The following is a 113,886-nucleotide window of genomic DNA, read 5'->3' as shown; positions in this document are numbered from 1 at the left end:
ACCAGCCTGCGGTCCTGGCCCGGCCCCGACGGCGAGATCGCCGAGAACGCCGCCCGTGCCCGCCGCACCGCCGAGGCCTGCGCCCGGAACGGCGGAGCCGTGCTGCGCAGCCTCACCACCGCCAACCAGGTCCGCGACATCGACCGTTCCCGGGAGGCGCTCGGTGAGCGCACGCTGTCCGCCTGGGGAGTCTCGTACGGGAGCTACGTGGCGCGGAGGACCGCTTCCGCGACTTCGCGGCCTGGGCCGCCCACCCCGACCGGGACCGGGACGGACTGAGGCTGGCGCCGACCGCACAGGAGGTCGGGCCGCTGGTGCTCGCGCTCGCCGCCCCGCTGGACCGGGCCCCGCGCGAGTCCACGACCGCGGGGACCCGGCGCGGACCCCAGCGCTCCCGCCGGAGCTCGCGGGGCCGCTGCGCGACGAGGACGCCGCGGTCGTGGTCGGAGTGATCTGCAACGACGTGGCCTGGCCGCCCTCGGCCATGGCCTCGTACCGGCGCGCGGTCCAGGCGGACCGCGCCCGTCACCCGCGCACCGCGGGCATGCCGGTGAACGTGCTGCCCTGCTCCTTCTGGAAGAGCCGCCCCGCGGAGGCGCCGACCCGGATCACCGGCGCGGGGCCGTCCAACATCCTCATGGTCCAGAGCCGCCGCGATCCGTCGACCCCGTACTCCGGCGGCCTGAAGATGCGGGAGGCCCTGGGCGGGCGGGCCCGGCTGGTCACCGTCGAGCAGGGCGGCCACGGCGTCTACCTCGGCAACGGCAACGCCTGCGGCGACCGTACGGTCACCGCGTTCCTCACCACCGGTCAGCGGCCCGCCGCCGACACGTCCTGCGCCGGCCGACCGGCCCCCGGCCGAACCCCTTCGCGGGGCCGGACCTCCAGCCGCAGGTCCGCGACGACGGGACGGTGGTCCGAGGCCAGGGTGCCGCCCACCCCCGCGGCCCGCACCCGTACGCCCGCCGACACGGCCACGTAGTCGAGTCGCTTCACCGGGTCCCGCGCGGGATACGTGGCACCGCCCGGGTCCGCGTCGCTCAGCTCGCGCCACAGCGGGGCCAGCTCGGGCGCCGAGGGCGGCGCGTTCAGATCCCCGAGCAGGATCTTCGGCCCCGGCGCGCCGCGCATGATCTCCAGGGTCTCGGCCACCTGCACGGCCCGTACGGAGGGCTCGGGCCGGAAGTCGAGGTGGGTGACGTACACGCGCAGCGGTACCCCGCCCACCGCCAAGGCGGCCTCCCCGAAGCCGGGGGCGGGAGCCGGCGCCCGCCCCGGGGCCTGGGTGGAGAGCCGTGTGATGCGGTGGTTCGTGAAGGACAGGACGCGGAACCGGGACAGTACGGCCACCCCGAACGCCCGGCCGCCGATGCGGTACACCGGGGCGAACGAGGCGCGCAGGCCCAGCCTCCGGCCGAGTTCGCCCGCCAGGTCGAGCCACCGGCTGCGGGCGCCCCAGCGGACGTCGACCTCCTGCAGCCCGATCACGTCGGCGCGCAGCGCGCGCAGGGCCGCCGCCTGCCGGTCCAGGTCGAAGACGCCGTCGGCGCCGGCGCCCGCGTGGATGTTGTACGAGACGACGCGCACCGGGACCGGGAACGACGCCGGGGCCGGGGGAGCGGGCGCCCGCGCCGTCGGGGGCAGGGCGGCGGCCAGCAGAGCCAGGGCTGCACGGCGGGTCGGCGTCACCGGGCGACCGTAACCGTGCGGGCCGCGCCCCGGCCGCTTCCCGCCGCCTGCGGCGGCGTGGCGGACCCGCCGGGGGCGGCGCGCGGTGGCTACCTTCCGGGACCATGAGCCCTTCGCACCGTACGCCCTCCCGCCGGGCCTTCCTGTCCGCGGCCCTGACGGGCACCGCGCTGGCGATGACCGACGGGGCGGCCGCGGCCGGGACCGCGGCGGCCGTGACCGGCTCCGCACCCGACGAGCGCCACCTGCGCCGTCTGCTCGACGGCATGGACCTGGCCCGGAAGGTCGGCCAGCTCTTCGTCGTGCGCGTCTACGGGCACCGTGCGGACGCTCCCGACCCGGTGGACGAGCGGGCCAACCGGAGGCTGCACGGGGTCGCGGACGCCGCCGGGCTGATCGCCCGCCACCACGTCGGCGGAATCGTCTACTTCGCCCACACCCGCAACATCCGCGACCCGGCCCAGGTCGCCGCGCTCTCCGCCGGGATCCAGCGGGCGGCGCTGGCCCTGCCGGTTCCGGTCCCGGTGCTGATCTCCATCGACCAGGAGCACGGCACGGTCGCCCGCATCGGCCGCCCCGCCACCCTGCTGCCCTCGGCGATGGCCCTCGGAGCCGGCGGTTCGCCCGCCGACGCCCGGCGGGCGGCCCGCATCGCGGGCACGGAGCTGGCGGCCCTGGGCATCCGGCAGAACCACGCACCCGTCGCCGACGTCAACACCAACCCGGCCAACCCCGTCATCGGCGTGCGCTCCTTCGGCTCCGACCCGCGGGCCGTCGCCGCCCTGGTCGCCGCCCAGGTCCGCGGCTACCGGGCCGCGTCCGTCGCGGCCACCGCCAAGCACTTTCCCGGGCACGGCGACACCGCCACCGACAGCCACACCGGCCTGCCCGTCCTGGACCGCACGCGCGCCCAGTGGGAAGCCCTCGACGAACCCCCGTTCGCCGCCGCGGTCGGGGCCGGCGCCGACGTGGTGATGACCGCCCACGTCGTCGTGCCCGCCCTCGACCCCTCCGGCGACCCGGCCACCCTGTCCCACCGCATCGTCACCGGCCTGCTCCGTGAACGCCTCGGCCACCGCGGGGTCGTGGTCACCGACTCCCTCGGCATGGACGGAGTGCGCGAGAAGTACGACGACGACGAGATCCCGGTGCGGGCCCTGCTCGCCGGCTGCGACCAGCTGCTCAACCCGCCCCGGCTGCCCCGCGCCCACCAGGCGGTCATGCGGGCCGTGGAGAGCGGCCGGCTCACCGAAGCGCGCGTCGACGAGTCCGTGCTGCGGATCCTGCGCCTCAAGCACCGGCTCGGGCTGTTCGGGCCGACGCGCACGGACCCCTCGGCCGTCGGGACCGCCGCCCACCTGGCAGCGGCCGACCGGATCGCCGAACGCACCACCACCGTCCTGACCGGACATCCGGGCCTGCTGCCGCTGTCCGCGGCCACCCACCCGCGGATCCTGGTCACCGGCGCGGCCCCGGCCTCGACCACGGGCACCACCGGGCCGCCCGTCGCCGTCCTCGCCGGGGCCCTCGCCGCTCTGGGCTTCACCGCCTCCACCGCGGGGGCCGAACGCGCCGAGGCCGCCGCCGCGGGCCACGACGCGCTGCTGGTGTGCACGTACGACGTCACGGAGGCGGACGACCAGCGCGCACTGGTCGCCCGCCTCGTCGCGACCGGCATCCCCGTCATCACGCTGGCCCTGCGCAACCCGTACGACATCGCCCACCTCGACGGAGTGGCGGCGAGCCTGGCGGCCTACTCCTGGTCCGACACCGAACTGCGCGCCGCCGCCCGCGTCCTCACCGGCGCGGCCGCGGCCCGGGGCCGGCTGCCCGTCCCCGTACCGCCGCTGTTCCCCCTGGGCCACGGCCTGACGTACCCGGCGCGCTGACCCGGGCCGACCCGCCGCCTACGGTGCCGCGGCCGCGGCACCCGCCTTGCCCTCGGTCTCCCGAGCGGCACGGCGGCGCAGCGCGTCCTCGTCGGTGTCCGCGTCGTACGAGATCAGCTTCGGCAGCAGCGCCGCGAGCACGGCCACCGAGGCCACGCAGGCGAGACCGCCGCTCCAGAAGGCGGTCCGGGTACCGGTCCAGCCGGCCATGGTGCCCGCCCGTACCTGGCCGAGCTGCGGGCCGACGCTGTACGAGAGCACCTCGATGCCGGCGAGCCGCCCCCGCAGCCCCTCGGGGATCGTCTGGTTCCAGATCGTGGCGCGCCCCAGCCCGCTGAGCATGTCGCCGGCGCCCGCCACCGCGAGGCACACGAGCACCAGCCAGATGTTCGCGAACCAGCCCGCGGCCGCGATGGCCAGCCCCCACACGGCCGCCCCGCAGACCACCAGCAGCCCGTGCCGGCGTACCCGCGAGGTCCAGCCGCTGGTCAGCCCCAGCACCAGGGAGCCCACCGCGCCCGCCGCGTACATCAGGCCCAGGGACCACTCCGCGTCGAGCTCGTCCGCGAGGAACGGGAAGATCGCGTTCGGGAACGCGAAGAACATCGCCGCGAGGTCGACGGCGTACGTGCCGAGCAGGACCGGACGGCTCCACGCGTAGCGCGCGCCCTCGGCGATCCCGCGCAGCGAGGGGCGCTCGGCGTCCCCCACCGGCGGAGCCGGCGCGAGCCGCAGGCACAGCAGGACGGAGACCAGGAATCCGGCGACGGTGACCGAGTAGGCCGCGGCGTACCCGGCGAACGCGACCACCAGGCCGGCCAGCGCCGGACCCGCGATCGCGCCGAACTGGTAGCGCAGCCCGTTGAGCGCGGCGGCGGCTGTCAGCTGGTCGTGCGGCACGATCCGGGCCATCAGCGAGTCCAGAGCGGGCCGCTGGAGCCCGGTCAGCGCCGAGACCCCGGCCGCCACCACGTACAGCGGCCACAGCAGCGGGTCCGGGAGCAGGGCGTTCACCAGCAGGACCAGTGCGAGCACCCCGAGACCGGCCTCGGTCAGCAGGATCAGCCGGCGCCGGTCGACGGCGTCGGCGAGCGCGCCCCCGTAGAGGCCGCAGACCACCAGCGGTATGAGCTCCACCGCTCCCATCGCGCCGACGGCCAGCGGCGAGTCGGTCAGGTGTTTGATCTGGAGCGGCAGCGCGATCATGGCCATGAACGAGCCGAAGAACGTGACCGTGCCCTGGTAGAAGAGCAGGCGGAAGTCGCGGCCGGAGCGCCAGGGGGTGAAGTCGGGCAGCACGGCGGCCCAGCGGGAAGTACTCACGAGAGGCCATCGTCCGTGTCCGGATCCGTTCGGGCAACGGATTTATTCACGATATGTCCACCCCGGACGGGCGAATCCGGGGCCGCGCGCGTGCCATCGGGGCTCCGCGGTGGCACCCATGGCTCATGCCGCCGGTGTCAGCGTTCCTCCGTACGGCCGCCTCGTACGCCTGGCGTCTGCTGGTCGTCGGCGCCGCCGTGTACGCCGTCTTCGCCGTCCTGGGCCGCTTCCACGAGATCGGCGTGGCGCTCTTCCTCGGCCTCGTCGTGACGGCGCTGCTCTCCGGACCCACCCGCGGGCTGGGCCGCGTCCTGCCCCGGTCCCTGGCGGTCGCCGTATGCCTGCTCGGCAGCGCGGCGCTGCTGCTGGGCGCGCTGGCGCTGGTGGGCGAGGCGGTGGCGGGGGAGAGCACCACCCTGGTCAGGGAGTTCCGCGAAGGTCTGGGCCGCATCGAGCGGTGGCTGGAGCAGCCGCCCTTCCGGCTCAACCCCGGGGCGCTGTCGGACGTGCAGTCCCGCGTCGGGCAGTACCTGTCGAGCCACCGCTCGACCCTGCTCAGCACCGCGCTCAGCGGAGCCGGCCACTTGGTGCAGGTGCTCACCGTCCTCGCCCTCGCCGTGTTCTCCTCCGTGCTCTTCCTGCACGGCGGCGACCGGCAGTGGGCCTGGTTCTGCGCGCAGCTGCCCGGGTCGGCCCGGGAGCGGGTGGCGGTCGCCGGGCAGGCCGCCTGGCGCACGTTCACCGGCTACACCCACGGGATCGTGCTGGTCGCGGCGACGAACGCGGTCCTCGTCGGCGTCGCCCTGTACTTCCTCGGGGTCCCGCTGGCCGTTCCCCTGGCGCTGCTGGAGTTCCTCGCGGCCTTCGTCCCGCTGATCGGCTCACCGGTCGCGCTCGCCGTCGCCGCGGTGGTGGCCCTGGCCGCGCAGGGGCCGCTGGTCGCGGGCGTGGTGGTCGCGCTGATCGTGGTCATCGGCCAGATCGAGGGGCACCTGCTGCACCCGCTGGTGATGAGCTGGGCGGTGCGGCTGCACCCGCTGGTCGTGGCGATCTCGGTGGTCGCGGGCGCCATCGCCGCGGGAGTGGTGGGCGCGGTCGTCGCGGTCCCGCTGGTCTCGGTGACCTGGTCGGTGCGCACCGCCCTGCGCGATGCCCGCCTCCGGAACTCGCCCTGACGGGTGCCGCACGTCGTGCACAATCGGCGGATGAGCGATGAAGACCCGTACCTCTGGCTGGAAGAGATCACCGGCGAGGCCGCCCTCGGGTGGGTCCGCGAGCGCAACGGCGAGACGGTGGCCGCGCTGACCGGGACCCCCGCCTTCAAGGTGCTGGAGAGCGCGATCCGCGAGGTCCTCGACGACGACGGCAGGATCCCCTACGTCGTCCGCCGCGGCGGCCACCTCTACAACTTCTGGCAGGACGCCGGGCACGTGCGCGGGCTCTGGCGGCGCACCACGCTGGAGGAGTACGTCAAGGACCGGCCCGTCTGGGAGCCGGTCCTCGACCTCGACGCATTGGCCGAGGCCGAGGGCGAGAAGTGGGCCTGGGCGGGCAGCAGGGTCCTGGGTCCGGACCACCGCCACGCCCTGGTGCTGCTGTCGCGGGACGGGGCGGACGCCTGCGTGGTGCGCGAGTTCGACCTGCGGACCCTCAAGTTCGCCGACGGCGGGTTCGAGGTCCCCGAGGGCAGGACCACCATCGGGTGGATCGACCGGGACGAGGTCTGGATCGGGGCGGACTTCGGCCCCGGCTCGATGTCGGGCTCGGGATACCCGCTCCAGGTGCGCCGCTGGCGGCGCGGCACACCCCTGGACGAGGCCGAACTCGTCTACGAGGGCCGGGCCTCCGACATCTCGGCCACCGGCTGGTACGACGACACCCCGGGCTTCGAACGGCACTTCCTGCACCGGCAGATCGACTTCTGGCACCAGGAGCTGTTCCTGCTCCCGGAGGGCGGACCGGCGGCGCGACCGGCGGCGCGGCCCGAGAAGATCGGCGTACCGGACGACGCCGGCGCCTCCGTCCACCGGGAGTGGCTGATCGTCGCCCCGAAGTCGCCGTGGCTCGGCCACGCCGCGGGCACGCTGCTGGCCTTCGACTTCGAGGCCTTCCGGGCGGGGGAGCGGGAGGCGACGGTGCTGTTCACCCCGGACGCGCACACCGCGCTCGCCGGATGGAGCTGGACCCGCAACCACCTGATCCTCACCACCCGCGCCGACGTCTCCTCCCGGATGGAGCTCCTGACCCCGGGACCGGGCCCGGGCGGCTGGCGCCGCGCGCCGCTGGCCGGGGTGCCGCCGCTGTCCACGGCGTCCGTCACCTGCACGGACCCGGACGTCGGCGACGAGTACTTCCTCAACGTCTCCGGCTACCTCCAGCCGTCCACCCTCTACCGGGGCACGGCGGGCGAGGGCGCCGGCGAGAGCGTGAAGCGGGGGCCGGCGCTGTTCGACACCGAGGGCCTCGACGTGCGCCGGCACTTCGCGGTTTCCGCGGACGGCACGAGGGTCCCGTACTTCGTCGTCGGCCCCGAGGACCGGCCCGGCCCCGGGCCCACGCTGCTGTACGGGTACGGCGGCTTCGAGATCTCCATGGTCCCGCAGTACAGCGCGGTCACCGGCCGGGCCTGGCTCGCACGCGGCGGGACGTACGTGGTCGCGGGCATCCGCGGCGGGCACGAGTACGGGCCGGACTGGCACAAGGCGGCCCTCGGGGCGAACCGGGTCAGGGCGTTCGAGGACTTCGCCGCCGTGGCCCGGGACCTCACCGCCCGCGGTATCACCACCCCGGCCCAGCTGGGGATCGAGGGAGGCAGCAACGGCGGCCTCCTCATGGGCGCGATGCTCACCCGCTACCCGGAGCTCTTCGGCGCCGTCGTCTCGCTCGTGCCGCTGACGGACATGCTCCGCTTCCACCGGCTGCTCGCGGGCGCCAGCTGGACCGCCGAGTACGGGGACCCGGACAACGCGGCCGACCGGCCCCACCTGGCGGACATCTCCCCCTACCACCGGATCCGGACCGGGGGCTCCGCGTACCCGCCCCTGCTGCTCCTCACCTCGACCCGCGACGACCGCGTGCACCCCGGGCACGCCCGCAAGATGGCCGCCCGGCTGCGCGAGCACGGCCACCCCGTCCTGTTCCACGAGCACCTGGGCGGCGGCCACTCCGGGGCCACCGACCACGAGCAGACGGCGTTCAACGAGGCGCTCGTGCACACCTTCCTGTGGGAGCGGCTGACCCCCGGCGCCTGACTCACCCTCGCAGCGACGCCGCCACCGGCAGGTGGTCGCTGGCGGTGGCCGGAAGGGTCCAGGCGGAGACCGGGGTCAGGCCCCGGACCAGGATGTGGTCGATGCGGGCCACGGGGAACCGGGCGGGCCAGCTGAAGCCGAAGCCCGCGCCCGCCGCTTCCTGGGCCGAGCGGAACCGTTCCGTCACGTGCGCCAGTGCCCGGTCGTCGGTGGTGCCGTTGAAGTCGCCGAGCAGGAGCGTGCGCCCGGCCGGGGCGGAGGCCAGTTCAGCGGCCAGCCGCCCGGCGGCCTCGTTGCGGCGGCCGGTGGTGAAACCCGAGCTCAGGCCGGCCCGTACGGACGGCAGATGGGCCACGTAGACGGTGAGCGGGCCCCCGGGGGTCTCGGCGGTGGTCCGCAGGGCGCTGCGCCACGGCACGAGCGGCACCCCGGCCGAAGCACTCAGGGGGTAGGTGCTCCACAGTCCGACCGTGCCCACCACCGCGTGGTACGGGTGGGTCGCGGCGAGCGTCCGCTCGTACTGGTCCAGCGCGGGCGGGGTCAGTTCCTCCAGCGCGATCAGCTGCGCGCCGGAGGCGGCGAGGGCGCGGGCGGTGCCCTCCGGGTCGGGGTTCGCGTCGTCCACGTTGTGGGTGACGACGGTGAGTTCCGCCGGGCCTCCGGTGCCCCGGTCGAGGAACGTGCCGCCGTGGAGGGCGGCCCAGGTGACCGCGGGCAGCAGGACGGCGGCCAGCGCCACCCGGGAGCGGCGCAGCAGCGCGGCCGCGAGCAGCGCCAGGACCGCCGCGGCGGTCCAGGGCAGGAACGTTTCGACGAGGCTGCCGAGGTGGGGGCCCCGGTCCGGGACCCAGCCGTGGAGCGGCATCAGCAGCGTCACGAGGACGGCGAGGGCGGCGATCAGCCGGCCCCGGCCGACGCGCGGGACGCGGCCGGTGCGGGGGAGGAACCGGCGGCGGCGCGGGTCCGTCGGCGTGTCTGCTTGCACGTTCATGACCTCGAGGACGTCCGCGAGGGGGGCCGAGGTTCTGGCCGTGCGCCGCCGCCTCGCGTCGGCTTTCTGCCCGTGCGCGCCGCCCTTCGGCCCGGGGCCGCGGCCGCCGCCGTCCCGGCCGCGGCCGCGGGGACCGCTACCCGGAGGTCCGCTCGGAGCCCTGGCCCGCGGCGCGCATCCGCCGCACCCGGCGGCGGCGCAGCAGGAGGCCGCCGGCCGCACCGGCCAGCGCGGCCGCGGCGACGCCCGCCGTGGTCCACCAGACGGTGTGGTCCAGGCTGCCGGCGGGCGCGGTGGCGGGATCCGAGGAGGTCGCGCCGGGGGCGGCGGCGGACGCGGACGCGGACGCGGGAGCCGATGCGGCCGCGGACGCCGGGGCGGTCGGCGCCGGTGCCGGTACCGAGGCCCCGGTGGTGGGCGCCGGGTCCACCACGGGTACGGAGACCGCGAGGTCGCCGTGTCCGAGGGCCGGGAACCCCACGTCGACGCTGACCTTCCAGGCGCCGGGCGGCAGCGTCTCGGCGGTGGTCCAGCCCGCGGGTCCGGCCGCGATGTCGCGGATCAGGCGCCAGGGTCCCGCCGTACGGGAGCCGTCGGTGCTGACGGCGTTCACGGTGGCGGCGACGGCCTCGTCGACGGCGTCGCCGTCGTTCTCCCAGGTGATGTCCGCGGTGACGTGGCCGTCCCGCTGCCCGGTCACCGTCACCTTCACGGTGTCACCGTGGGCGTGGGCGACGACGGGGGTCAGGAACATGAGGCCGACTGCGGCCAGCAGGGCCGGAAAAGCGATTCGTATGCGCATCGTGGCGGTGCTCCGGGTGGCTGGGGTGAGGGGACCGGCGGACGGCCGCGTCGTGCGGCCGTCCGCCGGGGGTGGGCCGGTGCCCGGGTGGTCACGGACCACCCGTCAGCCGGTCAACGGGCCGGTCGACCGGTGGGTCAGCCGGCCTTCTGGACGGTCCACGCCTGCGTGGCGCGGCCGTCCGTACGCTGGAGGTCGAGCAGCCAGTTCCCGTAGTAGGGGCGGTTGCTCACGGTCAGCGCGAAGCCGCCGCTCGGGTCCGTGACGGTCACCGCGCCACCGCGGGACGCCAGCTTCCAGGCCTGCGCGCCGTTGGCGCCGCAGGGCTGCTGCGCGACCCACATGCCCGCGGCGGGGCTGCCGCCCGGCTGCAGGCACTTGCCGGAGACCGCGGACCGGATGCGGACCTGCCCGCCGCCCGCGTCGTCGAAGTACCACTGCTGCTGGGCGTATCCGTTGGCCCGCGCACCGACGAGCACGGTGCCGTCCGCGCCGCGGCCGCCCCACACCTCGGCGTTCATGCCGGTGCTGCCGTTGCCGAGCAGGTACTTGGCGCCCGGGGTGGTCGCGCCGCCGCCCGCGCCCGTCGTACGGAACGAGGCGGCCTTGCCCGGTCCGCTGTCACGGCCGGAGGCGTCGCGGACCGAGACGGTCACCGAGTACGCGGTGTCGGGCCGGAGGTTGTAGATGCGCAGCGCCTGGGACTGCACCCAGGCCAGGTGCTTGCCGCCGAGCACGACCTGGTACCAGGCGGCGCCCTCGACCTTGGGCCAGCTCACCACGACGGAGTCCGCCTGGATCTGGCCGGCCGTCACGGCCGGTCCGCCGGTGGGCTTCTTGGTCGGCGTCGGCGTGGGCTTCTTGGTGGGGGTGGGGTTCGGGTTCGGACCCGGGTCGGTGCCGCCCCCGCCCTTGTTCTTCATCAGGAACTGGTTGTCGGCGATGTTCCAGTGCGTGGCGAGGTAGCTGCCCGCCTTGGGACTGGTGTGGAAGTAGTCGTCGTGGTTGCAGTCCAGGATGTTCTCGGAGGCCTGGTTGGTGCAGATGTTGCGCATCTGCGGGTAGTACGGCGTGTCCGAGTAGCACATGACGTCGAACTCGTCGGTGCAGTGCGCGCCGCGGCTGGTGTTCGGGGCGCTGTTGTTGACCGCGCCCAGGTTGTGGCCGAGTTCGTGCGCGGCGGTGTGCCCGCCCCAGCAGCCGGAGTCGGTGCGCCCGTACGAGGGGCCGAAGTTGCTCAGGTTGGCCTGGCCGGGGCGCTCGTCGCCGTTGAAGGTGCCGATGCCGCAGTAGACCTGGCTGTCGGCGAAGATCATGTACTTGCGGTCGCGGCGGTCGAGTCCCTTGCCGGCGAGCGCGGCGTTGGTCGCGCTGAACTCCGCCAGCGCCGAGGCCGGGAGCTCGATGTTGAGCACGGTGGGGGTGCAGTCGGCGGCCGTCACGTAGCGGATGTGCCGGACCCCGCCGGTCTCCTTGGCGCTCGCCGAGTAGATGAGGTCGGCGTCGGCCGCCCACTTGCGGAACGAGGCGACGTACTCGGAGTAGCGGTCGCGGCCGGGAGCGTGGACGTAGACGACCTGTACGCGGTTGCCGGTGCTGCCGTCGCCGTCGCACTGGACGGTCTGGCCGGCGGGCCCGGCGGCGACGGCCTGCCCGCCGGAGGCCGAGGCCGCGGGGGCGGGTGCCTTCGCGGACGCGGCGGTGGCGTCGGCGGCGGGCGCGTCCTGAGGACGCCCGCCGCCTTCCGTGGTCGCGGGGTCGTCGGCCGCGGGCTTGGCCGGGTCGGCCGCCGGGGCGGAGGCCTGGACGGCGGGTGCGATGTCCTTGGTGATGTCGACGCCCTTGGGCGGGGCGTCGGGGCCGTGCGTGCAGTGGCCGGCGCCGGTGCGGTAGACGCCGACGCACTTGTCGCCCTTCGGCGCGGCTTCGAGGCCGTCGTAGACCATGCCGCGCGCGCTCTCGTTGGCGGGCGCGCCGGCGATGGGCTCCGGATCCTGGTCGCGGGCGGGTGCGGCGGCCGGCGCGGCGGCTTCCGCTGCGGCGGCCTCCGCGGGGGCCGCGGCCTGGGCCCCGTCACCGCTTCCTGAGTACGCGATGCCGCCGGCTATCACCGCCGCCGCGGCCATGGCGGCGGTGAGGAGTATCAACCGCCGCGGTTTGCGGCGGTGTTCGCGCCGTCTACGTCGTCCTGGCATGGGCACCTCAAGTCGAGATCGGAACACTGGGTGCGCGGAAGCCTGCCAGACGAATGCGCCGGAGAATTCGGACAAAGAGGGGTGCGCTTTGAGAAATCGTTCCGTTACCTGTCGGTTGAATTTGACGAACCATCAACTGTCAATGAATAAAGGCAAGTTACGCGCGTCGCATGCGATTGGCCTAGTCCTTTAAGGGGGAGTCGTTATTAAACCGTGATACGATCCGGAGTCTCGTTGACGGGAATTCAGTTGGGTATTCACCCAATAATTACCAGTCGAATTGCCTCCGTTACGACCCGTGAGGAACCGCCCGCATCCGCCCACATCCCCCTGCTGGGCACCGACAACGGGACAATCGCGCGCGAGGTCGAGGGGATCCAGGGTGCCTTCGTCCCCGTGGTGCGCAGGCAGAAGACGTACACGTCCGCGAGGCGCCGCCGGGCCGGGTCCACCGCCCCCGTCGTGGCGTCCCAGCCCTCGGCCGCGGCGATGGAGAACGTGATGGCGGACGGCTTGGGCTGGCCCCACTCCTGGAGGTAGGCCGCCGACTTGACCTCCACCTGCGGGCCGCCGGGCAACCGGATGTCGACGCTGTCGAAGTCCAGCGGGTATCGGCCCCGGCGCCGGTCCCGGGACCGGCGCCGGGACCGGTCCGGGAAGCGGTTCCGGCAGGGGGCTCGGCATGTCACTCACGGGCCACATCCTCCGGTGCGGGCCGCGGCCGGGGCCGCCCGCCCCCACCGGGCGTGCGCCGGGTGGTTCAGGCGTCGGCGGCGGTCAGGTCGAGGCGGGCGAGGCGCTCGGGGTCCGTGAGGATGTCGAGGGCGGTGATCCTGCCGTCCCGCACGGTGAAGGCCATGACCGACAGCGGCCGGCCCTGCGACCGCGACACCACGCCCGGAAGGCCGTTGACCAGCACCGGGTACGCGGCTTCGGCGAACCGGGCGAAGGCGATCGCCTGGGAGGCGACCTCGGCCGCGCCGCGGCGGAGCATGCCCGGCAGCAGCGTTCCGCCGTCGGAACGCGCCACGACCTCCGGGTCCAGGACGGCGAGGAGCGCCTCGAAGTCCCCGCCGCGCGCCGCCGCCAGGAAGGCGTCGACGACCGTGCGCAGACGGCCCCGGTCGGTGTCGGGAGCGGGCTCCGCCCCCTGGACGCGGCGGCGGGCCCGGCTGGCGAGCTGCCGGGTGGTGGCGGCGCTGCGCCCGAGCACCGGGGCGATCTCGTCGAAGGGCACGGCGAACATGTCGTGCAGGACGAACGCGAGCCGCTCGGCGGGGGAGAGGGTGTCCAGGACCACCATCAGCGCGAGGCCGACCGAGTCCGCGAGCAGCGTCTGCTGCTCGGGGTCGAGGCCGTCCGCCCTGCCGACGATCGGGTCCGGGATGCGGATCCGGCCTTCCCCGTCGTGCAACGGGTCCTCGCGCCGCGTGTTCCGTGAGCGCAGCACGTCCAGACACACCCGGCCGGTCACCGTGGTCAGCCAGCCGCCCAGGTTCTCCACCGCCTCGGCGTCCGAACGGCTCAGCTTGAGCCAGGTCTCCTGGACGGCGTCCTCCGCCTCGCCGACCGAGCCCAGCATGCGGTAGGCGACGGCCCGCAGGTGGCTGCGGTGCTCCTCGAACCGCCGCGCCAGGAGCTCCTGGTCGTTCATCCGTCACATCCCCGTGTTCCGTCGCGTCCGCCGCGGCAACGGACGATAACCGACGGCCCGTTGCCGCGGCGGGACCGTGATCGTTTGAGTGACCGAGGGGTGACCGGGCGACCGGGCGGTCACCGACCGGTACGTGAGGCGGGTGGTCGGCATGCGCATGGCGCGCAGGACGGTTCTGCGGGCGGCTTCGGCCGGCGCCCTGGCGGCGCTGGCGGGCCGCCCCCCGACGGCCGCCGCGGCACCGGACGCCCCCGCCCCCGGGGCCGGGGCCGGCGACCCGGTCCGGCTGCGCTTCACCCGCGCCACCAACGGAGCGGCGACCGCCACCGCCACCGGGGACCGCGTCATCGCCGAGGTCCAGAACATCCTCTGGTCCCTCCCCGCCGACGGATCGCCCGCGACCCCCCTCACCCCGCCCGACCTGGAACCCGGCCGCCCCGTCTTCTCCCCGGACGGCCGTCAGGTGGCGATGAGCGCCTACCGCGGCGGCGCCTTCCACATCTGGGTGATGCGCCCCGACGGTTCGGGCCTGCGCCCGCTCACCGACGGGCCGTTCGACCACCGTGCGCCCGCCTGGTCCCCCGACGGCCGCACCCTCGCCTTCTGCTCCGAACGCGGCGGCGACCCGGTGGCGGGCAGTCCGTACCGGATCTGGACGGTCTCGGTCGCCGACGGCCGCCTGCGCCGCCTGACGGGCCTTCCGGGGCAGTCCGGCCCCGGGCAGGGCGGCGTACCCGGTCAAGGCGGCCGGGAAGGCGGGGAGGACGAGGCGGGCGAGTGGGAGGACTTCGACCCCGTCTGGTCGCCGGACGGCTCCCGCGTGCTGTTCGTCCGCGGCACGCTGACCGGTGAGACCCTGACCGCCCGGACCCTCGCCTCCGTCCCCGCCGACGGGCACGGCCCCGTACGGACCGAACACACCGTCGCGGACGGCAGCCTGCGCACCCCGGCGCTCTCCCCGGCCGGGCGCACCGCCTGGCTGTCCGCGGCTCCGGGCCCCCGGAAGGCCGAGACCCTGAGCCTGTACGTGGACGGCGGCCGGGTCGGCCTGGACGGGGACCTCGCCCCCGCACCGCCGCGCTGGATCGGCGACGACCGCCTGCTGATCACCCTCGACGGCCGCTTCCTGGTGATCGAACCCGGCCGGGACACCACCGGCCGTGTGATCCCCCTCGACGCCACCCTCGAAGTGCCCCGCCCCCGGCGCCGGTTCAAGGAGTACGTCCTGGAGGCCGAGCGGAGCCGCCCGGTACGCGGCATCCACCTGCCGTGCCTGTCGCCCGACGGCCGGAGCATCGCCTTCGCCGCACTCAACGCCCTGTGGGTCGCGCCCGTCGCGGGCGGCGCGCCGCGCAAGATCGTCCAGGCCCCGGCCACCGCGTACGTCCAGGGGCCGGTGTGGACCCCGGACGGCAGCGCCCTGGTCTACACGGACGACCGCGAGGGGCTGAACGCGGTACGCCGCAGGGAACTCGACAGCGGCCGCGAGAGCGTCCTCGCAGCCGGCGGCCGCGTCTACGGCTCCCTCTCGCCCGACGGCGGGCGGCTCGCGTGCCTGGACCTCGCCGGACGGCTCCTCGTGCGCGACCTCGCGACCGGCGCCGAGAACCCCCTGGCCGCCGCCCTCGGCGGTGGCGGCCTGCCCGGCCCGCCCAGTTGGTCGCCCGACGGACGGTACGTCGCCCTGTGCGACCGCAACCGCCTCAGCCGACGCTTCCGCGAGGGCTACAACCTGATCCGGATCGTCGACACGACCACCGGCTCCGCCCGCCTCCACGCGCTCGCCCCGCACGCCTCCCTCTCGGACCGCTACGCCTCCGGCCCCGTCTGGTCGCCCGACGGCCGGTTCCTCGCCTGCGTCAGCGAGTCGGCCCTGTGGCTGCTGCCCGTCGCCCCCGACGGCACCCCCGCCGGCCCGGCCCGGACGCTCACCGACGAGCCCGCCGACCACCCCTCCTGGTCCGCCGACTCCCGCTCCCTCCTCTACCAGTCCGGCGCCCGGCTGCGCCTGCTCACCTTGGACGGCTCGGGCGCGCCCGCGGCCGGGCCCCGGACCGTGCCGCTCGCCCTGAGCCACCGCCGTCCCGCCCCCGTCGACACCGTCGTGCACGCCGGACTGCTGTGGGACGCCACGGGCCGGCCGCCCCGCGCCGGCGTCGACATCCTGATCAGCGGCGGCCGGATCACCGGCGTCGAGCCCCACCGGCCGGGCCGCCGCGCGGCCCGCCTCGTCGACGCCTCCACCGGCACCGTCCTGCCCGGCCTGTGGGATGCGCACGTCCACCCGTACCCCTACACCTACGGTGCCCGGCAGGGCGCGCTGCACCTCGCGTACGGGGTCACCACCGCCGTCTCCCTCGGCGGCTCGGCCCACGAACAGGCCCGGCTGCGCGAGGACATCCGGGCCGGCCGGCTCACCGGGCCCCGGCTGCTGGCCGGCGGCGAACTCCTCGACGGCTCCCGGGTCGCCTACAGCATGGGCCGCGCCCACCGCACCCGCGCGGGGTTCGCCCGCTCGCTGACCCGGGCCGAGGCGCTGGACTGGGACTTCGTCAAGACGTATGTCCGTGCCCCGTACGCGTTCATGGAGGAAGCCGCCCGGTTCGCGCACGACCGGCTGGGCGTGCTCGCCGGCTCCCACCTGTGTGCGCCGGGCGTGCAGGCGGGCCAGGACCTGACCACGCACCTGGTGGCGACCGAGCGCGCCGAGTACGGTCACGGCGCCACCCCGGCGGGCCACACCCACCAGGACACCCTGGAGGTCTACACCCGCGGCGGCTTCGACCTCATCGCCACGCCCTTCACGGCCCTGCCGCTGCTCGGCGCCGACCCGGCGCTCGCCGCGGACCCCCGGGTGACCGCCCTGATGCCGCCCTGGGACGTGGAGGCCGTCCGGGCCGCAGCCGCCCACCCGCCGACCGCGGAGCAGAGCGAGGTCCTGGAGCGGGAAGTCACCACCTACCGGAGGCTCCTGGAGGGCGGCGGCCGACTGGCGCTCGGCACCGACGCACCGCTCACCCCGGTCGGCCTCCACCTCCACCTGGCCCTGCGCGCCCTGCACCGGTACGGCCTCTCCCCGGCGGAGGCGCTCACCACCGTCACCCGTACCCCGGCCCGCGTGTTCGGCGTGGCCGACCACCTGGGCACGGTCGAGACCGGCCGGATCGCCGACCTCACCCTCGTGGACGGCGACCCCTTCACCGACTTCGACGACCTGGTCCGCGTACGGGCGACCGTGCGCGGCGGGGTCGTCGGCGAACGCGGCACGCTGGTGCGGGCCTTCACCCGTTCCGCCGCTCCCGCCGCCCCTGGCGCGCCCGACGGCCGGGCCCGGCCCGCCGGCGACTGGAGCGCCGTCCTGGACCAGATGCTCCGCGACGGCTGCTGCACGGACGCCGGCCGGACGAGCTAGCCGAGCGGCAGCAGGTCGGGGCGCTTCGCGGTGCGGCCGTCGCCGGAGGAGCGGCCGCTCAGGCGGCGGCCGATCCACGGGCCGAGGAACCCGGCCACCCAGCGCAGCTCGGTTCCCGCGACCCGCAGCGGTCCGGGCGCCGGCCGCGGCGGCAGGGGGAGGGTCCAGGAGTCGTCGCTGCCGGGGAGGCCGACGGCCTCGGCGAGGGCGGCGGCGATGCGCGCGTGACCGAGCGCGCTGACGTGCAGGCGGTCCGCGGTCCAGAGCCGCGGGTCGGTGGCGACGGGCTGCGCGGCGATCTCGGCGACCGTGACCCCGTGCCGGGCTGCCGCGGCGCGGACGCGGTCGTTGAGGCCGGTCACGCGCGAGGCGATGGGCCGGGCCAGCGGCGCGATCTCGCCCAGGTCGGGGACGGTCACGGTCATCACGCGGGCCCCGGAGGCCGTGAGCGCCGCGAACATCTCCTCGAGGTGCCCGGTGACCTCGTCCGCGTCGAACCGGGGCCGGAGCAGGTCGTTGACCCCGGCGACGACGGTGACCAGGTCGGGGCGCAGGGCCAGGGCGGGCGCCAGCTGTCCGGCGCGGACCTGGCCGGCCAGGCGCCCGCGCACGGCGAGGTTGGCGTAGCGCAGTCCGGGGCTCGCGGCCGTGAGGTGTTCGGCGAACCGGTCGGCGAAGCCCCGCAGTCCGGTGGTGTCGTCGCCGTCGCCTATCCCCTCGGTCTGGCTGTCGCCCAGGGCGACGTAGCGCAGGTACGTAGCGTTCGTCACGCGTGGTCGTCCTCTTCCCCGGTCAGTCTTCCCCTGAGGACGGCCGCGGTCCGCAGACACCAGTCGCGGTGGCCCTGTTCGAAGGCGATGCCGCGCAGGCAGGTCAGGTAGCCGCCGATCCGCTCGCCGCTGCGGAGGAACTCGTCCTCGTCCGCGTCGCCGCGCATCCGCCGCAGCAGGGTGTCGAGCAGTTCGAGCTTGGCCTCGGCGGCGAGCGCCCGGGCTTCGAGCTGTTCGATCACCGGCGCGGTCCCGACACGGTCGGCGGTCTGCACCTTGACCAGCAGGTCGTCGCGGATGACCGAGGGCTTGGCCGCGGCCGCCGCGAACTCCTCCAGCGCGGCGCGTCCGGCGTCGGTGACGTGGAAGAGCCGCTTGTTGGGCCGGTTCTCCTGGACCACCTGCCGGCCCGCCACCAGGCCTTCCTTCTCCAGCTTGGCCAGTTCCGCGTACAGCTGCTGGGGGACCGCGGGCCAGAAGTTGGCGACGCTGACGTCGAACACCTTGGCCAGCTGGTACCCGCTGTACTCGCCGTCGAGCAGTGCCGCCAGCACGGCGTGTCGCAAGGCCATCGCGGCAGCCCCTTCCCTCGCCTCGTCCGTCCGGTGCATCATACTCAAGAAACTGACTATTCACATCCTTGAGTATCAGGAGGGGTCATGGAGACTGCCGAACGCTTCCGCGCCGCCGTGGAGAAGCGCGATTTCAGCGTGCTGGACGACCTGTTCGCCGAGGAGATCCGCTTCTACAGCCCGGTGAAGTTCACCCCGTTCGAGGGAAAGCCGATGGTGCTGGCGCTCTTCGGCGTCCTGCTGCGCGTGTTCGAGGACATCCGCTACGTCGGCCACCTGGAGGGCACGGCCGAGACCGGGGCCGACGGCACGGAGGCCCCCACGGAGATCCTGCCCTTCCGGGCCGTGGTGGACGGCAAGCAGATCCACGGGATCGACATGCTCCAGCTCGACGAGGCGGGCCGGGTCAAGGAGTTCACCGTCATGGTCCGCCCGCAGTCCGCCGTACAGGCTCTCGGCCAGGCGGTCCTGGCCGGCCTGGTGGCCGACGGCCTGGTGCCCGGCCCCGCCGCCTGACACCGGCCGTGAACGGCCTACGGCCTAAGGCCTCTTCTCGCCGTCGGCGAGGATGAGGTCGGCGGCGTAGTGCGGGCACGCCGCCGTGTGCCAGGTCACCGACAGCGAGTCCGCCACGGCGCTCAGGGTCCGCGCGACCCCCTCCTTGTCGGTGGCCCGGCAGTACGGGCAGACAACGGTCCTGGGGCGCAGAAAATCGAGCATGGTCACGTCCTTCCCGCGGGCAGTGTGCGCACGGACTGGTCCAGAAGTATCAAATCCCGGCGCCATCGGGTCGCGATACCCACGAGTACGCACAAACCGTTCTGATCAGACTCCGCGGCGGAGTTGTCAGTGCGGCCTGGCAGGATCGGGGGCATGAACCTTCCCGTTCCCCTTCCGTCGGAACCCCACAGGTCGGAGGCGTACGCCGACTGGGTGCGCGCCCACGACCCGGGTGCGGAAGCCGCCGCGGCCGGCCTGCTCGCCGACGTGCGCGACCGCGTGTCGCGCGCGTACCCGAAGGCGGGCCGCGCCCTGGACGGGATGACGTCCCTCGCCCGGCGGCTGCCGCCGGCCCATCTGCCCTGGTTCTGGGACACGATGGCCCACCGCCTCCTGTCCTGGGACCCGAAGGCCGCCGGGCGGGCGTACACCCTGGCCCGCGCCGCCGAGCGCGAGCACGCCCTGCCCGTCGACCCCGCCTGGCGCCGGGAGAACGCGCTGCTGCTGGCCCGCGCCGGAGCCCTGCCCGTCGCGGAGTTGAGCGGCCATCAGGGATGGCTGGCCGAGCAGTTCGCCCCCGCCGACGCGCACACCGAGTACGTACGGCTCCTCACCGCCTGGGCCGCCTCGCCGGGCGGACCGCCCGCCGACCTGGCCCGCAGGGTCCGGGCGTCGGCGCGCGCCGCCGGGCTGGACGCGGCCGAGGAGGCGGGGGTGCTGGCCCCGCTGATCGGCGCGGCACGCGGGAAGGCCGTACCGGACACCCTGCTCGACGCGGTCGCCGCCCTGCTGGCCGACCACCCGCAGGACGACGGGGCGAACGCCCTGCTGCTGGAGGTGTTCCCGGAGTCGAGGAACGACGCGGCGGCCTGGCTGCGGCTCCTGCTGCGCTCGGGCGCGGCCGGAGCGGTGACCGCCGGGCGGATCACCCCGGAGGGCGGCCCCGCCGCCTGGCTCGGGCGCTACACCCGTGCGTACTCCCACCGCAGGGAGCCGTACGGCGGCGTGTCCCGGCAGCCGATGCCGCCCGAACTGCTCGACCTGGTGGCCCGGTTCGCACCGCGGCTGCGCGCGGCCGGGCAGCCCGTCCGGCTGCACGAGGACCGCTACCACTGTCCCGGCCTGGACGCCGACCTGCTCGACCTCTGCCTCGCCGAGGGACTCGCGGTGGAGGACCCGGGCGAGGCGGTCCGGCTCCACTTCTGGGGCGAGCGGTCGCGGCGCGACCTCAAGGCCCTGGCGGCCGACCCGGTGTTCGGGCCGCGGCTGGAGGGCACCGTGCACGCCGGTCTGCGGGGCACGGGCACGGCGATCACCCGGCTCCCGGAGAACGCGGGCATCGCCGCCGAGGTGCACACCAGGATCGAGAGCCTGATCGGGGCGTTGGCGGGCGGCGGACTGGCCGCGGCGGACGAGGCCGTCGGCGAACTGCGCGACCTGCTCGACCGGCCGACGGCCACGGCCCTGGACGGCATCGAGGAGGTCCTGGCCTCCCTGGACCTGACGGGCTCCCTCGCGCGCACCCTGCGCGCCGGACTGCCCGAGGAGCTGGGCTGGCCGGCCCTGGACGCGGCCCTGGCCGGCTTCGCCCCCGGCGGGCTCGCGGGCGTCACCTGCACCTGGCCCGTCCTGACCCTCTACGACCGGGAGAACGCCGTCGCCGTCGGCCCTTCGGAGGTGCGCGCGGCCTGTGCGTTCCGGCTGCCCGAGGAGGCCGCGCACCACGCGGTCCACTTCGCGGGCGGCCAGTTCCTGGTGAGCTGGACGACGGACCCCAAGAGCCCCCTCGCCACTCACGCCTTCTGGTCCGGCAGCCCCGGCGAGGTGTTCCGGCCCGAGCAGTCGCGGGGGCTGCGGCCCTACCTGGGCAGCATCCAGGGCGGGCTGGGATACCAGTTCGAGAGCGCGGACGGCGCGGGCCGGCACGACGGCGAGGGGGTCCTGCGGCCCGGCGGCCGCGAAGGCATCCGGCACCACGACTTCCAGATGGGCGACGGCGCCGGCATCTGGAGCTCCGAGGTCTTCTCCTCGGGGGACGACTGGGCCCGTGTCGACCCCGTGACCGGGGTGCGCGCTGCCGGGGCCGGCCTGCCCGAGTTCCACCGCACCGCCGAGGTACCGGCCGGAACGGCCCTCTTCCGCGACCAGTTGACCCTTGCCGCCCTGCCGGAGGGCGCACCCGCCTCGCCCCTGGGCCAGGACGGGAACCTGACGGGCTGCCGGGTGCTGTACCGCACGCCGTACGCGGGGCCCTCGCCCAGCGACTTCCTGCTGGAGGGGATCGACGGCCGCCGCGCCCGCTACCGCAGCAGGCGCCCCGGCCGCCGCCCCTGGGGCATCGTCCGGATGCCCCAGGGAGGCGAGGACGCCGTGCTCGCGGGGGAGTCGGCCATCCGCTGCCACGCCGCCGAGGACGGCTCCCTGCTGTGGGAGGTGCACGGCCTGCGAGCCCCCGACCGCTCCTACCGCGACCGGCCCTCCAGCCACAGCACGGGCCCGGTCCCGCCGCCCGCCTACTGGCACTTCCTCACCGTCCGCGACGAGCCGTCGTCCAAGGCACTGCGCGCGATCGGCGACGAGACCGTACGGGCGCTCCTCGAGGCGACCGGCGAAACGGGCGTGTGCGCCGTGATCGGCCGGGCGCTGCCCGAGGTGACCGAGCCGCGCGTGGTGGACGGCGTGGTCCGCGCGGCGCTCCTCGCGGCCGGTGTCCGGCGGCGGCGCGAGGAACTGTCCCGCCGGGTGGGCATCATGCGGTCCGGGCCGGTCGTGCGGCTCGCCGAGCCCGTCGCGGACACCGTCCTGGCCCCCGCGCTCGGCGGGCTGCTGCCCGAGGTCCGGCCGTACGACGCCTTCGTGCCCGGGCCGCATCCCGCGACCCTGACGGCGCTCGCAGCGGACGGCCGCCACCTGAGGGGCGAGATCGACGACGAGACGCGCCGGCTGGCCCTGCCCGCCACCCCGGCCGAGTGGGCCGCACTGCTGGGCGGCATCGACGCGGTGGCCTGGCGGGCCGCCGTCGACACCACCGCCGAGACGGAGCGCGCGGCCCTGGCGGCCCTGCTGGAGACGTGGAGCGGCCAGCCGTACGCCGAGCACGGCAGCCGGTGGCGCACCGGCCGGGCGCCCGAGCCCGAACTGGCCCGCTGCATGGCGGCGGGCGGCCGCGTGGCCGCCGGCCCCGCACGCGGCGGCCTGGCACGGTTCGTGCAGCCCGCGGCAGACCCGGCCCCCGAGGCCGGACCCGAGGCCGGGCGGTCCGCCGGCGCCGTGGTCCCGGCGGACCACGCGTACGAGACCGTCACCATCGGCCGGGACGACGCGGTGCGGCTGCCCCGGCTGCTGCGCACGGTGGCCGAGCGGGGACCGCTCGCGCCGCCGCCCGAGGCACTGGAGCTGTTCTCGCGGCGTACGGGGGTGCGGCGCGCGATCGCCGCCCTGGTCCTCGGCGGGCTGCCCCGGCGGGCGAACCACGACGCGCACCTCAAACTGCTGCGCGCGGCACCGTACAAGGCCAACCGGGCCACGGCCCGTCAGTACGACGACTTCTGCCACCGCCTGGGCGACGCCGGGCGGCGCGCGCTGCTCGCGGCGGGCATGCCCGAGGACCCGGCCGGGCTGTGGGAGGAGGGCGCGGTGCTCGCTGCGGCCGAACGGATGGCCGCGGTCTGGGCGGAGCGGCTCGGCACCACCCCGTACGTGGACGAGGAGCTCGTGGCCGCGCTGGAGGCCGATCTGGGCCTGGGCGACGGCTGGGCCCGCGCCCTGGCGGCCGGGGGAGCCGCCGCGGCCGGGACCCCGGGCGGCGGGTACGTCCTCGTGGGCAACCGGAGCGGCGGGCTCGACCTGCACCACGCCGAGGCGGACGGCAGCGCCGGCCGCCGGGTGGGCGTCGGAGGGCCCTTCCCGGCCGAGCCCGCGTCCGTCGTGGCCTGGGCGCTGACGGAACGTCCGGTCGGCGATCCGGTCGTACGGGGCGCCACCGCCCTGCACGGGGCCCTGCGGGCGCGGCTGGACGACCCGCGGACGCTGATCCCGCTGTGCTGGGACGCGGCGCTGGGCCGCGCGGCGGTCCGGGACCCGGCCTTCCTCCCGTACGCGGGCACGGTGCTGCCCTGTCCCGAGCCGCCCTACCGGGAGGGTACCGAGCCGTCCGCGGCCTACGACGACGGGCTGTTCGTCGTCGCGTCGCCGGGCCGCGACGTGTTCCTGCGCCCGGCCGCGCTGGCCGATCAGGAGCGGGTGGACCGCGCGGTGCGGATCTGCGGCGAACTGGGCCTGCCCGGTGTGCTGGAGGCCCTCGGGAGGATCCAGGCCGTGTGCGGTGAGGGGCCGGCCCGGATGGTGGCCCGCGCCGCGTCGACGCCCGTGCCGCCGGGCGGCTACGAGCTGAATCCGGCGCTGAGCGCCCCGGAGCTGGTCGCCGAGGCCGTGCGCACCCTCGGGGTCGGTGCGGACGCCGCCGCCCTGTACCTCCAGCTCCTGGCCCTGGCCCGGCCCACGGACCGGGGTGTCCGCCGCTGGAACGGCTGGACCGCCGCCCGCCACAAGGCGGCCCAGGCGGAACTGGAGGCGGCGGGCGCCATCCACACCGGCAAGCGGGCCCGCGCGGGACGGACGGTCTTCGTCCCGGGTGCGTGGGCGGAGTTCAAGGCCCCCCACCTGCCGCTGGAGACCGCCAAACTCGCCGACCACGGGGTGTCCGCCGACACCGCGGACTTCCACGGCCCCTTCCCCCGCATCCTGTCGCCGGTCCCCGCGCACGAACTGTTCGCGAGGGCCTGGGCGCGGGCCGGGGGCGGCCGGCCCGAGGCCGGGCCGGCGGACTGACCGCGGTCAGGCCCGGCGGCGGACGCGCAGCACGTCCGCCGTCAGGTCGTCCTCCAGGCCGAGGCCGGCCCGTGCGAGCTCGCCGGCCAGTTCCCGCGCGGTCATCGGCCAGAGCAGGAAGGTCTCCTGGGCCCGCCGCAGGATCCGGCCCTGACGGCAGACCAGGTAGGTGTAGTCGCAGCGGATGCGGCCGTCGCCGTCAGCGCGTGCGGTGACCTGGCCGCGGTAGCTGTCGATGCCCAGCCGCACCTCGCCCAGCGACCGCCGGGTGGGACGGGCCGGGAGCCGGGACGGCGGGCGGTCCAGGAAGAGCACACCGCCCGGTACCAGCAGACCGGCCATGGTCCGCCACAGCGCGCGCCGCTCCTCGGGCGGCAGACAGGGGATCATCCGCAGGCACACCACGAGGTCCGCCTGGCCGGTGAGCGAGAGCTCGCGCGCGGAACAGGCGTGCACCGTCACCCGGTCCGCGGCCGAGCCGCCGACCGGCGGGTGCAGCCGGGACAGCAGCAACGCCCGCATCGCGGGCGCCGGTTCGACGGCGTGCACCGGCACGATCGACGCGTCGATCAGCACCTGTGTGACCAGGCCGGTGCCCGCGCCGACCTCGACGATCCCGACCCGGGCCGCCGCGGCCGGAGCGGCCAGTGCCTGCGCGTGCCGGTGGTACGACCGGGCGTGCAGCAGGTCGTAGAACTCGGCCGAAGCGGCGTACGCACCGGTGTGCTCCACCGGCCGCGCGTCCGCCCGGCGTACCCCGGTCCGGATCGCCTCCACCCCCCGTGTGCCCACTTGTTCGGCCATCGGGCCATCATCGCCGGACGCGGCCCGGCCCACGAGCGCACGATCCGGCCACCGCGGGCCGGCCGCCCCGCCGTGTCCTCTGGGGATGGCACACACTTCCACGGGTCCGAGTGTGGTGGGTACGCACATGGGAGAGGCGCGGGGCCGTCGCGCATGATTCCCGCCATGACAAGCGGAATCACTCCCGCGTTCGACGGGACAGCAGGTGCCGGTGCCGGTCTGGCGGGCCGCACCGCCATGGTGACCGGGGCCGGAAGCGGTATCGGGCGCGCCTGCGCCACGGCCCTCGCCGCGGCCGGGGCCCGCGTCCACGTCGTGGACATCGACGCCGGCGCGGCCGCCTCGGTCGCCGAGCGGATCGGAGGCGTCCCGCACGTCGTGGACCTGGCCCGGGGCGACCTCGTGGAGGGTCTGCCGGCCGACATCGACATCCTGGTCAACAACGCGGGCCTCCAGCACGTGGCGCCGCTGACCGAGTTTCCCCCGGACCGTTTCGAACTCATCCAGAAGGTGATGGTCCACGCCCCGTTCCTGCTGCTCCGCCGGACCCTGCCGCACATGCGGGCGCAGGGCTGGGGCCGGATCGTCAACATCTCCAGCGTGCACGGCCTGCGGGCCAGCGCGTTCAAAGCCGGATACGTGACGGCGAAGCACGCCCTGGAGGGACTGAGCAAGGTCGCCGCCCTCGAAGGCGCTCCGCACGGCATCACCAGCAACTGCGTCAGCCCCGGCTACGTACGCACCCCCCTGGTCGAACGCCAGATCGCGGCCCAGGCCGCCGCACACGGCATCGATGCCGACCAGGTGGTCGGCGAGGTGATGCTCGGCCGCTCCGCCGTCAAGCGGCTGATCGAACCGGAGGAGGTGGCCGCCGTCGCCGTATGGCTCTGCGGACCCCACACCGGCTATCTCACCGGCGCCTCGATCCCCTTGGACGGCGGCTGGACCGCCGCCTGAACGCCGCTCCCCGACGCACCGCACACCTCCCGTTCCCTCCCCAGCCGAAATGTGGGTATCCCCGCCATGTCATCCCAGGCATCCCGGACATCTCCGCAGGCCCAGCCGCCCCAGCCGTCCACAGGCGGCATCGGCCGGGTCATCAGCGCCAGCCTCATCGGCACCACCATCGAGTGGTACGACTTCTTCCTCTACGGTTCCGCCGCCGCCCTCGTCTTCAACAAGCTGTTCTTCCCCAGCAGCGAACCGCTCGTCGGCACCCTCCTCGCGTTCCTCACCTACGCGATCGGCTTCGCGGCCCGCCCGCTGGGCGGTCTGGTCTTCGGCCACTACGGGGACAAGATCGGCCGGAAGAAGCTCCTCGTGCTCAGCCTCCTCATGATGGGCGGCGCCACCTTCGCCATGGGCCTGCTGCCCACCCACGCGAGCATCGGCGTCGGCGCTCCGATCCTGCTCACCGTGCTGCGCCTGATCCAGGGCTTCGCCCTCGGCGGCGAGTGGGGCGGCGCGGTCCTGCTGGTCTCCGAGCACGGCGACGACAAGAACCGCGGGTTCTGGGCCTCCTGGCCGCAGGCCGGCGCCCCCGGCGGTAACCTGCTCGCCACCGGCGTCCTCGCCCTGCTGGCCGCCGTCCAGTCCGACGAGGCCTTCCTCGCCTGGGGCTGGCGCATCCCCTTCCTGCTCTCCGGCGTGCTCGTGGTGATCGGCCTGTGGATCCGGGTGTCGGTCTCCGAAACCCCGCTCTTCCTCGAAGCCCGGGCCAAGGCCGCCGCGCAGGCCGCCGCGGGTACCGGCGGCCCCGAGAAGCCGCCCGTCGTGGAGGTGTTCCGGACGAACTGGCGCGGCGTGCTCACCGCGATCGGCACCCGCCTCGGCGAGAACATCTCGTACTACGTCATCACCGCCTTCCTGCTCGTCTACGTGACCACCCACCTCGGCCTGTCCAAGAGCGCCGGCCTGAACGCCGTACTGATCGGCTCCGCCGTCCACTTCGTCACCATCCCGATGTGGGGCGCGCTGTCCGACCGCATCGGCCGCCGCCCGGTCACGCTCATCGGCTCGCTCGGCATGACCGGCTGGGCGTTCGCCTTCTTCGCGATGCTCGACTCCAAGTCCTTCCCGGTCATCGCCGCCGCCGTCACCGTCGGGCTGCTCTTCCACGGAGCGATGTACGGACCCCAGGCTGCCTTCATCTCCGAGATGTTCGACACCAAGGTCCGCTACTCCGGGGCCTCGATGGGATCCCAGCTCGCCTCCATCATCGGCGGCGCCCTCGCCCCGATCATCGCCGTGGCCCTGCTCGACGACTACGGCTCCTCGCTGCCGATCTCGATCTACCTCGCCGCGGCCGCGCTCGTCACGAGCGCGACCGTCCTCGCCGCCCGCGAGACCCGCGGGCGTAACCTGGCCGGGCCGTACGGCGCGACCCCGGTGCCGGTTCCCGGCAGCCGCCGGGCCGATGCCGATGCCGAGTTGACGTCCCCCGGCAACTAGCAAGGCAAGGCAAGGCAAGGCAAGGCAAGGCAAGGCAAGGCAAGGCAAGGCAAGGCAAGGCACCGCGGGCCGCCGCCGCTGTCGTCAGCGGCGGCGGCCGGCCCCGTACCACGGAGAGCCCGACATGCCCACCACAGCGAAGAGCCCCGGCGACGGCGAGGCCTGGACCGTGCTGCGCCGGCTGCTGGACCTGCTCGCCGAGGGCGCGCCCGCCGAACACTTCTCGCTGCCGGCCGAGGCCGCCCGGCAGACCGGCCTCTCCGCGGCCCGGACCCAGGAGATCGCCGAGGCCACCCGGGTCGCGCTCGCCATCCGCCGCACCCTCAGCCAGCACCGCCGCCGCGAGGCCGAACTGGCCGCCCTCTTCGACACCGCCGGGGACCTGGCGGCACTGCGCGACCTGGACGCCGTCCTGCGGGCCATCGTCCACCGGGCCAAACTCCTCCTCGGTACGGACGTCACCTACCTGTCCCTCAACGACGACGAGGCCGGCGACACCTACATGCGGGTGACCGACGGCTCGGTCTCGGCCGCCTTCCAGCAGGTGCGCCTGGGCATGGGGGAGGGGCTGGGCGGACTCGTCGCCGAGACGGCCCGCCCCTACACCACCGGGGACTACCGCGACGACCCGCGGTTCAAGCACACCGCCACCATCGACAGCGCCGTCGCGGAAGAGGGCCTGCGGGGCATCCTCGGGGTACCGCTGGGCCTGGGCACCCGCGTGATCGGAGTGCTCTACGCCGCCGACCGCACCGCCCGCACCTTCACCCCCGACGAGGTCGCCCTGCTCGCCTCGCTCGCCGACCACGCCGCCATCGCCATCGACAGCGCCCGGCTCCTGGAGGAGACCCGTACCGCACTGGTCGACCTGAACGCGGCCTCCCAGACGATCGAGGCCCACAGCCGGGCCATGCGGCGCGCCGAGGACGCCCACGACCGGCTGACCGACCTGGTGCTGCGCGGAGCGGGCATCACCGAGGTCGCCACCGCCATCGGCACCGTCCTGCAGGGCGGCATGCTCATCCACGACGCGGACGGCGCCGAACTCGCCCGGGCGGGCGCCGACCCGAAGCCCCCGCCGTCCCAGGCCGTGGCCGCCTCACGGGCGGGCGGCCGCGCGGTCCCGGTGCAGGGCACCTGGGTGTGCGCGGTCCTCGCCGGACACGAACTGCTCGGCAGCATCGCCCTGACCGGCCGCCCCGACCTCGACGACGCCGACCGCCGGCTCTTCGAGCGGGCCAGCGTCGTCACCGCCCTGCTGCTGCTCCTGCGCCGCTCGGTCGCCGAGACCGAGGACCGGGTACGGGGCGAACTGCTGGGCGACCTCCTCACCCGGGCCGCCGATCCAGCCGGGCTGTCGGCCCGGGCCCGCCGCCTCGGCGTGAACCTCGGCCAGCCGCACGCGGTGTTCGTCCTGCACGCCGACACGGTCCCCCGTCCGCGGCTGCTGGCCGCTGCCGCCCGCACCGCGCAGGCCCGCAAGGGGCTGGCGGGACAGCACCACGACGACGTGGTCCTCATCTGCCCCTCCGACACCCCCAGTTCCTGCGCCGCCTCGCTCGCCGTCGAACTGGGGCAGGCCGTCGCCGTCCCGGTCACCGTCGGGACGGCGGGCCGCCCGGTGACCGGGCCGCCGGACTTCGCCGAGGCGCACGCGGAGGCACGCCGCTGCCTGGCCGCCCTGCACGCCCTCGGCCACCGGGGGACCGGCGCCGCCCTGGCCGACCTGGGCTTCGTCGGCCTCCTGCTCGGTGACCAGACGGACCTGGGCGGCTACGTACGGCAGGTCCTGGGCCCGCTCCTGGACTACGACGCGAAGCGCGGCACCGACCTCACCCACACCCTGCGCACCTACTTCGCGCTGGGCATGAGCCAGGCCAGGACGCGGGCGGCGCTGCACGTCCACGTCAACACCGTGGTGCAGCGCCTCGACCGCATCGGGCGGCTCCTCGGCCGGGACTGGCACCTGCCGGAGCGGGCCCTGGAACTGCAACTGGCCCTGCGCATCCACCAGGTGTCGGCGCCCGGCGAAGCCGGGGCCGACGGGTTGCGGACCCGCTGATACCGATTCGGTTGCGACCGCGGCCCCGCTCGTACCCGACCCGCTCGCGGGGCAGTTGCAAGGACATGGAAGCCACCACCCCAGAGACGTACGCGGTGCTCGACGGCGCGTACTGGCTCGACGCCACCGACGGTGACCGTGACCGCGCCCCCTGCGTCCACTGCGCGCTCCTGCACCGGAGCCCCGCGCCCGACGCCCCGCGGGAGCCGGGGCGGGACGGGGCCGATCAGGCCGACGAGGGCCAGGACGGGCTGCTGGACCGGCTGCAGACCGCCATCACCTGTGGAAACGCCGGCCGGCTGAGGGCCGTCATGCTCACGTGCTCGCTCGGCACGGTCATCGTGGGAGCCGCCGCGACGATCCGCCGCTAGCGGCGCACGGCGCACGGCTGTGATCGACGGCGGTGTTGTTGCCTAGCATGTGCACGCCACGCGCATCCCGCGTGCCCGGCCCGACGAAAGCACCTCGTGCGCCTCGAGCGGACCCTCACCGCGACCGTCCTCCTCGTCTCCCCCGGCACGCTCGCGGCCTGCGAGGACGCCGGGCCCGGCCGGTCGGCGACCGTACCGCCGGGCATCGGAGGGCCTTCGGCGCCGGCGCCCGCCTCCCTGGCCGAGGCGCAGAAGTACGTCCAGCAGTACGCCTCGTGCGAGAAGACGGGCACCGAACCGGGCGACAGCAGGCTGCCGCTGACCGACCTCACGACGGTCGGGAAGTGGTCGGTGACCGAGGCCTGAACAGCCGGGTGTTCGTGGGCGCGAACTTCGCCGTCACGCCGACCGAGACCAAGACGGCCCTCGCCCTCGCCAGCTCGGACCTGCGCATCCTCACCTGCAACCCGAGCTTCGCCGTGCCCAAGGGGTACAAGAAGGAGGCGGCTCTGGTCGACGGCTGCGTGCTCGGTGACTTCGTCGGCAGCGCCGACGGCAGCGGCAGCCCGAACTTCGAGACCCCGCAGGAGGATCCGGCCGCGGGCGGCGCTTCCGCCAAGCCGGGCCAGCCCGTGCAGGGCAGCCTCGGCCTGCCCCGGGCCGGCAGCCTCGCCGAGCTGAAGGCGCTCGTCCACCCGCACACCGTCGACTGCACGTGACCAACTACGAGCAGTGGGGCGCGGCTATTCGAAGCGGTCGGTGTCGCCCGCCCCGGCGCGGACGATCTCGGCCTCGCCGCTGGAGTAGTCGATGACGGTGGTGGGCCTGGTCCCGCAGTCCCCCGAGTCGAGGACGGCGTCCACCAGGTGCTCGAGCCGCTCCTTGATCTCCCAGCCCTGCGTCATGGGCTCGTCCTCGTCGGGCAGCAGCAGGGTGCTGGAGAGCAGCGGCTCCCCGAGTTCGGCGAGCAGCGCCTGGGTGACGGCGTGGTCGGGGATCCGGACCCCGACCGTCTTCTTCTTCGGGTGCATCAGCTGGCGCGGCACCTCGTTCGTCGCCCGGAGGATGAAGGTGTACGGGCCCGGGGTCGACGCCTTGATCGCGCGGAACACGTCGTTGTCGATGTGTACGAACTGACCCAGCTGCGCGAAGTTCTGGCAGACGAGGGTGAAGTGGTGCCGCTCGTCCAGGTTCCGGATCGACCGGATCCGGGCCATGCCCTCGCGGTTGCCCAGCTGGCAGCCCAGCGCGAAGCAGGAGTCCGTGGGGTACGCGACGAGGGCGCCGGAGCGGATGCTGTCCGCCACGCTGCCGATCGTGCGCGGCTGGGGGTTCTCGGGGTGCACATCGAAGTACTTGGCCATCCGCCGAGCCTACCGGGGACGCGCGTCACCCGGGCATCGGCCGGGCCTGGACCCCGTGGGCGGGCGCCTGCTGTCCGCTCGACGGAAGCATCCGGACCTCGGCCTGGTCGCTGATCTCCGCCTGGACGATGCCGGTCACGTCGCAGTAGACGGGGTGGCCGCCGGGGCCGGTGCGGTCCGTACGGCTGACGACGACCACGTCCTGGCTCTCCTCGGCGCCCTCGGGAAACACCAGTTCGTAGCGTTCCGCGTGCATCTCGCTCCCTCCGGCCGGTCCTCCTGGCAGCTGCGCACGGCAGGCCGCCCGCCGTCTCATCATGCGGTCCGGGCGCCGCGACCGCATCGCCGTGTGGTGACGGAGGGTGATGCCGGAGCCTGAGGGGCGAAACGCTGCTAAAATGCACCCGTTGGCCTCCGGCGCCCGTGCCCCGCACATGCGCACGAAGGCTTTTTTTATGCCTTCCTCCACCTCCGCGCCCGACGCGGCGCCCGCCCCCGACTCCTCCACCACGACCGCGTACCGCGACCTGCTGCGCACCGGCGAGTTCGCCGGACTGTACGCCGGCTTCACCCTCACGGCCGCCGCGACCACCCTGGCGGGCTTCGCGCTCGGCACCCTCGTGGGCGGGCAGACCCGCTCGCCGTTCCTGACGGCCGTCAGCATGTACGGCGCCACCTTCGCGACGGTGCTCGGCGCCCTGACCCTGATGTCCGTCGCGGACGGGAAACGCCCGCGGCGCACGCTGGTCGTCCTCCACGTGCTCTCGTTCGCGGGCGTCGCGGTCCAGGTCGTGCCCGGGCTGCCGCTGCCCGTCCGGTTCGCGGCTCTGCTGGTGCTCGGCTTCTTCCAGTCCCTCGGTACCGGCACCCGGCTGGGCCTGCTCGCCGAGGTGGTGCCCGCCTCCGCCTACGTGCCCGCGCGCTCCCTGATGAACATCACGGCCGGAGGCACGGCGATCCTCGGCTACGCGGCCGGCGCCGTACTGCTGCGCTTCCTTTCACCACAGGGCGTCTTCCTGGTCGCCGCCGCCTTGACCGCACTCGCTTCGGCCGTGGTGGCGGCCACCGTACGGGAGCACTCGATCCGACTCACGCGCCGCCCCGGGCTGCGGCAGACCTGGACGGCGAACGCCGCTCTCTTCGCCGATCCCGGCCGGCGCCGGCTGCTGCTCAACCTGTGGGTCCCCAACGGCCTGATCGTCGGCTGCGAGGCACTGTTCATCTCCTACGACCCGGACCACGCCGGCACCTTCCTCGCCGCCGGGGCGGCGGGCATGCTCCTCGGCGACCTGGCCGTCGGCCGCCTGCTGACCGCCGAGCGGCGCCGCCGCTGCGCCTTCGCCCTGCGGCTGCTGCTCGCCGTCCCGTACCTGCTGTTCGTGGCGGAGCCGCCGGTCCTGCTCGCGGCGGCGGCGGTGTTCGTCGCCGGCGCCGGGTTCGCGGCCACCCTGCCCCTCCAGGAGCGGCTGCTCGACCTGACCCCGGACCCGGTCCGCGGTCAGGTCCAGGGCGTGGAGTCGGCCGGCCGGATGACCTGGCAGGGGATCGGCGCCGCGATCGCGGGTGGCGCGGCCGAGTACCTCGGGCCCGGGCTCGCGATCACCGCCGTGGCGGCCGTCTCGGTGGCGGTCACGCTGGTCTTCGCAGACGCGGGCGGCAGCGGCCGCAACGGCGGTGGCGGCGTGCGTCAGGCGAAGAGCCAGCGCGTCTGACTGTAGCCGCCCTTGCCGAAGCCGAACGCGGTGCGCGGGGCCACCCGGAAGACCAGGGCCTCGCCCGCTTCGGGGCTGACGAACACGCCGTCGCCCACGTCGAAGTGCCATTCGGCGCCGTACTTCGCCTCCCAGGCGGCGGCCAGGGCGCGCAGCCGGGCCGGGTCGGTCACGCGCGCCGCCTCGCCCTCGACCACCAGGTCGAAGCCCTCGTGCAGGGCGTTCGTGCCGGTGGTCAGGACGACGTGCTTGTTCCTCCGGAGGTTCTTGGCCTTGCGCTCCTCCGGTCCGGTGCAGAAGTGCAGCGCACCGTCCGACCAGACGCCGATCAGCGGGGTGACGTGCGGCCGCGCGTCGGGGCGTACGGTCGTGAGCCAGTACAGCTCCGCCTCCGCCAGCCGGGTGACGGCCTGCGACCACGGCACCGCGGTCGCCTGCTCGTCGCTGTAACGCGCGTCCAGCTCGGTGCGCGGTTCCTCGTCGGGCATGTGGAACGTCCTCCTGACCTGACCTGACCTGACCTGACCTGACCTGACCTGCCTGAGCCCAGGTTCACATATCGCGCCCGTCCCCGTCCCCGGGGTCGTCCTCCTCTTCCGCGTCGTAGCGCAGCCGGTGCCACATGGGCATCCCGAACCAGAGCCAGACGATCCCGCTGGAGGTGACCGAGGCGATGAGGCTCGACTTGCCCGGGCCGAGGACCATGGTGACGACGAGCAGCAGCGCGCTGCTCATCGCGAGCATCAGCAGCACCAGGCCGACGAGCGCCAGCCGGTTGGACACGTTCAGCAGGCGCGAGCGCAGGCCGTGCCGGAAGACGACCCGGTGGAAGGGGGCCGGGGCGGTCAGGAAGGCGGCCGCGCCGAAGGCCACGACCAGCGTGAGCACGTACTGGGTGCTCTGCATGCTGGTGAGGGAGGCGAAGCGCGGGCTGAAGGCGAAGGTCATCAGGAAGCCGAGCAGGATCTGCACGCCGGTCTGCGCGACGCGGACCTCCTGGAGGAGCTCCGCGTAGGCCTTGTCCGGATCGGGTACGTCCATGGTCCTCGCGCGCCTCCCCTTCCCGTCCTCCGGGCGCCGGGCGGTCAGCACCGCTTCGTCCGGCGGACCCAGAACACCAGGAGCAGGAACGACAGGACCGAGGTGGAGGCGAGCACGGCGCTTGCGACGGCCGCTGTGCCGCCCCGGCCGTCGGGGGTCCGTACGGTGGCCGTCAGGGTGAGGGAGGTGTCGGCGCCCGCGCCGGGCGCGGAGCCGGACGTGACGGGTCCGGCAGCCGCGGCGCCGGCCGGGCCCTCACCGGGGAAGTAGACGTCCGAGCAGGAGTAGTAGGTGTCCGGCAGATCCGTGTTGCGCCATACGGTCAGGAGCAGATGGCGTCCGGTCCGGCCGGTCGGGAGCTGTCCCGTGAAGGTGTACGTGTTCCCGGTCAGCGGGGGGTCGGTCACCGTCAGGAAGGGCTGCGGCTCCAGGTCCGACCAGGCGAGCGGCTTCACGGGGTCGTAGCCGCGCCGGGACTCGCCGCCAGAGCCGCGGCGCAGGCGGCCGATCCGGTGTAGCGGCCGGTGTCGGGTGTGCAGGCGACGCTGCGGCTGACCGGAGTCCACGGGGCGCCGTGGGCACTCGCGGGAGCCGCGGACGCTCCGAGCGCCACCAGGGTCACCGATCCCAGTGCCGCCCACAGTTTCGGGTGTCTTCTCACGATCACGCCCCCCCTTCCTGGCCGTTCGCCGAATGGATGTGAAGGTGGACACGGCGTGACGTCTCAGGGGGGTTCACAAGTCCTTTCGGGGAAAGGCGGATTCAGGCCAGTGCCGAGCCCCGCCCGGTGGCGCGCACCGGACGGGGCAGGGGGCCGTGGGACTCAGTGGCCGGCGGGGAGTGCCGGCGGCGTCAGCCGGTGGGGAAGTCGTCCGCGGTGCGGACGCGGTCGCGGATCCAGACGCCGGCCGGCTTGAGCGAGCCGGTTCCGGCCCACGGGCCGTTGCCGGCGCAGGTGCCCGGCTTGAAGGCGGCGCCCGTGCGGTTGTCGTCGGAGAAGTTCCAGTTGGTCCAGCTGATCTTCTTGGCCGCCATCAGGTCGAGGTACTTCTGCGACATGGCGAAGTCGTTGCCGCCCTCGCCGGCGTAGTTCTGCGTGCCGAACTCGGTGACGAACACGGGGATCCGGTCGGCGGCGCGGGAGAGGGTGTCGAGGTACTCCTCGCGGTGCGAGTACGCGTAGAAGTGGAAGGTGTACATGATGTTGGACGCGTTCACCCGGTTGTTGACCACCTCGGTCTCGTCGCCGTCCTCGGAGACGCCGAAGGAGGACCAGGCGCGGGTGCCGACCAGGACCGGCGCGTCCGAGTCGATGTTCCGGATGACCGGGATGATCTGCTCCGCGTAGCTCTTGATCTTGGCCCAGCTCACACCGCTCGGCTCGTTGGCGATCTCGTAGAAGATGTTGTTCTTGCCCTTGTGGCGGTTCGCGATCGCGCTGAAGAAGGTCTTGGCCCGGGCCAGGTTGTAGTTCGGGTCGCCCGGGTCGAGCATGTGCCAGTCGACGATCACGTACATGCCGCGGGCCGTGGCCTGCTCGATGAGCGAGTGGGCGAGGTCGGTGAACTTCTGCGGGTCGGTCTCGTAGCCCTCCTCCTGGACGTACGTGGAGACGCGCAGGACGTCGGCGTTCCAGTCCTTCGCGAGGGCGTCGAGCGATCCGCCGGTGAGGCACTGCGCGTACCACTGGGTGCCGTGGGTGCTCATGCCGCGCAGCTGGACGGGCTTGCCGTACTGGTTGCAGAGCTTGGTGCCGCATACGGTGAGCTGGCCGTTGATGCCGACCGGGGTGGTGCCCGGCCCGGGCGGGGTGGTGCCGGTGTCGACCGTGAGGTGGTCGACGTTGGGGCCGCCGCCCGCGGTGGTGGCCGTGGCCCGGATGGTGTTGGCGCCGGCCTTGAGCGCGGCGCTGAGGCTGGTCGTGGACCAGGAGGTCCAGGCCCCGGTCCCGTTGAACGCCTTGTTCGACGCGACGGCCGTGCCGTTGACCGTGATGGTCATCGGGCGGTTCGTGGTGGTGCCGTTGGCGTAGCGCAGGCCCAGCGCGGCGGTGCCGGCCTGAGCGGAGTTGACCGTCCACTCGACATAACTGCCGCTGACGTTGTCGTAGTTGACGAACCCGCTGCCGGTGAAGCCTGCGTGGTTGGACTCGGCCGCGCCCCGGGAGAGGGTGGCGCTCTCCGCCTCGTGGGTGGCGGGAGCGGCCGTCGCGACCGAGGCGCCGGAGGCGCCGGGTGCGGCGGTGAGGGCTATGAGCAGTGCGCTGATGAGCGTTCCGGCTCCGGCGAGGGAACGCAGCCGAACACGTGGGGGTCTCAAGGTGTCTCCATCCCGTTGACGATCCGGCGATCGTAAGGAAACTTTCCTAATGGCATGGAATAGCAGCGTCCGGGCGGACCGCACAAGACCCCTTGCATGTAATCCACGTATGTGGACTGACTGTTGATGCTGAGACAGTTATTGACCAGCTGGACGGTTGTCAGCACGATGTGACACGGCTTCACCCTCCTCCACCCCCCACAACCGCCCGGAGGTACACGTTGTCCGCACGATGGAGAGCCGCCGTCGCGTACGGCGGCGTCACGGCCGTGCTGTTGGCCACGGGTGCCGCGATCGGCGTCGCGGACGCCCGGTCCGCCGGCCCCCGGCCAGCCCTCCCCGCCGCTGTGCCACCCGCCGGCCTCGACCTGTCGCAGGCCAACCGCCGCACCCCGGCCCCGGGCCTGTACGACTGGTCGAGGGCGGGCTACCGGGGCGGCGCCGGTCTGCCGGGCGCCGCCCAGACCACCCCGGACGCCGCCTGCCGGATCACCGCCGCCGAACTCGCGGACCGGTACGGCGTGCGGCCGGGTGACGGAGCCGACGACTCCGCCGGACTCCAGTCCGCCATCGACCACATCCGCACCACCTGCTCACCCGGCGCGTCCCCCACCAGGCTTTCGCTGATCACCCTGCCGGCGGGCGTCCTCGACGTGTCCCGCCAGCTCTCCGTCGACGCCGACCACCTGATCCTGCGCGGCGCGGGCAGCGGCACCGGCGGCACCCGGATCGTCTTCAGGCCCGACGCCGACACCCGCTACGACGCCCTCACCCCGGACGGATCGGACTGGGACGAGGACGGCATGACCTCCGGCTCCGCCAAGGGCGGCTGGATCTGGCCCGGTCGCGGCCTCTTCCGCGTCCAGTCGCGCGGGGTGCACACGAGCTACGCCTCCGAATACGCGGCGGCGCCCGCCAACCGCAAGGACCTCTTCGAGGGCACCGTCAACGTGCACTGGAAGTCCGGACTGAAACTGCGCGGCAAGGCCGGCGACACCGCCTTCGCCGCGCGCACCGGCGACACCGTCGTCCACCTCGCCGCCGCCGGTTCCCTCACCCACTTCACGGTCGGCGGCCTGGTCAACATCCGCGCCGCCAACTCCCTCGCGTTCTACGCCCAGCAGGACATCCGGCCCGGCGACGGCCCGCTCCAGAACATCCACATGCGCCAGCAGATCCGCCGACCTGACCGCCGTCCGGCGGTAGGAGGAGGAGAGACATGCGCAGATCGACGGCGGGCCTCGCGGGCCTGGTCGCGGCAGGCCTGCTGGCCCTGCCCGCCCGGGCCGCGGCGTCCATCCAGACCCTCGCCCCGCCACCCGCCCCGGTGATCGACGTGGACACCTCGGCCGAGCTCCGCAGCGCGCTCGCCTCGGCCGCCCCGGGCCAGACCATCCGGATGGCCGCCGGTGAGTACCGGGGCGCCTTCCTCGCCCGGAAGGCCGGTACCGCGTCCCAGCCGATCACCCTGACCGGCCCGCGCACCGCGGTCCTCGTCAACGACGGCCCCTCCGGAGCCGCCCCGTCCTGCCCCGTGCCGACCGCCGGCTGGGACTCCGGCTACGGGCTGTGGCTGTACGGAGCGCCGTACTGGAACCGGACCGGCTTCACCGTGAAGGACTCCAAGAAGGGCGTGGTCATCGACGACTCCCGCCACGTGAAGGCCGACGGGCTGTACGTCCACCACGTCGAAGAGGAGGGCGTGCACTTCCGCAAGTCCTCCGCGGACGGCGTGCTCCGCAACTCCGCCATCGAGCACACCGGCCTGGTCCGGCCCGGCTACGGCGAGGGCGTGTACCTCGGCTCCGCCGGATCGAACTGGGGCTGCCACGGAAACTCGGGCGGAGCGGACCGTTCCGACCGGGTGCTGGTGGAGAACAACCGCATCGGTCCCCACGTGGCCGCCGAGGCCATCGACGTCAAGGAGGGCACCTTCGCCGGGACCATCCGCGGCAACACCTTCGACGGCCGGGGGATCAGCGGCCAGAACTCCGCCGACTCGTGGGTCGACGTCAAGGGCGTCGACTACCTGATCGAAGGCAACAAGGGCACCTTCGCCCCGCCCGGCGCCTTCGCCAACGGCTACGAGACGCACAACCCCGGCACCACACCCGCCTTCGCCAACGGGTGCGGCACGGTGTGGCGGGGCAACACCTCGGACCTCGGCGGGGCCGGCGCGTACGCGGTCAAGGTCACCTCGGTGTCCAAATGCTCCGGCCGGCCGAACGTGGTCCATTCCTCCAACACCGTCAAACGGGCGACGAGCGGCCTGACCAACGTCCCCGTCACCCCGTGATCCCCGTGATCCCCGTGCTTGCCGTGGCCGGTCGCCGTGCCGGTCGCGTCACCTGATGCCGTGACGGCGCAGCGTGTTCGCGAGGGCGGTGGCGTGCGCCACCACCGCCTTCGCGACGCGTTGCGTCTCCGCCTCGGTCGCGGCCCCGACCGGCATCGAGCAGCTGATCGCGTCCGAGGCCGGAATCCGGTAGTGCACGGGCGCCGACAGGCAGGCCACCCCGGGCGTGCCCTGCTCCCGCTCCAGGGCCCAGCCCCGGTCGCGGACCCGGGCCAGTTCGGCGTGCAGCTCCGTCCGGTCGGTGACCGTGCTCGGGGTGAACGCCTCCAGCCGCGCCGGGAGCACGGCGTCCACCTCCTCGGTGGTGAGGTCGGAGAGCAGCGCCTGGCCGAGGGCCGTCAGATGCGCGGGCAGCCGGCGTCCGACCCGGGAGACAACGCGGACGTTGTCGCGTGCCTCGCGGCTGGCCAGGTAGAGCACGTACGCGTCGTCGCGGCGGGCGAAGTGCACGGTGTAGCCCGTCTCCTCGCGCAGGTCCTCCATCACCTCGTGCGCGAACGGCAACGCCGGGTCGCGGTCCAGGTAGGCGGTACCGGACAGCAGGGCGTGCGGGCCCACGCCGAAGGCGGAGCCGCTGTCGTCCGCCTCCACCCACTTCAGTTCGCGCAGGGTGCGGACGAGGGCGTGCAGGCTGCTGCGCGGATAGCCCAGCCGCTCCTGGAGCTCGGTGACGGTGAGCTTGTCCTGCGAGGCGGCAAGTGCCTCCAGGATCCGCACCGTTCGCTCGGCGGACTTCACCGTGGCGACGTCCGGGGTGGCTCCGGGCATGTGAACCCTCCAAATTCCGCATGGCTGTTGACCGGCATGGTAGCGAAGGCTAACTTCCCCTTGCAGGGCAATCACATTCTCAGATCCTGTCCACATATCTAGACTGGGATCCACATTCGATGATTCGCAGATCCGCATCCACCACCTTGGCGACCTCTCTGGCCGGGGCCCTGGCCCTCACCGCCCTCACCGGCTGCGGCGGTGGCCCGGACGCCGCCGCCGGTGCCGGCGACGGCAAGGCCCCGCTCACCGTCTGGGTCCGCAAGCCCCCGGGCTCGCCCACCGAGCAGACGCACAGGGAACTGGCCGCCGCCTTCACCCGGGCCACCGGCATCCGGGCCGAAGTCACCGCCCTGTTCGACGACTTCGAGACCAAGCTCCAGCAGGCGGCGGCGCAGCGGAAGCTCCCGGACCTGATCGTCAACGACACCGCGTAGCTCGGCACCCTGGTCAAGCAGGGCCTGGTCCGCGAGGTGGGGCAGTCCGAGCTCGCGGGCGCCGACCAGCTCATACCCGCTTCCTGGGAGGCCGCCCGCGCCGCCGACGGCAAGTACTACGGCGTCCCCTTCTCCGCGCAGACCTTCGCACTCTTCGTACGCAAGGACTGGCGGGAGAAGCTGGGCATCGCGCCGCCCGCCGACTGGGACCAGCTGGACGCGCTGGCCACCGCCTTCACCACGGGGGACCCGGACGGCAACGGCAAGGCCGACACCTACGGTTACGTGATCCCCGGCACCACCAAGCGCGGTTACATGGACTGGTACTTCTCCAGTTCCCTGTGGTCGGCGGGCGGCGAGTACTTCACCGGTGAGGGCGGCAGCCTCGCACCCGCCCTCGGCAGCCCGGAGGCCGTGCGGGCCGCGCAGTACCTCAAGGACCAGTTCTGCTCCGACAAGAGCGTGGTCCCCGGCGCCGTCACCGCCGAGACCACCCAGGCCCACCCGCTGTTCGAGACGGGCAAGGGCGGCATCTACCTCACCGGCCCCTACAACATGGCCCGCTTCGACAAGGCCCTCGGCAAGGACAAGTACGAGATCCTGCCGCTGCCCCCGGGCCCCGGCGGCAAGAGCGCCGTACTCGCCGAAGGTGAGAACACGTACCTCATGGCGGGCTCCAAAAACCCCAAGGGCCAGCTGAAGTACGCCGAGTTCCTGATCGGTGCCGAGGGACAGCGCGCCGGCATGGCAGGCGACACCGCGGGCAACGTCGTCCGGCTCCCCGTCAACAAGTCGGTGCGCCTCGCGGAGGTCCGCCAGGACACCCGCTGGCAGGTGTTCGACAAGGTCTATCGCGAGGCGGGCCGCTACTCCCCGGTCGTCAAGGAGTGGACGCCGTTCCGCCAGGCCTCCGCCGAAGCCGTCAACGGCATGGTCGCCGACTGCGGTTCCGACCCCGGGGCCGTCCTCGGCAAGCTCGCCGGCGCCTTCTCCGAGGAGCTGAAGAAGCAGGGAGCGTCCTGATGCGGCGGCCGTGGCGGGGGCGGGCCGCTCCCTGGCTGTTCCTCGCCCCGGCGCTGCTGCTCTTCGCGCTCTTCAAGTTCCTGCCCATGTGGCGGGCGATCGAGATGAGCTTCCACGAGGTGCGGCCCTACCTGGGAGACCGCTGGGTGGGATGGGCCAACTACCGGCAGGTCGTCACCGACACGGCGTTCCTCGATGCCATCGGACACACCGTGGTCCTGGCCCTCGGCCAGACCGGCGGCTCGATGGTGCTCGGACTGGCCCTGGCCCTCCTGCTGGAGGGCACCGCCCGCCGGCTGTGGATCGTACGGACCGCCGTCTTCCTGCCGACGGTGACCGCCATGGCGGTGGTCGCCGAGGTCTGGCGGATCCTCTACCACCCGGCCGCCGACGGCGCCGTCAACACCCTGCTCGGCTGGCTCGGCGCAGGGCCCTCCGCGTTCCTGTCCGGCCCCGACAGCGCCCTGTGGTCGGTCATGGCCGTGGGCGTGTGGCGCGGCGCCCCCTACGACATGATGATCTTCATCGCGGCACTCGCGGGCGTCGACCGGACCCTCTACGAGGCCGCCGCCGCGGACGGCGCCGGCGTCGCCCGCAGGATCTGGCACGTCACCCTGCCCGCCCTGCGCCCCGCCTTCGCCATCCTGCTCACACTCGCCGCGATCCGCTCCCTGCGGGTCTTCACCGAGATCTTCCTGCTCACCAACGGTGGACCCAGCGGCTCCACCGAGGTGCTGATGACCCTCGTCTACAAGCTCGGCCTGGAACGTGCCGAACTCGGCGTCGCCGCCGCCGGCTCCATGGTCCTGCTGGCCGCGTCCGTCACCCTCACGCTGGCCGTCCGGCTGTCCCGGACCGGCACCGGAAAGGAGGCCGCCCGGTGAGCCGCGCCAACCGCCTCGACACCGCCCTCGGCCTGGAGGAGAGGCGCGGCCCGCTGGCCGCCGCAGCGAAACTCCTCCTGTACGCCCTGCTGGTGCTCGTCTTCGCCGGCCCCCTGATCGCCCTGCTCGCCAGCGCCTTCAACCACACCACCGACCCCACCTCGCTGACCCTCGTCCCGACACGGCCGACGCTCGCCAACTTCGAGGCGGCCTTCGAGCGCGACGTCCTGCTCTACCTGCTCAACTCCTTCGTCGTGGTCGGCGGCGGGCTCCTCCTCCAGATCGGGGTGAGCGTCTCCGCCGCCTACGCCCTGGCCCGCAAGAAGTTCCCCGGCCTGCGCCTGGTCTTCCTCCTCGTCCTCAGCACGATGATGCTGCCCGAGGAGATCCTGGCCATCCCGCTCTCGCTGGTCCTCTCCGACCTCTCGCTGACCGGAAGCCTCTGGGGAATGATCGTCCCGGTCGGCGCCTGGGCCTTCTCCATCCTGGTCACCGCCGAGTTCATGAAGGAGATACCGGTCGAACTGGAGGAGGCCGCCCGCCTCGACGGCGCCGGCGACCTGCGGGTCTTCTGGTCGGTGATTCTCCCGCTGTGCCGGCCCGCCCTCGGTGTCATCGGCATCTTCGGCTTCACCATGATCTGGGACCAGTACATGCTCCCGCTGCTGGTCGCCACCGACGCCCGGCAGTTCACCCTCCCGCTCGCCCTGCGCACCCTGCGCGCCGACGAGGAGGTCGGTGTCGGAGTACTGCTCGCCTCCGCGCTGCTCGCCCTGCTGCCCAGCGTGCTCGCCTTCGTCGCCATGCAGCGCCAGTTCATGCGCGGCCTCACCTCCGGCGCCGTCAAGGGCTGACGCCGCTGGTGCCGCCGATACCGCCTCACACCCCTGACCCGCAGTCAACCCCCTCGCCAGTCAAGGAGATCCACCTCATGCGCCTGCACGGGCTGCTGTCCTTTCCGCTGACCCCGTTCACCTCAGACGACAAGGTGGACCTTGGCGTCTTCGCCGCACACCTGGAGCAGCAGATCGCCGCCGGCCCCGCCGCGCTCTTCGTCGCCTGCGGCACCGGCGAGTTCACCGCCCTGTCCCCGGACGAGTACCGCGACGTGGTCGCCACCGCCGTCCGCGTCGCCGACGGGCGGCTCCCCGTCGTCGCGGGCTGCGGCGGAGGCCCCCGCCTGGCCCGCGAGTTCGCCGAGACCGCCGCCGCGTGCGGAGCCGACGGTCTGCTGCTGCTCCCGCCCTACCTCGTCTCCTCCACCCCCGCGGGCCTCGTCGACCACATCCGCTACGTCGCCGCCGCCACCGCCCTCCCCGTCACCGTCTACCAGCGGGCCAACGCCGTCCTCGACGAGGCCGCCGCCCTCGCCCTCCTCGACATCCCCACCGTCACCGGCATCAAGGACGGCCGCGGCGACGTCGACGCCATGCTGCGCCTGGTCACCGCCGTCCGGACCAGCGGCCACCCCCGCGCGGACGCGTTCGGCTTCCTCAACGGCCTGCCCACCGCAGAGCTCTCCGTTCAGGCGTACGGGGCCATCGGCGTCGAGTGCTACTCCTCCGCCGTGCTCTGCTTCGCCCCCGACCTCGCGACCGCCTTCCACCGCGCCGTACGGGCCGGGAACAAGGGCGCCGTCCGGACCCTGCTCGCCGAGTTCTACCTGCCCTTCGTCGCCCTGCGCGACACGGCACCCGGCTACGCCGTCGCCCTGGTCAAGGCCGGCGCCCGGCAGGCCGGCCTGGACATGGGCCACGTCCGGCCGCCGCTCGTCGACCCCGCCGCCGAGCACGAGCGGCGGCTCGCCGAGGTCATCGCCCGCGGCCGCGCCACACTCGCCGGGCTGGAGGTCTGATGCGCGTCCTGGAAACGGTCGTCACCCCGGTCGCCTTCCCCGACCCGCCACTGCTCAACTCCGCCGGCGTACACGAGCCGTGGGCCCTGCGGGCCATCGTCGAACTCCGCTGCGGCGACGGCCTCGTCGGCCTCGGCGAAACCTACGGCGACGCACCCCACCTGCGGCTCCTGAACGCCGTCGGCCCCGCCCTCACCGGGCTCGACCCCTTCGACACCCACGCCCTGCTGCGCCGCGTCCGCACCGTGCTCGGCGAGGACACCGACACCCCCGACCGGCGCGGCCTGACCGGCGGGTCCAGCCCCCACAAGACCACCCTGCGCGTCCTCAGCCCCTTCGAAACCGCCTGCCTGGACCTCGAGGGACAGCTCGTCGGCCGTCCCGTCGCCGACCTCCTCGGCGGCCGCGTCCGCGACCGCGTCCCCTACTCCGCCTACCTCTTCCACAAATGGGCCGCGCACCCGGGAGCCCCGCAGGACGCAGACCCGTACGGCGAGGCCCTCGACCCGGACGGCATCGTCGCCCAGGCCCGCCGGCTCACCGGCACGTACGGATTCCGCTCCATCAAGCTCAAGGGCGGAGTCCTCCCGCCCGACCGGGAGATCGAGGCGATCCGCGCCCTGCGCGAGGCCTTCCCGGACCACCCGCTGCGCCTCGACCCCAACGCCGCCTGGACGGTCGAGACCTCGCGGCGCGTCGCGGCCGAGACCGAAGGCCTCCTGGAGTACCTGGAGGACCCCACACCCGGCATCGACGGCATGGCCGAGGTGGCCCGCACCGCCCCGATGCCGCTCGCCACCAACATGGTGGTCGTCGCCCCCGAGGACATACCGCGCGGCTTCGCCGAGCGCGCCGTCGGCGTCGTCCTCGCCGACCACCACTACTGGGGCGGCCTGCGCCGCACCGCCGAACTCGCCGCGATCTGCCGGACCTGGGGCATCGGCGTCTCCATGCACTCCAACAGCCACCTCGGCATCAGCCTCGCCGCGATGACCCAGCTCGGCGCCTCCCTGCCGGAGCTGTCCTACGCCGCCGACACCCACACGCCCTGGCAGTACGGGGCGGACGTCCTCGCCGAGCCGCTCCGCATCAGCGACGGATCCGTTGCCGTACCCGACCGTCCCGGACTCGGAGTCCGCCTCGACCCCGACGCGCTCGCCCGCCTCCACGAGAACTACCTGCGGTGCGGCATCCGGGAACGGGACGACACCGGGTACATGCGGCGCTTCGACCCCTCCTTCCGCAAGCGGCGGCCCCGATGGTGAACCCGACCGTCTCCGCCCACGCCTACCCCTGGGACGTCCTGGACGACCCCGCCTTCCCCGAGCGGGCCCGGGACGCCGGCCTGGACGCCGTCACCCTCGCCCTCAGCTACCACTCCACCCGGGCCGCCACCCCGCTGCACCCGCACCGCCGGTTCGTCGATGTCCGCCGCTCCGCGCTCTACCGCCCCGTGGACCACCGGGCGTGGACCGGCCGCCGCCTGGTGCCCTCCCCGGCCGAATGGGTGCCCGGCCCCGATCCGGGCGGCGCCGCCGTCGAGGCCCTCGCCGCGGCCGGCATCCCGGTCAACGCCTGGCTGGTGCTCGCCCACGACAGCCGCCTGGGCACCCTCCACCCGCGGCTCGCCGTCACCAACTGCTTCGGCGAGTCCTACCCGTACGCCCTGTGCCCCGCGCAGCCGGAGGTACGGGACTACTGCGCCACCCTCGCCGCCGAAGCGCTGCGCGGACTCACCCCCGGCGCGGTGCGCGGGGTGTCCCTGGAGTCCGCCGGGCAGCTCGGCGCCGTCCACCTCGGCTGCCACGAGAAGACCGACGGCGCCTACCCGGCCACCGCCCTGAAGGCCCTGTCCGTGTGCTGCTGCGCCGCCTGCCGAGCCCGCTGGCGGGCCGCCGGACTCGAACCCGCCGAGGCCGTGGCCCTGCTGCGGCGCTCGGCCGCCGCCGACGGCCCGCCGGTCCCGGAGGCGCCCGGAGCCGTGCTCCTCGCGGCCCGGCACGCCGCGGCCGACGAGCTGCGCGGGCAGGTGCTGGCCGCCGTACGCGCGACCCTGCCCGGTGTCCCGGTCACCCTGCACGCCCACCCGGACCCGTGGGCCACCGGGCCGTCACCCGGGCTGACGGCCCGGGCCCCCGAGGAGGTGGACGCCCTCCTCGTGCCCTGCTGGCCGACGGGCCCCGGCTCCGCCGCCCTGGTCGAGGCGGCCGCGCGCCACGGCCTGCCCGTCGACGCCTACGTCACCGCCCAGCCGCCGGCCGACCCCGAACGGCTGCCCGCCCACGTACGAGGGCTGCGGGCCGCCGGGGCGAGCCGGCTCAGCCTCTACCACCTCGGCCTGCTGCCGCCCCCGCGGCTGCCGCTGCTGGCCCGCCTGGCGAAGGAGTTCCGCTCATGACCCCGCCCCGCCCCGCGTCCCCCGCCCCGCCCCGAACCCTCCTGCTGACCGGCGCCGCGGGCGGCGTCGGCGGCTTCCTGCGGGCGAGCCTGCCCGGCTACGGCTACCGGCTGCGGCTCGCCGACCTGAAGCCGGTCGAGGGCGCCGACTCCCTCGTCTTCGACCTGCGCGACGCCGACGCGGTGCGCGCGGCGGTGCGCGGTGTCGACGCCGTCGTCCACCTCGGCGGGATCTCCCTCGAGGACACCTTCGAGGCGGTCCTCGGAGCCAACGTCCAGGGCACCTACCACCTCTACGAGGCGGTCCGGCGGGAAGGCGTCCGCAGGGTCGTGTTCGCGAGCAGCAACCACGCCGTCGGCTACGTGCCCCTGACCGGCGGCGCGCCCATCGGCAGCGCGGCCGTGCCGCGCCCGGACACGTACTACGGCCTGTCCAAGGCCTTCGGGGAGAACCTCGCCTCCCTCTACGCCGACAAGTACGGCGTAGAGACCGTCTCCCTGCGGATCGGGTCCTGCTTCACCGAGCCGCGCTCCGTCCGCATGCTGGCCACCTGGCTCAGCCCGGCCGACTGCGGCCGTCTCGTGCACGCGGCCCTCACCGCCCCGGGCGTCGGTCACACCGTGGTCAACGGCATCAGCGCCAACACCCGCGCCTGGTGGGACCTCGGCTCGGCGCGCGCCCTCGGCTACGCCCCGCAGGACGACGCGGAAGCCTACGCCGACGCGCTGCTCGCGGCGCACGGCCCCCTCGACCCCGCCCACCCCGACGCCCGCTACGTCGGAGGCTCCTTCACCCTGGCCGATCCGCACGGCGCCGGCTGAGCCGCCGGGCGGCCCGGTCCGGGCCGCCCGGCGGGGTGGTGCCGTGCCCCAACACGGCACCACCCGGGGTTCTGTGCGTGTCAGGCGTTGATGCAGACGTTGTCGGCGGCCAGGTTGCCGAACCCGATGACGTTGATGGAGTTGCCGCAGAAGTTGATCGGGATGTCGACCGGTACCTGGATCAGGTTCCCGGACAGGACACCGGGGGAGCCGGCCGCAATACCCCAGGCTTCGGCGTCGGCGGACGCGACCGAGGCACCACCGAGAAGCGCGAAGCCGACGGCGAGGGCCAGCCCGGCACTCTTCAGGACACGCGACATGTGAAATCTCCTTGTACAGACGGCAAGCACAGCCAGGCTGCGCCGGGGGCCCCGGACGGGGTCCGCATCCTTGCTTCGGCAGCCCCGGCCCCCAGGGCCCGGCCGCACCCGCCGGATTCCCCCGAAGGAGTGCGCGTACGGCGGCATTCGGCGGCACCGCGCCGCGGCCCGGCGGCGCTTGCGGGCCCCGGTCCGAGGCTTTCCGGCGGGGGCGGGGAGCTGACGGCCGTTCGCGTGGATTTGCGGAGGGTCCGAACGCGGGTGCGGGGGCCCGCCCCCGGCGGGAGATACCTCTGGTGCCTCCGAACCGAGGAAGGGAACGCATGAGGAATCGACTCGTACTCGCCGGGTCCGCCGTCCTGGCAAGTGTCGGACTGTGCACCGCCGCCGCGCCCGCCACGGCGGCGCAGGCCCCCCTGAACCTCAGCGTCGGCTGCGGGGACGTGACCGGACTCGTCACGGCCATCGGGCAGGCGAACGCACAGCCCGAGGGCGGCACGATCAGGCTGGTCAAGGACTGCGCCTACCGTTTCCAGGACGACTTCGAGAACTCGGGCACCGCCCTGCCGGCCATCACCGGGAAGGTCGCCATCGTCGGCGACAACTCGACGCTGATGCGCTCCGTGCGCGACGGCCTCCCGTACTTCCGCATCCTCGCCGTCGGCCAGAGCGGCCGGCTCGCGCTGAAGGGCATCGGCGTGACCGGCGGCCACACGGAGGGGAACGGAGCGGGCATCGCCAACCGGGGGATCCTGAGGCTGGAGAACAGCAAGGTCGTGGGCAACCAGTCGGGCGGGGCCGGCGGGGGCATCGCCAACGCGGGCGGCGACGTCACGCTCGTCGACAGCACGGTCCTGACCAATGTGGCCACCTCGTCGGCGGGCGAACCCGGCTTCGGCGGCGGACTCAGCAACGACGCCACCGGCACCCTCACGCTCAGGAGGGCGACCGTCGCCGGCAACACGGCCGACGAGGACGGCGGCGGCATCCAGAACCACGGCACGCTGACCGTCGACCGCAGCTACCTCGCGAACAATCAGGCCCGGGACGACAACGGCGGGGGCGTCAACAACCTCGGCAGCGCGGAGATCAGGCAGAGCAGGCTCGTCGAGAACTGGGCCGGCATCGACGGCGGCGGCATCCACAACGGCGAGGACGCGACGCTCGAGGTCTACGACACCTCCTTCACCGGGAACAAGGCGGGCAACGACGGCGGCGCCCTCCACAACGAAGGAACCGCCACGCTGAGCGACAGCAAGGTCGAGAGGAACTCGGCGGCCCGCGACGGCGGGGGCCTGAGCAACGAGCAGGTGGCGGGGGCCGACACCGCACAGCTGACGCTCGAACAGACGACCGTTTCGGGGAACCGTGCCGTCGGGGCGGGCGGAAGCATCACCAACGGGGCCGGCGCGGTCGTGACCCTCACGGAGAGCGAGATCGGTACGAACCTTCCCGCGAACTGTGCCGGAACGGTCCCGGGCTGCTCCTGACAGGCACGTCTCGGCAGGTGGAGCACATGGAGCTGCCCCGGGCGAGGGGGAGTGGTCGGATCGGTGCATGAACGATCCGTACGCCATTGACGTCCTGGCCGTATCGGCGCCGGCCGGTCTCGCCGAGCGCCGGGCGGCCCGCCGCACGGCGGCCGCCCACGCCGCGAACGCCGAGGAGCTGGAGGACCTCCTCGACATGCTCGGCCTCCACCCCGACCACGACTCGGCCGCCACCGGCGGTCAGGGCGCGCCCTTGCGGCCCCGGCGCCCGTAGGAACCGGCGGGCCCGCCGTGCCTCCGCCGGGCGGGCGGGCCCCCCGAGCGCGCCGCGGGGGCGCCGGGTGTCAGCGGACCGGGCGGCGGGACTGGAGGTCGCGGAGCAGGGCGCGTTCGACCGGGGTGAAGGGGACGTCGGGGCGCAGGCGCTCGGGGTGGCCCGGCGGCGGGCAGTCGAGCGGGGCGGGTCCCGGCCGGTGCTCGGCGCGCGCGATCTCCCCGTTCAGGTGCAGGGTGCCGAAGGAGACCAGGCCTTGCCACACCACGCCCGCCCAGCGCCGCGTGATGGAAGGCCGCCTGCCGGGTCGCATGTCCACTGTCACCTCATCCGTCGAAACGATCATGCTTCGGCAGATGCTTCCGGTCGGCCCTGGGCCCCCGCTCGACATCGGCTCGGGACGCACTCGCGTCCGCCCGGAGCCGCCCGCGGCGCTCACAGCAGGGCCAGCAGCGCGGCCCGGTCGGTCTTGCCGTTGGCGGTGACGGGCAGGGCGGGGACCGACCTGACCTCCTGCGGCACCATGTACGCGGGCAGCGTCTCGGCGCAGAAGGCCCGGACCCGGGCGGCGTCCGAGGCCGCGTCGGCGCCCGTGGCCGTGGCCGTGCCCGTGCCCGTAGCCGTGCGCGTGCCCGTGCTCGCACCCGCGCCCGTACCCGGTTCCGGGACGACGAACGCGCACAGCACCGTCCCCTCCGCGCCGCGCTCCTCGGCGAACACCGCCGCCGCGGCCGTCCCGGCGAGCTCCAGCAGCCTGCGTTCGACCTCCCCGAGCTCCACCCGGTTGCCACGGATCTGCACCTGCGAGTCGGTCCGCCCCGTCAGCCGGAAGGCGCCGGACGGGTCGCGGTAGGCGAGGTCCCCGGTGCGCAGCAGCGGCTGCCCGGAGCGCGGCTCCAGCGGATCGGGGGCCAGCGCCGCGTCGGTGGCCTCCGGGTCGTCCCAGTACCCGGAGAAGAGCGCGGGGGTCCGCAGCAGGATCTCCCCGGTGGCGTACGGTTCGTCGACGACGCGGCCGTCCGCGTCGACCAGCAGCATCTCGGCGCCGGGGTGGGCCACGCCGATGGACAGGTCCGTCTCGTCCGCCGGCAGCGGCCGGGGCACCTCGGCGAAGGAGGCGGCCATGGACTCGGTGCTGCCGTAGCAGTTGACGATCCGCAGGTCGGGCCGGAGCTCCTGGACGCGGCGCAGCTGCGGCAGCGGGAACTTCTCGCCGCAGAACAGGATCGTGCGCAGCGAGCCGAGTGCGGCGAGCCGGCCGGCGTCGCGGCGCAGGACGGAAGTCCACAGCGAGGGCACCCCGTTGACCTGGGTGACGCCCGCCTCGTGCAGCGCGGACAGGAAGCGCCGGGGCCAGCGCACCACTTCGGGCTTGAGCGGCACCACGGCGGCGCCGGCGCCCAGGGCCATGCCGAAGTTCAGCAGCGAGAAGTCGAACTGCAGGGGAGAGGTGGACGCCACCCGGTCGTGCTCGGTGACCAGGCGTTCGGCCAGCATGCCGCGGTAGAACGCCACGACCGCGCGATGGCTCATCACCACGCCCTTCGGCCGTCCGGTGGTGCCCGAGGTGAAGATGATGTAGGCCGGGTCGGTCACCGACCGCTCGGTGCGCCGGCGCGGCCGGGGCGCGGGCGGGCGCTCGGCGCTCACCCCGGCCGCGGTGAAGGTGGCCGTGCCGGTGGCCGCGGGGAGTTCCGGGCCGGGGGTACCGGCATCCCGCAGGTGAAGCACCGGATCCGTCGCGGCGACGATCGACAGCAGCCGCTCCCGCGGGGTCTGCGGGCTGACCGGGATGAAGGCCGCGCCCAGCGTGGAGCAGGCGAGCAGCGCGGCGAGGGCCGCGGCGGAGGAGTCCGCCTCCAGGACGACGCGGTCGCCGACGCCGACCCCGAGCGCGGCGAGGCCCCCGGCGAGCACGCCCGCCGCCGTGGCCAGTTCCCGATAGGTGGTCTCCCGTGTCCCGCTATCGGCCGGCTCGATGACGGCCGGCCGGTCGGGAAATGTCGTCGCGGCCGCCAGCAGGAATTCGTGCAGGAATTCCGCAGGTGAAGCGCCATAAGGAGGGGACAGTCGGTCGCCGTGGTTCATGTCGGGTCTCCCATTCGTCCTCACAGTGCGTCAATTGCCGCACTGGACATGCTTCAACAGGTTGTGTAATCGTCTCTCCAGTGGCGGAAAAAAGTTTCCGCAATGCAGAATTATCGATGCTCTTTCGAGGATTCCCGGACCCTCGGTCGAATTCCGCTCGAGAGCAGCTAGAGAAGCACTGGAAAACCATTCGAATAACACCGGAACTGGAGGTCGGTCCCCAAATGTTTCAGGCCATTCCGCTTTCGCTGGGCCAGCTGTCGGTCTGGCAGGACATCCGGGATCTGCCCCCGGCCAGACGCCACGAGCCCAACAACGCCGCCGTCTGGACCCTCCCCCCGGGCACCGGCGTGCACCAGGTCCGCGGCGCCCTCGGCACGCTGGCCCGCCGGCACCCCTCGCTGCGCACCCGCTACGACCTGACCGACCCCGACGCACCGCGCCAGCTGCCGGCCGACGAGGCCGCGACCGCCGTGCTCGACCAGGCCGAGGCCGACCCGGGCGACCCGGGCCACGCCGACGCCGTCGCCGCTGAACTCGCCGCCCACCCCTTCGACCTGGGCGCCGAACACGGCTGGCGGGCCCGCCTGTTGACCCACGGGGACACCGCCCGCGCGCTGGTCTTCGTCAAGCACCACATCGTCGCCGACGCCTGGGCGCAGGAGCTGCTCCGCGTCCAGCTGTCCCAGGCCCTCGCCGGCGCCGCTCCGACCGCCGAGGCGCCGGCGCCGGGCCCGGCCGACCTCGCCGCCGAGCAGTTCTCCGAGGCCGGGCTGGGCCGGCAGGCCGCGGCCCTGCGGCACTGGGAGCGCCTGCACACCGACACCCCCCGCACGGCCCTCCCGCACCGGCCCGCCGACCGGGGCACCGCCCTGCAGGCCACCCTCCGCTCGGCCCCCGCCCTGGCGGCCGCCCGCGTCCTCGCCGACCGGGCGGGCGTCTCCGTGGCCTGTGTGGTCCTCGCCGCCTACGCCCGCTCCGTCGCCCGGCTGTGCGCCGACGGCCGGGCCGAACCGGAGGCCCTGACCGTCCAGTTGATGAGCGCCAACCGGTTCACCCCCCGCTGGAAGGGCCTGGTCACCTCCATGAACCAGTGGGCGCCCGCCCTGCTCCCGCTGCCACCCGCCACCAACCTCGTCGGCCTCGCCCGCGCCGCCCACTGGAGCAGCCTCACCGCCTTCCGCCACGGCATGCACGACGTCACCGCCGTGGCCCGGCTCCGTGACCGGGCCGCCGCACCCGAACCCACCTGCGCCTACAACTTCGTAGCGCTGCCCGAGGGCGCCGCCGCGGCGGACGCCGGAACCGGTCCCGAGCCGGGCGGCCAGAGCCCCGCCCTGCGCTGGGAGACGCCGTTCACCACCATCGGACCGCGCTGCTACGCACGCGCCGACGACATAGACGGCGTCCTGTCCGTCCGGCTCACCGTCCGCGACCTCGGCCGGGACCAGGTCGCCGCCCTCCTGTGGGACCTGCACGCACGGCTGCTCACCGAAGGGAAGACGGCATGACCGCGCCGACCACGCCCGTACCCGCCGCCCAGGCGCCCGCACCCGACCCCGCGCCCACCGCTGCGCGCCCGAGCCTGTGGCGCAACGGCGACTTCCTCAAGCTGTGGTCCGGCCAGACCGTGTCCCTGTGCGGCACCTACGTCACCCAGCTGGCGCTGCCGTTCGTCGCCCTCACCGTGTTCGACGCCTCGGCCTCGCAGGTCGGCACCCTGACCGCCGTGCAGTTCCTTCCCGTCCTGCTGCTCACCGTGTTCGCAGGCCGCTGGGCGGACCGGCGCCGGCGCCGGCCGCTGCTCGTCGGCGCCGACCTGGTCCGCGCCGCCGCGCTGGCCGCCGTACCGCTCGCCTGGTGGGCCGACGGGCTCAGCCTCGGCCTGCTCTACGCGGTGGGCTTCGCCGTGGGCTGCTGCAACGCCGTCTTCGACGTCGCCTACCTCTCGTACCTGCCGAGCCTGGTCGACCGCCGGGACCTCGTCGCAGCCAACAGCAAGCTCCAGGGCAGCTACGCCGTGGCCCAGGTCGGCGGCCCCGGCCTCGGCGGCCTCCTCATCCGCTTCGCGGGCGCCCCGCTCGCCCTGCTGATCGACGTGGCCTCCTACCTGGTCTCCGCCGTGAGCCTGCTCCTGATCCGCACCCGCGAGGACGCCCCGGCGCGGCCCCGTCCCGACGAGGACGGCGGGCTGGCGCGCCAGCTCGGCGCCGGATTCACCTTCATCCGCAAGGATCCGGCACTGCGCCTGCTCACCCTCAAGGGCGCCTGGTTCAACCTGTGCGAACAGGCCCTGCTCACCGTCTTCCTGGTGTACGCCGTACGGGAACTCGGCCTCGGCGCCGGGGCCCTGGGCACCTGCATCGGCCTCGGCAGCCTCGGCGCGGTGCTCGGCACGGTCCTCGCCCGCCGCGCCGGCCGGGCCCTCGGCGTCGCACGCGTCCTGGTCGGCTCCATGCTCCTCGGCTGCGCCGCCCCCGCGCTCATCCTGCTGTCCGACGGCAGCGGTCCGGGCTCCCTCGCGCTGATCACCGGCGCGTTCGCGGTGTTCAGCATCGGATTCACCGTCTTCAACGTCTACTTCGTCACCCTGCGGCAGACCATCACCCCGCCGGACCGCCTGGGACGCGTCACCGCCGCCTACCGCACCGTGGCCTTCGGAACCTTCCCGCTCGGCGCCTGGGCGGGCGGCGCCCTCGCCGGACCCCTCGGCCTGCGCACCGCTCTCGTCGTGGTCTGCGCCGCCTTCGCCGCCGGCTGGCTGCTCTTCGCCGCCTCGTCCCGCGTGCTGCGACCGCTGACCGTCTCCCTCGACTGAGCACACCGAGCACACCGAGCACACCGAGCACACCGAGCAAGCCCGAGCACGCCCCGGCCGCACCGAGCGCGCTCCGCCGCCTTCCCGCACCCGCCCTCTGGAGGCTCCGTCATGCCCGAACACGTGATCATCATCCACCGGTGGACCGACCGCTACGCCGACTACGCCGCCTACGTCGACCACACCGCCCACCGCGTCAGCTACGTCACCACCGACCGCGCCGTCCGCTCGCTCCCCACCGCGCGGGCCGCCGGGGTGGCCCTGGTCGACAGCACCGAGAACGTGCCCGCGGTCCACGCCCGGATCGCCGAGCTGGTCGCCCGCAGTGGCCCCCCGACCCGGATCGTCGCCCTCCAGGAGACCGACCTGGACCTCGCCGCAGAGCTCCGCGCCGCCCACGGCCTGCCCGGCACGCACCCCGCCGACCTGGAACCGCTGCGCGACAAGCTGGTCATGGCACACCGGCTGCACGCCGCCGACCTGCCCGCCCCCGCGACCGAGGCCGCCCCCGACCGGGCGGCCATCGGGGAGTTCGCCGCCCGCCACGGCTGGCCCGTGCTCGTCAAGCCCCGCCGCGGCACCGCCAGCGCCGCCATCACCCGCCTCGACGACGGCGCCCAGCTGGCCGCGTACCGGCTGCCCGAGGGCACCGAGATGATCGTGCAGCCCTGGCAGCCGCACCAGGTGCTGCACGTCGACGGCGTCTACACCGGGTCCTGCCTCGGCGCCTGGCGGGCCTCCCGCTACCTCAACACCTGCCTGGAGTTCACCTCCGGCAGCGCCCTCGGCTCCGTCGAGATCGACCACGAACCCACCCTGGAAGCCGTCGGCTCACTCACCCTCGCCACCGCCAGGGCCCTGTTCAGCGGACCCTCCGTCTTCCACCTCGAACTCTTCCGCGACGAACGCGGCGAGCTCTCCGTCCTGGAGATGGCCGCCCGCCCCGGCGGCGCCGAAGTCCCCTTCGTCTGGCGCGAGGTGCACGGCATCGACCTGATGGCCGCCGCCTTCTCCCACCAGACCGGCCTGCCCGACACCTCGGGCACCGCCGTCGACGACCCCTCGCAGGTCGCCGGCTGGCTGCTCGTGCCCCCGTCCGAGGCCGCCCCCAGCCGGGTCCGCGAAGTCAGCTCCCACCAGGGCGACGGCCCCTACGCCGAGGCCCTCCCGGCCGTCGGCGCCCTCGTCACCGGCGGCGGCTACGAGCACGCCGGAGCCCGCTTCCGCTTCCGCGGCCACAGCACCGCCGAGGTCGAGACCGCCGTCCGGCGCATCGCCCGTACGGCCCGGCTCGAGACCACCGCGCTCGATCCCGGGGCCCCCGCCCGCGTCGTCGTCGTGGGCTGCGGCACCCCCGCCTACCGCTCGTACTCCCTGGAGGCGGTGGCGGACCGCGCCGAGGCCGCACTCGTCCAGCCCGCCCCCGCCGACTGGCAGCTCCCGTACGTCACGGGCCGCCACCGCACCGCCGACACCACGGACCCCGAGGCGACCGCCGCCGCCGTCGCCTCGCTCCTCGCCGGTCACCCAGGCCCCGCCGGAGTCCTCACCTGGGACGAGACCCTGCTGCGCACCACCGCCGGGGTCGCGGCCCGGCTCGGCCTGGCGCACATGGCCCCCGAGGCCGTCGACCGCTGCCGCGACAAGCTCACCACCCGCCGCATCCTGGGCGCCGCGGGCGTCCCCTCAGCCGGGTTCCGCCACGTCCGCACACCGGCCGAAGCCCTGGACGCCGCCGAAGCCCTCGGCTACCCCGTCGTCGTCAAGCCCCGCGCCCTGGCCGGCTCCATCGGCGTCACCCTCGCCGCCGGCCCCGGCGAACTCGCCGCGGCCTTCGAACAGGCCGCCGGATCGGCGTTCCCCGGCATCACCGGACTCGACGGCGTGATCGTCGAGGAGTACCTGACGGGTCCCGAGATCAGCGTGGACTGCGCCGTCCAGGGCGGCCGGGCCGTGGTCGCCAACGTCGCCCGCAAGCGCCTCGGCTTCGCCCCCCACTTCGAGGAGGTCGGCCACCTCGTCGCGCCCTGGCGGCACGAACCCTGGGCCGACGCGGTCGAGACCGTGGTCACCGAGGCCCACGCCGCGCTCGGCATCCGCACCGGCCTCACCCACACCGAGCTGCGGCTCACCCCCACCGGACCGCGCGTCGTGGAGGTCAACGGCCGGCTCGGCGGTGACTTCATCCCGCTGCTCGGCGCCCTCGCCACCGGAGTCGACCTCGTCGCCGCCGCCTGCGACATCGCACTCGGCCGCACCCCGGACCTCACCCCGGCACGGGACCGCTGCGCCGAGGTCACCTTCGTCTACCCGCCGCACGACGGGCAGGTCCGCTCCCTCGACCTCAGCGCCGCCGAAGCCGTCCCGGGCGTCGAACGGGTCGTCGCCCTGGCCGCCCCCGGCACCGAACTCCTCCTGCCGCCGCGCGGCATCGTGCCGCGGCTCGCCGCCGTACTCGTCACCGGGGACACCCCCGAGCAGTGCGCCACCGCCTCGGCGGCCGCCGCCGGAGCCGTACGCGCGGAGGTCACCCCGCTGGTCACGGCCGCCGGCTGACACCCCGCCAGGCCCGGCCCCGCCCCGCTCCGGCACGCATCACCGCACCCCGTACCGATCGCACGACACCACGCCCGTACGCACCCGATGAAAGGCGACCACCATGTGGACCCTCGGCGTCAACGCACCTCCCACCGGCTGGCACGACACCGCCGCCTGCCTCGTCAACGGCGAGGGCGAGATCATCGCCTTCAGCGAGGAAGAGCGGATCAACCGCCACCGCCACTCGCTGTACCGCAAGCCCGTCAGCGCCGCCCGGCTGTGCCTCGACCGGGCCGGCATCAGCCCCGCCGACATCGACGTCGTCGCCCTCGGCTGGGACGTCGACCAGCTCTACCCCGGCCGTTTCACCAGCGACGCCGACTTCCTCGCCTACGCCGTCGGCCTCGACTTCGGCAGCCGCCTCCCCGAGGTCGTCCGCGTCCCGCACCACGCCGCGCACGCCGCCTCCGCCTTCTACGCCTCACCGTTCCGCAAGGCCGGCGTCCTGGTCATCGACGGCCACGGCGAGAACGAGTCCTCCAGCATCTGGACCTTCGAGGACGGCAAGGAGCCCCGCCAGGAACGCAGCTGGGGCCGCACCGCCTCCCTCGGCTACGCCTACGACGCCGCCTCCACCTGGCTCGGCTTCTCCTTCCTCAACGCCGGCAAGACCATGGGCCTGGCCGCCTACGGCCGGGCCGCCGGAACGCCCGCCGAGCAGCTCGTCGACATCCGGGACGAGGACTTCCGGCTCGCCATCGCCCCGCTCCCCGAGGCGACCGGCCGGGCCACCGCCGAGGACATCAAGCGGCAGTACGAGGCCCAGGTCGCCGCCTGGCGCGACCGCTACACCCGCATCGTCGGAGCCGACCGCCCGCAGGCCGACGAGGAGAACCTCCCCGACGACCCCAAGGCCGTGGCCGTCGCCTGGACCGCCCAGCGCATCATCGAGGAGACGGTCACCCACCTCAGCTCCCTCACCCGCAAGATCTCCGGCGTGGACGAGCTCTGCCTGGCCGGCGGCGTCGCCCTCAACTGCTCCACCAACGGCACCCTGCCCGGCCCTCTGTACGTCCCGCCCGTGCCGCACGACGCCGGCGTCGCCCTCGGCGCGGCCTGGGCCGTCAGCCCGCCCAAGCAGCACACCAGCACCCTCAGCCCCTACCTGGGCAGCGACATCGGCAGCGCGGCCGGCCTGGACACCACCGGCCTGCACCGCACCGACCTCGACGTGGACGAGGTGACCCGGCTGCTGCTGGCCGGCCGCGTCGGCGCCGTCGCCCAGGGCCGCGCCGAGGTCGGACCCCGCGCCCTGTGCCACCGCTCCATCATCGCCTTCCCCGACAGCGCCGAGGTCAACACCCGGGTCAACACCGTCAAGAACCGCGAGCAGTGGCGTCCCTTCGCCGGCGTCACCCGCCCCGGATACAGCGCCAGGCTGTGGGAGCAGCAGGAGTACCTCAGCCGCTACATGCTCGGCGCCGCCAAGGCCACCGAACTGGGCCGCAAGGTCGCCCCCGGCGTCGTCCACGTCGACGGCACCACGCGCCCCCAGGTGCTGCGCGGCGACGACGCCCCGCTCGTCGGAGCCGTCCTCGACACCCTCGAACGCCAGGGCGTTCCCCCGGTCCTGCTGAACACCTCCTTCAACGACAAGGGCGAGCCGATCGTCGACACGGCGGTCCACGCGCTCAACGCCTTCCGCGCGATGCAGCTGGACTTCCTCGTCCTCGACGACTCCCTCTACACGAAGGAGACAGGCCAGGGGGCAGCACGGTGACCACCCCCGGAGTCCTCGCCACCGAACGCTTCACCGCGTACGGGCCGCACCACCTCGACGACATCGCCGCCCGCTACGGCCTGCCCGACGACATCCGCGAGACCGTCCGCCGCGTCTCCCAGGTACTTCCCTTCCGCGTCAACTCCCACGTCCTGGAACAGCTCGTCGACTGGGACCGGGTCCCCGACGACCCGATCTTCCAGCTCACCTTCCCCCAGCGGGGCATGCTCACCGCCGCCGACGAGGCGGAGATCGGCGCCCTGCTCGGCGACCGGGCCCGCAGGACCGAACTGCGTGCGGCCGTCGGCCGGATCCGTGTCGGGCTCAACCCCCACCCCTCCGGCCAGCGCGAGCTCAACGTCCCCCACCACGAGGGCCGGCCGGTCCCGGGACTCCAGCACAAGTACCGCGAGACCGTGCTGTACTTCCCCGGCCAGGGCCAGACCTGCCACGCCTACTGCACCTACTGCTTCCGCTGGGCGCAGTTCATCGGCGACGCCGACCTGCGCTTCGCGGCCCCCGACCCCTCCGGACTGATCGGCTACCTCGCGGAGCACCCCGAGGTCCACGACGTGCTCGTGACCGGCGGAGATCCGCTGATCATGTCCACCGAGCGGCTGCGCTCCCACCTCGAACCGCTGCTCGACGTGGAGTCCGTACGCACCGTGCGCATCGGCACCAAGTCGCCCGCCTACTGGCCGCAGCGGTTCGTCACCGACCAGGACGCCGACGACCTGCTGCGGCTCTTCGAGCAGGTCGTGGCCTCCGGGCGGCAGCTCGCCGTGATGGCCCACTTCAGCCACCCCCGCGAACTCGACAACGACCTGGCACGCCGGGCCCTCGCCCGGATCCGGGCCACCGGCGCCGTCGTCTACTGCCAGGCCCCGCTGATCGCGCACGTCAACGACGAGGCCGGGGTGTGGAGCGAGCTGTGGCGCTCCGAACTGGCCGCGGGAGCCGTCCCGTACTACCTCTTCGTGGAACGGGACACCGGTCCGCACGAGTACTTCAAGGTGCCGCTGGCCAAAGCCGTCGGGATCTTCCGCGCCGCCTACCGCACCCTGCCCGGCCTCGCCCGTACGGTCCGCGGCCCGGTCATGTCCGCCACCCCGGGCAAGGTCTGCGTCGACGGCGTGGAGGAGACCGCCGAGGGCCGCTGGTTCCAGCTGCGCATGGTCCAGGCCCGCAACCCGGCCCTCGTCGGCCGCCCGTTCCGGGCCCGCTACTCCACCACGGCCGCATGGCTCGACGACCTCCAGCCGCACCCCGACACCCCCGCCGACCTCGTGGCCGCGCTGCGCGGCACGGCCGGCGGCACGGCGAGCGGCCCGGCGGCCCGTACCGACACCGATCCGGCCCGGGAAGCGGCATGACCCAGCCGTCCCCGAACCTGACCCTCAGCCACCTCGTCGAACAGCGGCGCGCCGCCGGCGAGCCGCTGGTCAACCTCACCTTCGGGGAGGCACGGCTGCCCGTGCTCCCCGAACTCGCGCAGCAGCTCGCCGCGGGCGCCCACCGCGCCTCCTACGGACCGGTCGCCGGCGCCGAGGACGCCCGCGGCGCCGTCGCCGGCTACTTCGAGCGGCGCGGGCTGCCCACCGATCCCGCCGACGTCGTCCTCGCCCCGGGCAGCAAACCGCTCCTGATGGCCCTGAACCTGGCGGCGGACGGGGACGTCCTGCTGCCCCGGCCCGCGTGGAACACCTACGCACCGCAGGTCCGGTACGCGGGCCGGGAACCCCTGCCCGTACCGGTACCCGACGCGTGCGGGGGAGTCCCCGAACCCGGCGCCCTGCGCGGCGCGATCCGCCGCGCCCGGGCCGACGGGCACACCCCGCGCCTGCTCGTCCTGACCCTGCCCGACAACCCCACCGGCACCTTCGCCGCGCCGGACCTGGTCCGCGAACTCGCCGCCGTCGCCGAGGCCGAGGACCTGCTGATCGTCTCCGACGAGATCTACCGGGACGTCCTGCACGACCCGGCCGCCCCCTTCCTCAGCCCGGCCGAGATCGTGCCCGAGCGCACCGTCGTCACCACAGGGCTGTCCAAATCGCTCGGCATCGGAGGCTGGCGCGTCGGCGCCGCGCGCTTCCCCGCCGGTCCCCGCGGCCGCGCGGTCCGCGACGCGGTCGTCGCCGCGGCCAGCGAGATCTGGTCCACGCTGGCCGGTCCGCTCCAGCAGGTCGCCGCCTACGCGTTCGCCGAACCGGAGCCCGTCCGCGCCCGGATGGCCGCCGCGGCCCGCCTGCACGGAGCCGTGGCCCGCGCGGTGCACGCCCGCGCGACCGCCGCCGGGGCGCACTGCCGGCCGCCCACCGCGGGCTTCTACGTCTACCCGGACTTCGAACCGCTGCGGGTCCCGCTGGCCCGGCACGGCATCACCGGCTCCGCCTCGCTCGCCGCCCACCTTCTCGACCACGGCGGCGTCGCCGTACTCGCCGGACACCTGCTCGGCGACGATCCGGCGGCCCTCCGCTTCAAGGCGGCCACCAGCCTGCTCTACGGAGACACGGAGCAGCAGCTGAGCGCCCTGCGGGCCGAGGACCCCACCGCCCTCCCGCACATCGCCGGACAACTCGCCCGGATCGAGGAAGCCTTCGCCCGTCTGACCAAGGGGCCCGGGCCCCACCGCAACCGGAGGCCGTCATGAAGTCCCTGCCGCCCACCCCGGAGACCTTCGCCCTCATCGCCGACGCGGGCGGCCGGCTGCTGCGCGACCTCGACGGGCTCACCGACGCCGACGCGGCCGCCCCCTCCCGCCTCGGCGGCTGGAGCCGGGGCCACGTGCTCAGCCACCTCAGCGCCCAGGTCGACGCCCTGGAGCGGCTGCTGCACTGGGCCCGTACCGGCACCGAGACACCCCAGTACGCCGACCGGCACGCCCGGGACACCGAGATCGAGGACGGCTCCCGGCAGCCCGCCGCCGCCCTCGTCGATCGGGTACGGGGCTCCGCGGACCGCTTCCTGACCACCGTCCGGGAGCTGCCCGAGCCCGCCTGGCGGACCGTCGTCCGCCCCTTCACCGGCGAACTGTGCACCCCCGGACGGATCCTGGTGATCCGGCTGCGCGAACTCGAGGTCCACCACACCGACCTCGACCTCGGCTACGGCTTCGGCGACATCCCCCGGACGGCCGCCGACGTCCTGCTCGACGACGTGTCCGGCTACCTCGCCGCGGCCGACGGCACCCCGCCCTGCACGCTGCGCGACGACGCGGGAGCCCCGGTGGCCGCCTTCGGCTCCGGCGGGCCCGTCGTCACCGGCCCGCGCGGCGCGCTGCTCGCCTGGCTCACCGGCCGCTCGGCGGGGGAGGGGCTCACCGCGCCCGGCCCGCTGCCCGAGCTGCCCGCCTGGATCTGACGTACCGAACCACCCGGAAGGAACTCCAGATGAACGACCACGCGGCGCCGGCGCCGCTGCCCGAACGCCACGCCCTCGGCTCCGTGCACGCCGAACTGCTCGACTGCATCCAGGTCAACCTGGCCGTGCTCGCCGACCACCACCACGGGCCGGACACCCACCTGCGGCTCGGGTCCGCCCTGCGCTGGCACACCCGCCCGGGAGCCCACGGGCTGCCCACCGTCGACCCGTCGCTCGACCATCGGATCGCCGAGGCCGAACAGCTCCTCGGGCTCAAGGCCAGCAGCCGTACCCGGCTCACCGGCGCCGGACTCCGGGACACCGTACGGACCCGGGGCACCACGCACTACGTCGTCGCCGACGCCCACGCCATGCCCTGGCTGCCCTACCACGGCCGGCGTCACATGGACCACAGCTTCCTCCTCGCAGCGGGACCCGAGGGCTTCCACGTCGCCGACGGCTACCGCACCGAGACCCCGTGGGGGCACGCTGTCCCCGGACACTGGGAGTTCGGCGCCGGAGACCTCGCGGGCATCGGCACCGCGGAGGTCATCGCATGGGCGCCGACCCTCCTCGACGCCACCGCGCCGCGGCCCGCGTACGACGGCGGGGACCCGGACGCCTACCTCGCCGCCTACGCCGGCCACCCCGACCGTGCGGCCGCCCTCGAACAACTCGCCTCCGAGACCTGGCTGCTGGCCCGGGCCCGAGGCCTGCACGCCCGGTGGCGGGCCCGGCTGTCGCTGCCCGTGGACACCGAGCACCTGCGGCGCTGGGACCTGGTCGTGGAACAGTCCTACCTCGCCCACCGCAGGGTGGCGCGCGGCCGGACCGAACCGCCCGGCGTCCTGGACCGGCTCGCCGCGGCGCTCGCCGCCGACGCCACCGCCTTCGCCGTGCCCGCACCGCAGGCGGCGGCGGACCCCGCGCTGCGCGAGGCCGTCGCGGGCATCGCCGCCTCCGTGCTCGGCGCACCCCGCCAACGCCTGCTGGAGGGAGCCGAGTTCACGGACTTCCAGACGTTCAGCTCCTTCCGGCTCGTGGAGCTGATCGAACGGGTGGAGCGCGACCTCGACGTGGAACTCGACGCCGACGAGCTGATCCCGGAGAACCTGCGCCGCGTCGACGACCTCTGCCAGATCGCCATCCGGCCGAGAGCCGCCGCCCCGGCCGCGTGAGGCAGGTGCGGGCCGCGACCGCGATCGCGACCGCAGCCCGTGCGCGTACTCGTAGCCGTATCCGCATCCGCTGCACACCCGAGGAAAGGACCCTTCCCATGGACCCCCGTTTCATCGAGATCCTCAGCCCCTCCGTCGACGGCACCGCCGGCGCGGACATCACGCCCGACACCGATCTGCGCGCCCTCGGCATCGACTCGATGGCCGCGATCGAGCTGCTGTTCACGCTCGAGGACACCTTCGGGATCTCCCTGCCCGACACCGACCTCAACGACGAGACCTTCGCGACCGCCGGCAGCCTCTGGCAGGCCGTCTCCGCCCAGATCTCGCCGGGCCAGAGCTCCCCGGGCCGGGTGGCCGCATGACCACGGCCGTGACCACCGCCCAGGCCACGAACCGCACCGCGCTGGAGGCCGCCGAGGAGGTGGCCGCCGTGGCCGCCGAGCACGCGGCCCGCACCGACCGGGACGCGGTCTTCCCCGTCGAGGCACTCGACGCCCTGCGCCGCACCCGCCTGCTGGGCCTGCTGGTCCCCGCCGAACACGGGGGACCGGGCGGCACCCTGCGCGATGTCGTCGAGGTGACCGAGCGGCTCGGCCGTGCCGACCTGTCCGTGGCGATGATCTTCGCCATGCACTGCCAGCAGGCCGAGGCGCTGGTGCGCCACGCCCACGAGCCGCTGCGCTCCGCCCTGCTGCCCCGGCTCGCGGCCGGCGAGGTCTACCTCGCCTCCGTGACCACCGAGGCGGGCAAGGGCGGCCGGCTCCTCACCGCCGAAGCCGGACTCGGCGAGCAGCACGGCAACCTGGAGATCGACCGGTTCGCGCCCGTGGTCACCGGCGGCGCCCACGCCGACGGCTTCCTCGTCACCATGCGCAGCCCCGGCGCCACCGCCGGGCACCAGGTCTCGCTCGTCTACGCCGACCGCGACCAGCTCCACATCACCGGCGACGGGGACTGGCAGCCGCTCGGCATGCGGGCCAGCCACAGCGTGCCGCTGCGCCTCACCGGCAGCGTCCCCGGCCACCAGGTCGTCGGCGAGCACGGCGAGTTCGCCCGCATCGCCGGCGGGATCTTCGCCCCGTACGCGCACCTCGGCTGGTCGGCGGCCTGGCTCGGCACGGCCTCCGGAGCCCTCTCCCGCGTCCTTCGGCTGCTGCGGGGCCCGGACGGCCGGAGTCGTTTCGACATCGGCTCCGAACTCCTGCTCACCCGGCTGTCCCGGGCCCGGCAGCGGCTGGACACCGTGCACGCCCTGGTCCGTCACACCCTCGCCATGGTCGAGGAGGGCAGTGAACTGCACACGCCCAGCGGGCAGTTGCTGCTCAACGGCCTGAAGATCACCGCGGCCGAGCAGTGCCACGGAGCCGTCGACGACCTGGTGACCGCGGTCGGGCTGCGCCACGGATACCTCAAGGACTCGCCGACCCGCCTCGAACAGGCCCTGCGCGACCTGAGGTCCGCCGCCCTCAACTACAGCAACGACCGCCTCCACCTCGCCGACGGCCGCCTCGCCCTGCGCGACACGGGGGTGCGCCTTGTCTGACCTCGCCATCCGCGCCCTGCCCGGTACGTCTCCGGAAACCCCGCACGTCACGCTGGACGGCGCCCTGGAGGCCCTGCCTCCCGAAGCCTCCGGCGCCGAGGTCTGGTCCGCGCTCGGCGGTGCGGGCCACCTGGCCGCCTGCTACCGGGACGGCGACCCGCGCCGCGGGGTGCGCCCCGGCGCCCTCGCCCGGCTGCTGGCCGCCACCGACGCCCGCTTCGGCATCCCCGCCACCCTCTCGGTGAGCGTGCCGCTCGCCACCACCCTGCCGGTCCTGGCCACCGGGACCACCCCGCTCGCCCGCCGCGCGCTGCGCGAGGCCCTCGCCGGCCGCGTCACCACCGCCCTGGCCGCCACCGACGCCACCGCGGGCACCGACCTCAGCGCCCTGCACACGGCCGTCCACCTCGACGGGGACACCGTCGAGGTCACCGGCGAGAAGCAGTGGATCGCCAACGCCACCACGGCCGCCTGGTTCCTGGTGCTGGCCCGCCTGCGCCCCGGCCGCCACTTCACCTCGTTCACCTGGGTGCTCGTCCCCGCCGACGCGCCCGGCGTACACGTCCGGCCCGCCGACTCCTCCCTCTACGCGGCCTCCGGCACCGGCCATGTCCGCTTCGAGGGCGTACGCCTGACCGCAGGTCACCTCGTGGACCGGGTGGGCATGGGCCTGCCCTCCTTCGCCCGGCACATCGCCACCGAGCGGCTCGCCGGCGCCCTGTGGGGAGTCGCCCTGTGCCGGCGCGTCCTCGCCGACACGCGCAGCCGCCTGGCCGCACGCGCCCACGGCGAGGCCACCCTCTGGGACAACGAGGCCGTCCGGCAGCGGTTCGCCGCCTGTCTGGTCCGCACCCAGGAACTGCATGCCCTGTGCGAGCAGTTCGCGGAGCCCGTGGCCCGCCGCTACGACACCACCGCGGCCGCCACCCTCAAGGCCGCGGCCGGGGCCACCGTCGGCCGGGTGCTCGGCGACTGCGCGCAGTGGTGGGGCGCCGCCGGGTTCGCCGACGGATCAGTCCAGCAGACCAGGGCGCAGGCGGCACTGTTCGGGATCGGCGGCGGCGCCACCGAGGTCGTCCTCGCGACGCTCGCCGACTCGGCCGAGCAGGTGCTCGCCCGCCTCGAACCCCGAGGAGACACACCATGACCGCACCCGCACCCGCACCCGCATCGGCACCCGCACCGTCGGCCGCGGGCACGCCCGCCGGGCACCGCACCCTGCACGACTGGTTCGCGGACTCCGCCGCGGCCCACGCCACGCTGCCCGCCCTGGAGGCCGCAGGCCGGGTGGTCAGCTACGCGGAACTCGACGACCTGGCCGGCCGGATCGCCGCCGCCCTGTTCGACCACCTGGGCGGGCGCGCCCCGCGCAGGGTCGGCCTGCTCGCCGGGCGCACGCTCGTCGCGTACGCCGGATACCTCGCCGTCCAGCGTCTGGGCGCCGCCGTCGTACCGCTCGGCCCGGCCTTCCCGCACGCCCGCCACGTCACCGTGGCCCGGGCCGCAGGCCTGGACGCCGTACTCGCCGACGAACACGCCGCGCCCGGCCTGACCCTGCCCGCGCCCGTCCTGCGGCTGACCGACGGCGGTCTCGACGCGCTGGCCGCGGGATCCGCGCCGACGCCGGTCCGGGGCGGACCCGACGACCTCGCCTACATCCTGTTCACCTCCGGATCCACCGGCGTGCCCAAGGGAGTCCCGGTCCTCCAGCGCCATGCTGATGCCTTCCTGCGGCACGTCGTCCCCGCACACGACGCGGGGCCCGGCGCGCGGCTCTCCCAGACCTTCGACCTCACCTTCGACCCGTCCGTCTTCGACATGTTCTGTGCCTGGGGCTCCGGCGCCACCCTCGTCGTCCCCGACCGCACCGAGCTGATGACCCCGGTCCGGTTCGCCGCCCGGCGCGAGCTCACGCACTGGAACTCCGTACCCTCCCTCGTCTCGCTCGCCCGGCGGCTGCGCCAGCTCCGGCCCGACAGCCTCCCCGCCCTGCGCCGCAGCGTCTTCTGCGGGGAACCGCTGACCCTGCAACAGGCGGAGGCCTGGCGGCTGGCGGCCCCGAACAGCACTGTGGAGAACGCGTACGGCCCGACGGAACTGACCGTCACCTGCACCGGCCACCAGCTGTCCGGGGAGCCCGGTGGCTGGCCGCGCACCGCCAACGGCACCGTCCCGATCGGCCGCCCCTACCCCGGCCTCGAGGCGCTCGTACGCGAGGGCGAACTGTGCCTGCGCGGCCCCCAGCGCTTCCCCGGATACCTGGACCCCGCCGACAACACCGGCCGCTTCCTCGCCCCCGACGGGAGCCCCTGGGACCCGTCGACACCGCTCGGCGACGACCACTGGTACCGCACCGGCGACCGGGTCACCGCCCTGCCGGACGGCGGCTACCTCCACCAGGGCCGGCTCGACCAGCAGGTCCAGGTCAACGGCTACCGCGTGGAACTCGGCGAGGTCGAGGCGGCCCTGCGCGAACAGGCGGGCGTCACCGAGGCGGCCGTCATCGCCGTCCCCAACGCGGGCGGCGGCACCGAACTCGCCGCCGCCTGCTCCGGCCCGCGCCCCGACCACGCGGCCGTCCTCACGGACGCCCTGCGCGCCCGCCTGCCCGGCTACATGGTCCCCGCCACCCTCGCCGTGCTGGACGCCCTTCCGCTCAACGCCAACGGCAAGACCGACCGCACCGCGCTGCGCACCCTCCTGACCCCCGCCTGAGGGAACCGGCCGAAGGCGAAAGGACGTTGGAAGGGGGTGGAGTGACGTACGGTTCACACCACGTGGCACATGCACGCATGACGCGTGACGTGACGCATGAAGTGACGCATGACGCAGGGGGCGGTCATGTTCGGTTGGGCACTGCTCAGGCTCTGGGGCGCACTCCGGGCCTCCGAGTTCACCGGGCCGCAGCCGGCGGACCCGGTGGCGGCGGGGGAGCGCGTCCGAAGGCTCGGCGCGCTCCCGGCCGAGGAACTGCTGCGCACCGTCGGCAGGGACGGGCAGCCGCGGTCCGGGCAGCTCCGTGCGGACCTCGTCGCGCTGGCGGCCGCCGCGGGCTCCGACTGGCAGGACGCAGAGACGGCCGAGGCGATGGGGGAGGTGCTGGCGGCCGTCGGACTGGCCCTCGCGGCGTCGGGCGAAGGCCGCGCCGGCCGCGACGTCCGCACGGCGGGCGACCGTACGGTGATCGAGGCCCACGTCCTGCGGGGGATCGCCGCCGACCGGGCGCGGGACCGCGCGGAGGCGCACCGGCAGTTCTCCCGGGCCGACCACCGTGGCAGCGCCGCGGGGAACCCGGTCGCGGTGGCCCTCGGGCGCATCGGGATGCTCGCCACCGCGGAGACCGTCCCGGAGGCCGAGAGCCTCGGCGACTCCGTGGACCGGGCGCTGGAGCTGCTGGCGGGCCCGGCGCCGGGCCCCGCCGCCGAGGAGGTGCGCCGGGCGACGCGGGTCCGGGTCTCGGCGCGGGAGGCCGCCCGCCGGTGGTGGGAGGCCGGGGAACCGGCCCCGGCGCGGGACCCGCTGGAGCGCTGGCTGGACGGGCACCGCGGCGGCGACGCGGAGGAACTGTTCGCAGCCCTGTTCCACGGGCTGGCGCGGTCCGCCGCCGAAGAGGACGGCCGGACCGCGGAGCGGGCGCGCGTGCTCGACGCCGTGTTCGCGGCCCACCCCCGGTTCGCCGTCTTCCGGGAAGGGCTGGGACGGCTCTACTACGACGTGGGCAGACCGGCGCTCGCGGTCCGGGTCCTGGAACCGCTGTACGAGGAGCGGCCCGGGGACAGGTCCGCGGCGGTCCGGCTCGCGCTGGCCTATGACAGCTCGGGCACGGGAGAGCGGGCCGTCCCCGTGCTGCGCGGCCACCTGTCCGACCCGCCCGTTGCGCAGGACGAGGCGGTGCTGACCGTGCTCGTGGGCATCCTGCGCGACCTCGGCTCTCCCGAATACCGGGTGTGGGACGCCCATCTGGCCCGGATCCGCGGGGACGCCGGACTGGCCGGGATGCTGCCGACGGCCGTGCGGAGCCGGCTCGCCGCGCCCCCGTCACCACCGCCTCCGCCCCGGCCGCAGGCCCGGTTCGAGGACGGCACGCTCACCATCGATCCCGGCGCCGCCGCGCTGGCGCCCCGCCAGCTGCAGGCGCACCTCCTCGCGGCGCTCTACGCGGGCAGCCCGAACGGCGCCGAGCTGCTCGCCACCCTCGCGGAGCGCGACCCGTCGACGGCCGCCGAGGTCGCGGCCCTGCTCGGAGCGGCGCCGCAGGCGCCCACCGCACCGGTGGACGGTGCCGGGACGGCGGACGGTGCCGGGACGGCGGACGCCGGGGAGGCGGAGGTGGACGCGCTCCTGAGACAGGGGGACGAGCACTTCCAGCGCCGCGAGCTGACGGAGGCGGCCGCCTGCTACCGGCGGGCACGCGAGCTCGACCCGGACAGCGCCATGGCCCTGCTCTGGCTGGGGGACGTGCACTACGCACGGCGGGAGCGGTCCGCCGCCCGCGTCTACTTCGAAGAGTCCCTGGCGACGGAGGAGACCCCGATGGCCTGGCGGTTCCTCGGCGACACCCTCGCCGCCGAACCGGCCACGGTGGAACGCGCCCGCGCCTGCTACCAGCGGGCCCTGGCCATGGACCCCGGCTACGGCGGCGCCCGACAAGGCCTCGAAGGGCTCCCGCCCGCACCGGAACCCGTCACCGCTCCCGCTTCGCCTTCGGCTTCGGCGTCCGCGTCCGCGCCCAGGGCAAGGCGGCCCGCCATGGCCGTACCGTTACCCGAGCCCCCACCGGCCTTCGACCAGTTGTCGGCCTCGGGGGCCCAGGCGCAGCTGCCCGGGAGGCTCGAGCACCTGATGCGGGAGAAGGACCCCGCCGTCCGGGAACTGCTGGACTGCCTCGAAGACGACGAGGGCTTCGCACGCTGGCAGGACAGGTGGCTCCCGGAGCACTTCGGGGACGTCTACTCGGGGCTGTGGACACTGGCCTGGCAGTGGAGCGCCAAGGCCGGGAACACCAGCCGGGCACTGCTCCTGGCCCAACGCCAGGTGCAGATCACGGAGTCCCTGACGAGCCAGTGGGGCGGGGACACGGAACGGTGGGCGGGCAAGGCCCTGCTCGTCACCACCGCCCTCGGGCACGTGGCGTCCATCCTGGGCGACCTCGGGAGGTACGACGAGTCCTACGCGGTCCTGCGCCGCGCCGAGACGTGGCTGGAGACCGACCGCGTCGAGCGGGAGCGCGTCGGACGGCCGCTCGAAGGGATGCTCGGCGCCCACCTGGGCGGGGGCAACCCCAGGGCCGAGCTGTACGGACGGCTGGCCGAGGCGGCCGAGCGCCGCGGTGCGGAGGAGGCCGCGGCGGGCCATCGCAGACAGGCGGAGCAGTGGCGCGAGGAGAGCCCGCGCTCCGACCAGGAGCGGATCCTGCGGATGATCTACGCCTCGGTGGTCAGCCTGCGGGAGGGCGAGGCCGACCGGGCCTTCCACTTCCTGGACCTGGCACTGCCGCTCGCCGAGCGCGAGGCGGCCTGGTCGACGGTCAAGCAGATCCTCGCCTTCGTCCACCACTCCCGCGCCAAGGCCCTCTCCGGGCTGGGCCTGGAGCGCACCGCGCTCCAGCACATCGCCGAGGCCCGGGCGTGCAACGCAGGCAACGCCGACCGGCTGTCGGCGGACTGGACGGTCACCGCGGACATCCTGCGCAAGCGCCCCGCCCTGGGCGACCCCCTCGAAGCGTACGAACACGTCCTGCACCTGTCCGGCGTGCCCGGACGGGACGGCGACCCGCTGCTGTGGCGGCCGCGCCGGGTGCCCGGCGGACCGGTCCGCATCGAGCACCCCGGACGGGCCTGGCGGGTGATCGTCCCGATGGCCCGCGCCGCCTGGGACACCGGGGATCCGGAGACCGCGGCCGCCGTCCTCGAACTCGGCGTCGAACTGGCCGACCTGGTGCGGGCCCAGCAGACCGACCCGGAGCTGCGGCGCCGCATCCAGGACGAGCGCGCCGAGGTGTACGAACTGCTCACCCGCTACCGGGTGGACGGCTACGGCAGCACGGAGGCGGCGTTCACGGTCTCCGAGCGGCTGCGGGCCCGCTCCCTGCTCGACGCCATGAGCACGGCCGAACTCCGTCCGCCCGCCGGCGTCCCCGGCGAACTGCTGGCCCGGGAAGCCGCCCTGCTGCGCGAGCGGACCGCCGTCGCGTCGGCGGCGCACACCGACTGGGCCCTGCACCACGACATCGGCCGGAAGCTGGCCGCCGTGTGGTCCGCCATCGCCGAGCGGTGCCCGGCTGCCGAGGAGTACGTCGCCATCCGCCGCGCGGCGGTGGCGTCGCCGGGCGCCGTCCTCGGGGAACTCGCCGGCGAGCGGGTCGTGGTGGCCTCGTACGCACAGCTCGGCGACGGCCGCACCGTGCTGTTCACCCTCGACCCCCGCAGCGGTCTGGCCGTCACCGGCATCGACGCGGACGGCGAGCGGATGCTGCGCTTCATCGCGGACAACCTGGGCGGCGCGGGCCGGGTCCGCGAGATGGCCATCGACATGCCCGGGCTGTTCCAGCAGGTACTGGGCCCCCTGGTGGCCCCGCTGAAGGAGCTGACCGCCCCCGGGGACACCGTGCTGATCTGCCCGACAGGGGCGCTGCACAACGTGCCGTTCCACGCCCTGTCACCGGACGGCGGGGCCACCCTCCTGGACCGCAACCCGGTCGGATACCTGCCCAGCGTGTCCCTGCTCCGTACGCTCGGCCACCGCACGGCGGGCGGCGGCCGGGGCGCCGTCGTGCTGGGCGACCCCGGCGGGGACCTGCCCCACGCCCGCTCCGAGGCACGGCTGCTCGGCGCGCGCCTGGGAACGGACCCGCTGATCGGCGAGGCGGCCACCCGCGAGCGGGTCCTGCGCGACATGGCCGGAGCCGAGATCCTGCACGCCGCCTGCCACGCCTCGTTCCAAGACGACGACCCGCTCGCCTCCGGTCTCCTCCTCGCCGACGGCGTGCTCACCGGCCACGACATAGTCCGGCAGAACTGGCACGGGGTCCGGCTCGCGGTGCTCTCCGCATGCGAGACGGGCCTGGGCCGCACCGGCCGCACCGACGAGACCCTGGGCCTCGGCCGGGCCCTGCTGTTCGCCGGAGTGCGGTCACTGGTGATGAGCCTGTGGCGGGTCCCCGACGCGGCGACCGCCGCCATCATGGGCGACTTCCACGACCTCACGCTGTCCGGCGAACGCCCGGACCAGGCCCTGCGCACCGCGATGCTGGCGGCGCGCGACCGCCCCGGCGGAGACCGGCTGGACCGATGGGCCGCCTTCTGCCTCCTCGGCGAATGGCGCGCCCCCCACCCCACGGAAGAGGGAGCGCCGCATGCCGGACACCACCGCTGAACCCGCCGCACTGTCACCCCACCTCCCGCCGGGCTTCGAACTGCTCGGCCTGGTCACGCCGTCGGTCGAGGAGGACGAGCCAGACCGCGCCTACCAGCGGGTCGACGAGGCGACCGTCAGCCTGCTGCGCCGGGAGACCCGCATCGGCCTGGCCCGCGGCGAGGTCAGGGCCGTCGACACGGGGGACCCTGCCGTCCAGGGCTACGACATCCCGCTGATCTGCGTCGTCCAGACGCACCCCGAGTGCACGGTGCGCTGGTCGCGGCTGGTGATCGACCTCTCGCCGTCACCGGGCGCCACCATCGCTGACATGTCGCCCACCCTGGTCGAGGGCGAGGAGCCCATCGAGATCGAGACCAGCCTGGGAGCGGGCCTCAGCTTCAGCGCGGCCGGCGCCGCCCTGGGCGCGGAGCTGACGCCGCAGGTGATCAGACGGCGCACCGTCTACTGCCCCCGCATCACCTCCTCGGGCATCGGATTCAGCACCGCCTACTGGGACTTCCACGCGTCCGACCGGGAATTCCTGCACGTCAACGAGGAACTGCGGCTGCTGGTACGGGCTCCCGCGGCGGTCGCGGTGGACGCCGTGGTCACCATGCGCGCCCGTGTGCTGCCGCGCGGGCTGGGCCGTGTCGTCCGCCTGTCCGGGAAGCTCGCGGGCTTCGAGGGGACGTGCAGGCTGACCTAGCCGCGTCAGCGGCACAAGGCGGCGTCGACGAGCGCCTGGGCGGGGTCGGGCGAGTCGGGCGTGCCGTTGCCCAGGGAGGTCACGGCCACCGCGGCGGCCCGGCCGTCGTCGGTGACCGCGTTGCGCGTGGCGTAGCCGTGGATGGTGCCGCCGTGGCCCCAGGCCAGGCCCCCGCAGGTCAGCGGCGTACTGGTCAGCCCCAGCCCGAACCGCACGCCGGGCCCCAGCCCCGTGCCGTCGGGCACCGCGACGGTGGTGCGCATCTCGGCGAGCTCCGCGGAACGCAGGAGCTTGCCGCCGACCAGTGCGGAGAAGAAGCGGTTCAGGTCGCCCGGGGTGGAGACCATCTGTCCGGCGGCCCATCCCCACGAAGGGTCGAGCCGCGTGATGTCCTCCAGCCGGTCCCCGGGCCGCTGTGCGTGGTAGCCGCGGGGGTGGGCCCCGCGGATGTCCTCCTCGCCCACCCCGGGGAAGTAGGTGTGGCGCAGGCCGATGCGGTCGATGACACGGCGGGTGATCTGCTCGGCCACCGGGCGCCCGGTGACCTTCTCGATGAGCAGGCCGGCGAGGACGTAGTTGGTGTTGCTGTACGCCCAGGCGGACCCCGGAGCGAAGAGGGCCTTGTGGGCGAACGCCGTGTCGAGCAGGGTGCGGGGCTGGTAGTAGGTGTGGCGGGAGGTCTCACCCGCGTACTCCGCCATCATGTAGTCCGTGTAGTTGGGCAGTCCGCTGGTGTGCTGGAGCAGGTGGCGCACCGTGATCCGGCCGCCGTCGATGCCCTCGCCGCGGACCAGGCCCGGCAGGTAGTCCTCGATGGGGGAGTCGAGCCCGACCCTGCCCTCACCGACCAGTTGGAGCACCACCGTGGCGGTGAACGCCTTCGTGTTGCTCCCCACCCGGACCTGCCCGTCCACCGGTACCTTCGCCCCGGTCCGCAGGTCCGCGACCCCGGCCGTGTAGTTGCGGGTGCGCCCGTCCCGGCCGACGGTGGACGCCAGGGCGGCGGGGTGGCCTTCGTCGCGCACCAGGCTCTCCAGCCCCCGCCGCACCGCGTCACGGGGTCCGGAGCCGGAAACGGAAGGAGAATCGGGAGCCTGCGCCGCGGACGCGGGGAGCGTGCCGCCCACGGCCAGGGCGGCGGCCAGCACCGCCACCGCCGCGACGCCCCGCCGCGGTCCGGAGGACGACGGGACACGGACGGACGAAGGACGACGGGAACGGTCGGTCATGGGGAACCCTCCTCGTGCACCCTGCCGGGTGCGTCGATCATGTGGATGCCCCGAGACTAGGAAGCGGCCCCGGCCCGGCACATCGCCCGCCGGCCCGAGGACCCCGGTCCTGCCCCGCGCCCCGGGCCAGGACCTGCCTCCCACCCGCCCTCATCCCGGCGATCGAGTCCAACCACCCCGCTCCGGGCCGCATCCGGTATGTGATGCTGAGACAAATACCGTGCGTACATGGGGGTTTGATGGATCCGGAGATCACCGCTCTGGCGGCCAGTGCGGGCACGGCCCTGGTCACCGCACTCGCCACGGAGGCCTGGCAGAGCGCGAGCGCGGGGCTGGTCACGCTGTGGAGGCGCGTCCTTCCGGAGCGGGCCGACGCGGTGGAGGCCGAACTCGACGCCACACGCGACGACCTCCTCGACGCACACGGCGAGGGGGACCACGAGACCAGGGCCGAGCTGGCGGCGGAATGGCAGGGCCGGATCCGCCGACTGCTGAGCGCACACCCGGAAGCGGCCGGTGAACTGCGCGCCCTGCTGATCGACCCGCAGCCGCAGCCGCCCGCCGCGCCCGCCGTCACGCAGCACGCCACCGCGTCGGGGGAGAGCCGCGTCTACCAGGCCGGCCGTGACATGCACCTGGGCCCGCGGTGAACGGCCGCACCGACGGCCGGGCCAGCGGCCAGGGCCGCGTCTACCAGGCCTCCGGCGATCAGCACATCGTCGAGCACCACCACCACGGGCCGTCGTGGTCCGGCCCGGACACGGTCCGCAGCCCCGCCCTGGGCCGAACCCCGCTCGTCCTGCGCGACCGCGTCGAGCTGATGGAGACGCTCCGGGCCGCCGTCGCCCCGGGCGCGGGCGGCCAGGTCCACGTCCTCCACGGGCTCGGCGGCTGCGGCAAGACCGCCGTCGCCGGCGCGCTCTTCGAGCACGCGACCACGGGCGAGGGCCGCGTCGGCCTGTGGGTGAACGCCTCCGACACCACCTCCCTGCGCTCCGGGATGCTGGCCGTCGCCGCCGACCGGGGCGCCTCGGAAGGCGAGTTGACGGCTGCGCGCAGCGGACTGCGGGCCGCGGCGGACCTGGTCTGGGACCACCTCGACCGCTCCGACCGGCCCTGGCTGCTGGTCATCGACAACGCCGACGACCCCGCCGTGCTCCGCGACGGCGGCTGGCTGCGCACCAGCCCGCGCGGCACCGTGCTGGTCACGAGCCGTCAGGCCGCCGGCCGTTGGTGGCCCGGAGCGCAGCTGCTCCAGGTGGGAGTGCTGCCGCGCGCGGACGCCGCCCAGGTGCTCCGCGACCTCGCCCCCGACGCCGGGACGGCCGAGGAGGCGGAGGAGATCGCCGACCGGCTGGGCCGGCTGCCGCTGGCGCTCACCCTCGCCGGCACCTTCCTGGCCCATCAGGTGATCAGCCCCTGGACGCTGACCGAGTACGGGCAGCGCCTGGACATCGACCTCATCGACCAGGGGGCCGTGGACCACGCCGGCGACTCGCGCCACCTGGTCAGCAGCACCTGGGAACTCTCCCTCGACGCCGTCGCCGGCCAGGGCCTGCCCGAGGCCCAGACCCTGCTGCGCCTGCTGGCCTGCTGGGCGAGCGACCCGCTCCCGCTCACCCTGCTGTCCGGCCTCGAAATGGGCGCGGACCTCCCGCCCGGACGGGTCGAGCCGGCGCTGCGCGGCCTGCTGGACCACTCCCTGACCGAACTCGTGCCGGGCCCTCCGCGCAGCCTGCGGACCCACGGGGTCCTCCTCGACAGCGTGGCCCGCGGCACCCCTGCCGACCGGCGGGGACAACTCGCCGCGAAGGCCGCGCAGCTGCTGCTCGCGGTCCTCCCCGAGATTCCCGAACGCGGCATCGAGGCAGGGCCGTTCCGTCCGCTGGCCCCGCACGTACTGGCGCTGCTCCGGCGGGTGTCGGCCGGCGAGGGCGTGGACCTGCCGGTCGTGGAGTCGGCGGCGGAGTGCGCGCTGCGGCTCGCCGTCAACCTCCACCGGTCGGGGGACTCCGCCTCCGCGCTGGCGGTCGGACAACAGGCCGTGGAGCTCGCGCAGGCACGGCTGGGCGACGATCACCCGCTGGTCGTGCGGCTGCGCCAGCGCCTGGCGCGGACCCTGCGCAGGCTGGGCCGCTACGGGGAAGCGGAGACGCTCGCGCTGCGGACCCTCGCCGACTGCGAGCGGCTGTTCGGCCCGACCGCGCCCGACACCCTCGAAAGCTGCGTGGTCCTGGCGCTCGTCCTGTGGACGGACGGCAGGCAGGCCGAAGGCGCGGCCATGATGCGGCGGGCCGTCGACGGCCGGATCGAGGTGCTGGGCCCGCTGCACCCGGTGACCCTGAGGGCGCGCTACATCATCCTGGAACTGCTCCGGGGCCCGGAGCTCGCGCGGGAGACCGAGGGCGCGCCGGCCCTGATCCGCGAGTGCGCCGAGACCATGGGACCGGACCATACGATCACCATGGGCGCGGAACTCAACTACGCGAACGCCCTGTACTACGCGGGCCGGCCCGGCGAAGCGCTTCCCCTCGCCCGCCGGGCGTTCGAGGCGGCGCACCGGCGCTACGGGCCGGAGTACCAGATCACCCTGGCCTCCCGGTCCCTCTTGGCGCTGGCCCTCGCGGGCGTCGGCGCGTTCCCCGAGGCGATCGCGCACATGGAGGCGGTCGCCGAGCAGCGCGGCCGCGTCCTCGGGCCGGATCACCCCTGGACGGGTGATTCCGTGGCCAACCTGGCCGCGTTCCGGGCCGGCGACACCTCTGCCCGCTGACGAACCCGCCGCCCCGCCCCGGCGTCCCGCCCCGGCGTCCCGCCCCGCCGCCCCGCCCCGCCGCCCCGCCCCGGCGTCCCGCCCCGGCGTCCCGCCCCGCCCCGCCCCCGACCGGGGGCGGGGCGGGGAATCGCGGGACTTACGAGGGGGTCGGCGGGCGGAGGCGCCGCCAGTGGCCGGCCAGGTCGTCGGTGGCCGTGGTGACCGAGTCGAGGGCCATCGTGGTCCGCGACTGCCTGCCGTAACGCTCTCACCGCGGCATCGGGTGCCGGTTGGGGTCGCCGGTGCGGATGAAGGAGATCCAGGACGCGTGCATGGTGGCGGCGAAGCCGTCGCGGATCCTGGGGCGCAGCCCCGTCAGGAACGGCGCCTGCGACCATTTGTCGAAGTTGGCGAACACGAAAGGCAGTTCCAGGCAGTGAGCCGCCGCCAGCCGGCCGTCGTGCGCGGGCGTCGGCAGGTTGAACTGGTAGGCCCACACCGGACGCCCGCGGGCCGCTCGCCGCTCGGCCAGCGCGAGCGCGGGATCTCCGGCATCCCGCCCGTCGTACCGCTGCCCGGTATGCCCGCGCTGGAACTCGACGGGCTGGTCTACTTCTACGTCCTGGCCGTCGTCATCGGCGGCTCCGGCTCGATGTGGGGGGCCTGCGCCGGGGCCGCGCTGGTCTGGCTCACCCGCGACTACCTCGGCAACCTCGAAGCCGTCGCCGGGCGCGGGCCGCTGCTGCTCGGGCTGCTCTTCGTCATCGCCGTCTACACACTGCCCCGCGGACTGGCCGGCGTACGGCTCCCGCCCCAGCTGACCCGGAAGAGGACGGCGTGAGCGAACTCGACCTACTGGAACTGCGCCGGGTGTCACGGCGGTTCGGGTCCTTCACGGCCGTGGACGAGGTGTGCCTCACCGTCCGGGCCGGGTCGCGGCACGCGATCATCGGTCCGAACGGCGCCGGCAAGTCGACGCTCTTCGGCCTCGTCTCGGGGACGCGGGCGGCCACCGCCGGATCCGTCCTCGTCGACGGGCAGGACGTGACCCGGCTGCCCGTCGACCGGCGGGTCGGGCTCGGTGTCGCCGCGACCTTCCAGCACTCCAGCCTCTTCCTGCGCGAGACCGTGCTGGAGAACGTCCTGCTCGCCGTGTTGCGCCGGCCGGGCACCGGACTCGGCGGCTGGCGGAAGGTGAGCGCCCGGGCCGCGGCGGTCGGGCAGGCCCGGGCGCTCCTCGACCGGGCCGGGCTGCCCGACCGGCACGACGTGGCGGCGGCCGAGCTCTCGCACGGAGAGCGGCGGCAACCGGAGGTCGCCGTGGCGCTGGCCACCGAACCCAGGCTGGTGCTGATGGACGAACCGGCCGCCGGGATGTCCCCGGCGGAGACGGCGCGGCTCACCGGGCTGATCGCCGCGCTTCCCGGCGAGGTGACCGTACTCCTCGTCGAACACGACCTCGACATGGTCTTCGAGCTCGCCGACACGGTGACCGTCATGCACCTCGGCAGACACCTGAAGACCGGCTCCCCGGACGAGGTACGGGCGTCCGCCGAAGTCCAGAACGCCTACCTGGGCAGTGCGGAGGCCGCCTCGTGAAGCCCTTCCTCAGCATCCGCGGCCTGCACTCCGGCCACGCCGGGGGCACCGTCCTGGGCGGTGTCGACCTCGACCTCGACACGGGCGGGATCGTCGCCGTCCTCGGGCGCAACGGCGTCGGGAAGACCACCCTCATGTCGACCGTCATGGGCTTCCTCCGGCCGTACGGGGGCAGCGTCACCCTCGGCGGCCGGGAGCTCGCCGGCGTCCGCGTCGACGTGATCGCCCGGGCGGGCGTGGGCATCGTGCCCCAGGGGCGCCGGGTGTTCGCGCCGCTGACGGTGGACGAGCACCTGGCCATCGCCTCCCGCCGCTCCGGGCACGGGCCCTGGACCCGCGCGCGCGTCCTCGGCCTGCTGCCGAGGCTGGGGGAGCGGCTCGGGCACCGCGGCGACGAGCTGTCCGGCGGGGAGCAGCAGATGCTCGCGATCGCCCGGGCCCTGCTGGGCAATCCGCGCCTGCTGCTCCTCGACGAGCCGTCCGACGGTCTCGCTCCCGCGATCGTCTCCCACGTGGGCGAGGTCATCCGCGAGGTGGGCGCCCAGGGGACGTCGGTGGTCCTCGTCGAGCAGAACCTGGGGCTCGCCCTGTCCGTGGCCCGGGAGGTGGCCGTCATGCAGAAGGGCCGCATCGTCCACCGGGCCCCCTGCGAGCAGTTCCGCGCCCGGCCCGACGACCGGCGGCGGCTGCTGGGTGTCGACTGACCCCGGGTGCGCCCGGCCTGCCCGGGCCGGGCCGTACGGGAGCGGGGGGCGGGCCAGCTCCCGTACGGCAGAACTGGTACGGGTCGCACCGGCATCTGGACACTCGCTCGAATGGTCCGCCGCGGCGCACCGTGCGGGGCTTACGATCGCGACCGGCGGTCCCGTCCCGCGACCGCCGCCCGCCCCGCACCCGTGGAGGTCAACCGTGTTCCGGACGGCCCAAGGACACCGCACCCACCGCAGCAGCCACCGCGTCCGCTCGGCTGCCTGCGCCGCCGTCGCGGCGGGAACGTTCCTCGTGACGGGTTGTTCCTCCGGAGACAGCGGACCGGGCGAGGCGGCCGGAGGCGTACCGGTCGTCGAGAAGGGCAAGCTGACCACCTGCACCCATCTGCCGTACCCGCCCTTCCAGTTCGAGCAGAACGGCAAGGTCGTCGGCTTCGACGTGGCCCTGATCGACCTGGTCGCGAAGAACCTCGCCGTCGAACAGAAGATCCTCGACACCCCGTTCGAGAACTTCAAGACCGGCGCCTTCCTCAACTCGGGCCAGTGCGACCTCGCCGCGGCCGGTATGACGATCACCGACGAGCGCAAGAAGAACGTCGACTTCTCCGTCCCCTACTTCGACGCCACCCAGGCGCTCCTCGCGACGAAGAAGAGCGGCATCACCTCGCTCGCCGACGTCAAGGCGAAGGGGAAGAAGCTGGGCGCGCAGGCCGAGACCACCGGCGAGAGCTACGCCAAGGCCCAGGGCTTCAACCCGGTCGCCTTCGAGAGCTCGGACGCCGTGCTGAACGGACTGCGCACCGGCCAGGTCGACGCGGTCGTCATCGACTACCCCGTCGTACAGGGCTGGCTCAAGGACAAGGCGAACGCGGACGAGTTCGTCCTGGGGCAGAACATCGAAACCGGTGAGCAGTACGGCTTCACGGTCAAGAAGGGCAACACCGCCCTCCTCACCGCGATCGACAAGGCCATCACGACCGCCAAGGCCGACGGAACCTACAAGAAGATCTACGAACAGTGGATCGGCCCGCTGCCCCAGGCCGCGTCGTGACCTCTCGGCTGACCCGGCGCCAGCGGCGCCGGGTCTGGGAGGGCGTCCAGTACGTGATCTTCCTCGGCGCGGTGGTCCTGATCGCCGCCCTGGCCGACTGGGACCGTCTGCAGAACCAGTTCGCGCAGACGGACCTGGCCGTCCGCCTCTTCCCGAACATCATCACCATCGCCCTGCGCAACACGGTGGTGTACACCCTGTCCGGGTTCGTCTTCGGCCTGGTCCTCGGCCTCGTCATCGCCATGATGAGGCTGTCCTCGGTGGCCCCCTACCGGTGGGTCGCCAGTGTGTACATCGAGCTGTTCCGGGGCCTGCCCGCTCTGCTCATCTTCATCTTCGTGGGCGTGGCGGTGCCGCTGGCCTTCCCCGGCACCGAGATCCCCGGCGGCACGTACGGGAAGGTCGCCCTCGGCCTCGGCCTGGTCGCCGCCGCCTACATGGCCGAAACCATCCGGGCCGGCATCCAGGCGGTGCCCAAGGGGCAGATGGAGGCGGCCCGCTCGCTCGGCTTCTCGCACACCCGCGCCATGGTGACGATCATCATCCCCCAGGCGTTCCGCATCGTCATCCCGCCGCTCACCAACGAGCTGGTCCTGCTGTTCAAGGACTCCTCCCTCGTGCTGTTCCTCGGCGTGACACTGGAGGAGCGGGAGCTGACGAAATTCGGCCGCGACCTCGCGAGCGAGACCGCCAACTCCACCCCGATCCTGGTCGCGGGCCTGTGCTACCTCCTCGTGACCGTGCCGCTGAGCATCGTGGTGCGCCGTCTCGAAGCCCGAGCGGACAAGGCCACGTGAGGCCGGGACGGACGGTATGAAGGGCATCGACGGGATGGACGGGATGCGACCCACGACGGGAACGGCGGACACGATGACCGAGGACCGCCCGGAGATCCGGATCCGGGGCCTGCACAAGTCCTTCGGCGACAACCACGTCCTGCGCGGCATCGACCTGGACATCGCCCGCGGCGAGGTGGTGTGCGTCATCGGACCGTCCGGCTCCGGCAAGTCGACGCTCCTGCGCTGCGTGAACCTGCTGGAAGAGCCGAACGAGGGCCAGGTCTTCGTCGGCGGCACGGAGGTCACCGACCTCGACGTCGACATCGACGCCGTGCGCCGCCGCATCGGCATGGTCTTCCAGCAGTTCAACCTCTTCCCGCACGTGAGCGTCACCGAGAACCTCACCCTGCCGCAGCGCCGGGTGCTCGGCCGGGACAAGGCGCGGGCCGCCGCCGTCGCCCGCGAGAACCTCGAACGCGTCGGCCTCGCCGACAAGGCCGAGGCCTTCCCGGCGCAGCTGTCCGGCGGCCAGCAGCAGCGGGTGGCGATCGCCCGGGCCCTGTCGATGGGGCCCGAGGTGATGCTCTTCGACGAACCGACCTCGGCGCTCGACCCGGAACTCGTCGGCGAAGTGCTGTCGGTGATGCGGGTGCTGGCCGGTGAGGGCATGACCATGATGGTGGTCACCCACGAGATGACCTTCGCCCGCGAGGTCGCGGACCGCGTCGTGTTCATGGACGGCGGCGTGATCGTCGAGCAGGGGCCGCCCTCCCAGGTGATCACCCGCCCGCGGCACGAGCGGACCCGGAACTTCCTCAACCGGATCCTGGACCCGGCGGCCGCCCCCGCCCCCACCGGCCAAGAGGCCCCCGGGACGGGCGAACCGGCCGATGGCGGGCACGGCGGATGAGGCCCTGACCACCCGGCGCCGTTCATGCGGTTATCCGGTCGCGATCGACAGGTGTAGGGCTGGGGACAGCGGGGGAGAAGTGGCTCAGGCGCCCGTGAGCGGGCACCGCGGGGGCCCGGACCCGGGCCACTCGCTGAATTGAGCAGAGGGATGAGTATGGCCAGCGGCACCGTGAAGTGGTTCAACTCCGAGAAGGGCTTCGGCTTCATCGCCCAGGACGGAGGCGGGCCGGATGTCTTCGCCCACTACTCCAACATCTCCGGCAACGGCTACCGCGAGCTGATCGAGGGCGAGACGGTGTCGTTCGACGTCACGCAGGGCCAGAAGGGCCCGCAGGCCGAGAACATCGTCCGCGGCTGACCTCCCGCCCGGCCTTTCCGGCGGCGCCCGCACCCGGTGCGGGCGCCGCCGGCATGCTTCGCGGGCCCGCGGCGGCGATGTCCGCACGTACGGCGCACCAGGCGCACCAAGTACACCAGGCGAATCCGGACGACACGGGCTATGGCAGCCACCGGGTTTCGGATGGCACTCTCGTGTCCTCGAAAGCGGCACCCTGGGGGGGGCACACACGTGATGGAGCCGGGTATCGGCATGGGCCTGCGCGGCCGCAGCGGCATCCTGTCGCTGGTCGACGCCTGCCTGAAGGAAACCCCCGCAGCCGAACGGCCCCTCACCATGCTGCTCGGCCCACCCGGCAGCGGCGCCAGCGAGGCGCACAGCGCCCTCATGGAGCACTTCGGGCCCCAATACCCCTTCGCCTACGTCAACTTCGGCGGAGCGCAGTCACTCCTGCCGCGGTACGCCCTCGGGCTGCTCGCCCGCCAGCTGGAGCGCAAGCTGCCCCGCTACGGCCGCTCCCACTTCCCGCTGCTCAGCCTCGGACTGCTCGCGTCCGACCAGGAGCTGCGGATGCGCAGCCTCGCCGAAGGCCGGCGCGCCGTCCAGCGGCAGCTCGACCGGTTCCAGGAGGAGAACGAGGCCCGGCACGGCGACTACCTGGCCGCGTTCTTCGAAGTGGGCATGGGAGCCGTCGGCATGCCCGAAGGCGCCTCCACCGCGGCCCTCGCCCTGTTCCAGGACGCCCTGCGGCGCGGCCGCCGCAGTATGCCGACCCTGCTCGGCGGCAGGCTCGGCAACCGGCTCACCTCGGGCGCCCAGTGGTACGGACGACACCCCATGACCCGCAGCGGGGACCCCATGGAGGCCCTCGTCGAGCTCAACCTGTGGCGCCACGAGGGCGACGAGAACGAGCAGGAGCGCCTCGACCTCGTCCTCTTCTCGGCGTTCCTGGAAGACCTCAGACGCAACACCGCCCGCAACTTCATGCCCCGCTCCTACCTGCTGCTCCTCGACAACTCCCACACCGCGTACGGCCGCCGCTTCCTCGACCTGCTGGTCCGCGCCCGGCACGACGAGACGGTCGTCGCCGGCCACGACAGCGACCCGCTGACCGTCGTCGCCAGCTCCAACCGCTGGCTGCCCCGCTGGGGCCCGGCCACCGGTGACTCCTGGCCCTGGCAGCTGCGCGGACCCGACCGGGCGTCCCTGTCCGACTGGAACACGCACCGGCCGACCCGGGACAGCGAGGACACCTGGTGGTACCCGTTACGCCTGCGCGACCTCAACCTGGACGAGGTGCGCATCCGCATAGAGCTCCAGCTCGGGGGGAACGGCGACCTCGCCCCGCTGGCCCGCCTCACCCCCTTCGTGCACCGGCTCACCGGCGGTCTGCCGCGCGCCGTGCACCAAGTCCTCGACGTACTGCGCCAGTCCGGGCCGCCCCCGGACTCCGGCCCCCAGCAGGACCGCTGGCTGCGCACCCTCCCCGACCGGCCGCTGCGCAGCGGAGAACAGACCGCCACGCTCGCGGACACCGCCCTCAGCCACCTCCTGCGCGACTTCGACGACTCCGAACGCGCGACCCTCGCCGAGTGCGCGGCCGCCCGCGACTTCTCGGTCGGCACCCGGCTGCTCAGCCCGGGCGACGCCCTGTTCGGCGAGATCCGGTCCCGCTGGCTGCTGTCCGGGCCGCTCACCGTCGTCCCCGTACTCCACCCCTGGCTGCGCCGGCTGCTGCTGTGGCGGCTGGCCCGGCGCCCCGACGCGTGGGACACCGCGCACGAACTCCTCGCGGAGTTCTACCGCGGTGAGGGCAGGCCGGTGCAGGAGATGTACCACCAGCTCTCCGCGGGGCGGACCGACGAGGTCACCGCCCATCTGACCCGGCGGTTCAGCGAGGTGCCGGCCGTGCAGTGGATCTCCGAGTTCAACGCGATCACCGCCGCCCCCAACCGCCTCCCGACGGAATACGGCCCGCTGGAACTCCTCGCCGGACTGCGCCCGCGCCGCCCCGAGCGCGTGATGGACATCGAATCCGTGATCCACACGCTCGTGACCACCCGCTGGGTGTGGAGCGATCCGCTCGCCGACCCCGCCATGCGACTCAACGACATGATCGCCGACGGCTACACCCAGCTGTCACAACTGCGGAGGAACGACATCGTGGCCCTGTTCAACGAGGCTGAGCGGCACCGGCACTGGCGGGATCCCCAGACGGCCGGCGGGGAGGGCTGAGCCCGTGGCCAGACTCGAATGGCCGCTCCACGTGGTGCGCCGCGTCGCCCTGGCCACCGCCGCCGCCGTCGTACTGGTGACGGCCTTGTGGCTGGGCGTCGGCTGGATCCAGGAGCGGCAGGCCAGATGCGGCGACGGAGTGGTCGAACAGGGCCCGGACGACGAGTGCGTCGGGGTCACCGACGGCTCCTACGCCTTCGCCCCGCACCTGGAGGACGTCCGGAGGAAGATCCTCGAGGAGAACACCCGCATCCTGGACAACGCGGACAAGGAGCCCTACGTCAGCGTCGCGTACCTGACCAACTTCACCCAGACCGCCGAGGACAGCAACTCCGCGGAGGGCGTGCGCCACGAACTCCAGGGCGCGTACCTCGCCCAGTACCGGCACAATCGCGGCGATCTGTCCGCCACGCCCAAGATCCGGCTGCTGATCGCCAACCCGGGCAGCAGGTCCGTGCACTGGCAGCACACCGTCGACGAGCTGATCGCCCGCAAGGACTCCCCGGACCGGCTCGTCGCCGTGGCCGGCCTCGGACCCAGCACGGACGAGAACCTCGCGGCCATAAGGCGCCTCTCCGAGCACGGCATCGCCATGGTCGGCGCCACCATGACCGCCACGAACATTCAGGGCATCAACGGCTTCGTCCGCGTCGCCCCGACCAACGAGGACGAGGCGTACGCCGCCGCCGGGTTCCTCAAGCGGCGCGGCGTCGGCACCGCCGTCGTCATCCAGGACGTGGCCCAGGGGAACCTGTACGCCTCCACCCTCGGCACCGCCTTCACCCAGGCCTTCCACGACGGCGACAAGTACCGGCTGGTCGCCGAGCGCATGACCTACGACTCCTCCGTGGGCAGCGCCTGGCAGAACGAACTGCGCTACATGCCCGGACAGCTGTGCCAGCAGCGCCCCCAGCTCGTCTACTTCGCGGGCCGCGGCCGCCACCTCACCCACTTCCTCGACGCCCTGTCCAACCGCAGCTGCACCGACCAGAAGTTCACCGTCTTCGCCGGGGACGACACGACCAACCTCACCGCCGAGCAGCTCGCCCACGCGGCCGAGACGGGGGTCGAGGTGCTGTACACCGGCCTCTCCCACCCCGATATGCACCGCACGGCGCCGCAGTCGGTCTCCGCCCCCTCGGCGAAGAACTTCCAGCCGGGCGGGCTGCTCGACCAGTGGTTCCCCCACGACCCCCGCCACGACGGCGGGGCCCTGATGGGCCACGACGCCGTCCTCACCGCGGCCCACGGCATCCAGATGGCCGCCCGCTGGCAGGGCAAGGTCGCCGGAGACGCCGTGGCCCGGATGTTCCACCAGATGGACGGCAGCCAGCAGGTGGCCGGCGCCAGCGGGTTCATCTCCTTCCAGAACAACGGCAACCCCCGCAACAAGGCGGTCCCGATCCTGCGGCTCAACGCCAAGGGCCAGGCCGAGTTCGTCGAGGTGTCCGCGGCCGAGGGGAAGCCCCCGGAAGCGCAGTGAGGGACGGGTGAGCCGCGTCTCACCCGGGCGGTGACGCTTGTCTATGCAACGAGTTGCATAGAAAGATCGGGGCATGGCACTCGAGCACGCGATCCTCGTCTCCCTGCTGGAGCAGCCGGGCTCCGGCTATGAGCTGGCCCGGCGCTTCGAGCGGTCCATCGGGTACTTCTGGACCGCCACCCACCAGCAGATCTACCGCGTGCTGGGGCGCATGGAGGGCGACGGCTGGATCGACGTCCGCCACGTGCCGCAGGAGTCCAGGCCGGACAAGAAGGAGTACTCCGTCGCCGCGGCCGGCCGGGCCGCCCTGTCGGGCTGGCTCCACGAGCCGATCCAGCCCGACAGCGTCCGGCACGAGCTCGCCGTCAAGATCCGCGGCGCCGCCTTCGACGACCCGGCCGCGCTGATCCAGGAGGTCGAGCGCCACCGCGGCGCGCACGCCGACCGCCTCACCCGCTATCTCGCGGGGGAGCTGCGCGACTTCACCGGCCCGGAGGCACCCGCGCCGGGCGACGCCGGGCGGGAACTCCAGCACGTCGTGCTCCGCGGCGGCATCGCCTACGAGCGGATGACCGTCGCCTGGCTCGAGGACGTGCTCACCACGCTCCGCCGGCTCGCCGAGCGCTGACCCCGCACCCCCGCCGCACCGCACTCCCCAGCACCGCACCCCCCGCACCCCCCCCGCACCACACCCCTCCATCCTCCCGACGCGAAAGACGGACCTGCCATGACCGACCCGCTGCTGTTCAACCCGCGCACCTACGACCCCGCGCACTTCGACCCCGAGACCCGCCGGCTGCTGCGCGCCACCGTCGACTGGTTCGAGGACCGCGGCAAGCGCAGGCTGATCGAGGACTACCGCTCCCGTGCCTGGCTGGCGGACTTCCTCGCCTTCTCGGCGAAGGAGGGGCTCTTCGCGACGTTCCTCACCCCGGCCCCCGCCGCCGGCGGGCAGGAGCCCGACAAGCGCTGGGACACGGCCCGGATCGCCGCCCTCAACGAGATCTTCGGCTTCTACGGCCTGGACTACTGGTACGCCTGGCAGGTCACCATCCTCGGCCTCGGCCCGGTCTGGCAGAGCGACAACGCCGCCGCCCGCGACCGCGCGGCGCAGCTCCTCGCCGAAGGGGAGGTGTTCGCGTTCGGCCTCTCCGAGAAGACCCACGGCGCCGACATCTACTCCACCGACATGCTGCTGGAGCCGGCCGCCGACGGTTCCGGCGGTTTCCGCGCGAGCGGCTCCAAGTACTACATCGGCAACGGCAACGCCGCAGGCCTCGTCTCCGTCTTCGGCCGCCGCACCGACGTCGAGGGCCCCGACGGCTACGTCTTCTTCGCCGCCGACAGCCGCCACCCCGCGTACCGGCTCGTGCAGAACGTCGTCGACTCCTCCAAGTACGTCAGCGAGTTCCGCCTGGAGGACTACCCGGTGGCCGCCGAGGACGTCCTGCACACCGGGCGGGCCGCCTTCGACGCCGCGCTGAACACCGTCAACGTCGGCAAGTTCAACCTCTGCACCGCCTCGATCGGCATCTGCGAGCACGCGATGTACGAGGCCGTCACCCACGCGCAGAACCGCATCCTCTACGGCCGGCCCGTCACCGCCTTCCCGCACGTGCGCCGCGAGCTCGCCGACGCGTACGTCCGACTCGTCGGGATGAAGCTGTTCAGCGACCGCGCCGTCGACTACTTCCGCTCCGCCGGCCCCGACGACCGCCGCTACCTGCTCTTCAACCCGATGACCAAGATGAAGGTGACCACCGAGGGCGAGAAGGTCATCGACCTGATGTGGGACGTCATCGCGGCCAAGGGCTTCGAGAAGGACACCTACTTCGCCCAGGCCGCCGTCGAGATCCGCGGTCTGCCGAAGCTGGAGGGCACGGTCCACGTCAACCTCGCGCTGATCCTCAAGTTCATGCGCAACCACCTGCTGGAACCGGCCGAGTACGCTCCCGTGCCGACCCGGCTCGACGCGGCCGACGACGAGTTCCTCTTCCGCCAGGGCCCGGCCCGCGGCCTCGGCTCCGTACGCTTCCACGACTGGCGCCCCGCCTACGACGCGTACGCCGCCGTGCCCAACGTCGCCCGCTTCCGCGAGCAGGCCGACGCCCTGTGCGCGTTCGTCACGACCGCCGCCCCCGACGAGGAGCAGAGCCGCGACCTCGATCTCCTCCTGGCCGTGGGCCAGCTGTTCGCACTGGTCGTGCACGGCCAGCTGATCCTGGAGCAGGCCCGCCTGACCGGCCTGGACGAGGACGTGCTCGACGAGCTGTTCGGCGTCCTCGTACGGGACTTCTCCGCGCACGCGGTCGAACTGCACGGCAAGGACTCCGCCACCGCCGACCAGCAGACCTGGGCACTGGGCGCGGTCCGGCGCCCGGTCGTCGACGCAGACCGCTCGGCGCGGGTCTGGGCGCGCGTGGAGGCCCTGGCCGGGGCGTACGAGATGGCGCCGTAACCGACGGACGGACGGACGAACGGCCGGGCGAACGGACGGACGGCTCCCGTGCGACGGGAGCCGTCCGCCGGACGGGTCAGGCCTGCTTCGTCCAGCGCTGCGAGGCCTGCCCGCCGCAGGTGTTCGTCACCAGGCCGGCGCTCATGCCCAGGTCGAGGCAGCCACCGCTGAAGTCGTTGCGGAGGCTGCCGTCGGACCCCGTACGCCACACCACGCTGCCGCCCGAGCAGTCGCCCACGAAGACGGCCTGGCCGAGCATGTTGGCGTACAGGCACCCACCGCTCTGCTTGTTGACCAGCTTGAAACTGCCGTCGGACCTGCTCTGCACCGTCCACCGGGCGGTCGCGTCCGAGCAGTCACCGTGGTCGGAGGAGCCGAAGACCTGGGTGACGCACTTGCCGTTGTTGCCGTTGCGGTACCGATAGGTGCCGGAATCGGGGGGAGCAGGAGCCGTCGGGGCCTTGGTCGTCGCGCCGCCGGAGGGGCGCGGGCTGCCGGCGCCGCCCGCGCCCGCGGGGCTGCCCGGGCCGCCCGAGCCGGTCTGCGCGCCGCCGCCTGCTCCGCCTGCTCCGCCGGCGCCGTTCCCGCTGCCCGGGCCGGGACCGGCGGCCGCGCCCCCGGCGCCCGCGGCCGGGGGCACGGTCGTGCCGCTCTGCCCCTGGTCCTTGCCGTCCCCCTCGACCTGCTCCTGGCCCGCGGACTGCGCGGCCGACGCGGCGCCCGACGGGCTGCCGCCCGCCGTGGACGCCGTCGGGTCGGCGGGCGCCGAGGCCGAGCTGCCGGGGGTTCCCTGCGCGTCGGTCCGCGGCGAGGAGGTGTACGGCAGGTTCTGGAGGGCGAGTGTCGTACCGCCCGCGACCACGACGACGGGGACGACGGCCAGCAGGACGCGGGTCCGGCGGCGGCGTTCGGGCCGCTCGGGCCGTTGGCGGGGCTCGCGCTCTTCCGGGCGGGCCTCGGCACCGGGCACCGGCCGCGGTTCCGGTGCCTTCTCCGGCTCCGGCCCCCCGGCCGCTTCCGGTTCCGGCTGCTCGCCCGCGAGCGGGAGCGTCGGTACGTCGACGTCCTGCACGTGCGCGGCGAACGCGGCCCGCTCGGTCAGCCGCTCGGTGATGGCCGCGGGCCACAGCGGGGCTCCGGCAGGGGCGAACAGGGAAGCGCGTTCGAGGAGTTCGGCGGCGGTGGGCCGGCCCTCGGGATCCTTGTCGAGGCAGGACGCGACGATCTCGGCGAGGTCCGGCTCCAGCTCCCGCAGCGGCTCCAGGTCCGGCGCTTCGTGCACGATGCGGTACAGCACGCCGTGCCCGGACTCGTCACCGAAGGGCGGCCGGCCGCACGCCGCGTACGCGAGGACCGAGCCCAGCGCGAAGACGTCGGTGGCGCCGCTCAGCCGCCGTCTGCCCGTGGCCTGTTCGGGCGCCATGTAGGCGGGCGTGCCCACGACCATGCCCGTCCTGGTCAGCTGGCTCTGTTCGGCGGCGCGCGCGACGCCGAAGTCGATCAGGGTGAGACCGTCGAGGGTCAGCATGGCGTTGGACGGCTTGAGGTCCCGGTGCACCATGTCCAGCGCGTGCACCGCCGCCAGGCCCGCCGCGGTTTCCCGCAGCAGCAGCCACAGCGCGTCCGCGGGCAGCGGGCCGCCGTGCAGCGCGATGGCCTCCCGCAGGGTGAGGCCGGGTATGTACGCGGTGGCGAACCACGGCGGGTTCGCCGCGCGGTCGCTGTCGAGCAGCGGGGCGGTGGCCTCCGCGGGCAGCCGGGCGAGGTTGTCCAACTCGTGCCCGAAGCGGCGCACGAAGTCCTCGTCCTCGCCGACGACGGACGCCAGCAGCTGCTTGACGGCGACGTACCGGCCCTCCCGGACCCCGAGGTACACCCGCCCCATGCCTCCGGCCCCGAGCCGGCCCGCCAGCGCGATCGTGCCGATCCGGCGCGGATCCCCCGCCTCCAGCGGCTCGGCTCCGCTCCCCGTCAGCTCCAGCACGTCAGCCCCGCCCCCGCTAGGAATTGGAATCAGTTTCCAGAAATCTACCGGATGGGTTCTCGCGCCAACACGTCGAGGGGGAGCGGCACTTACCCCTGCCGGATCGCCGTCACCAGCCCCGCCACGAGGTTCGCCCGCTCGGTCATCGCCTCGATCACCACGTACTCGTGGTCGGCGTGGGCCCCGCCGCCGACGGCTCCGAGGCCGTCCAGTGTGGGCACCCCGAGCGCGGCCGTGAAATTGCCGTCGCTGCCGCCCCCGACCGCCTTGCCCTCGATCCCGGGCAGCAGCCGCTGCGCCACGGCGAAGAGGCCGGCCGAGGCCGACTCGGGCATCGGGGGCCGGCTCACTCCCCCTTCGACCGAGATCTCCGCCTCGTCGAGGTGCGGGGCCAGTGCCGCGAAGGCGGATTCGACGCGCTCCTTCTCGCCCTGCGACTCGACGCGTACGTCGACGACGACGGTCGCCTCGGCGGGAACGACGTTGTCCAGGGTCCCCGCGGCCGCGACCGTCGGGGTGACGGTCGTGCCGATCTCGGGCCGGCCGAGCGCCGTGATGTCCAGTACCTGGTGGGCCGCCTCGATCAGCGCGTTGACCCCCGCGGCGGGTTCGAGGCCCGCGTGCGAGGCCCGGCCGGCGATGGAGACCTGGAAGGTGCCGCAGCCCTTGCGTCCGGTCTTCAGGCCCCCGCCGTCGGCGGCGCCCTCCAGTACGAGTACGGCGCCGCAGGCGAGGGCCCGTTCCTCGATGAGGGCCCGGGAGGAGCGGGAGCCGACCTCCTCGTCGGCGGTCACCAGGATCTCGACGCCCGACCGGTCGTCGAGGGAGGCCAGACCGTGGACCGCCTGGACCAGGCCGCCGAGCATGTCGAAGACCCCCGGGCCGGTCACGTGCCCGTCCTCGACCAGGAACGGGCGGCGTCCGAGCGTGCCGAGGGGGAACACCGTGTCGTGGTGGCCGAGGATCAGCACCCGGGGATCGCCCCCGCCCGACCAGTGGACGTGCGGCCCCGCTTCGCTGTCGATGAGGACGGCCTGCCCGCCGAGGCGGCTCGCGATGACAGAGGCGACCACCTTGGCCGATGCCGCCAGGGCATCGGCATCGCGCGAGGGGGACTCGGTCTCGACCAGTACCCGCAGGTCCTCGATCATCGCGTCAACGCTCACCTGTGCGCTCATGTGCATCGTCATGCGCACAGATTAGTAGTCGTCATCTGAGGTCAAGAATACTTGACACGATGTCGTGACTGCTTGACACTCCGAATGTCTGGTTTTCTTGACATCGGGGGAGTGGGGGCGGATGTGGCGGTCGAGGAGAAGCGTGCCTGGAGCATGCTCGTGATCACGGTCGGGTCGTACGCGGCGTACCTGTGGGTGGTGCTGGGCCGCCCCGCGGCGGTGCCGCTCAGCCAGGCGCCGTACGTCGCGGCCTTGTTGTGGACGGTCGGCCTGTCGGTCGCCGTGTCGATCGCCGCACACGTGGTGATCGCCGCGGCCTCGCCGCGGGAGGCGAACGTCAAGGACCAGCGGGACCGCGAGATCCACCGCTTCGGTGAGTACGTGGGGCAGTCGCTGGTCGTGATCGGCGCCGTGGGCGGACTGGTCCTGGCGATGGCGGAGGCCGCTCCGTTCTGGATCGCCAACGCCATCTTCCTGGCCTTCGTCCTGTCGTCGGTGCTCGGCTCGGCGGTCAAGGTCATCTCGTACCGGTTCGGCTTCCATCCGTGGTGAAGGCGACGCGGGTCACCAACACCATCCGCGCCCAGCGGTTCGCGCACGGCGAGATGACCCAGGCCGAGCTCGCGCGCCGGATCGGCGTCAGCCGGCAGACCGTCATCGCCATCGAACAGGGCCGCTACTCGCCCTCCTTGGAGATGGCCTTCCAGATCGCCCAGGTGTTCGGGGTTCCCCTCGACGCCGTCTTCCAGTACGCCGCCCACCCGGGCGGCCCGGGCACCGCCGACACCGAGGAAGGCACCTCATGAGAGCCGTGGTCCAAGACGTCTACGGGACACCCGACGTCCTGCGCATCGACGAGATCGACCGGCCCGTACCGGGGAAGGGCGAGGTGCTCCTGCGCGTGCGGGCCGCCGGCGTCGACATGGGCGTCTGGCACCTGATGGCGGGCCTGCCCCTGGCACTCCGTGCGGGCTTCGGCCTGCGGGCCCCCAGGCAGCGGATCCGGGGGATGGACGTGGCGGGCCGCGTGGAGGCCGTCGGCCCCGGCGTCACCCGCCTGCGGGCCGGAGACGAGGTCTACGGCACCTGCACCGGCTCCTTCGCGGAGTACGCGTGCGCCAAGGAGGACGGGCTCGCACTCCGCCCGGCCGGGCTCACCCCCGAACAGGCGGCGGTCGTCACCATCTCCGGGTCCACCGCCCTCCAGGCCTGCCACACCGGACGGCTGCGGCCCGGCGGGCGGGTCCTGGTGATCGGCGCCTCCGGCGGGGTGGGCACCTATGCCGTGCAGCTGGCCAAGGCGCTGGGGGCCGCCCACGTCACCGGTGTGTGCAGCGCCTCCAAGGCGGACCTCGTCCGTTCCCTCGGAGCCGACGAGGTCCTCGACTACGCCCGTCAGGACCCCACCGGCGGCGGCCGGCGCTACGACCTCGTCCTCGACATCGCGGGCAACCACTCGCTGCGGCGGCTGCGCCGGCTGCTGACCCCGGGCGGGACCCTGGTCATGGTCGGCGGCGAGACCGACGGCCGCTGGTTCGGCGGCTTCCACCGGCAGCTGGGGGCCCTGCTCGTGTCCCCCTTCATCCGTTCCCGGGTACGCGTACTCGCCTCCACCCCGAAGCCCGCGGACCTGCGCGCTCTCGGGGAGCTCCTCGAGTCCGGCACGCTCACCCCGGCCGTCGACCGGATCTACCCGCTGGCCGAAGTGCCCGACGCGATACGCCGCCTGAGGTCGGGTCAGGTCCGCGGAAAGATAGCGATCCGGGTGTGAAGGCCTCACCCGCCCGGCGCGGGTGATCCGGGTGCGCCCGCGCAGCGGAGTCGGTCGGCGGTGACGGGGGCCCCGTCCGCGACGTTGCGGTCGTAGGTGACCGTCTTGACCTGGACGGGCTGGTCGCCCACGGCGATGTCGAAGGTCCTGGCCTGCTGCGGGTCGGGCCGCAGCCGGGCGCCCGGCAGGGCCGCCGCGAGGGTCGCCGCGTCCTCGTCCCGCCCGGCCGGATGGGTGATCACCGGCGGGCCGGCCGGGCGCACGGCCGGCGCCGGCTGCACGGTGGTGGCGGCGAAGCCGCTCGCGCCGAGGGCCGCGGCCACGGCCGCGTCGTCCACGCGGACCGGGATGACCGCAGGGTTGCTGTCGACCGGTGTCTCCGCGACGGGCTGGATGCGGCTGTCGCCGGTGATGGGGCGGTCGGCGCCGAGGGCCTCCCACAGGGCCGCCGCCCGGGGCTCGTCCCACACCAGGGTGGAGCCCACCCCGGGAACCCGGTGGTCGAAGAGGCGGATCGGGACGGTCGCGAACTCGGTGCGGTCCGCGGTCAGCCGGCCGAGCGCCCAGCCGATCCGGACCAGGTCCCGCAGGCCGGTGTGCTCGTCGGTGCGTACGGACTTCAGCAGGACCCGGGCGGTGCGCGCCGTGCTCACGGGGCCGTCCAGGGCCCCCTCGGCGCCGAGCCGGGCGAGGAGGTCGTTGACCATGCGCTGCTGGCGGCGGACGCGGCCGAGGTCGCCGGGGCGCTGGTTGACGTGCCGGGCCCGGACGTAGCGCAGCGTGCCGTTGCCGTCGGTGCGGTGCACGCCCGCGGTGATGTCGAGGCCGGAGTTCTCGTCCGTGAGCGGCCTGTCCGAGCACACGGTCGCGCCGCCGAGGTCGTTGACGGCCTGCTCGAAGCCCGTGAAGCCGGTCTCCAGGTAGTGGTCGACGCGCAGGCCGGTGGCCTTCTCGACGGTGCGTACCGTCAGGGCGCCGCCGCCGGCTTTGTACGCGCCGTTGATCTTGCCCCACCGGGCGGGCTCGGTGGTGTCTGGGCTCGCGTACTCGACGTAGGAGTCACGCGGGATGGAGACGACACTCGCGCGGCGCTGGTCCGCCGACAGGTGGACGAGCATCATCACGTCGGTGCAGTTGCAGCCCTCGCCGCCGACGTGGAGCCGTCTCTTCTCGGCGGCGGAGAGGCCTGCGCGGCTGTCGACGCCCACGACGAGGATGTTCGTACCCCGGCTGGGGCCCGCGCGGTCGGCCGAGACGGCCTGGGGGCCCAGGAGCGCGCCCGCGCCGAGGGTCGCGAGCGTGGTGAGGGCAACAGTCAGACGACGCACCATACATCTCCAAATCATCTGATTCGGCTATGAAACGGACAGTAGCGGGTCGGTGTGGGAGCGCCGGGGGGTACGCGCCCGGCGTGCGGCCGATCCGCTGAAAACCGGCCGCCCCGCGCATCGCGAGGGCCCCGCCCGGGCAGCCAGCCACTGTGGCTCGCCCCGCCCCCCGCCCCAAGAGCCGGCCCGCCGCGTCCTTCGTGGCCCCCGTGCCCCTCCGCCGTCCGTCCGCCCGGCACGCCCTCGTCGCCGGGTCCGTCGGCAACTTCGTGGAGTGGTACGAGTTCGGCGTCTACGGATCCTTCGCCACCGTCATCGCCGCCCGCTTCTTCACCCCCGACGGCGGGGACCGCGCGCAGGCGCTCATCGCGGCCTACGCCGCCTTCGCCATCGCCTTCTTCTTCCGCCCGCTGGGCGCCCTGCTCTTCGGACGGCTCGCGGACCGGGCGGGCAGGCGGCCGGCGCTGGTCCTCGCCGTCTGCCTGATGTCGGGCGCGACCGCCCTGATCGGAGTACTGCCCGCGTACTCCGCCATCGGGGCCCTCGCGCCATGGCTGCTGACCCTGCTGCGCAGCGTCCAAGGCCTGTCGGCCGGTGGAGAGTTCGGCGGAGCCGTGAGCCTGCTGACCGAGACCGCGCCGACGGGCCGGCGCGGCCGCCACGGCGCCTGGCAGTCGCTCACGGTCGCCCTCGGGCTCCTCACGGGCGCGGGGTCCGCCGCCGCACTGGCGACCCTGCTCTCCGAAAGCGCCCTGTACGCGTGGGGCTGGCGCATCCCCTTCCTGCTCGCCCTGCCGCTGGGCGCCGTCGCCCTGTGGCTCCGGCTCCGGCTGCCGGAAAGCGCCCCGCCCCCCGGCACGGCGGCACCCTGCGCGACCCGATCACCCCGGAAGGGCCCGAACACCCCGCCCCCGGAGGGTGTCCCGGCCCCGGAGGGCACCTCGCCCCCGGCCGGTAGTCCGGCCCCGGCGGACCTCCCCGGCCCGCCCGTCGTGCCCCGTACCCCCGGCGGGACCGGCACGGCCGGGGCCGTCGTTCTCGGGGTCGGCCGGATCATGGGCTGGTCCGCGGCCGGCTACACCTTCCTCGTCGTCCTGCCCTCCTACCTCCAGGCCACCCTCGGCGCCACCTTCCAACAGGCCCTCGCCGCCACCTTCGTCGCCAACCTCGGGTTCGCCGCCGCGATCCTGCCCGCCGGTGCGCTCAGCGACCGGGTGGGCAGGCGGGCCGTCATGCTCACCGGCTGTGCCCTCGTCGTCCTGACCGCCCTACCGCTCCTGCACCTGCTGCGCGACCCCGGCACCTCCGTCGCCGCGAAGGCGGCGCTGCTCGCGGCGGCCGGCGCGACGATCGGACTGCTGGCCGGGCCCGGCCCCGCCCTGCTCGCGGAGATGTTCCCGACGCGCGTACGCAGCACCGGGCTCGGCCTGGCCTACGCGCTCTCCAACGCCGTCTTCTCCGGATGCGCGGGCCTGATCGTCACCGCGCTCGTACGGCACACCGGCAACCCCGACATCCCGGCCTTCTACGCGGCGGGCGCCTGCGCACTGGCCATCCCCGCCCTGCTCACCCTGCGCCCCGACGACCACCTGAGGCCCCTGCGATGACCCCGCCCCGGACCACCGACACCCTCACCGACACCGACGCGACCACGACCACCGTGATCGGCCTGATGTCCGGCACCTCCTGCGACGCCGTCGACGCCGCGGCCGCCCGCATCACGCACGAGGGCACCGAACTGCGCCTGACTCCGCTCGGCATGGTCAGCGAACCGTACGACGGCGCACTGCGCGAGGCGCTCGCGGCAGCGCTCCCGCCCGGTCGCACCACCCTCGCCGACGTGTGCCGCCTCGACACCCGCATCGGGCGGTCCTTCGCCCGCCTCGCCGTCCGGGCCGACCGCGAACTCTGCGCCGGCCGCGCCGAACTGATCGCCTCCCACGGCCAGACCGTCTTCCACTGGGCGGACGGCGGTCGCGTGCACGGCACCCTGCAACTCGGCGAACCCGCCTGGATCGCGGAGGCGACCGGGCTCCCCGTCGTCTCCGGATTCCGCACCCGGGACGTCGCCGCCGGCGGGCAGGGCGCGCCCTTGGTCGGCCTGATCGACCGCATGCTGCTCCGCGGACACCCGGGCGTACCGGCCGCGCTGAACGTCGGCGGCATCGCCAACGCCACCGTGCTCACCCCCGACGGCACCCCGGCGGCCTTCGACTCCGGACCCGGCAACGCCCTGCTCGACGCCGCCGCCCGCCACCTCACCGCCGGGCGCCTCGACCACGACACCGACGGCCGCCTGGCGGCCCGCGGCACCGTCCACGGGCCGCTGCTCGACCGCCTGCTCGCCGAGCCGTACTACGTGCTGCCCGCGCCGAAGACCACCGGCCGGGAGCTGTTCCACTCCGGCTACCTGCGCACGGCCCTGGACGCGGTCGGTCCGCTCTCCGCCCCCGACGTCCTCGCCACCCTCACCCGGCTCACCGCCCGTACGGTCGCCGACGCGCTGCGCCCGTTCGGCGTCACGGAGGTGCTGGCCTCCGGGGGCGGCACCCGCAATCCCGCCCTCATGACCGCACTGCGGCAGGAACTCGGCGCCGCGGTACCGCTGCGCACCTCGGACGCGCTCGGACTGCCCAGCGCCGCCAAGGAGGCGTACGCCTTCGCCGTACTGGGCTACCTGACCCTGCACGGCCTGCCGGGCAACCTGCCGCGGTGCACGGGCGCGGCGGGCCCGAGGGTCCTCGGCAGCCTCACCCCGGGCCGCACGGCGCTCCGGCTGCCCGCCCCTGCCGCGCAGCCGCCCCGCACCCTGAGGGTCACCCCGCCGCCGGACGGGGCGCGTTGACCCCGCAGGAGCCGAAACCGTCCGAGAGGAGGGGCCCGTCACGCGAAGGGCGAATGACGGGAGAATGCCGGCATGAAGACAAGCGCGCAGTCCCTCAACCGTGCCACGCTCGCCCGGCAGTTGCTGCTCCGCCGAGAGCAGCTCGACGTCGAGGACGCGGTGCGCAGGGTGGTCGCCCTGCAGGCGCAGGAGCCCGCCTCACCGTACGTCGCGCTGTGGAACAGGCTGGAGGACTTCGATCCGGCGGGCCTCGACGGGGCCCTGGCCGGCCGGCGCACGGTCAAGGCGACCCTGATGCGGCTCACCCTGCACGCCGTGCACGCCGAGGACTACCGGCCCTTCCGCGAGGCGATGGAGCCGACTCTGCGCGGCTCGCGCCTCGGCGATCCGCGGTTCAGGTCGTCCGGGCTCGGTCCCGACGAGGCCGCGGACCTGGTCGGCGATCTGCTGGGGTACGCGGACCGGCCGCGGACCACCGCCGAGCTGGGCCGCCGGCTCGAGGAGCGGCTCGGCGCCCCGATGGAGCCGGCGGCCCAGCGCATGCTGCGGCAGTACGCGCCGCTGTGGCACGCGCCCACGGGCGGGGCCTGGTCGTTCGAGACCAGGCCCTCGTACGTCGCATCGGGCGCGCGACCGGTCCTGGCCGGTCCCGACGCCGCGGACGGCGGCCTGCGGATCCTGATCCGCCGCTACCTGGAGGGCTTCGGCCCGGCGTCGGTGGCGGACATGGCGCAGTTCACGCTGGTGCAGCGGGCCCGGGTCCGCGCGGCGGTGCAGGCCCTCGGTGACGGGCTCGAACGGCTGGAGGGCCCGGACGGCACGGAGCTGTACGACGTCCCGGGCGCGCCCCGGCCGGCCGGGGACACCCCCGCGCCGCCGAGGCTGATGGCGATGTGGGACAGCGTCCTGTTGGCCTACGCGGACCGCGGCCGCCTCATCCCGCCCGCCTACCGCAAGCACGTGACCCGGGTGAACGGCGACGTGCTGCCCACCCTGCTGGTCGACGGGCACGTCGCCGGCGTCTGGCGCCCCGCCGTGGGCGGCATCGAGGCCGCCGCCTTCCACCCGCTGCCGGACGACACCTGGCAGGCGCTGGACGCGGAGGCCCGGGCGCTCGTCTCGTTCCTCGCTCCCCGCGACCCGCGTGCCTACGGGCGCTACGGCCACTGGTGGACCAAGGGCATCCCGGCGGCGGAGACCCGGCTGCTCGGCGGCTGCTGAGCCGGCGGACCTGCGGAGCCGCCGGGTCTGCGGAGCCGCCGGGTCTGCGGAGCCGCCGGGCCCGCCGGGTCCGTGAACTGCCGGGTCAGGCGCCGACGTAGGCCGCGAGGTGCTCGCCGGTGAGGGTGGGGCGGCCGGCGACGAGGTCGGCGGGGGTGCCCTCGAAGACGATCAGGCCGCCGTCGTGGCCGGCGCCCGGGCCGAGGTCGATGATCCAGTCGGCGTGCGCCATGACCGCCTGGTGGTGCTCGATGACGATGACGGACTTCCCGGAGTCCACGAGCCGGTCCAGCAGGCCGAGGAGGTGTTCGACGTCGGCGAGGTGCAGGCCGGTCGTCGGCTCGTCGAGGACGTAGACCCCGCCCTTCTCCGACATGTGGGTCGCCAGCTTGAGGCGCTGCCGCTCGCCGCCCGACAGCGTGGTGAGCGGCTGGCCGAGGCTGAGGTAGCCGAGGCCCACGTCGGCGAGCCGGTCGAGGATCTTGTGGGCGGCGGGCGTGTGCGCCTCGCCCGCGCCGAAGAACTCCTCGGCCTCGGTCACCGACATCGCGAGCACCTCGCTGATGTCGCGGCCGCCCAGGTGGTACTCCAGGACCGAGGCGTCGAACCGCTTCCCCTCGCAGTCCTCGCAGGTGGTGGCGACGCTCTGCATGATCGCCAGGTCGGTGTAGATGACGCCGGCGCCGTTGCAGGTCGGGCAGGCGCCCTCGGAGTTGGCGCTGAACAGTGCCGGCTTCACCCCGTTGGCCTTGGCGAAGGCCTTGCGGATCGGGTCGAGCAGCCCGGTGTAGGTCGCCGGGTTGCTGCGCCGCGAGCCGCGGATCGGGCTCTGGTCGATCGAGACCACGCCCTCGCCGGCGGGCATCGAACCGTGCACGAGCGAGCTCTTGCCGGAGCCCGCGACCCCGGTGATGACGGTGAGCACCCCGAGCGGGATGTCCACGTCCACGTCGCGCAGGTTGTTGGCCGCCGCGCCGCGGATCTCCAGCGTGCCGTTGGACTCGCGCACCGTCTCCTTGAGGGAGGAACGGTCGTCGTAGTGGCGGCCGGTCGTGGTCCCGCTGGCCCGCAGCCCCTCGACGGTGCCCTGGAAGCAGACGGAGCCGCCCGCCGTCCCGGCGCCGGGGCCGAGGTCGACGACGTGGTCGGCGATCGCGATCGTCTCCGGCTTGTGCTCCACCACGAGCACCGTGTTGCCCTTGTTCCGCAGCCGCAGCAGCAGGTCGTTCATCCGCTGGATGTCATGGGGGTGCAGCCCGATGGTGGGCTCGTCGAAGACGTAGGTGATGTCGGTCAGCGGGGAGCCGAGGTGGCGGATCATCTTGACGCGCTGGGCCTCTCCCCCCGACAGCGTGCCCGCGGGCCGCTCCAGCGACAGGTAGCCGAGGCCGATCTCCACGAAGGAGTCGAGGGTCTGCCGGAGCGCCGTGAGCAGCGGCGCCACCGAGGGCTCCTTGAGGCCGCGGACCCATTCGGCCAGATCGCGGATCTCCATCGAGCAGGCGTCGGCGATGCTGATCTTCTTGATCTTCGACGCACGGGCGCCCTCGCTGAGCCGGGTGCCGTCGCACTCGGGACACGTGGTGAAGGTGACGGCCCGCTCCACGAACGCCCTGATGTGCGGCTGCATCGCCTCCTTGTCCTTGGACAGGAAGGACTTCTGGATCTTGGGGATCAGCCCCTCGTAGGTGAGGTTGATGCCGTTGACCTTCACCTTGGCCGGCTCGCCGTACAGGAAGTCCTGCATCTCCTGCTTGGTGAACCTGCGGATCGGCTTGTTCGGGTCGAGGAGGCCGGACTGGGCGTAGAGGCCCACCGTCCACTGGCTGTCCGACTTCCAGCCGGGGATGGTGAACGCGCCCTCGGCGAGCGACTTGGAGTCGTCGTAGAGCTGGGTGAGGTCGATGTCGGAGACCTTGCCCCGGCCCTCGCAGTGCGTGCACATGCCGCCGGTGCGTTCGTAGGTCGCCCTGACGGCCTTCTTGTTGCCCTTCTCGACGGTGATCGCACCGCTCGCCCGGACCGAGGCGGTGTTGAAGGAGTACGCGCTGGGCGGGCCGATGTGGGGCTTGCCGAGCCGGCTGAAGAGGATGCGCAGCATCGCGTTGGCGTCGGTCGCGGTGCCGACCGTGGAGCGCGGGTCGGCGCCCATCCGCTGCTGGTCGACGCTGATCACGGTCGTCAGTCCGTCGAGCACGTCGACCTCGGGCCGCGCCAGGTTCGGCATGAAGCCCTGCACGAAGGCGCTGTAGGTCTCGTTGATCAGCCGCTGGGACTCCGCGGCGATCGTGTCGAACACGAGCGAGCTCTTGCCCGAGCCCGACACGCCGGTGAACACCGTCAGCCGGCGCTTCGGGATCTCGATGCTGACGTCCTTGAGGTTGTTCTCGCGCGCTCCGTGCACGCGGATCCGATCGTGGCTGTCGGCATCGTGCGGCGCGGGCGACTGCGTGTCCGACCTCGTGACCTTGCTCATCGTCTCGTGTCTCCATCTGTGGGGCGGGGGCCGCTCCCGCGGCCCCCTTCGGTGTCGCCTGGCTCGATCCGGCCGGGTCCGAGCGGTACGTCCGGTTCTACTTCGTCGGCCCGGTCAAGGCAACGACGTGGCGGGCGTGGGCTACCGCCGGCGGGGCTGGGCGAAGCGGATCATGTTGCCGGACGGGTCGCGGAAGGCGCAGTCGCGCACCCCGTAGTGCTGGTCGATCGGTTCCTGGAGCACGTCGCCGCCGGCGGCCCGGACCTTTTCGAAGGTGGCGTCGCAGTCGTCGGTGGAGAAGATCACGCCGCGCAGCAGGCCCTTGGCCAGCAGGTCCGCCATGGCCTGCCGGTCGGCTTCGGAGGCGTTGGGGTCGGCGAGCGGCGGTTCGAGGACGATCTCCACGTCCGGCTGCACGGGCGACCCGATGGTCACCCAGCGCATCCCCTCGTATCCGACGTCGTTGCGCACCTCCAGGCCGAGGGCGTCGCGGTAGAAGGCGAGCGCCTTGTCGTGGTCGTCGACGGCGATGAAGCACTGCGAGAGCTTGATGTCCATGCCCACGACGCTACGAGGCTTCGGCGATCGGCGCTTCTCCAATCCTGACCGGTTTCACCGGGGCGGGCGCCGGGGCTCCCGCCGCATCGTTGCTTCCCGCCAACTATCCTTCATATGGGGCGAGTTGACCGTTCGCTGACCTATGTTCCTGGGGTATGCCCGTTCGCCCCAGGAGGTCAGATTGCAGTCCAGGCGCCGCTTCGCCTTCCCACGCCTGTTACGCCGCTCCCACCTGCTCGTGGCCTTCGGCCTGGGCTCGCTGCTGATAGGCCTGACGCCGTGGCTCGGGGTCGCAGGGCCGGCGGCGGCCGGCCGGGCCCCGGCGCCCCGGCCCGCCCCCGTACCCCTCGACCAGCAGACGGCCGTGCAGTCACCGCACCACGGCACAGCGCCGGCGAACGCGATGGAACCCACGGCTCCGGTCCTCGACCGGACCGGCTGGACCGCCACCGCGAGCGACGAGGAGACCGGCGGCGAGAACGGCCGGGCCGCCAACGTGCTCGACGGCGACACCGCCACCCTCTGGCACAGCAAGTGGACCGGCACCCCGGCCCCGCTGCCGCACAGCATCACCATCGACATGCGGCGCACGGCCGTCGTCTCCGCCCTCGTCTACCAGCCCCGCACCAACGGACCCAACGGGCGCGTCGGCGAGTACGGCATCAGCGTCAGCACGGACGGCCAGACCTGGGGAAGCCCGGTCGCCACCGGCACGCTCGCCGACGACGCCGGCGCCAAGACCCTCGGGTTCGCCCCGCAGGGAGCCCGCTTCGTCCGGCTGACCGCCCTCACCGAGGCGGGCGGCCGCGGCCCCTGGACCTCCGCCGCCGAGATCAACCTGCTCGGTGACCCCGGCACCCCCGCGGCCACCGTCGACCTGTCCCGGACCGGCTGGACCGCCACCGCGAGCGACGAGGAGACCGGCGGCGAGAACGGCCGGGCCGCCAACGTGCTCGACGGCGACACCGCCACCCTCTGGCACAGCAAGTGGACCGGCACCCCGGCCCCGCTGCCGCACAGCATCACCATCGACACGCAGCGGACGACGGCGGTCTCCGCACTCGTCTACCACCCCCGCGCCGACGGGGCCAACGGCCGCGCCGGCGCGTACACCGTCACCACCAGCGCCGACGGCACGGCCTTCGGCGCGCCGGTCGCCGCGGGCACCTGGCGCGACGACGACACGGTCAAGACCGCCACCTTCACCCGCACCGAGAACGCCCGCTTCGTACGGCTGACCGTGACCACCGAGGCCGGCGGCCGGGGCCCGTGGACCTCGGCCGGCGAAATACGCCTGAGCGGACCCGCCAGCCCCGCCGTCCACGGCTCCTGGGACCGGATCATCGGCTTCCCCCTGGTGCCCGTGGCCACCGCCGCCCTGCCCGGTGACAAACTGCTGGCCTGGTCGGCGTACGCGGTCGACCGCTTCGGCGGCAGCAACGGCTACACCCAGACCGCGATCCTCGACCTGAAGACCGGCAAGGTCACCCAGCGCCGCATCGACAACACCGGCCACGACATGTTCTGCCCGGGCATCGCCATGCTGGCCGACGGCCGAGTGCTGGTCACCGGGGGGAGCAACGCCGAGAAGGCGAGCGTCTACGACCCGGCCACCGACGAGTGGTCCGCGACGACGAGCATGAACATCGCCCGCGGCTACCAGGCCATGACCCTGCTCTCCACCGGCGAGGCCTTCGTCCTGGGCGGCTCCTGGAGCGGAGCCGCGGGCGACAAGGGCGGCGAGGTCTGGTCCCCGGACACCCGCACCTGGCGGAGCCTCCCCGGGGTCTCGGCCACCCCGGCCCTGACGGCGGACCCGGCCGGACCCTACCGCGCCGACAACCACATGTGGCTGCACGCCACTTCGGGCGGCAAGGTGCTGCAACTGGGCCCGAGCAAGCAGATGAACTGGATCTCGACCACCGGCCAGGGCAGCACCACTCCCGCCGGCACCCGGGCCGACAGCCAGGACGCCATGACCGGCAACGCCGTCGCCTACGACATCGGCAAACTGCTCACCCTGGGCGGCTCGCCGGCCTACGAGAAGAGCCCGGCCACCCGGCGCGCCTACACCGTCGGGATCTCCGGCAGCCAGGTCCAGGCCGCCCGCACGGGGGACATGGAACACGCCCGCGCCTTCGGCAACAGCGTCGTCCTGCCCGACGGCAAGGTGGCCGTCTTCGGCGGACAGGCCTACCCCGTGCCGTTCAGCGACGCCACCTCCGTACTGACCCCCGAGCTGTGGGACCCGGCCACCGGCACCTTCACCCCGCTCGCCACCATGGCCATCCCGCGCAACTACCACAGCGTGGCCAACCTCCTGCCGGACGGGCGGATCTTCTCCGGCGGCGGGGGCCTGTGCGGCGACTGCGCGACGAACCACCCCGACGGGTCCGTCTTCACACCGCCCTACCTGCTCAACGCGGACGGATCGCCGAAGCCTCGGCCCGTCATCACCGGAGGCGCGCCTCCCCGGACGGCCCCCGGCAGCTCGCTCAGCGTGAGCACCGAGGCCCCGGTGGCGTCCTTCGTCCTCATGCGGGCCGCGGCCGCGACCCACTCCACCGACAACGACCAGCGCCGGGTCCCCCTCACGGCCACGGCGACCGGCACCGGTACGTACACGGTGTCCGTACCCGCCGACACCGGCGTGGTCCTGCCCGGGACGTACATGCTCTTCGCCCTCGACGCCCAGGGGGTCCCGAGCATCGCCAAGTTCGTCACCGTCTCCTGACCCCGTGGGCGGTGGGCGGCTCCCACCCGGGGGAGCCGCGCACCGCCCCCGTCCGGCGGGGGCTCAGCGCCAGGAGGGGTGGCCTTCGGCGGCGGTGCCGGTGGTGAGCGCGCGCTCGCCGGTCCCGTCCGTGCGCACGGCCAAGATCACCGGCTTCTCGTACGGGCCCCGGACGAAGGCCACCCACGCGCCGTCGGCGGACCAGGCCGGGTCCATCTCGTGGGCGTCGGTGGCCACCAGATCACGGTCGCCGGTGCCGTCGGCGGCCACGAGGCGGATATCGCCCTGGCGGCCCGTCCCGTAGGTCCCGGCGGTGTACGCGAAGGTCGTGCCGTCCGGTGACCACACCGGGTCGAGCGCCGGATGGGGAAGCCGGGTCACCTGCTGCGGGGCCCGGTTGGGGGCCGCGGGGTCGACGAGGTGGATCTGCCAGTTCTCCGGCCGCGTCTCGATGCTGACCGCGATGTGCTTGCCGTCCGGCGACCACGCGGGGTCCTCGACCGGGCTCGTGCCCGAGGTGAGCTGGCGCGCGGAGCCGTCGGCGACGTCGACCACGAACAGCTGCTGTACGCCGTCCTTCTTGCGCAGGACGGCGAGTCGGCCGCCGTCCGGCGACCAGGACACCCGCCCGCCGGCGATGGCGGCGACCCGCCGCGGATTCGAGCCGTCCGCCTGGGCGGTCCAGACGGACGGGCCTTCGAGCTTGGTGCGGGTGAACGCGAAGGACTTCCGGTCGGGGGACCACTGGGGCAGGACGTCGCACGCGTCCCCGGCGAGGAGCCGTACGGGGGCCGCCGACGAGGCGTCCCGGCGGGCGATGACTCCGTGACAGGTACCCGGCCAGCCGGGGGCCGTGTCCTGACGGATCAGCATGTCCTCGGCCGGGAACGCGGCGGCGGCCGCGGACGCGGGCCCGGAGCCGGTGGGGGTGAGCGCGTCGGGCTTGGCATCGTCCGGGCCGCCGCCGTTCCAGGGCCGCCACACCAGCAGGCCGCCGGCCGCGAGAGCGACCACGAGCGCGGCCGCGACCACCGCGCGGCGCCGCCCGGACGGCCCGCCGTCCGACCGCGGTCCCTCCGCGGGTCCGGGCGAGACCGGCCCCGCGGCCCCCGTCACGGTCCACGGCTGCTCGGTACGGGGCTCCGCGCCACCGGGCCGGGCGGTCTCCGGCGCCGTACGGGGGTCCGTACCGCCGGGCGGGACGGACCCGGGCCGGGCGCCGGGTTCCGAGGCGCCCGGCCGGGAGGCCCCGGGCTCCTCGGGCAGGTCCGGGCCGGCCTGCCCCGGGCCCGCCGGTGCCGTGACGGGTGCCGTCCGGTCCGGTCCGGGGGTCTCGGGTGCCGTGACGGGGGCGGTGCCGGCCAGACCGGGGGTCTTCGGTGCCGGTGTGTCCTGCGGACGGTCCGGGGCATCTCCGGCATCTCCGGCATCTCCGGCATCCGGGGCGGTGGGGCGGGCGGTCGGTTCCGGGCGGGGGAGCAACTGGGTCGCCGCGTCCGGGAGCCAGGTGTCGCCGGCCGGGTGCCGGACGGTCAGGCCGCCCAGGAAGGCCGTCGGGGTGGGGCGGTCCCGCGGGTCCTTGGACAGGCAGGCGCCGACGGCCGCCCGGAGTTCGTCCGGAACGGCGGTCAGGTCCGGTTCCTCGTGGACCACCTTGTAGTGCCGGGCCGCCGACGGGCCGTCGCCGAACGGGGAGCCGCCCGCGGCCTGGGCGAGCACCACCCCCAGCGCGAACATGTCGACCGCGGGGGTGACCGTGCCGCTGGTGAGCTGCTCCGGTGCCAGGAACCCCGGCGTGCCGATCTGCAACCCGGTCTGCGTCAGGGCCGTTCCGTCCAGAGCGCGCGCGATGCCGAAGTCGATCACGCGCGGCCCGTCCTCCGCGACGATGATGTTCGCGGGCTTGAGGTCGCGGTGGATGACCCCCGCCCGGTGGATCGCCTCGAGCGCCTCGGCCAGACCGGCCGCCAGGACGGTCAGCGTGTCCAGGGGCAGCGATCCGACGCTCGCGAGCACCGCCTGCAGGGTGGGTCCGGGCACGAAGGCCGTGACCAGCCAGGCCGGGTCGCCGTCCGGGTCGGCGTCGACGACCGGCGCGGTGTGGAAGCCGCCGACCCGCCGCGCGGCCGCCACCTCGTCGGCGAACCGGCGCCTGAACCCGGGCTCGGTGCTCAGCTCCGGCCGTACCACCTTGACGGCCACCGCACGCCCGGACTGGGAGCGGCCCAGGTAGACCACACCCATGCCCCCCTGGCCGAGCCTCCCCACCAGCCGGTAGCGGCCCTCGCCGACCGACGTGGGATCGCCCGTTTCGAGCGGCTTCATGGGTCCCCCGTTTCACACCTCACGCAATGAACAGCCTCTCCCTACCGGTCGCGTCGCGTACCAGTCAAGCGAGGCCCGTCCCGAAGCCGGGGGAGCGCCGCCGTACCGCTCGGGCCGCGCCCCGCCGCCCGGTCGCGCAGACGGACCTGCGCCGACCCTGCGGGCTTCCTTAAGGGACCTTGAAGAACGCCTCCGGGGGGTTTTTGTCCCTGATCACCGGCCTAGGCTCGGCCCGACCTTCCACCCCTTCTCCCTGTGAGGTGCTACCGGCATGAGCCGCAGCCGAACTCCCGGATCCCCGTCCCGCGTCGAGGCGCGGCGGAAGAAGACGGTGCGCACGCGCATCGTGCTGTCCCTGACGGCGGCTGCCGCGGCGGTGGCGGTCGGGGTCGCGGTGGCCGGCTCCGACGGCGGAGGGAGCAGGGACAAGCGGGCCGGAGGCGCCGCCGGCTCCGGGACGGAGTCCGCCTCGGCGGGCTCCGGTGGCGCGGAGGCGACCCCCACGCCCGCCCTCCCCACGGACCCCGCCGACGCCGCGTCCGGGCCTGGTGCGACCCCGCCCGGAACCCCCGGCGCCGAGGGCTCGGAATCCGCCGCACCCGCGAAGACCGGGGCGGAGGCGAGCAGCCCGGCCGCGGCCCCGCCCCAGACCCGCAAGCCTTCGCGTACGCCCGCCGCGCCCACCGGCGGCTCCGGAGGGTCGGGCGGGTCGGGCGGTTCCTCCGGCGGCGGTGCCTCCGGCGATTCCGAGTCCGCGGTGCTCGCCCTGGTCAACAAGGAGCGGTCGGCGGCCGGTTGCGGCCCCCTGACCGCGAACGCGAAGCTGACGGCCGCGGCGCGGGGGTACAGCGACACCATGGCCCGCAGCGGCGTGATGTCGCACACCGGTCCCGACGGGTCCACCATGACCAGCCGCGTGGAAGCCGCCGGATACGGGTGGTCCCGGCTGGGCGAGAACATAGCCCGCGGCCAGGCGGACGCCGACGCGGTCATGAAGGCGTGGATGAACAGCCCCGGCCACAAGGCCAACATCCTCAACTGCGCCTTCAAGGAGATCGGCATAGGCGTGCACAAGGGCGACGGCGGCCCTTGGTGGACGCAGAACTTCGGCGCCCCGAAGTAGGCCCCGCACCACCCCGCACTGCCCCGCACCCTCACACGCGTCTCCCTGCCCGCATCCGGGCAGGGAGACGCCGGCGTCCGCACGGCCGGGACCCGGGGCGCGGCCGCGTCCGCCCGTTCGAGGGGAGGCGGTGACGGGAGGCCCGGCGCGTCGGCCACTATGGGGCCGTGCCCCGAATTCCGCGCTACCTGCTCATATGGCTGTCGTGCACGGCAGCCAGCGTGACCGCCGTGCTCGTCACGGTCCAGTTCGTGGTCGGTTCGACCAGGCATACGCCGCCCGTGGCCCGGTCCGCACCGATGGTCTTCGACTCCCCGCCGGCGTGGCAGGCGGGCGACGGCGGGTCCCCGAGCCCCCAGTCCCCGTCCGCTTCCCCCTCAGGCTCGCCGACCGCCACCGAGCGGCCGTCCCCCTCGGCCGCCACGCCCACACCCGCGAAGGCCTCGACGGGAGCTCCCCGCACCACCGCGCCGAAGCCCGTCGTCGACTGCGAGCAGGGCGGGCCCGGCCTGCACACCGTCCCCTCCCAGGGCGGCAAGGTCACTCTGCGGTACGGGGCCCGCGGCGTGTGCCTCATCTCGGCGATCCCCGGCCGCGGCTTCAAGGCCACCACCTCCCAGGCCGCGGACGACACCCTGACGGTCACGTTCACCAGCGCGGACCACCGCTCGGTCGTCACGGCGACGATCGAACCGGTGGCGAAGGCCAGCGTCCGCGAGTCGTCGTTCTGAGGCACGGCGCCGACCGTTTCAGACCGACCCGCACCAATCAACCCCCTGATCCCCTTTGCCGGTTTCAGGCCCGGGTGCGTGCTCGCCGGCTGAGCGCCGGCGCAGCGGAAGGTGAGCGCTTCCTTAGGGGATCCTCACGATCACGCGCACCGGGTCCGAGCCGCCCCGGGCGGTCGTATGCTCCCCGGAGCCGGGAGGCATTCGCCGATCCCGCAGTCCGAACCGTGCCCTGGGGTGTCCTCGCCATGACTTCTCGCGTACTCCGGCCCGTCCGCGCGGGCCGCCGCACGCCGCAGCGCCGCTCCGCCGCAGCGCAGTCCGCATCCCCGTCCGCCGACTCCGCCCTCCTGGGCAGGCGGGCGTCATGAGCCGGGGGATCCCGCGGCCCGCCGCCCTGTACGGTGCCGGCCTCGCCGCGGCCGCCGCCTTCCTCGCCCTGGCCGTCCTCGCGGCATGCGGCCCGCAGTCCGCGGGGGGCGGCGAGGCCGCGCCGTTCACCGAGAACGGGGTCGCCGACGTCACCGGCGAAGGGCTGGCCTTCGCCACCCCCCGGAAGTAGGAATGGGCGTTCACCTAAGGTGTGCCCATGCCAAGCGTTCTGGTCGTGGAAGACGACCCCAGCATCCGCCAGTCACTCATCGAGGTCCTGGCGGAGCACGGGTACGCCGTACGCAGCGCGGCCGACGGGTTCAGCGCCCTGCGCGAGGTCACCCAGGTGCCCGTCGACGCGGTGGTCCTCGACCTGGGACTGCCCGATCTGGACGGAGGAGACGCATTGCGCATGATCCGCGGCATATCCTCCGTCCCGGTCCTGGTGGCCACCGCCCGCGACGACGAGACCGAGATCATCAAACTCCTCAACGCGGGCGCCGACGACTACCTGGTCAAGCCGTTCTCCGGGGGGCAGCTCATCGCCCGCCTCTCCGCCGTCCTCAGGCGCACCAGCCACCTCCCCCCGGCCCACACCGCCCACCCCGCGCAGGGCGCCCGGCCGTCGAGACCCGCACCGGCCCCCGAACCCCTGCGCGTCACCACCGTGGGCGAGCTGGCCGTCGACCCCGGCGCGCGCACCGCGTACCTGGCCGGCCGCGAGCTGCACCTCACCCGCCGCGAGTTCGACCTGCTGGCCTTCCTCGCGCACCACACCGGCCAGGTCGTCTCCAAACGGCGGCTGCTGACCGAGGTGTGGCGCGAGCCGTACGTCGACGACCAGACCGTCGACGTGCACCTGTCGTCGCTGCGCCGCAAGCTGGGCGAACGCGCGGCGGCCCCGCGCTACCTGCTGACGGTCCGCGGCGTCGGCATCAAACTGGTGGCGCCGCGTTGAGACGCTCACTGGCCGGAGTGGCGCTCGCCGTGACCTCCATGGTCGCCCTCTCCTTCCTCATACCGCTGGCCGCACTGGTGATGTCCCTGGTCAAGGAGCAGAGCGTCACCGCGGCCGAGCAGCAGGCCGCCGCCCTGGCCCCCGTCCTGACGCTCACCACGGACCCGTCCGCCCTGCGGGAGTCCGCCGCCGGCCTGGACGCCGCCGAGCACCTGGTCGTCCACCTGCCGGACGGCCCCGCCCTCGGCAGCTCCCGGGCACCGTCCGCGCTGCTCGAACGGGCCCAGCGCGGACGGGAGTCCATCTCCCGGGAGATCCCCGGCGGCTGGATCTGCCTGCAGCCGGTGGTGCTGCCCGGCGACCGGGTCGCCGTCATCGAGAACTTCGTCCCCGAGGCGGAACTGACCCGCGGGGTCAAGGCCTCCTGGGCGGTCATGACCCTCCTCGCGGTGGGCCTGATCGGCGGTTCCGTCCTCGTCGCCGACCGCCTCGGGGCGAAGGTGGTCCGGTCTTCCAAGAGGCTCGCGCACGCCTCCCACGCACTGGGCGAGGGCAACCTGGACGCCCGCGTGGACCCCATGGGCCCCAGAGAGCTGCGCGACGCGGGCGTCGCGTTCAACGCGATGGCCCACCGGATGACCGAACTCCTCGCCGTCGAACGCGAACTCGTCGCCGACCTGTCGCACCGGCTGCGCACCCCGCTGACCGCCCTGCACCTCGCATCGGAGCGGATGGCGGGGTCACCCGAATCGGCCAGGGTCGAGGCGGCCGTGGAAGCACTGGAGACGGAACTCCAGGCCATCATCGCGGCGGCCCGCACCCCGCTCGCCGTGGGACCCATGGGCCAGGGCCTGCGCGGTACGGACGCCGACCCGGGCCCCGGCCACCACGCCACCGGAGCGGGCCCGTCCGGAGCCCGCTGCGAGGCGGCCGACGTAGTCCGCCGCCGGACCGCCTTCTGGGCCGTCCTGGCGGAGCAGCAGAGCAGGCCCTGCGAGCTCGACCTCACCCAGGAGCCCTCGGCCGTCAGCCTCCCGGACGACGACATCGCCGCCGTGGTGGACGCGCTCATCGGCAACGTCTTCCGCCACACCCCGTCCGGCACCCCCTTCGGCGTCCGCGTGGTGCGCACCGCCCAGGCCGTGGAACTGGTCGTGGAGGACGCCGGACCCGGCATCCCGGATCCGGACCGGGCCCTCTCGCGCGGGAGCAGCACCGGCTCCTCCGGGCTCGGCCTCGACATCGCCCGCAGGGCCGCGGCCGTCACCGGCGGTACGGTGCGCATCGCCCGCGGCCCGCTCGGCGGCGCGCACATCACCGTGGTCTTCGCACTGGCCCCGCCGCTGCCGTCGGGGCGCAGGCAGCGGATCTCCCGGCGGCGTACGGGATGGCCGCGCGCGGCCGGAGAGCGGCTCCGGGCCGTCAGGCGGAGGTGAACAGGGCCTGGTGCGCTTCGTCGAGGATGAACCCGTTGTCGAAGCGGACCCGGACCGTCACACGGGGCCCCTGCTCCTGGTAGGCCGTCCACTCGGGCTCCAGGGCGCTGACCTGCTCCTCCAACTGCCTGCGGCTCTCCGTGGGCATGTCACGGCCGAAGGAGTCGAGCAGCGACTTGAGCCGCTCGTACTCGCGGACTCCCGGGCTCGGCTGCCGGTGCTCGACCACCCGCTCGACGGTGCCCTCGGTCCCCGCCGCCAGCGACAGGAACCCGGCGACGGCACCCGCCGGTGCCGGCAGGCCCGTCGGGTCCGACGGCGAGGACTCCTCGATCACCGCGACCGCACCGGTCAGCCGGGTGTCCGCCGCCAGCTTCACCCGCTGGCCTTCCTTCAGCGTCATGGTTCTTCGTCTCTCGGATCGATGCCTGGGGTCGTGCCATTATCCGTGCCGGTCGGTGAGGCCGGAGCGGAAGAGTGGGACAGTGGGCTCATGTGCGGTCGATACGCTTCCTCCCGGGCCCCGGAAGACCTCGCCGGCCTCTTCGACGCCGAGCGGGATCCCGGCGCCGAGGCACTGGGCCCGTCCTGGAACGTGGCCCCGACCGACGACGTGTGGGCGGTCCTGGAACGGGCCGACCGCGACACCGGGGAAGTGGTGCGTCGGCTGCGGCCGGTGCGCTGGGGGCTGGTGCCGTCCTGGGCGAAGGACCCGTCGGTGGGTTCGCGCATGATCAACGCCCGCGTCGAGACCGTCCACGAGAAGCCGGCCTACCGCCGCGCGTTCACCCGGCGGCGGTGTCTGCTGCCCGCCGACGGCTTCTACGAATGGGTCGCCGTCCCCGCCACCGGCTCCGCGAAGGCCTACAAGCAGCCGTACTTCATCCGCCCGGAGGACGCGGGGGTGATGGCGATGGCGGGTCTGTACGAGTTCTGGCGCGACCCGGCGGTCAAGGACGACGACGACCCGTCGGCGTGGCTGATCACGGCCACCATCATCACGACCGAAGCCACCGACCAGGCGGGCCGTGTCCACCCCCGGATGCCGCTGGCCCTCGACGCCGGCGACTACGAGACCTGGCTCGACCCCGCCCACCAGGACACCGCCGACCTGCGCGCCCTCCTGCACACCCCGGCCGACGGCCGACTCGCGGTGACGGAGGTCTCGACCGAGGTCAACAGCGTCCGCAACAACGGCCCCCACCTCCTCGAACCCGCGACGACCTAGCGCCGGCCCCGCTCGCGCAGGTACCGCGCCGGAGACCTGGTCGCACTGCTCGACGCGCAGACGCCGCACCTGATCACGGCGACCTCCCGGGACGACTGGGACCGGGCCCGCCCGTACGGGCGCACCGCCACCGGTCTGCTCCGCCACCACTCCTGCATGGCCGACCCCGCACCGGGCCGCATGACGCGGCTGGTGGCCGAACGGGCCAGGATGATGGCCGACAACCTCCTCGCCCTCGCCGAGCGGGGCCCGGTCCACTTGGCCGGACACGACGCGCTCGTCTTCGTCAAGGACGTCCCCCTCCGGCGCCTCCCCGCGTGACGGGACGGCTCGCTACCCGCCCCAGATCCTGCGGTACGCCTCGCGGTAGCCGGACGGGTCCCAGGACGTGGCGCCGTCGCTGTTCGCGGCCGTGGCGATGTGGACGGGGGCGACGTAGCCGCTGGCCGGCTGCCCGGCGAAGGCGCGGTTGAACTCGTCGACGATCTGCCAGCCCTGCTGGTTCAGCGGCTCGGGGACGGTGGCCGCCTGGAACTGCCTGCTGTTGATGCGCTGGAAGGCGGAGGTGTCGCCGTCGCCCGCGCCGATGTTGAAGGGCGGCCCGGAGCCCGGCTCGCCGGCCGCGCGCAGGGCCGGGGCGGCGTCGGCGAAGTACAGGTCGTTGATGGCCACCGAGTACGTCCACTCGTCCCCGAACCGGGACAGCAGGGAGGAGACCGACTGCGGGGTGCGGCTGCTCGCGTCAGGGATCGGGATGTTCTCGTACGAAAGGATCCGTACGCCGGAGCAGGCGGCGAGCCCCTGCTTGATCAGCTCGGCCTTGTTCCTGGCGAACGGGATGGAGTCGTCGGTGAAGAGGACGACTCCGGCGGCGCCGCCGGAACCGGCGATGACCCAGTCCGCGCTGATCCGTGCCACGTCCTCCACCTTCGTGGTGACGTTGGTGAACAGCGCGGGGTCCTCGCTCGGGCCGGGGGAGCCCACCGCGTGCCACCCGACGACCGGGATCCGCGCCGCCCGGGCCCGCGCCATCTGCTGCGAGGTCAGACGGGGGTCGAAGCCGCCGATGACGATGCCCGAGGGCCCCAGCGTGACGGCCTGGCTGAGCGCCGCCTGGATGCCGGCGGGACCGCCCTCCCCGTCGATGATCCGGACCCGCCAGCCGATGGCCTTCGCGGCCTCCTCGACGCCCTTCGCGACCCCCGCGACTCCGGGGTTCGTCATGGTCTGCGCCACGTAGACGATGCTCTTGCCGGGCACCGCCGCAGGACCGGTGGTGGGCCCGTGCCAGGAGGTGTCGTTCTTCTCGGCCTGCCCCACGGCCGCCTTGGCCTTCGCGAGCGTGCCGGGACAGCCGGCCGGCGACGGACCTCCGCCGGCCGAGGGGCCGCTCGTGCAGCCGGAGACGAGCGCGGCGGCCGCGGTCAGCAGGGCCGCGGCCGTGAGGGGGGTCTTGCGCTTCGGGTACACGGTGCTCCTGACGCGGTCGCGCGTACGACGTGTTCGAGAAGGGTGCGGAGTTGCGTGGGTGCGGGGCCTAGAGGTGATCCGGGAGCGGCTGTCTTTCGCCGGTGCGCAGCCGGCGGCGGGCCGCGTAGCCGGCCAGGCCGACGGCGATCAGCAGGGTGCCGCCGTTGAACAGCGGCGTGGCCCAGAACTGCGCGCCGAGCTGCCCGATCCCGGCGAGGCCGACGGCGAGGACGGCGACGGCCACGACGGTGCCGAGTGCGTTGGCGCGGCCGGGCCGGATCGTGGTGGACCCGAGCAGGGCGCCGACGAAGGCGGGCAGCAGGTAGTCCAGGCCGACGCTCGGGTTGCCGGTCTGCTGCTGTGCCGCGAGGAGGACCCCGGCGAA

The 113,886-nt window shown here is 74.1% G+C and carries 97 protein-coding genes and 2 pseudogenes (2 of these 99 cut by a window edge); 67 read left to right on the top strand and 32 right to left on the bottom strand.

Features of this window, described 5'->3' with window-relative positions; all coding sequences use genetic code 11:
* A pseudogene (locus ACTVZO_RS03420) lies at window positions 1-841 on the top strand (alpha/beta hydrolase) (its annotated part extends 212 nt beyond the left edge of the window); the annotation flags it as partial.
* Here ACTVZO_RS03420 and ACTVZO_RS03415 read toward each other — a convergent pair.
* Window positions 811-1,689 carry an endonuclease/exonuclease/phosphatase family protein gene (locus tag ACTVZO_RS03415; protein ID WP_443296910.1) on the bottom strand — a complete coding sequence of 293 codons (879 nt, stop codon included), beginning with the start codon at window positions 1,687-1,689 and terminating at the stop codon, window positions 811-813. The pseudogene ACTVZO_RS03420 and the gene ACTVZO_RS03415 sit on opposite strands and share 31 nt — an antisense overlap.
* 104 nt (window positions 1,690-1,793) lie before the next feature.
* On the opposite strand from ACTVZO_RS03415, the gene ACTVZO_RS03410 reads away from it, so the two are divergent.
* Window positions 1,794-3,578, top strand: a complete 1,785-nt coding sequence (locus ACTVZO_RS03410; RefSeq protein ID WP_443296909.1) for a glycoside hydrolase family 3 protein — start codon at window positions 1,794-1,796, stop codon at window positions 3,576-3,578.
* 18 nt (window positions 3,579-3,596) lie between these two features.
* Here the strand turns inward: ACTVZO_RS03410 and ACTVZO_RS03405 are convergent, their stop codons facing one another.
* Window positions 3,597-4,901 (bottom strand): MFS transporter, encoded by a 1,305-nt coding sequence (locus tag ACTVZO_RS03405; protein ID WP_443296908.1) that lies wholly within the window; start codon window positions 4,899-4,901, stop codon window positions 3,597-3,599.
* Window positions 4,902-5,026: 125 nt separating this feature from the next.
* Here ACTVZO_RS03405 and ACTVZO_RS03400 point away from each other — a divergent pair, with 125 nt between their 5' ends.
* Window positions 5,027-6,076, top strand: a complete 1,050-nt coding sequence (locus tag ACTVZO_RS03400) for an AI-2E family transporter (RefSeq protein ID WP_443296907.1) — start codon at window positions 5,027-5,029, stop codon at window positions 6,074-6,076.
* A 30-nt stretch (window positions 6,077-6,106) separates the two neighbouring features.
* Window positions 6,107-8,152 (top strand): prolyl oligopeptidase family serine peptidase, encoded by a 2,046-nt coding sequence (locus ACTVZO_RS03395; RefSeq protein ID WP_443296906.1) that lies wholly within the window; start codon window positions 6,107-6,109, stop codon window positions 8,150-8,152.
* A 1-nt stretch (window position 8,153) separates the two neighbouring features.
* On the opposite strand, the gene ACTVZO_RS03390 is transcribed toward ACTVZO_RS03395, so the two are convergent.
* The 5 genes from ACTVZO_RS03390 to ACTVZO_RS03370 form a co-directional block, all read right to left on the bottom strand.
* Window positions 8,154-9,143 (bottom strand): endonuclease/exonuclease/phosphatase family protein, encoded by a 990-nt coding sequence (locus ACTVZO_RS03390; protein ID WP_443296905.1) that lies wholly within the window; start codon window positions 9,141-9,143, stop codon window positions 8,154-8,156.
* A gap of 136 nt (window positions 9,144-9,279) precedes the next feature.
* Window positions 9,280-9,945, bottom strand: coding sequence for a hypothetical protein (locus tag ACTVZO_RS03385; RefSeq protein ID WP_443296904.1), 666 nt, complete (start codon window positions 9,943-9,945; stop codon window positions 9,280-9,282).
* Between the two features lie 137 nt (window positions 9,946-10,082).
* Window positions 10,083-12,140 (bottom strand): RICIN domain-containing protein, encoded by a 2,058-nt coding sequence (locus tag ACTVZO_RS03380; protein ID WP_443296903.1) that lies wholly within the window; start codon window positions 12,138-12,140, stop codon window positions 10,083-10,085.
* A 257-nt stretch (window positions 12,141-12,397) separates the two neighbouring features.
* On the bottom strand, window positions 12,398-12,829 hold the full coding sequence (locus ACTVZO_RS03375) for a hypothetical protein (RefSeq protein ID WP_443296902.1): 432 nt from the start codon (window positions 12,827-12,829) through the stop codon (window positions 12,398-12,400).
* A 71-nt stretch (window positions 12,830-12,900) separates the two neighbouring features.
* On the bottom strand, window positions 12,901-13,794 hold the full coding sequence (locus ACTVZO_RS03370; protein ID WP_443296901.1) for a sigma-70 family RNA polymerase sigma factor: 894 nt from the start codon (window positions 13,792-13,794) through the stop codon (window positions 12,901-12,903).
* Between the two features lie 151 nt (window positions 13,795-13,945).
* Between ACTVZO_RS03370 and ACTVZO_RS03365 the strand changes: the two genes are divergently transcribed.
* Complete coding sequence (locus ACTVZO_RS03365; RefSeq protein ID WP_443296900.1) at window positions 13,946-17,206, top strand: amidohydrolase family protein; 3,261 nt, start codon at window positions 13,946-13,948, stop codon at window positions 17,204-17,206.
* On the opposite strand, the gene ACTVZO_RS03360 is transcribed toward ACTVZO_RS03365, so the two are convergent.
* Together ACTVZO_RS03360 and ACTVZO_RS03355 are read right to left on the bottom strand one after the other, a co-directional pair.
* Window positions 17,203-17,976, bottom strand: a complete 774-nt coding sequence (locus tag ACTVZO_RS03360) for an SGNH/GDSL hydrolase family protein (RefSeq protein ID WP_443296899.1) — start codon at window positions 17,974-17,976, stop codon at window positions 17,203-17,205. The two genes, ACTVZO_RS03365 and ACTVZO_RS03360, sit on opposite strands and share 4 nt — an antisense overlap.
* Window positions 17,973-18,548, bottom strand: a complete 576-nt coding sequence (locus tag ACTVZO_RS03355; RefSeq protein WP_443296898.1) for a PadR family transcriptional regulator — start codon at window positions 18,546-18,548, stop codon at window positions 17,973-17,975. Before ACTVZO_RS03355 ends, ACTVZO_RS03360 begins: the two co-directional genes overlap by 4 nt.
* A gap of 87 nt (window positions 18,549-18,635) precedes the next feature.
* On the opposite strand from ACTVZO_RS03355, the gene ACTVZO_RS03350 reads away from it, so the two are divergent.
* Entirely contained in the window at window positions 18,636-19,064 is a 429-nt protein-coding gene (locus ACTVZO_RS03350) for a nuclear transport factor 2 family protein (RefSeq protein ID WP_443296897.1), read from the top strand.
* 24 nt (window positions 19,065-19,088) lie between these two features.
* Here the strand turns inward: ACTVZO_RS03350 and ACTVZO_RS03345 are convergent, their stop codons facing one another.
* The gene (locus tag ACTVZO_RS03345) at window positions 19,089-19,268 is read right to left on the bottom strand and encodes a hypothetical protein (protein ID WP_384228121.1); all 180 of its coding nucleotides are present in this window, start codon (window positions 19,266-19,268) and stop codon (window positions 19,089-19,091) included.
* Window positions 19,269-19,421: 153 nt separating this feature from the next.
* Here ACTVZO_RS03345 and ACTVZO_RS03340 point away from each other — a divergent pair, with 153 nt between their 5' ends.
* Complete coding sequence (locus tag ACTVZO_RS03340) at window positions 19,422-24,098, top strand: hypothetical protein (RefSeq protein WP_443296896.1); 4,677 nt, start codon at window positions 19,422-19,424, stop codon at window positions 24,096-24,098.
* A 6-nt stretch (window positions 24,099-24,104) separates the two neighbouring features.
* Here the strand turns inward: ACTVZO_RS03340 and ACTVZO_RS03335 are convergent, their stop codons facing one another.
* Window positions 24,105-24,902, bottom strand: coding sequence for a class I SAM-dependent methyltransferase (locus ACTVZO_RS03335; RefSeq protein WP_443296895.1), 798 nt, complete (start codon window positions 24,900-24,902; stop codon window positions 24,105-24,107).
* A gap of 165 nt (window positions 24,903-25,067) precedes the next feature.
* Between ACTVZO_RS03335 and ACTVZO_RS03330 the strand changes: the two genes are divergently transcribed.
* From ACTVZO_RS03330 to ACTVZO_RS03305, 6 genes are all read left to right on the top strand, one after another.
* On the top strand, window positions 25,068-25,859 hold the full coding sequence (locus ACTVZO_RS03330) for a 3-hydroxybutyrate dehydrogenase (RefSeq protein ID WP_443296894.1): 792 nt from the start codon (window positions 25,068-25,070) through the stop codon (window positions 25,857-25,859).
* A gap of 66 nt (window positions 25,860-25,925) precedes the next feature.
* Window positions 25,926-27,353: an MFS transporter gene (locus ACTVZO_RS03325; RefSeq protein WP_443296893.1), complete on the top strand. Its 1,428-nt coding sequence runs from the start codon at window positions 25,926-25,928 to the stop codon at window positions 27,351-27,353.
* 124 nt (window positions 27,354-27,477) lie between these two features.
* Complete coding sequence (locus ACTVZO_RS03320; RefSeq protein WP_443296892.1) at window positions 27,478-29,415, top strand: helix-turn-helix domain-containing protein; 1,938 nt, start codon at window positions 27,478-27,480, stop codon at window positions 29,413-29,415.
* A 65-nt stretch (window positions 29,416-29,480) separates the two neighbouring features.
* Entirely contained in the window at window positions 29,481-29,786 is a 306-nt protein-coding gene (locus tag ACTVZO_RS03315) for a hypothetical protein (RefSeq protein ID WP_443296891.1), read from the top strand.
* Between the two features lie 96 nt (window positions 29,787-29,882).
* Window positions 29,883-30,152 carry a hypothetical protein gene (locus ACTVZO_RS03310; protein ID WP_443296890.1) on the top strand — a complete coding sequence of 90 codons (270 nt, stop codon included), beginning with the start codon at window positions 29,883-29,885 and terminating at the stop codon, window positions 30,150-30,152.
* Complete coding sequence (locus ACTVZO_RS03305; protein WP_443296889.1) at window positions 30,131-30,505, top strand: hypothetical protein; 375 nt, start codon at window positions 30,131-30,133, stop codon at window positions 30,503-30,505. Before ACTVZO_RS03310 ends, ACTVZO_RS03305 begins: the two co-directional genes overlap by 22 nt.
* A gap of 24 nt (window positions 30,506-30,529) precedes the next feature.
* Here ACTVZO_RS03305 and ACTVZO_RS03300 read toward each other — a convergent pair whose 3' ends face one another.
* Entirely contained in the window at window positions 30,530-31,150 is a 621-nt protein-coding gene (locus ACTVZO_RS03300; protein ID WP_362306304.1) for an L-threonylcarbamoyladenylate synthase, read from the bottom strand.
* Window positions 31,151-31,175: 25 nt separating this feature from the next.
* On the bottom strand, window positions 31,176-31,406 hold the full coding sequence (locus ACTVZO_RS03295; RefSeq protein ID WP_443296888.1) for a DUF6296 family protein: 231 nt from the start codon (window positions 31,404-31,406) through the stop codon (window positions 31,176-31,178).
* Window positions 31,407-31,605: 199 nt separating this feature from the next.
* On the opposite strand from ACTVZO_RS03295, the gene ACTVZO_RS03290 reads away from it, so the two are divergent.
* On the top strand, window positions 31,606-32,862 hold the full coding sequence (locus ACTVZO_RS03290; protein WP_443296887.1) for a hypothetical protein: 1,257 nt from the start codon (window positions 31,606-31,608) through the stop codon (window positions 32,860-32,862).
* Here ACTVZO_RS03290 and ACTVZO_RS03285 read toward each other — a convergent pair.
* The 4 genes from ACTVZO_RS03285 to ACTVZO_RS03270 form a co-directional block, all read right to left on the bottom strand.
* Window positions 32,838-33,350: a pyridoxamine 5'-phosphate oxidase family protein gene (locus ACTVZO_RS03285; protein WP_443296886.1), complete on the bottom strand. Its 513-nt coding sequence runs from the start codon at window positions 33,348-33,350 to the stop codon at window positions 32,838-32,840. The two genes, ACTVZO_RS03290 and ACTVZO_RS03285, sit on opposite strands and share 25 nt — an antisense overlap.
* A 64-nt stretch (window positions 33,351-33,414) precedes the next feature.
* Window positions 33,415-33,903 (bottom strand): DUF6328 family protein, encoded by a 489-nt coding sequence (locus tag ACTVZO_RS03280; protein ID WP_443296885.1) that lies wholly within the window; start codon window positions 33,901-33,903, stop codon window positions 33,415-33,417.
* 44 nt (window positions 33,904-33,947) lie between these two features.
* Entirely contained in the window at window positions 33,948-34,469 is a 522-nt protein-coding gene (locus tag ACTVZO_RS03275; protein ID WP_443296884.1) for a lytic polysaccharide monooxygenase, read from the bottom strand.
* Between the two features lie 286 nt (window positions 34,470-34,755).
* Window positions 34,756-36,306, bottom strand: a complete 1,551-nt coding sequence (locus ACTVZO_RS03270) for a cellulase family glycosylhydrolase (RefSeq protein ID WP_443296883.1) — start codon at window positions 36,304-36,306, stop codon at window positions 34,756-34,758.
* Window positions 36,307-36,491: 185 nt separating this feature from the next.
* Between ACTVZO_RS03270 and ACTVZO_RS03265 the strand changes: the two genes are divergently transcribed.
* Both ACTVZO_RS03265 and ACTVZO_RS03260 read left to right on the top strand, forming a co-directional pair.
* Window positions 36,492-37,553: a hypothetical protein gene (locus ACTVZO_RS03265; RefSeq protein ID WP_443296882.1), complete on the top strand. Its 1,062-nt coding sequence runs from the start codon at window positions 36,492-36,494 to the stop codon at window positions 37,551-37,553.
* Complete coding sequence (locus tag ACTVZO_RS03260) at window positions 37,442-38,518, top strand: right-handed parallel beta-helix repeat-containing protein (RefSeq protein ID WP_443296881.1); 1,077 nt, start codon at window positions 37,442-37,444, stop codon at window positions 38,516-38,518. Before ACTVZO_RS03265 ends, ACTVZO_RS03260 begins: the two co-directional genes overlap by 112 nt.
* A 48-nt stretch (window positions 38,519-38,566) precedes the next feature.
* On the opposite strand, the gene ACTVZO_RS03255 is transcribed toward ACTVZO_RS03260, so the two are convergent.
* Window positions 38,567-39,346, bottom strand: coding sequence for an IclR family transcriptional regulator (locus ACTVZO_RS03255; RefSeq protein ID WP_443296880.1), 780 nt, complete (start codon window positions 39,344-39,346; stop codon window positions 38,567-38,569).
* Window positions 39,347-39,465: 119 nt separating this feature from the next.
* Between ACTVZO_RS03255 and ACTVZO_RS03250 the strand changes: the two genes are divergently transcribed.
* Genes ACTVZO_RS03250 through ACTVZO_RS03215 form a run of 8 tightly spaced genes read left to right on the top strand, consistent with a single transcriptional unit; the run spans window position 39,466 to window position 46,764 of the window.
* Window positions 39,466-39,783: a hypothetical protein gene (locus ACTVZO_RS03250; RefSeq protein ID WP_443296879.1), complete on the top strand. Its 318-nt coding sequence runs from the start codon at window positions 39,466-39,468 to the stop codon at window positions 39,781-39,783.
* 9 nt (window positions 39,784-39,792) lie between these two features.
* On the top strand, window positions 39,793-40,806 hold the full coding sequence (locus ACTVZO_RS03245; protein WP_443303032.1) for an extracellular solute-binding protein: 1,014 nt from the start codon (window positions 39,793-39,795) through the stop codon (window positions 40,804-40,806).
* Window positions 40,806-41,690: a carbohydrate ABC transporter permease gene (locus tag ACTVZO_RS03240; protein ID WP_443296878.1), complete on the top strand. Its 885-nt coding sequence runs from the start codon at window positions 40,806-40,808 to the stop codon at window positions 41,688-41,690. Before ACTVZO_RS03245 ends, ACTVZO_RS03240 begins: the two co-directional genes overlap by 1 nt.
* Window positions 41,687-42,544: a carbohydrate ABC transporter permease gene (locus ACTVZO_RS03235; RefSeq protein ID WP_443296877.1), complete on the top strand. Its 858-nt coding sequence runs from the start codon at window positions 41,687-41,689 to the stop codon at window positions 42,542-42,544. The genes ACTVZO_RS03240 and ACTVZO_RS03235 overlap by 4 nt, the downstream gene beginning before the upstream one ends.
* A gap of 8 nt (window positions 42,545-42,552) precedes the next feature.
* Window positions 42,553-43,545 carry a 5-dehydro-4-deoxyglucarate dehydratase gene (locus ACTVZO_RS03230; protein ID WP_443296876.1) on the top strand — a complete coding sequence of 331 codons (993 nt, stop codon included), beginning with the start codon at window positions 42,553-42,555 and terminating at the stop codon, window positions 43,543-43,545.
* Window positions 43,545-44,810, top strand: a complete 1,266-nt coding sequence (locus ACTVZO_RS03225) for a glucarate dehydratase family protein (protein ID WP_443296875.1) — start codon at window positions 43,545-43,547, stop codon at window positions 44,808-44,810. Before ACTVZO_RS03230 ends, ACTVZO_RS03225 begins: the two co-directional genes overlap by 1 nt.
* Window positions 44,804-45,943: a hypothetical protein gene (locus ACTVZO_RS03220; protein ID WP_443296874.1), complete on the top strand. Its 1,140-nt coding sequence runs from the start codon at window positions 44,804-44,806 to the stop codon at window positions 45,941-45,943. Before ACTVZO_RS03225 ends, ACTVZO_RS03220 begins: the two co-directional genes overlap by 7 nt.
* A complete protein-coding gene (locus ACTVZO_RS03215) occupies window positions 45,940-46,764 on the top strand; it encodes an NAD-dependent epimerase/dehydratase family protein (RefSeq protein WP_443296873.1) in 825 nt (274 codons plus the stop codon). The genes ACTVZO_RS03220 and ACTVZO_RS03215 overlap by 4 nt, the downstream gene beginning before the upstream one ends.
* 80 nt (window positions 46,765-46,844) lie before the next feature.
* Here the strand turns inward: ACTVZO_RS03215 and ACTVZO_RS03210 are convergent, their stop codons facing one another.
* Window positions 46,845-47,084, bottom strand: coding sequence for a chaplin (locus tag ACTVZO_RS03210; protein WP_443296872.1), 240 nt, complete (start codon window positions 47,082-47,084; stop codon window positions 46,845-46,847).
* 323 nt (window positions 47,085-47,407) lie between these two features.
* On the opposite strand from ACTVZO_RS03210, the gene ACTVZO_RS03205 reads away from it, so the two are divergent.
* Window positions 47,408-48,574, top strand: a complete 1,167-nt coding sequence (locus ACTVZO_RS03205; protein ID WP_443296871.1) for a hypothetical protein — start codon at window positions 47,408-47,410, stop codon at window positions 48,572-48,574.
* A 67-nt stretch (window positions 48,575-48,641) separates the two neighbouring features.
* Window positions 48,642-48,848 carry a hypothetical protein gene (locus tag ACTVZO_RS03200; RefSeq protein ID WP_443296870.1) on the top strand — a complete coding sequence of 69 codons (207 nt, stop codon included), beginning with the start codon at window positions 48,642-48,644 and terminating at the stop codon, window positions 48,846-48,848.
* Window positions 48,849-48,918: 70 nt separating this feature from the next.
* Here ACTVZO_RS03200 and ACTVZO_RS03195 read toward each other — a convergent pair whose 3' ends face one another.
* Window positions 48,919-49,161: a DUF6059 family protein gene (locus ACTVZO_RS03195; protein ID WP_443296869.1), complete on the bottom strand. Its 243-nt coding sequence runs from the start codon at window positions 49,159-49,161 to the stop codon at window positions 48,919-48,921.
* 122 nt (window positions 49,162-49,283) lie between these two features.
* On the bottom strand, window positions 49,284-50,936 hold the full coding sequence (locus tag ACTVZO_RS03190; RefSeq protein ID WP_443296868.1) for an AMP-binding protein: 1,653 nt from the start codon (window positions 50,934-50,936) through the stop codon (window positions 49,284-49,286).
* Between the two features lie 224 nt (window positions 50,937-51,160).
* Between ACTVZO_RS03190 and ACTVZO_RS03185 the strand changes: the two genes are divergently transcribed.
* From ACTVZO_RS03185 to ACTVZO_RS03120, 14 genes are all read left to right on the top strand, one after another.
* On the top strand, window positions 51,161-52,447 hold the full coding sequence (locus ACTVZO_RS03185; protein ID WP_443296867.1) for a condensation domain-containing protein: 1,287 nt from the start codon (window positions 51,161-51,163) through the stop codon (window positions 52,445-52,447).
* Window positions 52,444-53,754 (top strand): MFS transporter, encoded by a 1,311-nt coding sequence (locus ACTVZO_RS03180; protein ID WP_443296866.1) that lies wholly within the window; start codon window positions 52,444-52,446, stop codon window positions 53,752-53,754. The genes ACTVZO_RS03185 and ACTVZO_RS03180 overlap by 4 nt, the downstream gene beginning before the upstream one ends.
* A gap of 111 nt (window positions 53,755-53,865) precedes the next feature.
* The gene (locus tag ACTVZO_RS03175) at window positions 53,866-56,310 is read left to right on the top strand and encodes an ATP-grasp domain-containing protein (RefSeq protein ID WP_443296865.1); all 2,445 of its coding nucleotides are present in this window, start codon (window positions 53,866-53,868) and stop codon (window positions 56,308-56,310) included.
* Between the two features lie 103 nt (window positions 56,311-56,413).
* Window positions 56,414-58,072: a carbamoyltransferase C-terminal domain-containing protein gene (locus tag ACTVZO_RS03170; protein ID WP_443296864.1), complete on the top strand. Its 1,659-nt coding sequence runs from the start codon at window positions 56,414-56,416 to the stop codon at window positions 58,070-58,072.
* Window positions 58,069-59,445 carry a KamA family radical SAM protein gene (locus ACTVZO_RS03165; protein ID WP_443296863.1) on the top strand — a complete coding sequence of 459 codons (1,377 nt, stop codon included), beginning with the start codon at window positions 58,069-58,071 and terminating at the stop codon, window positions 59,443-59,445. Before ACTVZO_RS03170 ends, ACTVZO_RS03165 begins: the two co-directional genes overlap by 4 nt.
* Window positions 59,442-60,722, top strand: a complete 1,281-nt coding sequence (locus tag ACTVZO_RS03160) for a pyridoxal phosphate-dependent aminotransferase (RefSeq protein WP_443296862.1) — start codon at window positions 59,442-59,444, stop codon at window positions 60,720-60,722. Before ACTVZO_RS03165 ends, ACTVZO_RS03160 begins: the two co-directional genes overlap by 4 nt.
* Complete coding sequence (locus tag ACTVZO_RS03155) at window positions 60,719-61,432, top strand: maleylpyruvate isomerase family mycothiol-dependent enzyme (RefSeq protein WP_443296861.1); 714 nt, start codon at window positions 60,719-60,721, stop codon at window positions 61,430-61,432. The genes ACTVZO_RS03160 and ACTVZO_RS03155 overlap by 4 nt, the downstream gene beginning before the upstream one ends.
* A 29-nt stretch (window positions 61,433-61,461) precedes the next feature.
* Entirely contained in the window at window positions 61,462-62,610 is a 1,149-nt protein-coding gene (locus ACTVZO_RS03150) for an acyl carrier protein (RefSeq protein WP_443296860.1), read from the top strand.
* Window positions 62,611-62,708: 98 nt separating this feature from the next.
* Window positions 62,709-62,975, top strand: a complete 267-nt coding sequence (locus ACTVZO_RS03145; protein WP_443296859.1) for an acyl carrier protein — start codon at window positions 62,709-62,711, stop codon at window positions 62,973-62,975.
* Window positions 62,972-64,156, top strand: coding sequence for an acyl-CoA dehydrogenase family protein (locus tag ACTVZO_RS03140; RefSeq protein WP_443296858.1), 1,185 nt, complete (start codon window positions 62,972-62,974; stop codon window positions 64,154-64,156). The genes ACTVZO_RS03145 and ACTVZO_RS03140 overlap by 4 nt, the downstream gene beginning before the upstream one ends.
* Window positions 64,149-65,303: an acyl-CoA dehydrogenase family protein gene (locus ACTVZO_RS03135; RefSeq protein ID WP_443296857.1), complete on the top strand. Its 1,155-nt coding sequence runs from the start codon at window positions 64,149-64,151 to the stop codon at window positions 65,301-65,303. The genes ACTVZO_RS03140 and ACTVZO_RS03135 overlap by 8 nt, the downstream gene beginning before the upstream one ends.
* Entirely contained in the window at window positions 65,300-66,871 is a 1,572-nt protein-coding gene (locus tag ACTVZO_RS03130) for an AMP-binding protein (RefSeq protein WP_443296856.1), read from the top strand. Before ACTVZO_RS03135 ends, ACTVZO_RS03130 begins: the two co-directional genes overlap by 4 nt.
* Before the next feature lie 108 nt (window positions 66,872-66,979).
* Entirely contained in the window at window positions 66,980-71,530 is a 4,551-nt protein-coding gene (locus ACTVZO_RS03125; protein ID WP_443296855.1) for a CHAT domain-containing protein, read from the top strand.
* Complete coding sequence (locus ACTVZO_RS03120; protein WP_443296854.1) at window positions 71,511-72,218, top strand: hypothetical protein; 708 nt, start codon at window positions 71,511-71,513, stop codon at window positions 72,216-72,218. Before ACTVZO_RS03125 ends, ACTVZO_RS03120 begins: the two co-directional genes overlap by 20 nt.
* A 5-nt stretch (window positions 72,219-72,223) precedes the next feature.
* On the opposite strand, the gene ACTVZO_RS03115 is transcribed toward ACTVZO_RS03120, so the two are convergent.
* Entirely contained in the window at window positions 72,224-73,447 is a 1,224-nt protein-coding gene (locus tag ACTVZO_RS03115) for a serine hydrolase domain-containing protein (RefSeq protein ID WP_443296853.1), read from the bottom strand.
* Window positions 73,448-73,686: 239 nt separating this feature from the next.
* Between ACTVZO_RS03115 and ACTVZO_RS03110 the strand changes: the two genes are divergently transcribed.
* Window positions 73,687-74,097 carry a hypothetical protein gene (locus ACTVZO_RS03110; protein WP_443296852.1) on the top strand — a complete coding sequence of 137 codons (411 nt, stop codon included), beginning with the start codon at window positions 73,687-73,689 and terminating at the stop codon, window positions 74,095-74,097.
* Complete coding sequence (locus tag ACTVZO_RS03105) at window positions 74,094-76,220, top strand: tetratricopeptide repeat protein (RefSeq protein WP_443296851.1); 2,127 nt, start codon at window positions 74,094-74,096, stop codon at window positions 76,218-76,220. The genes ACTVZO_RS03110 and ACTVZO_RS03105 overlap by 4 nt, the downstream gene beginning before the upstream one ends.
* Before the next feature lie 250 nt (window positions 76,221-76,470).
* On the opposite strand, the gene ACTVZO_RS03100 is transcribed toward ACTVZO_RS03105, so the two are convergent.
* The gene (locus ACTVZO_RS03100; protein ID WP_443296850.1) at window positions 76,471-76,620 is read right to left on the bottom strand and encodes a hypothetical protein; all 150 of its coding nucleotides are present in this window, start codon (window positions 76,618-76,620) and stop codon (window positions 76,471-76,473) included.
* Window positions 76,621-76,638: 18 nt separating this feature from the next.
* On the opposite strand from ACTVZO_RS03100, the gene ACTVZO_RS03095 reads away from it, so the two are divergent.
* From ACTVZO_RS03095 to ACTVZO_RS03045, 11 genes are all read left to right on the top strand, one after another.
* Window positions 76,639-77,043 carry a hypothetical protein gene (locus tag ACTVZO_RS03095; RefSeq protein ID WP_443296849.1) on the top strand — a complete coding sequence of 135 codons (405 nt, stop codon included), beginning with the start codon at window positions 76,639-76,641 and terminating at the stop codon, window positions 77,041-77,043.
* Complete coding sequence (locus ACTVZO_RS03090) at window positions 77,040-77,801, top strand: ABC transporter ATP-binding protein (protein ID WP_443296848.1); 762 nt, start codon at window positions 77,040-77,042, stop codon at window positions 77,799-77,801. The genes ACTVZO_RS03095 and ACTVZO_RS03090 overlap by 4 nt, the downstream gene beginning before the upstream one ends.
* Window positions 77,798-78,505, top strand: a complete 708-nt coding sequence (locus ACTVZO_RS03085; RefSeq protein ID WP_443296847.1) for an ABC transporter ATP-binding protein — start codon at window positions 77,798-77,800, stop codon at window positions 78,503-78,505. The genes ACTVZO_RS03090 and ACTVZO_RS03085 overlap by 4 nt, the downstream gene beginning before the upstream one ends.
* A 205-nt stretch (window positions 78,506-78,710) precedes the next feature.
* Window positions 78,711-79,562 carry an ABC transporter substrate-binding protein gene (locus ACTVZO_RS03080; RefSeq protein WP_443296846.1) on the top strand — a complete coding sequence of 284 codons (852 nt, stop codon included), beginning with the start codon at window positions 78,711-78,713 and terminating at the stop codon, window positions 79,560-79,562.
* Window positions 79,559-80,359: an amino acid ABC transporter permease gene (locus tag ACTVZO_RS03075; RefSeq protein ID WP_443296845.1), complete on the top strand. Its 801-nt coding sequence runs from the start codon at window positions 79,559-79,561 to the stop codon at window positions 80,357-80,359. The genes ACTVZO_RS03080 and ACTVZO_RS03075 overlap by 4 nt, the downstream gene beginning before the upstream one ends.
* 43 nt (window positions 80,360-80,402) lie before the next feature.
* Window positions 80,403-81,251 (top strand): amino acid ABC transporter ATP-binding protein, encoded by an 849-nt coding sequence (locus ACTVZO_RS03070; protein WP_443296844.1) that lies wholly within the window; start codon window positions 80,403-80,405, stop codon window positions 81,249-81,251.
* A gap of 156 nt (window positions 81,252-81,407) precedes the next feature.
* A complete protein-coding gene (locus ACTVZO_RS03065) occupies window positions 81,408-81,611 on the top strand; it encodes a cold-shock protein (protein ID WP_069918725.1) in 204 nt (67 codons plus the stop codon).
* A 213-nt stretch (window positions 81,612-81,824) separates the two neighbouring features.
* Window positions 81,825-83,825: a hypothetical protein gene (locus ACTVZO_RS03060; RefSeq protein WP_443303031.1), complete on the top strand. Its 2,001-nt coding sequence runs from the start codon at window positions 81,825-81,827 to the stop codon at window positions 83,823-83,825.
* Window positions 83,826-83,829: 4 nt separating this feature from the next.
* Window positions 83,830-85,308, top strand: a complete 1,479-nt coding sequence (locus ACTVZO_RS03055; RefSeq protein WP_443296843.1) for a branched-chain amino acid ABC transporter substrate-binding protein — start codon at window positions 83,830-83,832, stop codon at window positions 85,306-85,308.
* A 73-nt stretch (window positions 85,309-85,381) separates the two neighbouring features.
* Window positions 85,382-85,936, top strand: a complete 555-nt coding sequence (locus tag ACTVZO_RS03050) for a PadR family transcriptional regulator (protein ID WP_443296842.1) — start codon at window positions 85,382-85,384, stop codon at window positions 85,934-85,936.
* A 99-nt stretch (window positions 85,937-86,035) separates the two neighbouring features.
* Window positions 86,036-87,766, top strand: a complete 1,731-nt coding sequence (locus tag ACTVZO_RS03045; protein WP_443296841.1) for an acyl-CoA dehydrogenase family protein — start codon at window positions 86,036-86,038, stop codon at window positions 87,764-87,766.
* A gap of 76 nt (window positions 87,767-87,842) precedes the next feature.
* Here the strand turns inward: ACTVZO_RS03045 and ACTVZO_RS03040 are convergent, their stop codons facing one another.
* Window positions 87,843-89,750: a serine/threonine-protein kinase gene (locus ACTVZO_RS03040; protein WP_443296840.1), complete on the bottom strand. Its 1,908-nt coding sequence runs from the start codon at window positions 89,748-89,750 to the stop codon at window positions 87,843-87,845.
* 89 nt (window positions 89,751-89,839) lie between these two features.
* Window positions 89,840-90,940: a M20 family metallopeptidase gene (locus tag ACTVZO_RS03035; protein WP_443296839.1), complete on the bottom strand. Its 1,101-nt coding sequence runs from the start codon at window positions 90,938-90,940 to the stop codon at window positions 89,840-89,842.
* Window positions 90,941-91,012: 72 nt separating this feature from the next.
* Here ACTVZO_RS03035 and ACTVZO_RS03030 point away from each other — a divergent pair, with 72 nt between their 5' ends.
* The 3 genes from ACTVZO_RS03030 to ACTVZO_RS03020 are packed head-to-tail and all read left to right on the top strand — an operon-like array spanning window position 91,013 to window position 92,699.
* On the top strand, window positions 91,013-91,480 hold the full coding sequence (locus tag ACTVZO_RS03030) for a hypothetical protein (protein ID WP_443296838.1): 468 nt from the start codon (window positions 91,013-91,015) through the stop codon (window positions 91,478-91,480).
* Window positions 91,474-91,734 (top strand): helix-turn-helix transcriptional regulator, encoded by a 261-nt coding sequence (locus ACTVZO_RS03025; protein ID WP_443296837.1) that lies wholly within the window; start codon window positions 91,474-91,476, stop codon window positions 91,732-91,734. Before ACTVZO_RS03030 ends, ACTVZO_RS03025 begins: the two co-directional genes overlap by 7 nt.
* The gene (locus ACTVZO_RS03020; protein ID WP_443296836.1) at window positions 91,731-92,699 is read left to right on the top strand and encodes an NAD(P)-dependent alcohol dehydrogenase; all 969 of its coding nucleotides are present in this window, start codon (window positions 91,731-91,733) and stop codon (window positions 92,697-92,699) included. Before ACTVZO_RS03025 ends, ACTVZO_RS03020 begins: the two co-directional genes overlap by 4 nt.
* Window positions 92,700-92,704: 5 nt before the next feature.
* Here the strand turns inward: ACTVZO_RS03020 and ACTVZO_RS03015 are convergent, their stop codons facing one another.
* A complete protein-coding gene (locus ACTVZO_RS03015; RefSeq protein WP_443296835.1) occupies window positions 92,705-94,030 on the bottom strand; it encodes an LCP family protein in 1,326 nt (441 codons plus the stop codon).
* Between the two features lie 197 nt (window positions 94,031-94,227).
* Between ACTVZO_RS03015 and ACTVZO_RS03010 the strand changes: the two genes are divergently transcribed.
* The 3 genes from ACTVZO_RS03010 to ACTVZO_RS03000 all read left to right on the top strand — a co-directional run bounded on the left by ACTVZO_RS03010 (window position 94,228) and on the right by ACTVZO_RS03000 (window position 98,093).
* On the top strand, window positions 94,228-95,634 hold the full coding sequence (locus ACTVZO_RS03010; RefSeq protein ID WP_443303030.1) for an MFS transporter: 1,407 nt from the start codon (window positions 94,228-94,230) through the stop codon (window positions 95,632-95,634).
* Entirely contained in the window at window positions 95,631-96,872 is a 1,242-nt protein-coding gene (locus tag ACTVZO_RS03005; protein WP_443296834.1) for an anhydro-N-acetylmuramic acid kinase, read from the top strand. Before ACTVZO_RS03010 ends, ACTVZO_RS03005 begins: the two co-directional genes overlap by 4 nt.
* A gap of 72 nt (window positions 96,873-96,944) precedes the next feature.
* Window positions 96,945-98,093: a winged helix DNA-binding domain-containing protein gene (locus ACTVZO_RS03000; protein WP_443296833.1), complete on the top strand. Its 1,149-nt coding sequence runs from the start codon at window positions 96,945-96,947 to the stop codon at window positions 98,091-98,093.
* A gap of 85 nt (window positions 98,094-98,178) precedes the next feature.
* On the opposite strand, the gene ACTVZO_RS02995 is transcribed toward ACTVZO_RS03000, so the two are convergent.
* Window positions 98,179-100,569, bottom strand: a complete 2,391-nt coding sequence (locus tag ACTVZO_RS02995; protein ID WP_443296832.1) for an ATP-binding cassette domain-containing protein — start codon at window positions 100,567-100,569, stop codon at window positions 98,179-98,181.
* 141 nt (window positions 100,570-100,710) lie between these two features.
* Window positions 100,711-101,127, bottom strand: a complete 417-nt coding sequence (locus tag ACTVZO_RS02990) for a VOC family protein (protein WP_443296831.1) — start codon at window positions 101,125-101,127, stop codon at window positions 100,711-100,713.
* 181 nt (window positions 101,128-101,308) lie between these two features.
* On the opposite strand from ACTVZO_RS02990, the gene ACTVZO_RS02985 reads away from it, so the two are divergent.
* The gene (locus ACTVZO_RS02985; protein WP_443296830.1) at window positions 101,309-103,861 is read left to right on the top strand and encodes a discoidin domain-containing protein; all 2,553 of its coding nucleotides are present in this window, start codon (window positions 101,309-101,311) and stop codon (window positions 103,859-103,861) included.
* Between the two features lie 63 nt (window positions 103,862-103,924).
* Here ACTVZO_RS02985 and ACTVZO_RS02980 read toward each other — a convergent pair whose 3' ends face one another.
* Window positions 103,925-106,186, bottom strand: a complete 2,262-nt coding sequence (locus ACTVZO_RS02980) for a protein kinase domain-containing protein (protein ID WP_443296829.1) — start codon at window positions 106,184-106,186, stop codon at window positions 103,925-103,927.
* Between the two features lie 271 nt (window positions 106,187-106,457).
* Between ACTVZO_RS02980 and ACTVZO_RS02975 the strand changes: the two genes are divergently transcribed.
* From ACTVZO_RS02975 to ACTVZO_RS02955, 5 genes are all read left to right on the top strand, one after another.
* Window positions 106,458-107,309, top strand: a complete 852-nt coding sequence (locus ACTVZO_RS02975; protein ID WP_443296828.1) for a CAP domain-containing protein — start codon at window positions 106,458-106,460, stop codon at window positions 107,307-107,309.
* 167 nt (window positions 107,310-107,476) lie between these two features.
* On the top strand, window positions 107,477-108,040 hold the full coding sequence (locus tag ACTVZO_RS02970; protein ID WP_443296827.1) for a hypothetical protein: 564 nt from the start codon (window positions 107,477-107,479) through the stop codon (window positions 108,038-108,040).
* 364 nt (window positions 108,041-108,404) lie between these two features.
* The gene (locus ACTVZO_RS02965; RefSeq protein WP_443296826.1) at window positions 108,405-108,599 is read left to right on the top strand and encodes a hypothetical protein; all 195 of its coding nucleotides are present in this window, start codon (window positions 108,405-108,407) and stop codon (window positions 108,597-108,599) included.
* A 27-nt stretch (window positions 108,600-108,626) separates the two neighbouring features.
* A complete protein-coding gene (locus tag ACTVZO_RS02960) occupies window positions 108,627-109,367 on the top strand; it encodes a response regulator transcription factor (protein WP_443296825.1) in 741 nt (246 codons plus the stop codon).
* The gene (locus ACTVZO_RS02955; RefSeq protein WP_443296824.1) at window positions 109,364-110,803 is read left to right on the top strand and encodes an ATP-binding protein; all 1,440 of its coding nucleotides are present in this window, start codon (window positions 109,364-109,366) and stop codon (window positions 110,801-110,803) included. The genes ACTVZO_RS02960 and ACTVZO_RS02955 overlap by 4 nt, the downstream gene beginning before the upstream one ends.
* Here ACTVZO_RS02955 and ACTVZO_RS02950 read toward each other — a convergent pair.
* Window positions 110,790-111,206 carry a hypothetical protein gene (locus ACTVZO_RS02950; RefSeq protein ID WP_443296823.1) on the bottom strand — a complete coding sequence of 139 codons (417 nt, stop codon included), beginning with the start codon at window positions 111,204-111,206 and terminating at the stop codon, window positions 110,790-110,792. The genes ACTVZO_RS02955 and ACTVZO_RS02950 overlap by 14 nt on opposite strands.
* Before the next feature lie 90 nt (window positions 111,207-111,296).
* Here ACTVZO_RS02950 and ACTVZO_RS02945 point away from each other — a divergent pair, with 90 nt between their 5' ends.
* Both ACTVZO_RS02945 and ACTVZO_RS02940 read left to right on the top strand, forming a co-directional pair.
* Window positions 111,297-112,031 (top strand): SOS response-associated peptidase, encoded by a 735-nt coding sequence (locus tag ACTVZO_RS02945; protein ID WP_443296822.1) that lies wholly within the window; start codon window positions 111,297-111,299, stop codon window positions 112,029-112,031.
* 18 nt (window positions 112,032-112,049) lie between these two features.
* Window positions 112,050-112,307: pseudogene (locus ACTVZO_RS02940) on the top strand (erythromycin esterase family protein); the annotation flags it as partial.
* A 57-nt stretch (window positions 112,308-112,364) separates the two neighbouring features.
* Here ACTVZO_RS02940 and ACTVZO_RS02935 read toward each other — a convergent pair.
* On the bottom strand, window positions 112,365-113,501 hold the full coding sequence (locus tag ACTVZO_RS02935) for a substrate-binding domain-containing protein (RefSeq protein WP_443296821.1): 1,137 nt from the start codon (window positions 113,499-113,501) through the stop codon (window positions 112,365-112,367).
* A gap of 67 nt (window positions 113,502-113,568) precedes the next feature.
* Window positions 113,569-113,886, bottom strand: the 3' portion of a protein-coding gene (locus ACTVZO_RS02930) for an ABC transporter permease (RefSeq protein WP_443296820.1). It continues 732 nt past the right edge of the window; 318 of the gene's 1,050 nt are visible here — the last part of the coding sequence; the start codon falls outside the window, past its right edge; the stop codon is at window positions 113,569-113,571.

It is taken from the genome of Streptomyces sp. IBSNAI002 (genome assembly GCF_052244475.1).
GTDB lineage: Bacteria > Actinomycetota > Actinomycetes > Streptomycetales > Streptomycetaceae > Streptomyces.
The sequence above is the reverse complement of the archived record's forward strand: the minus strand, read 5'-3'. Positions and strand labels throughout refer to the sequence as shown.

Excerpts from the sequence above, each read along its gene's own strand:
- ACTVZO_RS03365 (WP_443296900.1), top strand. The coding sequence starts at position 13,946 with ATGCGCATGGCGCGCAGGACGGTTCTGCGGGCGGCTTCGGCCGGCGCC.
- ACTVZO_RS02965 (WP_443296826.1), top strand. The coding sequence starts at position 108,405 with ATGAGCCGGGGGATCCCGCGGCCCGCCGCCCTGTACGGTGCCGGCCTC.
- ACTVZO_RS03225 (WP_443296875.1), top strand. The coding sequence starts at position 43,545 with ATGCGCGTCCTGGAAACGGTCGTCACCCCGGTCGCCTTCCCCGACCCG.
- ACTVZO_RS03285 (WP_443296886.1), bottom strand. The coding sequence starts at position 33,350 with ATGCCCGACGAGGAACCGCGCACCGAGCTGGACGCGCGTTACAGCGAC.
- ACTVZO_RS03015 (WP_443296835.1), bottom strand. The coding sequence starts at position 94,030 with ATGGTGCGTCGTCTGACTGTTGCCCTCACCACGCTCGCGACCCTCGGC.
- ACTVZO_RS03215 (WP_443296873.1), top strand. The coding sequence starts at position 45,940 with ATGACCCCGCCCCGCCCCGCGTCCCCCGCCCCGCCCCGAACCCTCCTG.
- ACTVZO_RS03335 (WP_443296895.1), bottom strand. The coding sequence starts at position 24,902 with ATGGCCGAACAAGTGGGCACACGGGGGGTGGAGGCGATCCGGACCGGG.
- ACTVZO_RS03210 (WP_443296872.1), bottom strand. The coding sequence starts at position 47,084 with ATGTCGCGTGTCCTGAAGAGTGCCGGGCTGGCCCTCGCCGTCGGCTTC.
- ACTVZO_RS02975 (WP_443296828.1), top strand. The coding sequence starts at position 106,458 with ATGAGCCGCAGCCGAACTCCCGGATCCCCGTCCCGCGTCGAGGCGCGG.
- ACTVZO_RS02995 (WP_443296832.1), bottom strand. The coding sequence starts at position 100,569 with ATGAGCAAGGTCACGAGGTCGGACACGCAGTCGCCCGCGCCGCACGAT.
- ACTVZO_RS03030 (WP_443296838.1), top strand. The coding sequence starts at position 91,013 with ATGTCTGGTTTTCTTGACATCGGGGGAGTGGGGGCGGATGTGGCGGTC.
- ACTVZO_RS03195 (WP_443296869.1), bottom strand. The coding sequence starts at position 49,161 with ATGCGACCCGGCAGGCGGCCTTCCATCACGCGGCGCTGGGCGGGCGTG.
- ACTVZO_RS03035 (WP_443296839.1), bottom strand. The coding sequence starts at position 90,940 with ATGACGATGCACATGAGCGCACAGGTGAGCGTTGACGCGATGATCGAG.
- ACTVZO_RS03065 (WP_069918725.1), top strand. The coding sequence starts at position 81,408 with ATGGCCAGCGGCACCGTGAAGTGGTTCAACTCCGAGAAGGGCTTCGGC.
- ACTVZO_RS03260 (WP_443296881.1), top strand. The coding sequence starts at position 37,442 with ATGCGCAGATCGACGGCGGGCCTCGCGGGCCTGGTCGCGGCAGGCCTG.
- ACTVZO_RS03330 (WP_443296894.1), top strand. The coding sequence starts at position 25,068 with ATGACAAGCGGAATCACTCCCGCGTTCGACGGGACAGCAGGTGCCGGT.
- ACTVZO_RS03340 (WP_443296896.1), top strand. The coding sequence starts at position 19,422 with ATGAACCTTCCCGTTCCCCTTCCGTCGGAACCCCACAGGTCGGAGGCG.
- ACTVZO_RS03120 (WP_443296854.1), top strand. The coding sequence starts at position 71,511 with ATGCCGGACACCACCGCTGAACCCGCCGCACTGTCACCCCACCTCCCG.
- ACTVZO_RS03255 (WP_443296880.1), bottom strand. The coding sequence starts at position 39,346 with ATGCCCGGAGCCACCCCGGACGTCGCCACGGTGAAGTCCGCCGAGCGA.
- ACTVZO_RS03045 (WP_443296841.1), top strand. The coding sequence starts at position 86,036 with ATGACCGACCCGCTGCTGTTCAACCCGCGCACCTACGACCCCGCGCAC.
- ACTVZO_RS03300 (WP_362306304.1), bottom strand. The coding sequence starts at position 31,150 with ATGGCCAAGTACTTCGATGTGCACCCCGAGAACCCCCAGCCGCGCACG.
- ACTVZO_RS03170 (WP_443296864.1), top strand. The coding sequence starts at position 56,414 with ATGTGGACCCTCGGCGTCAACGCACCTCCCACCGGCTGGCACGACACC.
- ACTVZO_RS03155 (WP_443296861.1), top strand. The coding sequence starts at position 60,719 with ATGAAGTCCCTGCCGCCCACCCCGGAGACCTTCGCCCTCATCGCCGAC.
- ACTVZO_RS02990 (WP_443296831.1), bottom strand. The coding sequence starts at position 101,127 with ATGGACATCAAGCTCTCGCAGTGCTTCATCGCCGTCGACGACCACGAC.
- ACTVZO_RS03020 (WP_443296836.1), top strand. The coding sequence starts at position 91,731 with ATGAGAGCCGTGGTCCAAGACGTCTACGGGACACCCGACGTCCTGCGC.
- ACTVZO_RS03220 (WP_443296874.1), top strand. The coding sequence starts at position 44,804 with ATGGTGAACCCGACCGTCTCCGCCCACGCCTACCCCTGGGACGTCCTG.
- ACTVZO_RS03125 (WP_443296855.1), top strand. The coding sequence starts at position 66,980 with ATGACGCAGGGGGCGGTCATGTTCGGTTGGGCACTGCTCAGGCTCTGG.
- ACTVZO_RS02960 (WP_443296825.1), top strand. The coding sequence starts at position 108,627 with ATGCCAAGCGTTCTGGTCGTGGAAGACGACCCCAGCATCCGCCAGTCA.
- ACTVZO_RS03280 (WP_443296885.1), bottom strand. The coding sequence starts at position 33,903 with ATGGACGTACCCGATCCGGACAAGGCCTACGCGGAGCTCCTCCAGGAG.
- ACTVZO_RS03385 (WP_443296904.1), bottom strand. The coding sequence starts at position 9,945 with ATGCGCATACGAATCGCTTTTCCGGCCCTGCTGGCCGCAGTCGGCCTC.
- ACTVZO_RS03355 (WP_443296898.1), bottom strand. The coding sequence starts at position 18,548 with ATGGCCTTGCGACACGCCGTGCTGGCGGCACTGCTCGACGGCGAGTAC.
- ACTVZO_RS03185 (WP_443296867.1), top strand. The coding sequence starts at position 51,161 with ATGTTTCAGGCCATTCCGCTTTCGCTGGGCCAGCTGTCGGTCTGGCAG.
- ACTVZO_RS03325 (WP_443296893.1), top strand. The coding sequence starts at position 25,926 with ATGTCATCCCAGGCATCCCGGACATCTCCGCAGGCCCAGCCGCCCCAG.
- ACTVZO_RS03320 (WP_443296892.1), top strand. The coding sequence starts at position 27,478 with ATGCCCACCACAGCGAAGAGCCCCGGCGACGGCGAGGCCTGGACCGTG.
- ACTVZO_RS03315 (WP_443296891.1), top strand. The coding sequence starts at position 29,481 with ATGGAAGCCACCACCCCAGAGACGTACGCGGTGCTCGACGGCGCGTAC.
- ACTVZO_RS03370 (WP_443296901.1), bottom strand. The coding sequence starts at position 13,794 with ATGAACGACCAGGAGCTCCTGGCGCGGCGGTTCGAGGAGCACCGCAGC.
- ACTVZO_RS03400 (WP_443296907.1), top strand. The coding sequence starts at position 5,027 with ATGCCGCCGGTGTCAGCGTTCCTCCGTACGGCCGCCTCGTACGCCTGG.
- ACTVZO_RS02945 (WP_443296822.1), top strand. The coding sequence starts at position 111,297 with ATGTGCGGTCGATACGCTTCCTCCCGGGCCCCGGAAGACCTCGCCGGC.
- ACTVZO_RS03190 (WP_443296868.1), bottom strand. The coding sequence starts at position 50,936 with ATGAACCACGGCGACCGACTGTCCCCTCCTTATGGCGCTTCACCTGCG.
- ACTVZO_RS03395 (WP_443296906.1), top strand. The coding sequence starts at position 6,107 with ATGAGCGATGAAGACCCGTACCTCTGGCTGGAAGAGATCACCGGCGAG.
- ACTVZO_RS03290 (WP_443296887.1), top strand. The coding sequence starts at position 31,606 with ATGCCTTCCTCCACCTCCGCGCCCGACGCGGCGCCCGCCCCCGACTCC.
- ACTVZO_RS03115 (WP_443296853.1), bottom strand. The coding sequence starts at position 73,447 with ATGACCGACCGTTCCCGTCGTCCTTCGTCCGTCCGTGTCCCGTCGTCC.
- ACTVZO_RS03005 (WP_443296834.1), top strand. The coding sequence starts at position 95,631 with ATGACCCCGCCCCGGACCACCGACACCCTCACCGACACCGACGCGACC.
- ACTVZO_RS03240 (WP_443296878.1), top strand. The coding sequence starts at position 40,806 with ATGCGGCGGCCGTGGCGGGGGCGGGCCGCTCCCTGGCTGTTCCTCGCC.
- ACTVZO_RS03060 (WP_443303031.1), top strand. The coding sequence starts at position 81,825 with ATGGAGCCGGGTATCGGCATGGGCCTGCGCGGCCGCAGCGGCATCCTG.
- ACTVZO_RS03295 (WP_443296888.1), bottom strand. The coding sequence starts at position 31,406 with ATGCACGCGGAACGCTACGAACTGGTGTTTCCCGAGGGCGCCGAGGAG.
- ACTVZO_RS03145 (WP_443296859.1), top strand. The coding sequence starts at position 62,709 with ATGGACCCCCGTTTCATCGAGATCCTCAGCCCCTCCGTCGACGGCACC.
- ACTVZO_RS03350 (WP_443296897.1), top strand. The coding sequence starts at position 18,636 with ATGGAGACTGCCGAACGCTTCCGCGCCGCCGTGGAGAAGCGCGATTTC.
- ACTVZO_RS03250 (WP_443296879.1), top strand. The coding sequence starts at position 39,466 with ATGATTCGCAGATCCGCATCCACCACCTTGGCGACCTCTCTGGCCGGG.
- ACTVZO_RS03070 (WP_443296844.1), top strand. The coding sequence starts at position 80,403 with ATGCGACCCACGACGGGAACGGCGGACACGATGACCGAGGACCGCCCG.
- ACTVZO_RS03380 (WP_443296903.1), bottom strand. The coding sequence starts at position 12,140 with ATGCCAGGACGACGTAGACGGCGCGAACACCGCCGCAAACCGCGGCGG.
- ACTVZO_RS03410 (WP_443296909.1), top strand. The coding sequence starts at position 1,794 with ATGAGCCCTTCGCACCGTACGCCCTCCCGCCGGGCCTTCCTGTCCGCG.
- ACTVZO_RS03180 (WP_443296866.1), top strand. The coding sequence starts at position 52,444 with ATGACCGCGCCGACCACGCCCGTACCCGCCGCCCAGGCGCCCGCACCC.
- ACTVZO_RS03140 (WP_443296858.1), top strand. The coding sequence starts at position 62,972 with ATGACCACGGCCGTGACCACCGCCCAGGCCACGAACCGCACCGCGCTG.
- ACTVZO_RS03130 (WP_443296856.1), top strand. The coding sequence starts at position 65,300 with ATGACCGCACCCGCACCCGCACCCGCATCGGCACCCGCACCGTCGGCC.
- ACTVZO_RS02980 (WP_443296829.1), bottom strand. The coding sequence starts at position 106,186 with ATGAAGCCGCTCGAAACGGGCGATCCCACGTCGGTCGGCGAGGGCCGC.
- ACTVZO_RS03150 (WP_443296860.1), top strand. The coding sequence starts at position 61,462 with ATGAACGACCACGCGGCGCCGGCGCCGCTGCCCGAACGCCACGCCCTC.
- ACTVZO_RS03000 (WP_443296833.1), top strand. The coding sequence starts at position 96,945 with ATGAAGACAAGCGCGCAGTCCCTCAACCGTGCCACGCTCGCCCGGCAG.
- ACTVZO_RS03050 (WP_443296842.1), top strand. The coding sequence starts at position 85,382 with ATGGCACTCGAGCACGCGATCCTCGTCTCCCTGCTGGAGCAGCCGGGC.
- ACTVZO_RS03110 (WP_443296852.1), top strand. The coding sequence starts at position 73,687 with ATGGATCCGGAGATCACCGCTCTGGCGGCCAGTGCGGGCACGGCCCTG.
- ACTVZO_RS03175 (WP_443296865.1), top strand. The coding sequence starts at position 53,866 with ATGCCCGAACACGTGATCATCATCCACCGGTGGACCGACCGCTACGCC.
- ACTVZO_RS03390 (WP_443296905.1), bottom strand. The coding sequence starts at position 9,143 with ATGAACGTGCAAGCAGACACGCCGACGGACCCGCGCCGCCGCCGGTTC.
- ACTVZO_RS03200 (WP_443296870.1), top strand. The coding sequence starts at position 48,642 with ATGAACGATCCGTACGCCATTGACGTCCTGGCCGTATCGGCGCCGGCC.
- ACTVZO_RS03205 (WP_443296871.1), top strand. The coding sequence starts at position 47,408 with ATGAGGAATCGACTCGTACTCGCCGGGTCCGCCGTCCTGGCAAGTGTC.
- ACTVZO_RS03345 (WP_384228121.1), bottom strand. The coding sequence starts at position 19,268 with ATGCTCGATTTTCTGCGCCCCAGGACCGTTGTCTGCCCGTACTGCCGG.
- ACTVZO_RS03160 (WP_443296862.1), top strand. The coding sequence starts at position 59,442 with ATGACCCAGCCGTCCCCGAACCTGACCCTCAGCCACCTCGTCGAACAG.
- ACTVZO_RS02950 (WP_443296823.1), bottom strand. The coding sequence starts at position 111,206 with ATGACGCTGAAGGAAGGCCAGCGGGTGAAGCTGGCGGCGGACACCCGG.